The sequence below is a fragment of the Cypionkella sp. PAMC25878 genome, from assembly GCF_058135695.1.
On sequence record NZ_CM176871.1, the window covers coordinates 2,934,994 to 3,046,855 of the forward strand.

At 60.3% G+C, this 111,862-nt stretch carries 110 protein-coding genes and 2 pseudogenes (1 of these 112 cut by a window edge); 67 read left to right on the forward strand and 45 right to left on the reverse strand.

Features of this window, described 5'->3' with window-relative positions; translation table 11 throughout:
* Nucleotides 1–52: 52 nt before the first annotated feature.
* Nucleotides 53–1,153: an ABC transporter ATP-binding protein gene (locus tag ACS5RD_RS14320; protein ID WP_489927980.1), complete on the forward strand. Its 1,101-nt coding sequence runs from the start codon at nt 53–55 to the stop codon at nt 1,151–1,153.
* Between the two features lie 18 nt (nt 1,154–1,171).
* On the opposite strand, the gene ACS5RD_RS14325 is transcribed toward ACS5RD_RS14320, so the two are convergent.
* Entirely contained in the window at nt 1,172–1,861 is a 690-nt protein-coding gene (locus ACS5RD_RS14325; RefSeq protein WP_054004890.1) for a helix-turn-helix transcriptional regulator, read from the reverse strand.
* 164 nt (nt 1,862–2,025) lie between these two features.
* Between ACS5RD_RS14325 and tatA the strand changes: the two genes are divergently transcribed.
* From tatA to ACS5RD_RS14355, 6 genes are all read left to right on the forward strand, one after another.
* A complete protein-coding gene (tatA, locus tag ACS5RD_RS14330) occupies nt 2,026–2,253 on the forward strand; it encodes a twin-arginine translocase TatA/TatE family subunit (RefSeq protein WP_156317316.1) in 228 nt (75 codons plus the stop codon).
* Nucleotides 2,254–2,334: 81 nt separating this feature from the next.
* On the forward strand, nt 2,335–2,997 hold the full coding sequence (tatB, locus tag ACS5RD_RS14335; protein WP_489927981.1) for a Sec-independent protein translocase protein TatB: 663 nt from the start codon (nt 2,335–2,337) through the stop codon (nt 2,995–2,997).
* Nucleotides 2,994–3,848 (forward strand): twin-arginine translocase subunit TatC, encoded by an 855-nt coding sequence (gene tatC, locus ACS5RD_RS14340; RefSeq protein WP_489927982.1) that lies wholly within the window; start codon nt 2,994–2,996, stop codon nt 3,846–3,848. The genes tatB and tatC overlap by 4 nt, the downstream gene beginning before the upstream one ends.
* On the forward strand, nt 3,845–4,678 hold the full coding sequence (locus ACS5RD_RS14345; protein WP_489927983.1) for an ATP-binding protein: 834 nt from the start codon (nt 3,845–3,847) through the stop codon (nt 4,676–4,678). Before tatC ends, ACS5RD_RS14345 begins: the two co-directional genes overlap by 4 nt.
* A 42-nt stretch (nt 4,679–4,720) precedes the next feature.
* Complete coding sequence (locus ACS5RD_RS14350) at nt 4,721–5,992, forward strand: hemolysin family protein (protein ID WP_489927984.1); 1,272 nt, start codon at nt 4,721–4,723, stop codon at nt 5,990–5,992.
* Between the two features lie 381 nt (nt 5,993–6,373).
* Complete coding sequence (locus ACS5RD_RS14355) at nt 6,374–6,967, forward strand: hypothetical protein (protein ID WP_489927985.1); 594 nt, start codon at nt 6,374–6,376, stop codon at nt 6,965–6,967.
* A 66-nt stretch (nt 6,968–7,033) separates the two neighbouring features.
* On the opposite strand, the gene ACS5RD_RS14360 is transcribed toward ACS5RD_RS14355, so the two are convergent.
* The 7 genes from ACS5RD_RS14360 to ACS5RD_RS14390 all read right to left on the reverse strand — a co-directional run bounded on the left by ACS5RD_RS14360 (nt 7,034) and on the right by ACS5RD_RS14390 (nt 13,649).
* Nucleotides 7,034–7,791, reverse strand: a protein-coding gene (locus tag ACS5RD_RS14360) for an IS5 family transposase (RefSeq protein WP_489927796.1) whose coding sequence is annotated in 2 segments (ribosomal slippage) — nt 7,034–7,473 and nt 7,473–7,791 — 759 coding nt in all. Because the reading frame shifts where the segments join, the coding sequence is not laid out codon by codon here.
* 449 nt (nt 7,792–8,240) lie between these two features.
* Nucleotides 8,241–9,383 (reverse strand): peptidoglycan DD-metalloendopeptidase family protein, encoded by a 1,143-nt coding sequence (locus tag ACS5RD_RS14365; RefSeq protein WP_489927986.1) that lies wholly within the window; start codon nt 9,381–9,383, stop codon nt 8,241–8,243.
* A gap of 47 nt (nt 9,384–9,430) precedes the next feature.
* Nucleotides 9,431–10,093, reverse strand: a complete 663-nt coding sequence (locus ACS5RD_RS14370) for a protein-L-isoaspartate(D-aspartate) O-methyltransferase (RefSeq protein WP_407638395.1) — start codon at nt 10,091–10,093, stop codon at nt 9,431–9,433.
* Entirely contained in the window at nt 10,093–10,878 is a 786-nt protein-coding gene (gene surE / locus ACS5RD_RS14375; RefSeq protein WP_489927987.1) for a 5'/3'-nucleotidase SurE, read from the reverse strand. Before surE ends, ACS5RD_RS14370 begins: the two co-directional genes overlap by 1 nt.
* Nucleotides 10,879–10,955: 77 nt before the next feature.
* Nucleotides 10,956–11,546 (reverse strand): NAD(P)H-dependent oxidoreductase, encoded by a 591-nt coding sequence (locus ACS5RD_RS14380; RefSeq protein WP_489927988.1) that lies wholly within the window; start codon nt 11,544–11,546, stop codon nt 10,956–10,958.
* Entirely contained in the window at nt 11,546–12,457 is a 912-nt protein-coding gene (locus ACS5RD_RS14385) for a DMT family transporter (RefSeq protein ID WP_489927989.1), read from the reverse strand. Before ACS5RD_RS14385 ends, ACS5RD_RS14380 begins: the two co-directional genes overlap by 1 nt.
* A 434-nt stretch (nt 12,458–12,891) precedes the next feature.
* Nucleotides 12,892–13,649 (reverse strand): IS5 family transposase gene (locus ACS5RD_RS14390; protein ID WP_489927796.1). Its coding sequence is split into 2 segments (ribosomal slippage): nt 12,892–13,331 and nt 13,331–13,649, totalling 759 coding nucleotides; the frame shifts between segments, so codons are not numbered across the junction.
* A gap of 423 nt (nt 13,650–14,072) precedes the next feature.
* On the opposite strand from ACS5RD_RS14390, the gene ilvD reads away from it, so the two are divergent.
* Nucleotides 14,073–15,911, forward strand: a complete 1,839-nt coding sequence (gene ilvD, locus ACS5RD_RS14395) for a dihydroxy-acid dehydratase (protein ID WP_489927990.1) — start codon at nt 14,073–14,075, stop codon at nt 15,909–15,911.
* 174 nt (nt 15,912–16,085) lie between these two features.
* On the opposite strand, the gene ACS5RD_RS14400 is transcribed toward ilvD, so the two are convergent.
* The gene (locus ACS5RD_RS14400; protein WP_489927991.1) at nt 16,086–16,898 is read right to left on the reverse strand and encodes an AraC family transcriptional regulator; all 813 of its coding nucleotides are present in this window, start codon (nt 16,896–16,898) and stop codon (nt 16,086–16,088) included.
* A gap of 45 nt (nt 16,899–16,943) precedes the next feature.
* On the opposite strand from ACS5RD_RS14400, the gene ACS5RD_RS14405 reads away from it, so the two are divergent.
* Entirely contained in the window at nt 16,944–18,356 is a 1,413-nt protein-coding gene (locus ACS5RD_RS14405) for an SLC13 family permease (RefSeq protein ID WP_489927992.1), read from the forward strand.
* Here the strand turns inward: ACS5RD_RS14405 and ACS5RD_RS14410 are convergent, their stop codons facing one another.
* Nucleotides 18,357–19,403 carry a LacI family DNA-binding transcriptional regulator gene (locus ACS5RD_RS14410; protein WP_489927993.1) on the reverse strand — a complete coding sequence of 349 codons (1,047 nt, stop codon included), beginning with the start codon at nt 19,401–19,403 and terminating at the stop codon, nt 18,357–18,359.
* A gap of 317 nt (nt 19,404–19,720) precedes the next feature.
* Here ACS5RD_RS14410 and ACS5RD_RS14415 point away from each other — a divergent pair, with 317 nt between their 5' ends.
* The 11 genes from ACS5RD_RS14415 to ACS5RD_RS14465 all read left to right on the forward strand — a co-directional run bounded on the left by ACS5RD_RS14415 (nt 19,721) and on the right by ACS5RD_RS14465 (nt 30,842).
* Complete coding sequence (locus tag ACS5RD_RS14415; protein WP_489927994.1) at nt 19,721–21,331, forward strand: extracellular solute-binding protein; 1,611 nt, start codon at nt 19,721–19,723, stop codon at nt 21,329–21,331.
* 109 nt (nt 21,332–21,440) lie between these two features.
* A complete protein-coding gene (locus tag ACS5RD_RS14420) occupies nt 21,441–22,301 on the forward strand; it encodes a carbohydrate ABC transporter permease (RefSeq protein ID WP_054004905.1) in 861 nt (286 codons plus the stop codon).
* Nucleotides 22,298–23,185 carry a carbohydrate ABC transporter permease gene (locus tag ACS5RD_RS14425; RefSeq protein ID WP_489927995.1) on the forward strand — a complete coding sequence of 296 codons (888 nt, stop codon included), beginning with the start codon at nt 22,298–22,300 and terminating at the stop codon, nt 23,183–23,185. Before ACS5RD_RS14420 ends, ACS5RD_RS14425 begins: the two co-directional genes overlap by 4 nt.
* Nucleotides 23,182–24,273, forward strand: coding sequence for an ABC transporter ATP-binding protein (locus ACS5RD_RS14430; RefSeq protein ID WP_489927996.1), 1,092 nt, complete (start codon nt 23,182–23,184; stop codon nt 24,271–24,273). The genes ACS5RD_RS14425 and ACS5RD_RS14430 overlap by 4 nt, the downstream gene beginning before the upstream one ends.
* A 1-nt stretch (nt 24,274) precedes the next feature.
* On the forward strand, nt 24,275–25,363 hold the full coding sequence (locus tag ACS5RD_RS14435) for an ABC transporter ATP-binding protein (RefSeq protein ID WP_489927997.1): 1,089 nt from the start codon (nt 24,275–24,277) through the stop codon (nt 25,361–25,363).
* Nucleotides 25,360–26,451 carry a Gfo/Idh/MocA family protein gene (locus ACS5RD_RS14440; protein ID WP_489927998.1) on the forward strand — a complete coding sequence of 364 codons (1,092 nt, stop codon included), beginning with the start codon at nt 25,360–25,362 and terminating at the stop codon, nt 26,449–26,451. The genes ACS5RD_RS14435 and ACS5RD_RS14440 overlap by 4 nt, the downstream gene beginning before the upstream one ends.
* Before the next feature lie 15 nt (nt 26,452–26,466).
* A complete protein-coding gene (locus tag ACS5RD_RS14445; RefSeq protein WP_489927999.1) occupies nt 26,467–27,381 on the forward strand; it encodes a sugar phosphate isomerase/epimerase family protein in 915 nt (304 codons plus the stop codon).
* 51 nt (nt 27,382–27,432) lie between these two features.
* Nucleotides 27,433–28,608, forward strand: a complete 1,176-nt coding sequence (locus tag ACS5RD_RS14450; protein WP_489928000.1) for an aldose 1-epimerase family protein — start codon at nt 27,433–27,435, stop codon at nt 28,606–28,608.
* A 24-nt stretch (nt 28,609–28,632) separates the two neighbouring features.
* Complete coding sequence (locus tag ACS5RD_RS14455) at nt 28,633–29,733, forward strand: fatty acid desaturase family protein (RefSeq protein WP_489928001.1); 1,101 nt, start codon at nt 28,633–28,635, stop codon at nt 29,731–29,733.
* Nucleotide 29,734: 1 nt separating this feature from the next.
* Nucleotides 29,735–30,046 (forward strand): MocE family 2Fe-2S type ferredoxin, encoded by a 312-nt coding sequence (locus ACS5RD_RS14460; RefSeq protein ID WP_489928002.1) that lies wholly within the window; start codon nt 29,735–29,737, stop codon nt 30,044–30,046.
* Between the two features lie 4 nt (nt 30,047–30,050).
* Entirely contained in the window at nt 30,051–30,842 is a 792-nt protein-coding gene (locus tag ACS5RD_RS14465) for a 3-methyl-2-oxobutanoate hydroxymethyltransferase (RefSeq protein WP_489928003.1), read from the forward strand.
* On the opposite strand, the gene ACS5RD_RS14470 is transcribed toward ACS5RD_RS14465, so the two are convergent.
* Nucleotides 30,843–31,376: an FCD domain-containing protein gene (locus ACS5RD_RS14470; RefSeq protein ID WP_489928004.1), complete on the reverse strand. Its 534-nt coding sequence runs from the start codon at nt 31,374–31,376 to the stop codon at nt 30,843–30,845.
* A 57-nt stretch (nt 31,377–31,433) separates the two neighbouring features.
* On the opposite strand from ACS5RD_RS14470, the gene ACS5RD_RS14475 reads away from it, so the two are divergent.
* Nucleotides 31,434–32,981, forward strand: a complete 1,548-nt coding sequence (locus ACS5RD_RS14475) for an ISL3 family transposase (RefSeq protein ID WP_489928005.1) — start codon at nt 31,434–31,436, stop codon at nt 32,979–32,981.
* A 413-nt stretch (nt 32,982–33,394) separates the two neighbouring features.
* On the opposite strand, the gene ACS5RD_RS14480 is transcribed toward ACS5RD_RS14475, so the two are convergent.
* Both ACS5RD_RS14480 and ACS5RD_RS14485 read right to left on the reverse strand, forming a co-directional pair.
* Nucleotides 33,395–34,482 (reverse strand): IS3 family transposase gene (locus ACS5RD_RS14480; protein WP_489928006.1). Its coding sequence is split into 2 segments (ribosomal slippage): nt 33,395–34,227 and nt 34,227–34,482, totalling 1,089 coding nucleotides; the frame shifts between segments, so codons are not numbered across the junction.
* Nucleotides 34,483–35,050: 568 nt separating this feature from the next.
* Nucleotides 35,051–35,802, reverse strand: a protein-coding gene (locus ACS5RD_RS14485) for an IS5 family transposase (RefSeq protein ID WP_489927828.1) whose coding sequence is annotated in 2 segments (ribosomal slippage) — nt 35,051–35,472 and nt 35,472–35,802 — 753 coding nt in all. Because the reading frame shifts where the segments join, the coding sequence is not laid out codon by codon here.
* A 327-nt stretch (nt 35,803–36,129) separates the two neighbouring features.
* On the opposite strand from ACS5RD_RS14485, the gene ACS5RD_RS14490 reads away from it, so the two are divergent.
* From ACS5RD_RS14490 to ACS5RD_RS14550, 13 genes are all read left to right on the forward strand, one after another.
* On the forward strand, nt 36,130–36,312 hold the full coding sequence (locus ACS5RD_RS14490; protein ID WP_489928007.1) for a Flp family type IVb pilin: 183 nt from the start codon (nt 36,130–36,132) through the stop codon (nt 36,310–36,312).
* Nucleotides 36,313–36,409: 97 nt separating this feature from the next.
* Nucleotides 36,410–37,216, forward strand: coding sequence for a Flp pilus assembly protein CpaB (gene cpaB / locus ACS5RD_RS14495; RefSeq protein ID WP_489928008.1), 807 nt, complete (start codon nt 36,410–36,412; stop codon nt 37,214–37,216).
* A gap of 19 nt (nt 37,217–37,235) precedes the next feature.
* Complete coding sequence (locus ACS5RD_RS14500) at nt 37,236–38,699, forward strand: TadE/TadG family type IV pilus assembly protein (protein WP_489928009.1); 1,464 nt, start codon at nt 37,236–37,238, stop codon at nt 38,697–38,699.
* Between the two features lie 8 nt (nt 38,700–38,707).
* Nucleotides 38,708–39,229 carry a TadE/TadG family type IV pilus assembly protein gene (locus ACS5RD_RS14505; protein WP_489928010.1) on the forward strand — a complete coding sequence of 174 codons (522 nt, stop codon included), beginning with the start codon at nt 38,708–38,710 and terminating at the stop codon, nt 39,227–39,229.
* The gene (locus ACS5RD_RS14510; RefSeq protein WP_489928011.1) at nt 39,226–39,876 is read left to right on the forward strand and encodes a TadE/TadG family type IV pilus assembly protein; all 651 of its coding nucleotides are present in this window, start codon (nt 39,226–39,228) and stop codon (nt 39,874–39,876) included. Before ACS5RD_RS14505 ends, ACS5RD_RS14510 begins: the two co-directional genes overlap by 4 nt.
* Before the next feature lie 41 nt (nt 39,877–39,917).
* Nucleotides 39,918–41,117 carry a CpaE/TadZ family protein gene (locus ACS5RD_RS14515; protein WP_489928012.1) on the forward strand — a complete coding sequence of 400 codons (1,200 nt, stop codon included), beginning with the start codon at nt 39,918–39,920 and terminating at the stop codon, nt 41,115–41,117.
* A gap of 11 nt (nt 41,118–41,128) precedes the next feature.
* On the forward strand, nt 41,129–42,517 hold the full coding sequence (locus ACS5RD_RS14520; protein WP_489928013.1) for a TadA family conjugal transfer-associated ATPase: 1,389 nt from the start codon (nt 41,129–41,131) through the stop codon (nt 42,515–42,517).
* The gene (locus ACS5RD_RS14525) at nt 42,517–43,497 is read left to right on the forward strand and encodes a type II secretion system F family protein (protein ID WP_489928014.1); all 981 of its coding nucleotides are present in this window, start codon (nt 42,517–42,519) and stop codon (nt 43,495–43,497) included. Before ACS5RD_RS14520 ends, ACS5RD_RS14525 begins: the two co-directional genes overlap by 1 nt.
* A gap of 12 nt (nt 43,498–43,509) precedes the next feature.
* Nucleotides 43,510–44,505: a type II secretion system F family protein gene (locus ACS5RD_RS14530; RefSeq protein ID WP_489928015.1), complete on the forward strand. Its 996-nt coding sequence runs from the start codon at nt 43,510–43,512 to the stop codon at nt 44,503–44,505.
* A gap of 282 nt (nt 44,506–44,787) precedes the next feature.
* The gene (locus ACS5RD_RS14535; RefSeq protein ID WP_489928016.1) at nt 44,788–45,471 is read left to right on the forward strand and encodes a hypothetical protein; all 684 of its coding nucleotides are present in this window, start codon (nt 44,788–44,790) and stop codon (nt 45,469–45,471) included.
* A 14-nt stretch (nt 45,472–45,485) separates the two neighbouring features.
* Nucleotides 45,486–45,647 (forward strand): LuxR C-terminal-related transcriptional regulator, encoded by a 162-nt coding sequence (locus ACS5RD_RS14540; protein WP_489928017.1) that lies wholly within the window; start codon nt 45,486–45,488, stop codon nt 45,645–45,647.
* 22 nt (nt 45,648–45,669) lie between these two features.
* A complete protein-coding gene (locus tag ACS5RD_RS14545) occupies nt 45,670–46,131 on the forward strand; it encodes an A24 family peptidase (protein WP_489928018.1) in 462 nt (153 codons plus the stop codon).
* A gap of 573 nt (nt 46,132–46,704) precedes the next feature.
* A protein-coding gene (locus ACS5RD_RS14550) for an IS3 family transposase (RefSeq protein WP_489927680.1) occupies nt 46,705–47,855 on the forward strand; the annotation gives its coding sequence in 2 pieces (ribosomal slippage) (nt 46,705–46,996 and nt 46,996–47,855; 1,152 coding nt in all).
* A 385-nt stretch (nt 47,856–48,240) separates the two neighbouring features.
* On the opposite strand, the pseudogene ACS5RD_RS14555 reads toward ACS5RD_RS14550, so the two are convergent.
* Both ACS5RD_RS14555 and ACS5RD_RS14560 read right to left on the reverse strand, forming a co-directional pair.
* Nucleotides 48,241–48,537: pseudogene (locus ACS5RD_RS14555) on the reverse strand (integrase core domain-containing protein); the annotation flags it as partial.
* A 132-nt stretch (nt 48,538–48,669) separates the two neighbouring features.
* Nucleotides 48,670–49,757, reverse strand: a protein-coding gene (locus ACS5RD_RS14560; protein WP_489928019.1) for an IS3 family transposase whose coding sequence is annotated in 2 segments (ribosomal slippage) — nt 48,670–49,502 and nt 49,502–49,757 — 1,089 coding nt in all. Because the reading frame shifts where the segments join, the coding sequence is not laid out codon by codon here.
* Here ACS5RD_RS14560 and ACS5RD_RS14565 point away from each other — a divergent pair.
* Nucleotides 49,665–50,563: pseudogene (locus ACS5RD_RS14565) on the forward strand (IS5 family transposase). The gene ACS5RD_RS14560 and the pseudogene ACS5RD_RS14565 sit on opposite strands and share 93 nt — an antisense overlap.
* A 480-nt stretch (nt 50,564–51,043) precedes the next feature.
* Here the strand turns inward: ACS5RD_RS14565 and ACS5RD_RS14570 are convergent.
* The 7 genes from ACS5RD_RS14570 to ACS5RD_RS14600 form a co-directional block, all read right to left on the reverse strand.
* Nucleotides 51,044–51,271, reverse strand: a complete 228-nt coding sequence (locus ACS5RD_RS14570) for a hypothetical protein (protein WP_489928020.1) — start codon at nt 51,269–51,271, stop codon at nt 51,044–51,046.
* Nucleotides 51,272–51,397: 126 nt separating this feature from the next.
* Nucleotides 51,398–51,565 carry a helix-turn-helix transcriptional regulator gene (locus ACS5RD_RS14575; RefSeq protein ID WP_489928021.1) on the reverse strand — a complete coding sequence of 56 codons (168 nt, stop codon included), beginning with the start codon at nt 51,563–51,565 and terminating at the stop codon, nt 51,398–51,400.
* A gap of 94 nt (nt 51,566–51,659) precedes the next feature.
* Nucleotides 51,660–52,417, reverse strand: a protein-coding gene (locus ACS5RD_RS14580) for an IS5 family transposase (protein ID WP_489927796.1) whose coding sequence is annotated in 2 segments (ribosomal slippage) — nt 51,660–52,099 and nt 52,099–52,417 — 759 coding nt in all. Because the reading frame shifts where the segments join, the coding sequence is not laid out codon by codon here.
* Between the two features lie 188 nt (nt 52,418–52,605).
* A complete protein-coding gene (locus ACS5RD_RS14585; protein ID WP_489928022.1) occupies nt 52,606–53,796 on the reverse strand; it encodes a site-specific integrase in 1,191 nt (396 codons plus the stop codon).
* A 231-nt stretch (nt 53,797–54,027) separates the two neighbouring features.
* A complete protein-coding gene (locus ACS5RD_RS14590; protein ID WP_489928023.1) occupies nt 54,028–54,282 on the reverse strand; it encodes a tyrosine-type recombinase/integrase in 255 nt (84 codons plus the stop codon).
* 18 nt (nt 54,283–54,300) lie between these two features.
* Complete coding sequence (locus ACS5RD_RS14595; RefSeq protein WP_489928024.1) at nt 54,301–54,636, reverse strand: hypothetical protein; 336 nt, start codon at nt 54,634–54,636, stop codon at nt 54,301–54,303.
* A gap of 24 nt (nt 54,637–54,660) precedes the next feature.
* Nucleotides 54,661–55,122 (reverse strand): hypothetical protein, encoded by a 462-nt coding sequence (locus tag ACS5RD_RS14600; RefSeq protein ID WP_489928025.1) that lies wholly within the window; start codon nt 55,120–55,122, stop codon nt 54,661–54,663.
* A 97-nt stretch (nt 55,123–55,219) separates the two neighbouring features.
* On the opposite strand from ACS5RD_RS14600, the gene dusA reads away from it, so the two are divergent.
* Complete coding sequence (gene dusA / locus ACS5RD_RS14605) at nt 55,220–56,230, forward strand: tRNA dihydrouridine(20/20a) synthase DusA (RefSeq protein WP_489928026.1); 1,011 nt, start codon at nt 55,220–55,222, stop codon at nt 56,228–56,230.
* On the opposite strand, the gene ACS5RD_RS14610 is transcribed toward dusA, so the two are convergent.
* On the reverse strand, nt 56,206–57,405 hold the full coding sequence (locus ACS5RD_RS14610) for a multidrug effflux MFS transporter (RefSeq protein WP_489928027.1): 1,200 nt from the start codon (nt 57,403–57,405) through the stop codon (nt 56,206–56,208). The genes dusA and ACS5RD_RS14610 overlap by 25 nt on opposite strands.
* Nucleotides 57,406–57,539: 134 nt before the next feature.
* Here ACS5RD_RS14610 and ACS5RD_RS14615 point away from each other — a divergent pair, with 134 nt between their 5' ends.
* Both ACS5RD_RS14615 and ACS5RD_RS14620 read left to right on the forward strand, forming a co-directional pair.
* Complete coding sequence (locus ACS5RD_RS14615; protein ID WP_489928028.1) at nt 57,540–58,358, forward strand: sulfite exporter TauE/SafE family protein; 819 nt, start codon at nt 57,540–57,542, stop codon at nt 58,356–58,358.
* A 290-nt stretch (nt 58,359–58,648) separates the two neighbouring features.
* Nucleotides 58,649–60,646, forward strand: a complete 1,998-nt coding sequence (locus ACS5RD_RS14620) for a hypothetical protein (protein ID WP_489928029.1) — start codon at nt 58,649–58,651, stop codon at nt 60,644–60,646.
* A 7-nt stretch (nt 60,647–60,653) separates the two neighbouring features.
* On the opposite strand, the gene ACS5RD_RS14625 is transcribed toward ACS5RD_RS14620, so the two are convergent.
* The 6 genes from ACS5RD_RS14625 to ccmI form a co-directional block, all read right to left on the reverse strand.
* Nucleotides 60,654–61,547: a T6SS effector amidase Tae4 family protein gene (locus tag ACS5RD_RS14625; protein ID WP_489928030.1), complete on the reverse strand. Its 894-nt coding sequence runs from the start codon at nt 61,545–61,547 to the stop codon at nt 60,654–60,656.
* 78 nt (nt 61,548–61,625) lie between these two features.
* A complete protein-coding gene (locus tag ACS5RD_RS14630) occupies nt 61,626–62,636 on the reverse strand; it encodes a hypothetical protein (RefSeq protein WP_489928031.1) in 1,011 nt (336 codons plus the stop codon).
* A 104-nt stretch (nt 62,637–62,740) separates the two neighbouring features.
* Entirely contained in the window at nt 62,741–63,259 is a 519-nt protein-coding gene (locus tag ACS5RD_RS14635) for a transferrin-binding protein-like solute binding protein (RefSeq protein WP_156317749.1), read from the reverse strand.
* Nucleotides 63,260–63,352: 93 nt separating this feature from the next.
* Nucleotides 63,353–63,595 carry a DUF1289 domain-containing protein gene (locus ACS5RD_RS14640; RefSeq protein ID WP_054008556.1) on the reverse strand — a complete coding sequence of 81 codons (243 nt, stop codon included), beginning with the start codon at nt 63,593–63,595 and terminating at the stop codon, nt 63,353–63,355.
* Nucleotides 63,596–64,093, reverse strand: a complete 498-nt coding sequence (gene ruvX / locus ACS5RD_RS14645) for a Holliday junction resolvase RuvX (protein WP_054008557.1) — start codon at nt 64,091–64,093, stop codon at nt 63,596–63,598.
* The gene (ccmI, locus tag ACS5RD_RS14650) at nt 64,090–65,292 is read right to left on the reverse strand and encodes a c-type cytochrome biogenesis protein CcmI (RefSeq protein ID WP_489928032.1); all 1,203 of its coding nucleotides are present in this window, start codon (nt 65,290–65,292) and stop codon (nt 64,090–64,092) included. Before ccmI ends, ruvX begins: the two co-directional genes overlap by 4 nt.
* A gap of 190 nt (nt 65,293–65,482) precedes the next feature.
* Here ccmI and ACS5RD_RS14655 point away from each other — a divergent pair, with 190 nt between their 5' ends.
* The 9 genes from ACS5RD_RS14655 (at nt 65,483) to ACS5RD_RS14695 (ending at nt 73,784) form a co-directional block, all read left to right on the forward strand.
* On the forward strand, nt 65,483–66,730 hold the full coding sequence (locus ACS5RD_RS14655) for a sarcosine oxidase subunit beta family protein (protein ID WP_489928033.1): 1,248 nt from the start codon (nt 65,483–65,485) through the stop codon (nt 66,728–66,730).
* A gap of 82 nt (nt 66,731–66,812) precedes the next feature.
* Complete coding sequence (locus tag ACS5RD_RS14660; protein WP_489928034.1) at nt 66,813–67,187, forward strand: hypothetical protein; 375 nt, start codon at nt 66,813–66,815, stop codon at nt 67,185–67,187.
* A 126-nt stretch (nt 67,188–67,313) separates the two neighbouring features.
* The gene (locus tag ACS5RD_RS14665) at nt 67,314–67,637 is read left to right on the forward strand and encodes a sarcosine oxidase subunit delta (protein WP_054008561.1); all 324 of its coding nucleotides are present in this window, start codon (nt 67,314–67,316) and stop codon (nt 67,635–67,637) included.
* Entirely contained in the window at nt 67,634–70,642 is a 3,009-nt protein-coding gene (locus ACS5RD_RS14670; RefSeq protein ID WP_489928035.1) for a sarcosine oxidase subunit alpha family protein, read from the forward strand. The genes ACS5RD_RS14665 and ACS5RD_RS14670 overlap by 4 nt, the downstream gene beginning before the upstream one ends.
* Nucleotides 70,635–71,186 carry a sarcosine oxidase subunit gamma gene (locus ACS5RD_RS14675; RefSeq protein WP_489928036.1) on the forward strand — a complete coding sequence of 184 codons (552 nt, stop codon included), beginning with the start codon at nt 70,635–70,637 and terminating at the stop codon, nt 71,184–71,186. The genes ACS5RD_RS14670 and ACS5RD_RS14675 overlap by 8 nt, the downstream gene beginning before the upstream one ends.
* A 79-nt stretch (nt 71,187–71,265) precedes the next feature.
* Nucleotides 71,266–71,679: a hypothetical protein gene (locus tag ACS5RD_RS14680; protein WP_489928037.1), complete on the forward strand. Its 414-nt coding sequence runs from the start codon at nt 71,266–71,268 to the stop codon at nt 71,677–71,679.
* A gap of 44 nt (nt 71,680–71,723) precedes the next feature.
* The gene (locus ACS5RD_RS14685) at nt 71,724–72,185 is read left to right on the forward strand and encodes a hypothetical protein (RefSeq protein WP_489928038.1); all 462 of its coding nucleotides are present in this window, start codon (nt 71,724–71,726) and stop codon (nt 72,183–72,185) included.
* A gap of 82 nt (nt 72,186–72,267) precedes the next feature.
* Complete coding sequence (locus ACS5RD_RS14690; protein ID WP_054008566.1) at nt 72,268–72,867, forward strand: superoxide dismutase; 600 nt, start codon at nt 72,268–72,270, stop codon at nt 72,865–72,867.
* Between the two features lie 71 nt (nt 72,868–72,938).
* On the forward strand, nt 72,939–73,784 hold the full coding sequence (locus ACS5RD_RS14695) for a metallophosphoesterase (RefSeq protein WP_489928039.1): 846 nt from the start codon (nt 72,939–72,941) through the stop codon (nt 73,782–73,784).
* Nucleotides 73,785–73,808: 24 nt separating this feature from the next.
* Here the strand turns inward: ACS5RD_RS14695 and ACS5RD_RS14700 are convergent, their stop codons facing one another.
* Nucleotides 73,809–74,372 (reverse strand): LOG family protein, encoded by a 564-nt coding sequence (locus tag ACS5RD_RS14700; protein WP_489928040.1) that lies wholly within the window; start codon nt 74,370–74,372, stop codon nt 73,809–73,811.
* A 93-nt stretch (nt 74,373–74,465) separates the two neighbouring features.
* On the opposite strand from ACS5RD_RS14700, the gene ACS5RD_RS14705 reads away from it, so the two are divergent.
* Nucleotides 74,466–76,013: a LysM peptidoglycan-binding domain-containing protein gene (locus ACS5RD_RS14705; RefSeq protein ID WP_489928041.1), complete on the forward strand. Its 1,548-nt coding sequence runs from the start codon at nt 74,466–74,468 to the stop codon at nt 76,011–76,013.
* Here ACS5RD_RS14705 and ACS5RD_RS14710 read toward each other — a convergent pair.
* On the reverse strand, nt 75,991–76,374 hold the full coding sequence (locus ACS5RD_RS14710) for an ArsR/SmtB family transcription factor (protein WP_489928042.1): 384 nt from the start codon (nt 76,372–76,374) through the stop codon (nt 75,991–75,993). The two genes, ACS5RD_RS14705 and ACS5RD_RS14710, sit on opposite strands and share 23 nt — an antisense overlap.
* 202 nt (nt 76,375–76,576) lie before the next feature.
* Between ACS5RD_RS14710 and ACS5RD_RS14715 the strand changes: the two genes are divergently transcribed.
* Nucleotides 76,577–78,346, forward strand: coding sequence for an ABCB family ABC transporter ATP-binding protein/permease (locus ACS5RD_RS14715; RefSeq protein ID WP_489931382.1), 1,770 nt, complete (start codon nt 76,577–76,579; stop codon nt 78,344–78,346).
* Nucleotides 78,347–78,405: 59 nt separating this feature from the next.
* The gene (locus ACS5RD_RS14720) at nt 78,406–81,021 is read left to right on the forward strand and encodes a caspase family protein (RefSeq protein ID WP_489928043.1); all 2,616 of its coding nucleotides are present in this window, start codon (nt 78,406–78,408) and stop codon (nt 81,019–81,021) included.
* 1 nt (nt 81,022) lies between these two features.
* Here the strand turns inward: ACS5RD_RS14720 and ACS5RD_RS14725 are convergent, their stop codons facing one another.
* Nucleotides 81,023–82,705: a calcium-binding protein gene (locus ACS5RD_RS14725; RefSeq protein ID WP_489928044.1), complete on the reverse strand. Its 1,683-nt coding sequence runs from the start codon at nt 82,703–82,705 to the stop codon at nt 81,023–81,025.
* 266 nt (nt 82,706–82,971) lie between these two features.
* Between ACS5RD_RS14725 and ACS5RD_RS14730 the strand changes: the two genes are divergently transcribed.
* Genes ACS5RD_RS14730 through der form a run of 3 tightly spaced genes read left to right on the forward strand, consistent with a single transcriptional unit; the run spans nt 82,972 to nt 86,569 of the window.
* Nucleotides 82,972–83,658, forward strand: coding sequence for a hypothetical protein (locus tag ACS5RD_RS14730; RefSeq protein ID WP_054008653.1), 687 nt, complete (start codon nt 82,972–82,974; stop codon nt 83,656–83,658).
* 22 nt (nt 83,659–83,680) lie between these two features.
* Entirely contained in the window at nt 83,681–85,051 is a 1,371-nt protein-coding gene (locus ACS5RD_RS14735) for a PQQ-binding-like beta-propeller repeat protein (protein WP_489928045.1), read from the forward strand.
* Nucleotides 85,052–85,099: 48 nt separating this feature from the next.
* Entirely contained in the window at nt 85,100–86,569 is a 1,470-nt protein-coding gene (gene der / locus ACS5RD_RS14740; RefSeq protein WP_054008573.1) for a ribosome biogenesis GTPase Der, read from the forward strand.
* Between the two features lie 71 nt (nt 86,570–86,640).
* Here der and ACS5RD_RS14745 read toward each other — a convergent pair whose 3' ends face one another.
* Nucleotides 86,641–87,318: a TspO-related membrane protein gene (locus tag ACS5RD_RS14745; RefSeq protein ID WP_489928046.1), complete on the reverse strand. Its 678-nt coding sequence runs from the start codon at nt 87,316–87,318 to the stop codon at nt 86,641–86,643.
* A gap of 42 nt (nt 87,319–87,360) precedes the next feature.
* Nucleotides 87,361–88,650, reverse strand: coding sequence for a serine--tRNA ligase (gene serS, locus ACS5RD_RS14750; protein WP_489928047.1), 1,290 nt, complete (start codon nt 88,648–88,650; stop codon nt 87,361–87,363).
* A 285-nt stretch (nt 88,651–88,935) separates the two neighbouring features.
* Between serS and ACS5RD_RS14755 the strand changes: the two genes are divergently transcribed.
* Nucleotides 88,936–89,856: an acyltransferase family protein gene (locus tag ACS5RD_RS14755; protein ID WP_489928048.1), complete on the forward strand. Its 921-nt coding sequence runs from the start codon at nt 88,936–88,938 to the stop codon at nt 89,854–89,856.
* Here ACS5RD_RS14755 and ACS5RD_RS14760 read toward each other — a convergent pair.
* Nucleotides 89,840–90,076 (reverse strand): tautomerase family protein, encoded by a 237-nt coding sequence (locus tag ACS5RD_RS14760; protein WP_489928049.1) that lies wholly within the window; start codon nt 90,074–90,076, stop codon nt 89,840–89,842. The genes ACS5RD_RS14755 and ACS5RD_RS14760 overlap by 17 nt on opposite strands.
* 195 nt (nt 90,077–90,271) lie before the next feature.
* On the opposite strand from ACS5RD_RS14760, the gene yajC reads away from it, so the two are divergent.
* The 4 genes from yajC to ACS5RD_RS14780 all read left to right on the forward strand — a co-directional run bounded on the left by yajC (nt 90,272) and on the right by ACS5RD_RS14780 (nt 93,679).
* Nucleotides 90,272–90,604, forward strand: coding sequence for a preprotein translocase subunit YajC (yajC, locus tag ACS5RD_RS14765; protein ID WP_054008577.1), 333 nt, complete (start codon nt 90,272–90,274; stop codon nt 90,602–90,604).
* 63 nt (nt 90,605–90,667) lie between these two features.
* A complete protein-coding gene (gene secD / locus ACS5RD_RS14770) occupies nt 90,668–92,335 on the forward strand; it encodes a protein translocase subunit SecD (protein ID WP_489928050.1) in 1,668 nt (555 codons plus the stop codon).
* 11 nt (nt 92,336–92,346) lie between these two features.
* Nucleotides 92,347–93,324: a protein translocase subunit SecF gene (gene secF, locus ACS5RD_RS14775; protein WP_489928051.1), complete on the forward strand. Its 978-nt coding sequence runs from the start codon at nt 92,347–92,349 to the stop codon at nt 93,322–93,324.
* Nucleotide 93,325: 1 nt separating this feature from the next.
* Nucleotides 93,326–93,679: an Mth938-like domain-containing protein gene (locus ACS5RD_RS14780; RefSeq protein ID WP_489928052.1), complete on the forward strand. Its 354-nt coding sequence runs from the start codon at nt 93,326–93,328 to the stop codon at nt 93,677–93,679.
* Nucleotides 93,680–93,759: 80 nt separating this feature from the next.
* Here the strand turns inward: ACS5RD_RS14780 and ACS5RD_RS14785 are convergent, their stop codons facing one another.
* Entirely contained in the window at nt 93,760–94,752 is a 993-nt protein-coding gene (locus ACS5RD_RS14785) for an aldo/keto reductase (RefSeq protein WP_489928053.1), read from the reverse strand.
* Nucleotides 94,753–94,851: 99 nt separating this feature from the next.
* Between ACS5RD_RS14785 and ccmA the strand changes: the two genes are divergently transcribed.
* From ccmA to ACS5RD_RS14815, 6 genes are read left to right on the forward strand one after another with little or no spacing between them, the layout of a single operon-like run.
* Complete coding sequence (ccmA, locus tag ACS5RD_RS14790) at nt 94,852–95,478, forward strand: heme ABC exporter ATP-binding protein CcmA (RefSeq protein ID WP_489928054.1); 627 nt, start codon at nt 94,852–94,854, stop codon at nt 95,476–95,478.
* A complete protein-coding gene (gene ccmB, locus ACS5RD_RS14795; RefSeq protein ID WP_489928055.1) occupies nt 95,475–96,131 on the forward strand; it encodes a heme exporter protein CcmB in 657 nt (218 codons plus the stop codon). Before ccmA ends, ccmB begins: the two co-directional genes overlap by 4 nt.
* Nucleotides 96,132–96,167: 36 nt before the next feature.
* A complete protein-coding gene (locus tag ACS5RD_RS14800; RefSeq protein WP_489931383.1) occupies nt 96,168–96,896 on the forward strand; it encodes a heme ABC transporter permease in 729 nt (242 codons plus the stop codon).
* Complete coding sequence (ccmD, locus tag ACS5RD_RS14805) at nt 96,893–97,066, forward strand: heme exporter protein CcmD (RefSeq protein ID WP_489928056.1); 174 nt, start codon at nt 96,893–96,895, stop codon at nt 97,064–97,066. The genes ACS5RD_RS14800 and ccmD overlap by 4 nt, the downstream gene beginning before the upstream one ends.
* Nucleotides 97,059–97,592, forward strand: a complete 534-nt coding sequence (locus ACS5RD_RS14810; protein WP_489928057.1) for a DsbE family thiol:disulfide interchange protein — start codon at nt 97,059–97,061, stop codon at nt 97,590–97,592. Before ccmD ends, ACS5RD_RS14810 begins: the two co-directional genes overlap by 8 nt.
* The gene (locus tag ACS5RD_RS14815) at nt 97,589–97,987 is read left to right on the forward strand and encodes a hypothetical protein (protein ID WP_489928058.1); all 399 of its coding nucleotides are present in this window, start codon (nt 97,589–97,591) and stop codon (nt 97,985–97,987) included. Before ACS5RD_RS14810 ends, ACS5RD_RS14815 begins: the two co-directional genes overlap by 4 nt.
* Here the strand turns inward: ACS5RD_RS14815 and ACS5RD_RS14820 are convergent, their stop codons facing one another.
* The 3 genes from ACS5RD_RS14820 to acnA all read right to left on the reverse strand — a co-directional run bounded on the left by ACS5RD_RS14820 (nt 97,988) and on the right by acnA (nt 102,746).
* Nucleotides 97,988–98,119, reverse strand: a complete 132-nt coding sequence (locus tag ACS5RD_RS14820) for a hypothetical protein (protein ID WP_489928059.1) — start codon at nt 98,117–98,119, stop codon at nt 97,988–97,990.
* 249 nt (nt 98,120–98,368) lie between these two features.
* Nucleotides 98,369–99,538 carry a Hint domain-containing protein gene (locus ACS5RD_RS14825; RefSeq protein WP_489928060.1) on the reverse strand — a complete coding sequence of 390 codons (1,170 nt, stop codon included), beginning with the start codon at nt 99,536–99,538 and terminating at the stop codon, nt 98,369–98,371.
* Nucleotides 99,539–99,983: 445 nt separating this feature from the next.
* On the reverse strand, nt 99,984–102,746 hold the full coding sequence (acnA, locus tag ACS5RD_RS14830; RefSeq protein ID WP_489928061.1) for an aconitate hydratase AcnA: 2,763 nt from the start codon (nt 102,744–102,746) through the stop codon (nt 99,984–99,986).
* Nucleotides 102,747–103,008: 262 nt separating this feature from the next.
* On the opposite strand from acnA, the gene ACS5RD_RS14835 reads away from it, so the two are divergent.
* Nucleotides 103,009–103,731: a DUF1223 domain-containing protein gene (locus ACS5RD_RS14835; protein WP_235815737.1), complete on the forward strand. Its 723-nt coding sequence runs from the start codon at nt 103,009–103,011 to the stop codon at nt 103,729–103,731.
* Here ACS5RD_RS14835 and ACS5RD_RS14840 read toward each other — a convergent pair whose 3' ends face one another.
* The 4 genes from ACS5RD_RS14840 to purB all read right to left on the reverse strand — a co-directional run bounded on the left by ACS5RD_RS14840 (nt 103,732) and on the right by purB (nt 108,002).
* Complete coding sequence (locus ACS5RD_RS14840) at nt 103,732–104,595, reverse strand: lysophospholipid acyltransferase family protein (protein ID WP_489928062.1); 864 nt, start codon at nt 104,593–104,595, stop codon at nt 103,732–103,734.
* Nucleotides 104,596–104,598: 3 nt separating this feature from the next.
* Nucleotides 104,599–105,480, reverse strand: coding sequence for a DMT family transporter (locus ACS5RD_RS14845; protein ID WP_054008589.1), 882 nt, complete (start codon nt 105,478–105,480; stop codon nt 104,599–104,601).
* A gap of 66 nt (nt 105,481–105,546) precedes the next feature.
* Nucleotides 105,547–106,620 (reverse strand): flagellar motor switch protein FliG, encoded by a 1,074-nt coding sequence (locus ACS5RD_RS14850; protein WP_489928063.1) that lies wholly within the window; start codon nt 106,618–106,620, stop codon nt 105,547–105,549.
* A 77-nt stretch (nt 106,621–106,697) separates the two neighbouring features.
* Nucleotides 106,698–108,002: an adenylosuccinate lyase gene (purB, locus tag ACS5RD_RS14855; RefSeq protein WP_489928064.1), complete on the reverse strand. Its 1,305-nt coding sequence runs from the start codon at nt 108,000–108,002 to the stop codon at nt 106,698–106,700.
* 235 nt (nt 108,003–108,237) lie between these two features.
* Between purB and ACS5RD_RS14860 the strand changes: the two genes are divergently transcribed.
* The gene (locus tag ACS5RD_RS14860; protein WP_489928065.1) at nt 108,238–108,876 is read left to right on the forward strand and encodes a CDGSH iron-sulfur domain-containing protein; all 639 of its coding nucleotides are present in this window, start codon (nt 108,238–108,240) and stop codon (nt 108,874–108,876) included.
* 149 nt (nt 108,877–109,025) lie between these two features.
* Here the strand turns inward: ACS5RD_RS14860 and dddP are convergent, their stop codons facing one another.
* A complete protein-coding gene (dddP, locus tag ACS5RD_RS14865) occupies nt 109,026–110,366 on the reverse strand; it encodes a dimethylsulfonioproprionate lyase DddP (RefSeq protein WP_489928066.1) in 1,341 nt (446 codons plus the stop codon).
* A gap of 133 nt (nt 110,367–110,499) precedes the next feature.
* Here dddP and ACS5RD_RS14870 point away from each other — a divergent pair, with 133 nt between their 5' ends.
* On the forward strand, nt 110,500–111,291 hold the full coding sequence (locus ACS5RD_RS14870) for a heme-dependent oxidative N-demethylase family protein (protein ID WP_489928067.1): 792 nt from the start codon (nt 110,500–110,502) through the stop codon (nt 111,289–111,291).
* Between the two features lie 93 nt (nt 111,292–111,384).
* On the opposite strand, the gene ACS5RD_RS14875 is transcribed toward ACS5RD_RS14870, so the two are convergent.
* Nucleotides 111,385–111,862, reverse strand: the 3' portion of a protein-coding gene (locus ACS5RD_RS14875) for a hypothetical protein (protein WP_054008594.1). The gene runs 353 nt beyond the window's last position; 478 of the gene's 831 nt are visible here — the last part of the coding sequence; the start codon falls outside the window, past its right edge; its stop codon occupies nt 111,385–111,387.

Sequence of the window (111,862 nt, forward strand, 5' to 3'; positions counted from 1 at the left end):
TCGTGCTTTGGGGCGGCTGGTAGGGAAGTCTGGAAAAATCGCCGGGATGAGTATGGCCACCGCATCTGAACGCCTTGAAGTGCCAGAACGTCTGGAAGCGCTGGGGCTTACCCGCTCATTTGGCGGGCGGGCGGTGGTGTCTGACGTGTCGTTGCAGGTGGCTGCTGGGCAGGTGATGTGCCTGCTGGGGCCGTCGGGCTGTGGGAAATCGACCACGCTGCGGATGATTGCCGGGGTGGAAACCCCGGATCAGGGGCGGATTCGGATTGACGGCCAAGAGGTGTTCGGGCCGGGGGTGAATCTGCCGCCCGAAGCGCGCGGCGTGGGGCTGATGTTTCAGGATTTCGCGCTGTTTCCGCATTTGACGGTGGCGGGGAATATCGCGTTTGGGCTGGCAGGCGACAAGGCTGCCAAGATGCGGCGTGTCGATGAACTTCTTGAAAAGGTGAACCTTTCCGGCTTTGGTGTGAAGCACCCGCATGAGCTTTCGGGCGGTGAGCAGCAGCGCGTGGCCTTGGCGCGGGCTTTGGCACCGCGTCCGCGCGTGATGCTGATGGACGAGCCGTTTTCTGGCCTCGACAATCGGTTGCGCGATGGCATCCGCGATGCAACGCTCGAGGTGCTGAAGGCCGAGGGGGCGGCGGTGTTGCTGGTGACGCATGAGCCGGAAGAAGCGATGCGGATGGCGGATGAGATCGCGCTGATGCGGGATGGCAAGATTGTGCAGCGCGGCGCACCCTATAACGTCTATAACGCGCCGGTGGATCGAGCGGCTGCGGCTTTCTTCAGCGATATCAATGTGATCCGGGGCACCTCCCGGGGGGCGCTGACCGAAACGCCGTTCGGGGCGTTTCTGACGCCGGGCCATGCCGATGGCGGCGAGGTGGATATCGTGATCCGCCCGCAGCATCTGAAAATCGACTTTGACCGGGCGGGGCGCGGGCCGTATCCGACGATGTCCGAGGGCACGCCTGCGCGCGGCGTGGTGCAGCGGGCGCGGTATTTGGGCCATGCCAGCCTTGTGGAATTTCGCATGGAGTTTGACGGCTCGATCCTGACGGCCTCGGTGCCGGGGGTGTTTTTGCCGAAAGCCGAGACGCCGTTGTGGCTGATGATCCGACGGGATCGCTGTTATGTGTTTCCGGCCAGCTAAAATCTTGGGCACGCTGCGTTAAGCTGGATCGCGAATCGTCTCAGCGTCCAGCCGCGCGCGGTAGTCGGGCAGGGTGCGACCGGGCTCGTCCGGGTAACGTTCGCCCGTCAGGGTCACCGCCACGATACGATCGACACGAAAGCTGCGGAAATCACCGCGCGCCTCACAAAACGCCGCGAGGGTAGAGATTTTCGCGTGTTTTTCCAGTGCCAGCGGCCGGATGTCGCGGTGGCTCTCGGTGCCACGCGGGTCGATATAGGTGATGGCGACGCGTTCATGGGCCTTGATGGCGCGGCGCAGCGCGGGCAGGTGTTTCGGTGCGCGGTTGTCGGTCGGGCCGGGGAAGGCGAACAGATCGCCGGGGTCGTGCGTGGGCGCAGGCGTCACTGCCGCAATACGCTTGGCCAAAGCGCGGGCGGCTTTGGCAAGTGTCGCCTCAGGCCCTTCGGCCGCAAGGCGCAATCCAAGCCGCAGCGCCTCTAACTCCACTGCATTCAGGATCATCGGCGGCAGGGTGATCGGCGCGCGCAGGATGTAGCCAACGCCGCGCTCGCCTTCGACCGGAAGCCCCGAGGCCATCAGCGTGTTCATGTCACGCCAGATCGTGCGGATCGAGACGCCCAGCCGCGTCGATATCTCGGACGCGCGGTGCAAACGGCCATCGCGCAGGATCTGGATCAGGTCAAACAGGCGGTCGGTGCGGCGCATGGGCTTCCATCGCTGGATTTTTCGGCAAGAGCAACTGACATATAGCTGTCAGCTATAGCGGAGAATAGCGGCGGTTTACAGGAATTTCCGGTTTCATTCCGCCGGGTTCCCTGCCTAAGTCAGTGCCAGACCTGCCGCAGAGGCGGCTTTATGGAGGATTGATCATGCATCTAAGCCCGTTGCACCTGCTGGTGGTGGCGATTGTTGTGCTTGTGCTGTTTGGCAAAGGCAAAGTCTCGAACCTGATGGGCGAGTTTGGTCGCGGCATCACGGCGTTTAAGAAGGGCGTGTCGGATGGCACCTCTGAGATTGAAAAAGAAGCGGCGGCCAAGGCTGCGCGCGATGTAACGCCCGCCGAAGCGCCAGTTGAGGCCGATAAAGACAAGGTCTGAGGCTTGCGGCTTTTGCTGTGATCTGATGTCTGTCTGACGAGAGGCCATTAGGGCCGGGTGCCGCGAAGGGGCTTGCTTTAGATGTTTGGGGATATCGGCTGGGCCGAATTGGTGCTGATCGGCATCGTGGCGCTGATTGTGATTGGGCCGGAAGATCTGCCGGATATGTTCCGGCAGTTGGGCCGCTTCACCGCCAAGCTGCGGCAGATGTCGCGCGAGTTTTCCCGCGCGATGGAGCAGGCGGCGAAAGACTCGGGCGTCAAGGATGTGGCGGATGATCTGAAGGGCATGACCTCGGCCAAGTCGATGGGCCTGAACAAGGTGAAAGAGGCGGCGGATCGGTTTGAGAAATGGGATCCGATCAAGAATGCGGCCAAGCCTACGGTGGCGTCCAGTGTTGGCAACAAGCCACTGGTGCCGCCGCCGATGCCTGCGGCGGTTCCGACTGTGGGGACAGAGCCTGCAACGATTGCCGAACCTGTTGCTGCGGTGGAGCCTAAAATTTTGGGGCCGGAAACGCAGGCTTTGATGGATAAGCAAGCGGCGAAAAAGGCGATTTTGGCCGAGACGGCGCAGAAGCTGAAGGCGGTTGATAGCGGGATTGCGGCCTCGAAAGCCGAGGTGAAGCCCGCGGTGAAGCCGCGCGTGCGCAAGCCGGTCGCCGTGGCGGAACCTGCGGCCGAAACCCAACCCGCGCCAAAACCCCGCGCACCGCGCAAGACCAAAAAGGCGGATGAAGCATGAGCCATACTGATGATGTGGACGCAAGCGCCGCGCCGCTGATCGAGCATCTGAAAGAGCTGCGCAACCGGATTTTGATCTCGGTCGCGGTGCTGGGGGTGGGCTGTCTGGTTGGCTATCTGCTGTGGATTCCGATCTTTCATGTGCTGTCGATTCCGATGTGCAACGCGATGGCGGATTACGGCCAAAAGTGCCAATTCGTGCTGATCAAGCTGCAGGAAGGCTTCTTTGTCGCGGTGAAAATCGCGGTCTGGGCCGGGTTTGCGATGTCTTTTCCCGTGATCGCGTTCCAGCTCTGGCGTTTCGTGGCGCCGGGGCTCTATCGCAATGAAAAGAGTGCGTTTTTGCCATTTCTACTGGCGTCTCCGGCGATGTTTATCGCCGGGGCTGCGTTTGCCTATTACATGATCTTGCCGGGGGCATTTCACTTCTTCTTGTCGTATCAGGGCGATTTCTCGAAGGCGATGAACCCCGGCGCTGTACCTGTCGCGCCGTCGATCACCAGTGCGGCGGCGGGGGTTTTGTATCAGGGCTCGGTGGAAAGTTTCCTGTCGCTGACCATGCAGTTCATCATGGCGTTTGGGCTGTGCTTTCAGCTTCCGGTGCTGCTGACGCTGATGGGCAAGGCCGGAATGATTTCGGCAAGCGGTCTGCGGGCGACGCGGAAATATGCGGTGGTGGCGATTTTGACGGTGGCGGCGGTAGCAACGCCGCCGGATGTGATGAGCCAGCTGATCATGTTTTTCGCGATTTACCCGCTGTACGAGCTGTCGATCTGGATGATTGCCGGGTTCGAGAAGAAACGCGAAGCGGAAGCGCGGGCGGATGGCAGTTGGGTGGACCCGGAAGAATGACCGACGCGCTCACGCGGATTGCCGAGGCTCTGGAGCGGTTGGCTCCTGCGGCGATGCCTGCCCCTGATTTTTCGGCGGAGGCGTTTGCTTGGCACACCGGACCGGATCAGCTGGAGCCGGTGGCCAAGGTGAGCCGCGTCGATATTGGCCTGCTGATCGGGGTGGATCGCTCGCGTGATACTTTGCTCGCGAACACGCGTTTCTTTGCGCGGGGTTTGCCTGCCAATAACGCGCTGCTTTGGGGCGCGCGGGGAATGGGGAAATCGTCGCTGGTCAAGGCGATCCATGCGGCAGTGCGCAAGGAAGGCCATGATCTGAAGATCGTCGAACTGTCGCGCGAAGACTTACCATCGGTGCAGCGCCTGCTCGCGCATCTGCGGGCGGCAGCTCATCAGTTCATCTTGTTCTGCGATGATCTTTCATTCAGCCATGACGACCAGCACTACAAATCGCTGAAAGCGGTGCTGGATGGCGGCATTGAAGGGCGACCCGAGAATGTGCTGCTTTACGCCACCTCAAACCGTCGCCACCTGATGCCGCGCGACATGATTGAGAATGAGCGCTCCACCGCGATCACGCCGGGGGAAGCGGTTGAGGAGAAAGTCTCGCTGTCAGATCGGTTTGGGCTGTGGCTGGGATTCCATCCCTGCTCGCAGGACGAATATCTGGCGATGATCCGGGGTTATGCGGACGCGCATGGCGTGGTGGTCGATGCCGATACCCTGCGGGCTGAGGCGATTGAGTGGCAGGCAACGCGCGGCAGCCGCTCGGGCCGGGTGGCGTGGCAATTTTTCTGCGATCTGGCGGCGCGTCACGGGGTTTCTTTGTGACCCCTTGCCATTTCTGCGCGCGGGCCTGATCTTAGCGGCATCATGATTATAGAAATCCTCGTTCTGGCTGCGCTGATCGTTTTGAACGGCGTGCTCTCGATGTCTGAAATGGCGATTGTCTCGGCGCGGCCGGCGCGGCTGAAATCGCTAGAGGCCAAAAGCAAAGGTGCGGCGGCGGCCCTGAAGCTGGCGGAGAATCCGGGGCGGTTTTTGTCAACCGTGCAGATCGGCATCACCATGGTCGGGGTGCTGTCGGGGGCTTTGTCAGGGGCGACCTTGGGTCTGCGGCTGACGAATTGGCTGGTCAAGATGGGGATGGATGCCGATTGGGCCTCGACCGTGGGCGTCGGCGGGGTGGTGGTTTCGATCACCTATGTCTCGCTGATCATTGGCGAACTGGTTCCCAAACAACTGGCGCTGCGCAATGCCGAAGGCGTGGCCATCCGGGTGGCTCCGGCGATGGCGGTGCTGAGCACGGTGACGACTCCGGTGGTGTGGCTGCTGGACTGGTCGGGCAAAACGGTGCTGTGGCTGCTGGGCCAGCGCGGTGTTGGCGGCAATAAAGTGACGGAGGAAGAAGTCCACACCCTGCTGACCGAGGCGCATGAGGGCGGTGTTCTGGAGGATGGCGAGCGTGAGATGATGGCGGGGGTGATGCGTTTGGGGGACCGGACTGCCCGCGCCCTGATGACGCCGCGCCATGAGGTGCAGATGCTGGAGCTGGAGGCGACCTCGGCCGAAGCGGTGGCGATGATCCGTAAGATCGCGCGGCCACGGATGCTGGTGCAGAGCCGCGTGACCGGGGAAGTGGTGGGGATTGTCACCCTCGCCGACGTATTCAACGTTGTCTCACGGCGCGAGGCGTTGGATTTGAAGGCGCTGGTGGTCGATGTGCCGGTGGTGTCGGATCAGGCAGATGCTTTGGATGCGTTGGTGGTGCTGCACAAATCTCTGCATCACATAGCACTGGTCTATGATGAGTATGGCCACTTTGAGGGCATTATCACCACCGATGACGTGCTGGAAGCGATCACTGGGGCGGAGAGTTCGGCGGATGCGGACGAGCCTGCTTTGCTGGTGCGGGGCGATGGTAGTTTGCTGGTGTCGGGTTGGATGCCTGCGGATGAGTTCTGTGATCGGCTGGGGTTGTCGCGCGGGCTCGCGGGGGAATACGATACCATCGCGGGGTTGGTGCTGCATCAGTTGCGGCGGATGCCGGTGCTGGGGGATGTGTTCGTCGCCGAGGGTTACAAGTTTGAGGTGATAGACCTGGATGGGCTGCGGATTGATAAGGTTTTGGTGAGCGAGGTCTGAGATTGGGGTGGTCCCAACTCGGGACCATTGTTTTTATTGGGTTATTCCGAAGGGTTTTGGTTAAGGTTAACCGGGCGTTAGCGCTTGGGGGTGCTGAGGAAGCCTCTGGTGGGGATATTTTAGGACAGATGAAATAGCCGAACAGTGCTGTTGTGCGCCTCGATGAGCACGAAGACAGCTTGGCTTGGGAGGATCAAGGAGATGCCGCTCCTCGATATGTCATGGTGGCAGCTTTGCGGGACGAAGCTGCCGTTCCGCTAAGGACCTGCTTTGTGCTGGTCACCTTCATGCATCCGAAGATTGATCAACGTTGACGAATTAAGCGGAGCTGGACCAAAGTGGCCCGAAACGGTGTCGATCATACCTACAAATGGGAAGAACATGCAAAATTTTCAGATTGCATCAATGATGGTATGCGAAATGCCAAAATCCAAAAATGGACAATATGTAATTTCTGCCTACGACGGCGTGTGGGAACCTATTGAAAGAGTTCCAAGCGATCTAGAAGCATACTTCACGGATGAAGTGGGCAACAACGAAGTCACCTATCCGGGGGCGCTTCAAATGGTTAATGCAACCGCATTGGACAAGCTGGACGATATGGACCTGTATGCATGTTTTCGCTCAGTAGAGGAACATCGATTGCCATCACTGAGCGTTTCTCCTCCATTGGAAGAGTATAAGATGCTTTCGAACAAATTAACATTGCTTGGGTGGGATGTATGCTCTGGCAACGGATGGCTTTCCGCCTCCGCACATGGATGCTATCCATTTGACGCCTTTAGTGGGTCGATTGCTAACACAGATTACCCACCCGTAAATAAATACTCCCTGTTGAATAACATGAAGGATAGCCAGTTTCTTTGCTTAGAGAACAACAGAGAATTGACGGAGCATGCCCCATGGTATCCGGTAGGTGTCTATATTTCCAACCGGTCTCTGCTGCGCCTCTCTCATAACGGTTTTCGAAACTGAAAAATTGTTTGGAATTGATCAGTTTCCAGCGCTCGACGTGTGTCTAGGGTCCAGACTCATTGATCGTCAAAGCCAGAACAAGACGGTTGCGGCGAGAGCGACGGCGGAGAGGAAGACTTTTGGGCATCTGTCGTAACGTGTTGCCACCCGCCGCCAGTCTTTGAGACGGCCAAACATGATCTCAATCCGATTGCGGCGTTTGTATCGGCGTTTATCGTATTTGACAGGCTTCGCGCGTGACTTCCGGCCGGGGATGCAAGGCGTGATCCCCTTGTTTTTCAGGGCGTCTCGGAACCAGTCGGCGTCATAACCCCGGTCAGCCAGCAGCCACGTCGCTTTGGGTAAGCTGCCCAGTAAGGCCGCAGCGCCGGTGTAATCGCTGACCTGACCTGCGGTCATGAAGAAGCGGATCGGTCGGCCGTTTTCGTCAGTGACGGCATGCAGTTTGGTATTCATGCCACCTTTGGTCCGGCCAATCAGACGACCGCGCCCCCCTTTTTCACCCCAAGGCTTGAAGCCGTGCGGTGCGCCTTGAGATAGGTCGCGTCGATCATCACCGTCTTCGGGACCGCCGCCTCGGAGGCCAACCCTTCCATCATCCGGGCAAAGACGCCCATGTCGCCCCATCGCTTCCAACGGTTGTAAAGCGTCTTCGCCGGGCCGTATTCCTTCGGCGCGTCAGACCAACGCAAGCCATTGCGATTGATGAAGATAATGCCGCTCAAGACCCGACGATCATCGACACGCGGCACCCCGTGGCTCTTGGGAAAGAAGGGTTTAAGTCGAGCCATCTGCTCGTCCGTCAGCCAGTAAAGGTTGCTCATTGCTCAGTCTCCTTGCGGAGCCTGAATCACGGCTGCGTTGCAAAATCAATAGGTCCTGACCCTAGCTTATTCCTACTCGTAGGAGAGGCAGCATCGGGAGGAGCACGTCGCTGTTAGGCATATTAGGTGATGGAAAAAACTGGCTAGCGCAGAACGTCCGCAATGGGCTCAAAGCGACTGGAGATTTGCGGACAAAGCGGACCTGCTGCGTGAGGACGGAGGGGCCCGCCCGACCTCGGGTGGCGGGCGAAGGTTGGTTCTAGGCGCTTTTTGGCGCTACATGGTTCAACATCTTCCGCGGAGTTTCTGCTGGCACCGTTGCAAACGCGCTTTTTACCAAATCTTGAGCGGCCCGCTGGAGGCACCTTGAGCGTGCCAAAAGAGCCTCCGGCGGGAGTATTTTCGCCAAGATGAAAGCGATCAGCGCCCCACCCGGGAGCGCCGCGCCCTTACTGTAAATACGCCATCGGGTCGACGGATTCGACGCCTTTGCGGATCTCAAAATGCACGAAGGCGGGGTCGCCGGCGCGGACCACGGCGATGGCTTGGCCTTTGGCGACTTTGTCACCTTTGGCGACTTTGAGGCCATCGACGCCAGCGTAGACTGTCAGGATGCCATCGGCGTGGCGGATCACCACGATGGGGGTGCCTTGGGTGTCTTTGGTGACAGCGGCGATGGTGCCATCGGCGGCGGCTTTCACCGAAGACCCTGCGGCGGCAGAGATGTCGATGCCGTCGTTTTTCTTTTTGACATAGGCGCGGATCACTTTGCCGCTGACGGGCATGGTAAAGCGCGACGCGGAAGCGGCGGTGCGGTCTTTGCCGAGATCAGCGGCGGGGGCAGGTTTCTCGCTGGCCTTGGCGGGTTTCTCAGCGGGCAGCGGTTTTTTCGCCGAGGGCGGCTCGGGTGTGGGCGAGCCTGTGCCGGGTACGGTGGTGATGGCAACCGGATCGGTGGGCGGTGGTGAGGCATTGGCCGTCGGGATGATCAGGTATTGGCCTTCGCGGACTTCCAGATCGGGGCCGAGGCCGTTCCAATCGGCAATCGAGCGGGCGGAGATGTTGTAGATCCGCGCGATGGAGAATGCAGTCTCGCCGCGTTTGACTTGGTGGCGGATAGGCTCGGTGCCTGCGGGTTTGCTCGGCTTCGCGGCGGCGGGCGTGGTGGTGCCGACACGGTCTAGTGCTGTGGTGGCGATGGAGGAGACATCGACCGCGCCGGGGGTGGCCGTGCCGGCTGTCGGGGTTGCGGCGACGCGGGCGGGCAAAGCGAGGGTTTCGCCTTCGCGCAAGCTGTCACCGGGCTTCAGGCCGTTATACTGCGCCAACTGATCGGCAGGCAGGCCAACGCGGGCGGCGACCGATGCCACAGTATCGCCGCGCTGTGCGACGGCGGCTTGGTAATTCGGATAAGACAGCACGCCGTTGGCATCGGTTGCGGGCCGAGGGTCGGTGGCGCGCAGGGCGGCATCCGAGGTGTCCAGCGCGCCATGGCCCGCGCGCAGGTCCCAATCAAATGGCTTGGTTTTGCCACAGGCGGAGACCATCAGCAGGGCGGATAGGCCAAGAATGGGAAGGCGCGATAGGGTCATGCTTGCCTCTGTACCTTGCCCGGTTGGTCCGGGCGTCTTGTTGCGTTCTAGTCTGCACTGATGCCCTCGACCAGTGGCACAAACCGCACTGGGCGAAGTTCTTCGTAATCGTAGCCTGTCGCCAGCCTGGTGACTTTGATCAGGTGCTGCACTGTATCAGATTGGCCGACGGGCACCACCATGATACCGCCAACTTTCAACTGCGCCAAGAGCGGGCCGGGCGGGTCTTCGGCGGCGGCTGTCACGATGATGCGATCAAACGGCGCTTGGTCGGGCAGGCCGAAGCTGCCGTCTGCGGTCATTGCGACGATGTTGACGAGGCCCATATCGCGGAACAGGTCTTGCGCCTCGCGCACAAGGCGGCGGTGGCGGTCGACGGTGTAGACGCGTCGCGCAAGGTGGGCGAGGATGGCGGCTTGGTAGCCGGAGCCGGTGCCGACCTCTAAGACCGTATCGCGCGGGCTGATGTTGAGGGCTTGCGTCATCAGGCCGACCACGGAAGGCTGGCTGATGGTCTGACCGCAGGCGATGGGCAGCGGCATGTCTTCATAGGCGCGTTCCGCGAACAGGCCACGCACGAACTGGCCACGATCCACCCGCTCCATCACGGACAGCACGCGGGCGTCGGTCACACCTTTGGATCTGAGGGCAAACAGGAATCGCATCTTGCGCTCGGCCGCCGTCTCATCTTCGGGCAGGCCGTTCTCCATCATCCCAACCGCTTTGTGAGGTCGGCGATGGTGTCGTGGGCGGTGAGATCGCAGCGCAGGGGGGTGATCGAGATATAGCCGTCAAGGTTCACGGCGGCATCGGTGCCGGGCAGGGTGGGGGTGTGCTGCGGGCCGCCCTTGATCCAGAGGAAGCGTTTGCCGGAGGGGGCGGTGTAGGGCTGGATGCCAAAGCTGGTGTCGCGCCGGAAGCCTTGCGGGGCGACCTTGTGGCCTTTGACGGCCTTTGCGGCGCAGGGCGGGAAGTTGACGTTGTAGAAGATGCGGTAATCGTCGGTGGTCCAGATGGCTTTGTCGAGCAGGGCGCGGATGATTTTGGCGCCATGGCTGGCGGCGGCCTCAAACGGATCGTCTAGATCTTCGGTGTCGTGGCCCATGTATTGCGACAGGGCAATGGCGGGGATGCCGTGCAGGGCGGCTTCCATAGCCGCACCGATGGTGCCGGAATAGAGCACGTTTTCGGCGGAATTGTTGCCTCGGTTGACGCCGGACAACACCAGATCGGGTTTCGCGCCTTCCAGCACGTCGTAGACTCCGGCCAGCACGCAATCGGCGGGCGAGCCTTCGACGGCATAGCGGCGGTCGGCCAGTTTGGCGTTGATCATCGGGTGGGTGTAGCTGATGCAATGGCCGACGCCGGATTGCTCAAACGCGGGGGCGACGGTCCAGACTTCGCCCTTGGGCCCAGCGATTTCCTGCGCGATGCGGGTCAGCGTGACAAGGCCGGGGGCGTTGATGCCGTCGTCGTTGGTGATCAGAATGCGCATCGGTCTGCCCTTTTATTATGGGGCATTGATAAACGCTTGGGGCGCGGGCGGCAAGCAGTGCTGGTGGGTCGGGTGCGTTAAACCGCAATCTGTGCTATGCGTGCCGCTATTTTCGCAAGGTGGGCGACGCGGGAGGCTTCGGTGCTGCTGGCTACGGCGTAATGGGCGAGCCAGAGGGTTTTGCACTGGCGGTTGGTGCAGGCGCGCAAGGACCTCAGGAATTGGCGGCGTCCGGGGGCGGCGAGGAGGAGGTTGTATTGCAGGCTTGTCGCGCCAAGGCTGGTGAGCACACCGAGCAGGCGGATGTTGGGCAGGCCGGGGCGCAGGGTTTTGCCGTCGACGTGGAAGGCGATGCCGGGGCGGAATGTGCGGTCGAGCCAGCCCTTCAGGATGGCGGGCGGGCCGCTCCACCATGTCGGGTGGGTGAAGATCAGGCCCTCGGCCCATTGCAGGGCTTCGATGTGGGGGGAAAGGGCGTCGTCTATGGCATCGGGGTCGGGGTAGCTGAGCCACTCGTCGGGGGTTAGGTTCGGTTGGAAGTTCTCGGCGTAGAGGTCGATGAGTTTGGTTTCGTGACCTTTTGCCGTCGCGGCTTGAATGGCGGTATCGCGGCAGGCGGCGGTGAAGCTGTCGGCATGGGGATGGGCGTGGACGAACAGCAGGCGCATCAGGCGGAGTTGGCAGAGTTTGAGCCGCGTTGGCTTTGCGCCAGTTTCAGCAGGGTGTGGGCGGTGATCGCGATCAGGATGACGCAGCCGCCGATCAGGGTTTTCGTGCCCGGATTCTCGCCGATGAACAGCCAGACCAGCAGCGGGCCTGCGATGATTTCCAGCATGGTGATCATCGAAACCTCGGCGGCGGGCAGGTAGCGCGGACCGATTTGCAGCAAAGCGCAGCCTCCGGCGAGGATGACGCCACCGGAGATGAAGATCAGGGCGGCTTGCTGGAGGCCAAGCGGGGCCATGGGCGCGAAGGGGTAGGCGATGGCGGATGTGAGCAAGTAGCCGACGGCGATGGCGGGCATCAGATTGCCTTGCGGGGCCATGCGGATCACAACGTAATAGGCGGCGATGACGACGGCATTGGCCAGCGCAAAGAGGTCGCCTGACAGGTGACCGCCGCCCAAGCTGCCCGCGCCGATGATGCCGACGCCCGCGAACACGGTGAAGATCGCGCCCCATGTCGGGGTGTCGATCCGCTCGCGCAGGATCGCCCATGACATCAGGGCGGCGATGAACGGGGCGGTGGCGAGGATCAGCAGGGCGTTGGCGGCGGAGGTTTGGCCCAAGGAGGCGAGGAAGAACACCGAGCCTATGCCTTGCAGGAAGATCATCGCGAGCGACGGCCAGCGCAAGAGTTCGCGCCAATGCGGCAGACTGGCGCGGCCGAAGATTGCCAGACCTGCAAAGGTGGTGACGGCGGCGGCGATGCCGCGCCAGACCGCGATGGTCATGGTGTCAGTGTCGATCAGGCGCACCACCAAAGCGTCGGGGAAGAAGAACAACGCGCCCAGCAGGGTGACAGCAAAGCCATAGGCTTGCGGGTTGCGGGCGGATAGCGGTGGGCGAGCGGTGGTCATTTGTGTCTCCTCTGTCCGGGGTTATAGGGGATTGGTGAGGCGGGGGAAGGTCTGGGGGCGACAGGGGGAGGGGTGGATTTGGGGGGGTATGGAGGTTTGGTATCCGCTGCCGTGTTTCTCAGGTTTTCTATGTCTTAGTCATTGCAAGCAAACAACCCGCCCGGATTCAAGGCGCTTTAGCGCCGCCGGGCAGCGCCTGACCGCCCCCACGGGCGGGCGCTTCTGCGCTGTCGCGCTTAGAACTTCTGGGGGATTTGCTGAAGCATAAAGTGCCTAGAACATCTGTGGCTGCGCCCACCCGGCGGTCTGGCGCTGCCCTATGTTGTGCATGTAAAACGCAGTTGAGCTAATAACTTGGCGGACATTGCAAGCAAGTCTTTTCTGAAATACCGTAGTCCCGATTAATGTTGCATAGGGTCCAGACTCATTGATCGTCAAAGCCAGAACAAGACGGTTGCGGCGAGAGCGACGGCGGAGAGGAAGACTTTTGGGCATCTGTCGTAACGTGTTGCCACCCGCCGCCAGTCTTTGAGACGGCCAAACATGATCTCAATCCGATTGCGGCGTTTGTATCGGCGTTTATCGTATTTGACAGGCTTCGCGCGTGACTTCCGGCCGGGGATGCAAGGCGTGATCCCCTTGTTTTTCAGGGCGTCTCGGAACCAGTCGGCGTCATAACCCCGGTCAGCCAGCAGCCACGTCGCTTTGGGTAAGCTGCCCAGTAAGGCCGCAGCGCCGGTGTAATCGCTGACCTGACCTGCGGTCATGAAGAAGCGGATCGGTCGGCCGTTTTCGTCAGTGACGGCATGCAGTTTGGTATTCATGCCACCTTTGGTCCGGCCAATCAGACGACCGCGCCCCCCTTTTTCACCCCAAGGCTTGAAGCCGTGCGGTGCGCCTTGAGATAGGTCGCGTCGATCATCACCGTCTTCGGGACCGCCGCCTCGGAGGCCAACCCTTCCATCATCCGGGCAAAGACGCCCATGTCGCCCCATCGCTTCCAACGGTTGTAAAGCGTCTTCGCCGGGCCGTATTCCTTCGGCGCGTCAGACCAACGCAAGCCATTGCGATTGATGAAGATAATGCCGCTCAAGACCCGACGATCATCGACACGCGGCACCCCGTGGCTCTTGGGAAAGAAGGGTTTAAGTCGAGCCATCTGCTCGTCCGTCAGCCAGTAAAGGTTGCTCATTGCTCAGTCTCCTTGCGGAGCCTGAATCACGGCTGCGTTGCAAAATCAATAGGTCCTGACCCTAGCAATGCTGGCGCAGTCGAGCTCGCAGATATCTGACACTACTTTGGCGTTCCCCTCCTGCCCGGAATCAAGGGCGAAGCCCGCCGGGCCGCGCCCGACCTCCCGCCGGGAGGGCGCGATTGCCAAGGGCACCAGCAGAAGTTCTGGGGGAGTGCTTGAGGCATAAAGTGCGTAGAACTTCTGTTGGCGCGTCCTCCCGAGGTCGGGCGCGGCCCTGTGTTGGTGATCAAAAACTGCACAAATATCGGCCATCACTTGCCTGCGTTTGCGATTGCGCTCTTGAAGCCTGCTTCGGCAAGGGTCAATAAGGGACGCAAGTTTGCGCATCGCTTGCGGCGCGCCATAGCCAGAGGATCAGCCATGCCTGTTTATCGTTCCAGAACCACCACTCACGGCCGCAATATGGCGGGTGCGCGCGGGCTTTGGCGCGCGACGGGGATGAAGGATGGCGACTTTGGCAAGCCAATCATTGCGATTGTGAACTCGTTCACCCAGTTTGTGCCCGGGCATGTGCATCTGAAAGACCTCGGGCAGATGGTGGCGCGCGAGGTCGAGAAGGCGGGCGGTGTGGCGAAGGAATTCAACACCATTGCGGTGGATGATGGCATTGCGATGGGGCATGACGGGATGCTGTATTCGCTGCCCTCGCGCGAGTTGATCGCGGACAGCGTCGAATACATGGTCAACGCCCATTGCGCGGATGCGATGGTGTGCATTTCCAACTGCGACAAGATCACGCCGGGGATGCTGATGGCGGCGATGCGGCTTAACATTCCGGTGGTGTTCGTGTCGGGCGGGCCGATGGAGGCTGGCAAGGTGGTGATCGACGGCAAGGAATTGGCGCTCGATCTTGTCGATGCGATGGTTTCGGCGGCGGATGAAAGCGTGTCGGATGCGGATCTGGCGAAGATTGAGGCAGCGGCTTGCCCGACGTGTGGGTCATGTTCGGGGATGTTTACCGCCAACTCGATGAACTGTCTGACGGAAGCTTTGGGGCTGTCTTTGCCGGGCAATGGCTCGACTTTGGCGACGCATTCGGCGCGGCAGGGGTTGTTCCTTGAGGCGGGGCGGGTGATCGTCGATATCACCAAGCGGCATTATGAGGGCAACGAGAAGGGGCTGTTGCCGCGCGATATTGCCAGCAAGGGCGCGTTTGAAAATGCGATGGCGCTGGATATTGCGATGGGTGGGTCCACCAACACTGTGCTGCACATCTTGGCTGCGGCGCACGAGGGTGGCGTCGATTTCACCATGGCCGACATTGATGCTTTGAGCCGCAAGGTGCCGGTGTTGTGCAAGGTGGCCCCGGCCAAGCAGGACGTTCATATGGAGGACGTGCATCGCGCGGGCGGGATCATGGCGATCTTGGGTCAGTTGGATGCGGCGGGGCTGTTGAACCGCGATTGTCCGACGGTGCATGCGCCGACGTTGGGGGCGGCGATTGACCATTGGGATATTTCGCGCAGCAATCATCCAGAAGTGCGGGAGTTGTTTTTGGCGGCACCGGGTGGGGTTCCGACCCAAGTTGCGTTCAGCCAGAGCCGGAAATGGGCGGAGTTGGATACTGACCGGGCGAAGGGGGTTATTCGTTCGGCGAAGACTCCGTTCTCGAAGGATGGCGGCTTGGCTGTGCTGTCGGGGAACATTGCGCCTGAGGGGTGCATTGTGAAAACCGCGGGGGTGGACGATTCCATTCTGGTGTTCGCAGGCCCGGCGCGGGTGTTTGAATCGCAGAACGCCGCCGTGGAGGCGATCCTGTCGAACTGGATCAAAGAAGGCGATGTGCTGGTGATCCGCTATGAGGGGCCGAAAGGTGGGCCGGGGATGCAGGAGATGCTGTATCCGACCTCGTATCTGAAATCGAAGGGGCTTGGCAAAGCCTGTGCACTGCTGACCGATGGGCGGTTCTCGGGCGGCACTTCGGGTCTGTCGATTGGGCATGTCTCGCCCGAGGCGGCTTCGGGGGGGCTGATTGGCCTGGTGGAAGAAGGCGACCGGATTGAGATCAACATTCCGGCGCGGACCATTCATTTGGCGGTGTCGGAGGCGGATCTGGCGGTACGGCGGGCGGCGCAGGATGCCAAGGGTTGGAAGCCGGTGAAGCCGCGGGCGCGGAAAGTGTCTCAGGCGCTGCGGGCTTATGGGTTGTTTGCGACTTCGGCGGCGACAGGGGCTGTGCGGCGGTTGCCGGGCGAGTAAGGGCGGTTTGCTGCAGGGAGCGCCGGGGGTTTCACACCCCCGGACCCCCGTGGGATATTTGAGCCAAGATGAAAGCAAATTTTAGATAAATTTTAGGGGCTTTCCCGATCTAAACGAGTGCCGCGCCGCTATAGGTTAGTTGTGGCGGCTTTTCGGGGCCTTACTGCGCTGCCGTTACGGCGCGACTGCTTGTTTCAGGAAGCTTTGCGGCGGGGTGCCGAATTCTGCGCGGAAGGCGGCGGTGAAGGCGCTGGGGCTGCGGTAGCCCAGGGCATAGGCGATGGTGGCGCTGCTTTGGCCGCGCGTCAGCCGTTCAATGGCGAGCAGAAGGCGCTGGCGGGCGCGCCATTGGCGGTAGCTGAGGCCGGTTTCGGCGCGGAATAGACGCTCTAGGGTGCGGGAGCTGGCGGCGGTGCTGCGGGCGAGGTCGGGCAGCGGGCTTGGATCATCAGGATGGTTGATCAGGTGGCGGGTTAGACGCACAAGGCGGGGGTCGTGGCCGCCAGGCAGATGCAGCGGGGCTTCGGGCAGGGTTTCGATCTCATCGGCGATCACAGCACACAGGCGCAGCAGGCGGGGCGAGAAGGCTGCGGTGGTGTCGTCACCGTGCAGCCGCAGGATCAGCGCGCGCATCAGCGGAGTGAGGGTGAGGACGGCACAGGTCTGGTTGGTGGTGCGCAGGGGCAGCGCGGGGTCGATGTAGAGGTTGCGGATATCGGTTTCAGTATCCGATTGCACCTGATGCGGAACATCGCCGGGGATCCAGACGGCGTGGCTGGGCGGCACGATCCATGTGGCATCGGCGGCACGGATGCGCAACACGCCCCGCAGCGCCCACAGCAGTTGCGCGCGGGGATGATGGTGCGGGGCGATGCCGTCTTGGGGACGCATGGTGCGGCCATAGGCGAGGATTGGCCGGGTAGCGTCCAGCAGGAAGCCAGTGGCACTGGGGGTGTGGTTTGGCGTATGAGCGACATGTTCTGGCATCATGGTGGTCTAACGCATTATCGCGGTTTCGGCTAGGGTGGCTGCATGAGCAATGTGGAGCGAGCGATGCAGCGGGTTGGGTTTACGGTGAAACAGGGGATGGTGGCGGCTCTGGTTGTTGGGGCGTTGGCGTTGGCGCTGCTGCCGCCTGCGGGGTTGACTGCGGCGCAGGCGCGGATTCTCGCGGTGGTGCTGGTGACGCTGGGGTTTTGGGCCAGTGGCGTGGTGCCGAATTACTTCGCCAGCCTGATCTTGTTTGCGGTGGTGTTGGTGTTTGGCCTCGCCCCGGCGGATTTGGTTTTCTCGGGGTTCAGTTCAACCGCCGTGTGGCTGATCATTTCGGGCTTTGTGATTGGGGCAGCGATCAGTGCCTCGGGGTTGGGGGTGGTGCTGGCGCGGGTGTTGGGGCCTGTTCTGGATGGCAGTTATGCGCGGATGATCTTTGGGCTGACGTTGGTGGCGATGGCTTTGGGCTTCATCATGCCGTCTTCGGTGGGGCGTGCGGTGGTGCTGGTGCCGATTGGTATGGCCTTGGCCGCGCGGGCGGGGTTTCAGCCGGGGTCAAATGGGCGGATTGGCATTGCGGTGACGTTGGCGATTGCCTGCAACATGCCGAGTTTTGCGATTCTGCCCGCGAATATCCCGAATATGGTGCTGTCGGGGGCGGCGGAGACGATCTACGGCGCGCATTTTGGCTATACGGCCTATCTTTGGCTGCATTATCCGGTGCTGGGGGTGGTGAAATCGGCGCTGACCGCGTGGTTGGTGTTGCGGATGTTTCCGGCGGAGGTGGCCCCGCATGTGGTGGAATCTGCGGCGGCTTTGGCCCCGGCCAATAGATCGGCCCAAGCGCGGGTGGCGGGCGTGTTGCTGGTGACACTGGGGCTGTGGATGACGGATTCCGTGCATGGGGTGAATGCGGCTTGGGTCGGGCTTGCTGCGGCTGTGGTGTTGCTGAGCCCCGGTTTTGGCGTGGTGTCGACGGCGGCGTTCAAGGCTGCGGTGGATTTCGGGCTGCTGTTGTTCGTGGCGGGGGCGCTGGCGGTGGGGGCTTTGGTCAACAGCTCGGGTCTTGGCGCGTTGATCGGGCAGGGCTTGCAGAGCGTTTTGCCTTTGCATCCGGGTGGGACGGCGGTGAACTTCGCCTCGTTGTCGCTGATGTCGATGCTAACCGGGTTGGTGACCACGGTGCCGAGCGTGCCTTCGGTGTTGACGCCGATGGCGCAGGATTTGGCGGGGGCGAGCGGGTTTAGTCTGGAGGCGGTGCTGATGACGCAGGTGGTAGGTTTCTCGACCGTGCTGCTGCCGTATCAGGTGGCGCCTTTGGTGGTGGCGATGCAGCTTTCGGGCGAAAAGCTGGGGGCTTTGGCGCGGGTTTTGTGGCGCTTGGCGGTGGTGACGGTGGTGGTGCTGTTGCCGCTGGATTATCTGTGGTGGCGGGTCTTGGGTTGGATCTGATCACTCGTCGGGCAGGTTTTCGCGCAGCACCAGTTGCAGGCGGGGCGGGATGTAGGTGTAGGGCTGGTTGCAGGCGGCGGCGGCGAGCAGGTTGAGGGCCTCGCGCGCCTCAACACGGGGGTTCTGGTCAATCACCGCATCCACCGTGCCATCCAGCAGGAAGGCCTTGTTGCTTTCGGTGGCCTCGTGGCAGACGAACACCACGCGATGCTCCAGCCCACGGGCGCGCAGTTCGGTGGCGATGCCAGAGGTGCCGCCGCCGACGTTGTAGATCGCGGCGAGGTCGGGGTGTTGGTTGAGCAAAGCGCTGGTTTCCGCCTGCGCGCGCTGGCGGTCGTCCATGATCTCGCGCAGTTCCAGAATTTGGATATGCGGGAATTCTTCGCGCAGGATGTGGCGGAAGCCCATCTCACGTTCCTCATGGCCGCGATAGGCGAGCGAGCCTGCGAACAGGGCGGCTTTGGCGGGTTGGCCTGCGGGCAGCAGGCGGCCCATCAGTTGCCCGGCCAGCCGCCCGGCTTGGCGGTTGTCGATGCCGACATAGGCAAGGCGGGGGACATTTTGGATATCGGTGGCAAGGGTCAGCACTTGCGTGCCGCTTTGGCTGAGGGTGCGGATCGCTTCGCGCACGAGGGGGTGGTCTTGCGCGATCAGGCCGACGCCCGCGACTTGGCCGCGCAGCGCGAGGAGGTGGGCTGCGACGGTTTGTGGGTTAAAGCCCTCGATGCGTTCGATTTTGACACTTAGATCGGGGCGCGCGGCGGCGCTGATCTCGATCTGGCGGTGCAGGGCGTTGATGAAAGCGTTGGTGCCTGCGGGCAAAAGGAAAGCGAGGTCAATCTGGGCGATATGGCTCGGGCGGTCAGGCGTCTCGGTGTCCGCGATGTAGCCCAAGCGCCGCGCGGTTTGCAAAACCACCTCACGCGTGCGTGCGCGGACACCGTCACGGCCATTTAACACCCGATCCACCGTGGCGGAGGAGACATTGGCCTCGCGGGCAACGTCATGCAGGGTGGCACGCGGCGGCGTCGGGTTTTGAGTGTTCATGCGTTTTGGGTCGCTTTGGTTGGGTTTGTTCTTAGTGCCATTGAAAAAGTGATCTGTAAATGATGTATTTTGATTGATTTGCGATGGAGGAACGCGAAGCTGAAGATATTCTGCTGATGTGCGGATGGGCGGCATTTTTTGGTAATATTGCGACATATCAAGGATATGCAGGGTGATCTCTGTGATGGGCACCGCTTTCTTGGCCGGTTCCGCCATCAATTTGCAGCTTTATGATGTTGACGAAATGATTTATATAATCATAAAACATCATTAAGGCGCATCAACGCATGGGCTTTGCTGTCTTGGGAGGGACACATATGGATCACACAGGTCGCATCTCGCGGCGTCAGTTACTGACGAGCGGCGGTAAACTGGCTGTTTATGGCGCGGCGATTGGCATCGCACCCCGCTTTATCCGCCCGGCGCGGGCCGAGGGCGCGGATGCGCTGGCGCAAGGGATGATTGGTGGTCCGACCGGGTTTCCGGGGGCAGAGCGCTATCAGTACGGGCCGGATACGCCGGAAGGTCGGGCGGTTGAGGCGGTGAAGGCGCTGAAAGGCGCGGGGAAAGCGCCCGCCAAGATCGTGATGGCTTTGTCGGATGGCTCGATCGGGCAGTTGACACAGCCGTTCCCGGCAGGCGCGCCGTCGATCAAGGATCTGTGGGAGAAGGAAACCGGGATCACGCTGGAGATTGTCGGGCTGCCGAACGGGCAGGAATTTACCAAGACGATGCAGGATATTTCCACTTCTGGTGGGGCCTATGACATCTATTCGACCGATTGGAACCGTCTGGGCGATCTGGCGGAATCCGGCGGCATTGCCAAGCTCGATGATTATGTCGAAGCGCATAAACCTCAGTGGGATGATCCTGAGCGCGGCTATGTCAACGGCGCGCAGGGCGTGGCTCTGCTGAACCAATATCGCGGTTCGACTTATGGCGTCAGCTTGGATGGCGATTTCCAGACTTGGGTGTATCGCACCGATCTGTTTGGTGATGCGACCGAGCAGGCGGCGTTCAAGGACAAATACGGCTACGATCTGGCGCCGCCAAAGACGTGGAAGCAACATTCAGATGTGGCGGCGTTTTTCCAGCGGCCGGATAAGGGGCTGTTCGGCTCGACCGATCTGCGCAATCAGGGCTGGGGTTATACCAACTGGTATCAGCGCTTTACCTCGATGGCCTCGCCGAACCAGTTCCTGTTTGGTGATGATGGCGTGCCGCTGATCAATTCCGAGAACGGGGTGGCGGCGACGCAGGCCTATATCGACAGCCTGTCGCACCACTCGCCGGATGCGATCAGCTGGGGCTGGCCGGAGCAGTATGGCAACTTCGCTTCTGGTGGCGCTGCGATGACTTGCGCGTTTTCCAACCTGCCGAAGTTCTTGGATAATGCGGGCAATACTGGCTCGACCGTGACGGGCAAGATTGGCTCGATGCTGCCGCCGGGGACGGAAGTGGATGGCAAGATCGTCAGCCGTTCGGTGCTGTGGTTCAGCCTGACGGGGATGGTTTCGTCGCAATCGGAATACCCGGAAGTGGCGTACTTGTTGCTGCAATGGCTGGGCTCGGCGCGGATATATTCGTGGATGACGGCCAATCCGGGCGGCTACTTCGACCCGTTCTCTCTGAACGATTTCGCCGATCCGCTGGTGCGGGAAACCTATCACGCCTACCATATGGACAATGTGCGCGAGACGGTGGCGCGCACGGTGCCGTCGATCAACTATCCGGGGGCGACCGCGTTCCACAATGCGCTGGATGAGAACCTGATGGCTTCGTTGACCGGGGCCAAGACGGCGGCGCAGGCGATGGCGGATACGGCGGATGCTTGGGCGAAGATCACCCGGCGGACGGGTGAGGAGAAGATTATCGAGGCGATTAAGGCCAACAAGGCAGCTTGGCCGACGGTGCTTGATCCGGTTTAAGGCTCTCCCGTCTTAACCTGATCTAATGGTGGCTTGCGGAGAACCGCAAACCACCTTGGTCGGCGCGGACCCTGCGCGCCGACCAATCCTTTGAATTTTTGGAAGTAAAATGACCCGCTCGCTGGCCTTTGAGGCATTTCGATACACGATGATTTTGCTGGCGGTGGCCGTCACGCTGATCCCGATCCTGTGGATGGCGTCGATGGCGTTCAAGCCGATCCCGGAATGGCAGGCGACCGGGGCGGCGCTGACGTGGTGGCCGAAAGCCCCGACTTTGGACAATTTCCGCTATGTGTTCGGCGTCAGCAATTCTGATCTGATCGTGGCATTGGATCGCACCGCGTTGAAGCCGATTTTGGCGTCTTTCCTGTCGGCGGGCATCGGCACTGTGATCGCGATGACGGCGGGGACGGCGGCGGCTTATGGGCTGTCGCGGTTTGGCTCGGGTGGCAATTTGCCGTTGGCGCTGGTGCAGTTGCGGCTGTTTCCGCCGATGGCGGTGATGACCCCGGTGATGATCATGTGGGCGTTTTTCAACATGACCGATACCTGGTGGGGGCTGGCGCTGGTCTATGGGATCGTCACTTTGCCCTTCGCGTTCTGGCTGATGAAAACCTTTTTCGACGACATGCCGAAAGAGATTGAGGAAGCGGCTTTGGTGGAAGGCTGTAGCCGCGCACGGGTGTTCTGGCGGATCACCCTGCCGATGATGCGCGCGCCTTTGGCCTCGGCGGCGCTGTTTGTGTTCATCCTGAATTGGTCGGATTACCTGATCGCTTTGCTGCTGACGACGCGGGAATGGGTGACGATTCCGGTCTATATGGCCTCGCTTTCCTCATCCATGACCGGGCAGCTTTATGGCGCGAAGGCCGCGTTGGGGCTGATGGCGGCGGTGCCTCCGGTGGTGTTGGGCGTGCTGATCCAGAAACATCTGGTGCGCGGATTGACGTTTGGAGCGTTGAAGCAATGAAGGACGAATCCGCACGTTTGGGCTTCCGGCTGACACTGCCTGCGCAGGTGCTGGTGCTGTTCATCTCGGTATTTCCGCTGCTGATGCAGGCCTATATCTCGCTGACCGATTGGTCGCCTTTGTCGGGGCAATCTTGGCCGCAAGCGTGGCAGTTTTGGAACACCTTCGCCAATTATAGCGACCTTCTGGGCGATAGTCGGTTGTGGGCGGCGCTGGGGCGCACGGCTTTGGTGATGGCGGTTTGCGTGCCGATTGAGTTCATGCTGGGGCTTGGGTTGGCGACGCTGTTCATGGATGATTTCCGGGGCAAGCGGGTGTTCTATTCGATCCTGATCATGCCGATGATGGTGGTGCCAGCGGTGGCGGGCTACATGTTTTTCATGCTGTTCCAGTCGGGCGGCCCGGTGAATGACATTCTGGCGATGTTCACGGGGTCGCCGGTGACAATTGCTTGGCTGTCTGATCCGAACCTTGCTTTGGTTGCGGTGATGGTGGCGGACATCTGGCAATGGACGCCGCTGATGTTCTTGATCTTGCTCGCAGGTTTGGTGGGCGTGCCGGAGGATCAGGTGCGGGCGGCGACCTTGCTCGGGGCCAATCCGTTGCAGCGGTTTACCTCGATTGTGTTGCCGAGGATGAAGACGATCATTGGCATCGCGCTGGCGATCCGGGTGATCGAGTGTTTCAAGATTTTTGATACGCTGTTCATCATGACCGGCGGCGGGCCGGGTGTGGCGACCGAAACCATCAGCGTTTACATCTATAAAATCGCCACCCAAGACCTGATCTGGGGCTATGTCGCGGCGATTGCTTTGGCGATCCTGATCGTGCTGTCGGTGGTCTGTGTCTGGGCCTTGAAACGTATGGCGAGGGTGCGGGCATGAGCATGATCCGGCTGGAACATCTGGTGAAACGCTTCGGCGCCTTTACCGCGCTGAAGACGATGGATCTGACGATTGCGGATGGCGAGTTCGTGGCGCTGCTGGGGCCGTCGGGCTGCGGCAAATCCACCACGATGAACATGATCGCGGGGATGGAGGTGCCGTCTGAGGGGCGGATTCTGTTCGGGGACCGCGATATGGCTGGGGTGCCGATGGGGCGGCGCGGCGTGGGGTTCGTGTTTCAGAACTACGCGATTTTCACCCATATGACGGTGCGGCAGAACCTGTCTTACGGTCTGCGTGCGACGCGCAGGCCTGCCGATGAGGTGGCGCGGCGGACCAATGCGATGGCCGAATTGTTGCAACTGACGCCGATGCTGGATCGTCCCGCGGCGGGACTGTCGGTGAACATCCTGCAGCGGGTGGCGATTGGGCGTTCGGCGATCATGGAGCCTGCGATTTTCCTGCTGGATGAGCCTTTGTCAAATGTCGATGCGGCGTTTCGGGCGGTGATGCGGACCGAGTTGAAGGGGCTGCAACGCAGCTTCAAGCAGACCATGGTGTATGTGACGCATGACCAGTTGGAAGCGATGACGATGGCCGACCGGATTGCGGTGATGGACCATGGCGTGTTGCAGCAGGTGGGCACGCCGCTGCAGATTTATAACGATCCGGCGAACCTGTTTGTGGCGCGGTTTATTGGCTCGCCGGGAATGAACCTGTTGCACGGGCGTCCGACAGAGGTGGCCGGGCAGATGGCGATTGATCTGGGAGCTTTGGGGCATTCGCTGCCTTTGGCACCGGAGCAGGCGGCTGCGGCGCGACGGGCCAAGGGGGATGTGGTGTTCGGGTTTCGGCCAGAGCAGGCGGCGCGGGTTTCCGAAGGGCAGGGCATGGCGATGCCGATCAGCTTTGTCGAACGCATCGGCGCGCGGACGATTTTGCATCTGGGCGACGGGGCGGCCAGCGCGAAGACGGTGTTTGAGAATGACACTGGGTTTGAAATGGGGCGGGCGTTGCATTTCGCGCCGCATCCAAGTGCGGTGCGGTTGTTCGATGCCGCATCCGGTGTTGCTTTGAGGGGGCAATAACATGGCCGAGATTGCCTTTCGCAATGTGACCAAGCGCTATGGTGCCACTTTGGCGGTGGATGACGCGAGTTTCACCGTGGCCGATAATGAGTTCTTTTGCTTTTTCGGGCCGCCGTTGTCGGGGAAAAGCACGATCCTGCGGCTGATCTTGGGGTTGGAGAAGCCGGATAGCGGTGAGATTTTGATTGACGGTAAAGCCGTCAACGAGGTGTCGCCAGCGGCGCGGAATATCGCGATGGTATTCCAGAATTTGGCTTTGTTTCCGCATATGACGGCGGCGGATAACGTGCGGTTTCCGTTGGTGGAGCGGCGCGAAGCGCCTGCGAAGATTGAGGCGCGACTGAAGGATGCGGCGGAGAAGCTGCATATTGGCCATATCCTGCACAAGATGCCGGGGCAGCTTTCGGGCGGCGAGCGGCAAAGGGTGGCGATTGCGCGGGCCTTGGTGCGCGATCCGGCGGCCTATCTGATGGATGACCCGATCTCGGCACTGGATGCGCGGCTGCGTGAGGAAACTCGGGTGGAGTTGAAGCGCATCCAGCGCGAGGCGGGGCGGACGCTGATTTATGTCACGCATGATCAGGAGGAAGCCATGTCGGTGGCCGACCGGATGGCCATTCTGGAGCATGGCGCGATCCGGCAGATTGGGCGGCCAGTTGAGATTTATGACCATCCGGCAACGACTTATGTGGCGCGGTTTCTCGGTAGCCCGGTGATGAATATTCTGCCTGTGCAGGCGACAGGCGCGGGGTTGGAGGCCGCGGCTGGGGCTTTGCAAGTGGCCGCTGGGGCGCAGGCGGGAATTGCCGAACTGGGGCTGCGACCGGAGGATTTGCAGGTTTCCGTTTGGGAGGGTGGCGCGGGGGTGCCTGCGACGGTGGCCGAAGTGGAGCCTTTGGGCGGCTATACCGTGGTGACTTTGACCGCTGGGGCGCAGCCGTTGCGGGCGATGCTGCGCGGGCAGCCGGATATTCGGGTGGGCGCGCTGGTCGGCCTTGGCTGTGATCCGGCGCGGGTGATGTATTTCGGGGCGGGCGGAGAGGCGCTGCCCCGAACGGGCGGAAATTCCTTGGGAGGGGATAGACAATGAGCGACGCATTGGGGTTTCAGCCCGATCCGGTGGTGCGGACCAATGATCTGGTGATCGGTTGCATTGGGGCTGGCATGATCATGGCGGAGTGCCATTTGGCGGCTTACCACGAGGCCGGCTTTAAGGTTGGCGCGATTGCCAGCCGGACTGAAAGCAAGGCCGCTGCGGTGGCCAAGCGCTGGGGGATTGCCAAGGTTCATGCGACGCCGGAGGCGCTGATTGCGGACCCCTCTATTGAGATTTTGGACATTGCCTATCCGCCGGATCAACAGCCTGCGCTGATTTATGCCGCGCTTAAGCAGCCGCATATCAAGGCGATTTTGGCGCAAAAGCCGCTGGCTTTGACGTTGGCCGATGCGATTGCCTTGCGTGATGCGGCGGCGCAGGCGGGCAAGGTTCTCAGCGTCAATCAGAACATGCGCTATGACCAGTCGATGCGGGTGCTGAAGCAGATCATTGATCGCGGCGATCTTGGAGAAATCGTGTTTGCCCAGATCGACATGCACGCGATCCCGCATTGGCAGGGGTTTCTGTCGGATTATGATCGGCTGACGCTGGCGAATATGTCGGTGCATCATCTGGATGTGCTGCGGTTTTTGTTTGGCGAACCCACTGAAATCACCACGCAGACCCGCAAAGACCCGCGCACGACGTTTGAACATTCGGACGGGATTACGGTGTCGACGCTGCGGTTTGAATCTGGGGTTTTGGCGGTCAGTCTGGAGGATGTGTGGTCCGGCCCGCGTGCTGAGGGGTACGAGAATGACCAGAGCATTACTTTTCGGGTGGAGGGCACCGCAGGGGTTGCCAAGGGGTCTATCGGTTGGCCAACCGGGACGGCTTCGACGCTGAGCTATGCCTCGCAAACCGCGACGGGCGGCAAATGGGTGACGCCGACATGGGACAGCATGTGGTTCCCGCAGGCTTTCATCGGGGTGATGGAGCAGCTGCAACATGCGGTGAAAACCGACACGGCCCCGGCGCTTTCGGTGGCCGATAACGTCAAAACGGTTGCGCTGATCGAGGCCGGGTATCGGTCTATCGCAGAGGGACGCACCGTTAAATTGTCTGAAATTTCAACGAACTGAGGGAGGAACTTCACCATGATGCAACTGGGTATTTTTTCGGGGTATTTCCCCTATGGCTTGGAAGAGTCGGCTAAGAAAATCCGCAGCCACGGCTTTAACACCGTGCAGTTGGACCTACATTTCAAGGATATTGACCTGAGCCACGGCAACCTGACGGCGGCGAACTGCAAGAAAGTGCGCGACACGTTCCGCGCGTATGATCTGCCGATCAGCTGCATCTCGGGCTATACCAACATCATCCACCCCGATCTGGCGCATCGGAAGGCCAATGTGGACCGCTTGAAGGATATCATCCGCAACGCGCGCGCGCTGGGGACGCCCTATGTAATCTCGGAAACGGGCACCTACAACACCGAATCCGAATGGATGTCGGACCCGAAGAACAAGACCGAGGAAGGCTTTGACGTCTGCCGCAAGATCATCGCCGAACTGGCGCAGGAAGCCTATGACCACGGCGCGATGTTCCTCTTGGAAACCTATGTGAACAATGTGGTGGGCTCGGTTGAAGAAACTGTCAAGATGTTCGCGCAGGTCGATCATCCGGGGTTGGGCTTGTTGATGGACCCGACCAACTACTTCGAGTCGCACAACATTGATAACATGGACGGTATTTTGCATCAGGTGTTCGACACGTTGTCGGACAAGATCAAGATTGCGCATGCCAAGGATGTGGCGCGGGCGGGCGATGATAAGTCAGAGAAGCACGCCGATATCGGCGATGATGATGCTTTGGCCTCGCATACCTTCCGCGGTGTGGGCGAGATCGTGCTGAACGCGCCGGGGACGGGGTCGCTGAACTACGATCTTTACCTGCAACTGCTGGCGAAAAAGCACCCGAACATTCCGATGATCGTCGAGCATCTGGACGAGGCGGATGTGCCGCGCTCGAAGGCGTTCATGGACGGAAAATTCGCGGCCCACGGGGTTTGAGATCAAGCGGGCGGCGCCATGACGCGCCGCCCGGTTTTGCAGGAGGTCACTGTGCCGCAGCTTTTCGGACAGACATTGACGCGGCAAGACATTGCCGCGCGGGCGGGAAACTCGTCGCAATTTGCGGGCGTGCGGCTGATGACGCTGGGCGACGGCGTGGAACGTGGGCTGCGGATTCTGGAGTTTCGCACAGGGTCGGGCTTGCGGTTTACCGTTTTGGTGGACCGCGCGATGGATATTGCCGAGGTCGAACATCAGGGCCGCGCGGTTGGCTGGCATTCGGCGGCGGGGTTTCGGCATCCGGGGTTGCATGATGCGGAAGGCGAGGGCGGCTTCGCTTGGGCGCGCAGTTTCTCGGGGTTTCTGGTGACCTGTGGGTTGGATCATATTCTGGGGCCAGAGGTGGTTTCGACCGAGAGTTACAATTATCCGGGGCGCAAGACGGCCAGTCATGGCTTGCATGGTCGGGTGTCTGCGATCCCGGCGCGGTTGACGGGGTATGGTGAGGCTTGGGACGGCGACGCTTGCGTGCTGTGGGCCGAGGGGGTGGTTTCTCAGGCCACGGTGTTTGGCGAAAATCTGGTGCTCTATCGCCGGATTGAGGCCGATGTGGGTGGCGATGAAATTCGGCTGTCTGACCGCGTGGTGAATGAGGGGTTCCTCAAAACGCCGCATATGATGTTTTACCATATCAACATCGGCCATCCGGTGTTGGAGGAGGGCGCGCGGTATCTGGCTCCGATCAAGGACGTGGTCTGGGCCGCGCATGAGGGGCGGTACCGCGCGCAGGAGGTGGGATATCAACGCGCGCCAGCACCCAGCAATGGCTTTGCCGAGCAGGTTTGGCAGCATGAGATGGGCGCTAATCCTGAGGGAGAGGTGCCTGTCGCTTTGGTGAATGATCGCATTGGCTTAGGGATCGAAGTTACCACGAAAAAAGAACAACTCCCCTGCGCCTATCAATGGCAATACTACCAGTCCGGCGCTTATGTGATGGGGATTGAGCCCTCGACCCATCATGTTCTCGGCAACCAAGCCGCGCGCGATCGGGGCGAGATGATCTGGCTGGGGCCGCAGGAGGCGCGGCAGTATCAGACCCGCTTCAAGGTGTTGGATGGGGCCGAACAGATCGCCAGATCCGAAGCCGCCATCCGCGCCATCGCGGCGCAGCCTGACGAAGATTTCCCCACGCCCTCTGGCCAGTTTCCGCACCTAAGCGGTCGCTGAGGGCTAAAGACGAAGGACCATGCCATGAGCATTTTCACCCGCATTTATGCCCCGCGCGACTATAGCTTGACCGGGGAAAGCCGCGCCCATGCCGAGGAAATCGGTCTGGCTTCGGCGGAATGGTATCATTCAGACGTGCCGCGCAAAGAGATGAAGGCGTTGATGCAACGCTCGGACGGCCCTGCAATCCGCGATACGGTGATCTGGCTGGGGCTGTTGGTTTTGACCGGGATTGGCGGTAGCGTTTTGTGGGGGACGTGGGCCTGCGTGCCGTGTTTCTTCGTCTACGGACTGCTTTATGGCTCGGCCTGCGACAGCCGCTGGCACGAGGCGGGGCATGGCACGGCGTTCAAGACGCCGTGGATGAATGATGTGGTCTATCAGATCGCCAGTTTCATGGTGATGCGCAACCCGACCACCTGGCGGTGGAGCCATGCGCGGCATCACACCAATACGATTATCGTCGGGCTAGACCCGGAAATCGGCTTCATGCGGCCACCGCGTATTGTGATGGCAGCGCTGAATTTCATCGGGATTCCGTTTATTTTCTACGATCTGCGCACGCTGGCGCGGCATGCTTTTGTTGGGCTGAATGAGGGCGAGAAGACCTATATCCCGGAATCCGAACGCCACAAGGCGGTTTTCTGGGCGCGGCTGCACATGGCGATTTATGCCGCGACGATCCTGCTGGCGCTTGGCTTGCGGTCTTGGTTGCCGTTGATACTGATCGGTGGGCCGCGGATTTATGGTTGCTGGCATATGTATATGACCGGGCTGATCCAGCATGGCGGATTGGCGGAAGATGTGGTGGATCACCGTTTGAACTCGCGCACCGTGTATATGAACCCGGTCAGCCGCTGGCTGTATTGGAACATGAATTACCACGTCGAACACCACATGTTTCCGATGGTGCCCTATCACGCGCTGCCGCGTTTGCATGAGGCGATCAAGCATGATCTGCCCGCGCCGAACCCGTCGATTTACGCGGCATATGTCGAGATGACGCGCGCGTTGCTGCGGCAGCGCAAAGATCCCACCCATTATGCGCGTAAGGCGCTGCCCGCGACGGCGCGGCCCTACCGCGATGAGTTCCATGAGATTGAAATTGCCAGAGAAGGGGTCTGACATGGCCTGGATTGATGCCTGCGGTGTGGATGACATCGACGCAGAAGACCTGATCCGGTTTGATCATGGCGGGGAAACCTATGCGATCTATCACGCGCCGGACGGCACGTTTCACGCCACGGACGGGCTTTGCACGCATGAACAGGTGCATCTTTGCAATGGTTTGGTGGATGGCGACACGATTGAGTGCCCCAAGCACAACGGACGATTTAACTATCGCACGGGGGCGGCTTTGCGGGCTCCGGTTTGCATTGATCTGAAGCGGCACCCCGTTCGAGTGGTGGGCGACCGCGTTGAAATTGAATTGGGATAGAGCCATGCGCAAGAAACCAACGGTTGCCGATCTGCGGGCGAAAAAGGGCAAAGGTCAGTTGACCATGCTGCGGCTGTTCACGCTGGAGGAAGCGGCGGCGGCTGAGGAGGCGGGGATTGATGTGGTGTCGGTGCCGCCCGAGTTGGTGACGCAGCCGGATTATCGGAAGGTCGCCCCCAGCTTGTTTTCGATGACCGGGGTGGATCACCGCTCGGCTGGCACGCGCGAGGATTATCTGCGGTTTTCGGGGCAAATGCTGAATGCGGGCGCGGATGCGATCTATTGCTCGGGCAGTTTGGCGACGGTGCGGTTTCTTGCGGACGAGCATATTCCGGTGGTCGGTCATGTCGGTCTTGTGCCGTCGCGTAATACTTGGACCGGGGGATTTAAGGCTGTCGGCAAAACCGCTGCGACGGCGGTGGCGCTGCTGGCCGAGATGCAGGCTTACGAGGCAGCGGGGGCGTTTGCGGTGGAGATTGAGGTGGTTCCGGTCGAGGTTGCCACCGAGATCAGCCGTCGGGTGAACATCCTGCTGTGGTCGATGGGGGCGGGGGCGGGGTGTGATATGCAGTATCTGTTCTCGGAAGACATCCTTGGCGAAAACCGGGGCCATCTGCCGCGCCATGCCAAGGTGTATCGCAACTTCGCCGCCGAATTTGATCGGTTGCAGCAGGAGCGGATCGCGGCTTACCGGGAATTCATTGCCGATGTGGCCTCGGGGGCTTACCCCGAGCCTCAGCATGTTGTGGCGATGAATCCGACCGAGATGGCGGCGTTTCTGCGCAAGATCGCCTGATCACATAAAGCCGATATTGCGCTGAATCGCCGCGTGCAGATGCGCTTGCAGGGCTGCCTCTGCCGCATCCGCATGGCGGCGGGTGCAGGCATTCAGGATCTCCATATGTTCGCGCAGGGTACGCAGGATGATCGGTGCGGTGAATTTTCGGTCCAGCCGTAGCAGGCGCAGGTAGTTCATCATCCGGCGATAGCTTATATCTATCAAAGGGTTCTGCATGATGCCGGTCACTGAGGCGTGCATCAGTTGCTCGACCGCATCGACCTCGGTCAGATCGTCGGGGGTGACGCCATGTGCTTCGATCTGCGCGATCAGGGCGGTGTGGCGGGTGGTGAGGGTTTCCAGTAGGGACTCGTCGGCGTTCTCGGCGAACACCCGGACGGCGGCGCGTTCGATGATGCTGCGGAATTGATAGGTGGCGTGGGTCAACTCCAGCCCCGGCCGCACGAATTGGATACCCGAGCGCGGGTGGATGGTCAGCACGCCTACGGCTTCCAGCATGTCAATCGGCGTGCAAAACTGGCTCTGACTCAATCTTGATGCACCTTTTCTGGCTCGACATGTTGTGATGGCTTCGGGAGGAACAACAAGATGCCGCGGATGCACAAAACTGGTGTGGAGGCCCCGGAAGGGCTGACTGTTGAAGCAATCGAAATGTCTGACGGCCAGATCACGGTGGTGGCGCGATCGTCGTCGCAGTCATCGTCCTGCCCGCGATGCGCGGCGGTATCGGTTTCGGTTCATAGCCGATACGTCAGAACTCTGGCTGATCTGCCCTCGCATGGGTCTGCGGTCAGCTTGCAACTTCGAACGCGGCGGTTCCGATGCAGGTCGATCGGTTGCCCGGTGGAGATTTTTGCCGAGCAATTTGACCCGGCTGTCGCGCAGCGTTTTGGGCGGCGGACAGAGCGTCTAGAAGGCATTGTCCATCACATAGGCCTCGCGCTTGGTGGCAGGCCAGGGCAGCGGACCGCGGCGCGACTGGTCCTTCCGGTCAGCCGAGATACCTTGCTCAGGGTTGTGCGCCGAAGGGCACCACCGACGGATGGCGCACCCCGAGTGATCGGGATCGATGACTGGGCCTGGCGGAAGGGCCACCGCTATGGAACCGTCGTCTGTGACCTCGAAAAACGGCGGATCATCGATGTCCTGCCGGATCGCGAAACGGCGACGGTTCAGGCGTGGCTGGCGGCACGACCCTCCATTGAGATCATCGCGCGGGATCGCGGTGGCGGCTATGGACCTGCTGATCTCCGCGGGCGTCCGGACGCCGTACAGGTCGCAGACCGCTGGCATCTCATGGAAAATTGTAGCTCGGCCTTCCTTGGCGTCGTCCGCAACTCGATGCGAGACATCCGGCGGATTGTGGGCACGGGGCGGCTTGACCCTAAGCTGATGACCGCCGTTGAGCGCAATCAATACGAGGGCTGGCGGCGCAGATCGGCGGAAAATGCCATCATCATGGACATGGTGATGGCCAAGGTGCCGATTAAAGAGATCATGCGCCGGACCGGCCGGTCGCGCAAATGCGTTCGCGCCATCGCCCGTGGCGACCAGTCTGAGATCTTCCGGCCAAGAGCCAGCACCCTTAACGGACACCTCGACTGGTTGTCCTACGAATGGGATGGCGGATGCCGGAGCGGTGCGGAACTCTGGAGGCGATTGCGCGCCCGAGGCTATGCTGGATCCCTGCGCGTCGTGGCGGAATGGGCGACTCGGCGACGCCGAGATGAGGCGGCGGAGTTGCCCCGCAGATGCCCAAGTTCGCGCATGATCGCCAGGCTGCTTATGCTTGGCTCGGAACGCCTGTCGCGCGCCGACCTTATGCTGGTCACACTGATCGAGGCGGAACTGCCAAACCTGCGGCAGGTGCGCGACCTTGTCGAACACTTCCACCACATGATCCGCACGGGATGTTCCGAAGACCTCGACCGCTGGATTGAAGGCGCAACCACATTGCTCGCCGCCTTCACTCGCGGGATCATTGCCGACCGGGCAGCCGTAACCGCCGCCATCACGAGCCCGTGGTCCAATGGCCAGACCGAGGGCCAGATCACCAAGCTGAAGCTGGTCAAACGCCAGATGTACGGCCGCGCCAACCTTGATCTCCTGCGCGCAAGGCTGGTGGGCATGGCATGAAGTGCATCGAAATTGAGTCAGAGCCAGTTTTGCACGCCGAAGCACATAGATACCTCTTGTGACGCCAAATCCGGCTGGTCTTAGACCATGTTGGTCCACAGCAAGCTCAGTAAGAAGAATGGTCCCATCCTCTTGCTTCTCGAGATATATGCCTTTCGCAAACGAACCGGGTTTTGCGTAGGGATACGCAATTAGTCCATCGACTTCTACGGCCACGGATTCTGTTTCATTTAGCAACGCGGTAACTTTGGGGAATTCATTGAGACTGCCAGCAGTACCATGAAAAAGCGTTTCCCCACTCAAATAGAAATTGGTTTCTGAGAAGACTGATCCTTCAGGAAGAATGTCAGCAATCCAAAATCGACGATAGAAGGGGTAATCCCCCCATTTTTAACGGGGTGCATCCGTAGAACTTACGCGGCCATTTTCAGTTTCTGGGCGGGTGTGATGCCGCCGATGCCCATGTTCGGGCGGTCGTTGTTGTATGTCCATAGCCATTGTGTGGCGTGATCCTGTGCCTCCTCGATGGTTTCGATGATGTATTGGTCGAGCCATTCATGCCGGACGGTGCGGTTGTATCGCTCGATGTAGGCGTTCTGCTGCGGCTGGCCGGGTTGGATGTGCTGGATCGTGATGCCCTGTCTCTCAGCCCAGATCAGCAGCTTGCCACTGATGTATTCCGGGCCGTTGTCGACCCTTATGGTGCCGGGTTTGCCGCGCCATTCGATGATCCGGTCCAGGCTCCGGATGACCCTTTCGGCGGGTAGCGAGAAGTCAACCTCGATACCCAGCCCCTCGCGGTTGAAGTCATCCAGCACGTTCAGCAGCCGAAACGCACGGCCATCACCGAGGCGATCTGCCATGAAGTCCATGGACCAGGTCATGTTGGGTGCCTCGGGCACAGCAAGCACATCAGGTTTGTCCCGCTTCAGCCGCTTGCGGGGCTTGATCCGCAGGTTCAGTTCCAAGGCGCAATAGATCCGATAGACGCGTTTGTGGTTCCACGGATGGCCCTTCACGTTGCGCAGATGCAGAAAGCACAGCCCAAAGCCCCAGGTCTTGCGGGCGTCGGTCAGACCCACCAGAAGGTCGGCGATCTCTTCGTTCTCGGCTTTTAACTTCGGGCCATAGCGATAGCAGGTCTCGCTGACCCCGAAGGCCCGGCAGGCCAGCGCAATGCTGACCTTGTGTCGCGCCACCGCTTTCTCGGCCATCTCGCGGCGTTGAGATGGCCGCGTCATTTTTTTCCGAGAGCCTCTTTCAGCAGGTCGGCTTGCATGCTCAGGTCCGCATACATCCGCTTCAGCCGGCGGTTCTCGTCCTCGATGGCCTTCATCTGGCTGATCAGCGACGCATCCATGCCGCCATACTTCGCCCGCCACTTGTAGAACGACGCATTGCTCATGCCATGCTCGCGGCACAGCTCTGCCACCGGCACACCGCCTTCGGCCTGACGCAGGATCGCAAGAATCTGCGCCTCAGTGTATCTGCTTGTCTTCATTCAGAATCTCCTCGTTCATCTTGGCGAGAAAATTCTACTTATGCAGCCCCTTACTTTCGGGGGGGATTACCCGAAGCACACCTCCGACCCATTCCGCTTTATCGAGCGCACGTTGTACTCAGGCAGACCAAGACCACGATCATAAAAGTCGATGCCAAGACTTTGACCATCATGGTACCTCTTCACCCATGGAACAGAGCTAAGAGCAGCCAAAAAAGGATCAGAGGCCTTATTAGGAAATAGAGATTCTTGGTTCAGCGACCCACCTTCGGTCGCAAAATCCCGGAAGACACTGGTGGGTGCGAATATCTTCGCGACGATACAGTCATCGGGCAGATTCCCGGTCAATGGGCCAATCATGAACGCGGACTGAGCACTACACCTGTGCTGACCTGCTTCAGTTGCGATTTCGACCAAGTCCACTGCGGCGATGTCGTTCCGTCTCAGCCCTTTCTTCCCGATGGCGTACAGGCATGCCATTTGCTCATCTGCGGGTTCATACCATGCCTCTTCGCGAACGGCGAAAACAGGATATTCCCAGCAATCTTCCCCTAGGGTCTGTTGATGTTCATCTTGTGCGCATCACTGTTGCCGCGAGGGAGATGAACGCGCTGAAGCTTTCGTCTGTTTTGCAGCAGCGCATGGCGATGCCTCTGTATTCCTTTAGTTTTCCGAAGAAGTTCTCGATCAGGTGCCGCCATGTGTCGGTGTGGCGGTCGAACTCCGCCGGGAAGCGGCGGTTGCATTTAGGGGGTATGACTGCTTCGATCCCTGCGCCGGTCAGCGCATCGCGCAGCCAGTTGGCGTCGAAGGCGCGATCCGCGAGGAACTGGCCGCAGGACAGCCCTTCGATCAGGGCTGCGGTGCCACGCAGGTCGTGCGCCTGTCCGGGCAGCAAGCGGAAGTTGATCATGTTGCCGAGTGCGTCGGTCAGGGCCATGATCTTGGTGGTTATGCCGCCGCGAGAACGTCCGATGGCCTGGCTCTGAGTCCCCCTTTTGCGCCCTGACCGTGGCGGTGGACCGTGACGATACTGCCGTCGATCATGGCGTATTCGAAGTCGGCATCTTCGGCCAACATCCTGAACATACGATAGAATGCGTCGGCCTTCACCCATCTGCGGAACCGTTTGAAGACTGAGTTCCACTTCCCGAAATCCTCGGGCAGGTCGCGCCAAGGGCAGCCGGTGCGCGCGATCCAGAGAACGGCCTCGACAAAAAGGCGCGGATCAGGCCCCGTGCGACCGGGATCACATTCCCGGCCAAGACAGTGCGGGGCGATGGTTTCCCATTGGGCGTCGGTCAAAGCGGTGCGGATCAAGGTTGCCTCCCATTTGGCAACCTTGAATCACTCAGAAACTGATTTGGGAATCCTCAAACGTCAACAAACCCTAGCAAACCCGGAGCGGTTCAGCTGTCCGATTTTCGGGCGGTCGCTCGACCTCCCTCTCAAAGCTACGTCATGCTTCCGCACGCCACGCCACCTCGATTTGCGCTACGGCTTGTTCAAAAAAACAACCGCCACGGGAAAATCTCATCTTTTCAGATGATGCGTGCAGCACGCCGTTGGCGAAACTGAAGCAGAGCCGAGGAGAAACCCGGTTCGTGAAACCCTTTGGCGCTCTGCTGCCCAACCATGGAGTTTGTAATGTTCGATGCTCTGCTCAAAACTTTCATCCGTTTCCGTCACTGCAACGAGGGCGTGACGCTTGTCGAATATGGCGTGGCCGTTGCCCTCGCCGTTTCGGTTGGCGTTGGGGCGCTCACCCTGCTTGGCGGAGATGTCACCACGGCCATGGGACTGGCTGGCGACGCAATGCCGCAGCCCTGAATTGTACTGATCCAATGTGCCGGGTCGGCGAAATCCGTCCCGGCACGTTGTCTTTGTTTGACTGCCTTTCGACCCTCTAAGACGAATGGAGTTTGCCATGGGAATTCGATCAGTACTGGTTGCCCTGCTTGGCATCGCGGTTGCCGGAGGCTCGGCTTATGGGGCAAAGATCATGATCGCGGCCGATGCACCTGTCGCTGCAACCGATGGTCGCAGCGACTTGGTTCGGGTGGTGATCGCGACCCGTGATATTCCCTATGGTCAGGCGATTCAGGCGCAGATGCTTGAGGTGATTTCCTGGCCGCGCAATGCGCTGCCGCCGGGGGCCATCAGTGATGTTGCCCTGCTCATTCCCAAGTCCGGCCAACCACCGCGCCGCGCTAAGTTTGGCATGGCAGCGGGCGATTTGATCCTTGCGTCGAAAGTTTCCGAATTCGGAGCGAAAGTTACCATCGTACAGGGTCTTGGAGTGAACACCCGGGCGATGGCGATCAAGGTTGATGCCGAAACCGCAGTTGCCGGGTTTGTAACACCCGGCGACACGGTCGATATTTTGCTTACGCAAGGCAAGAATGAAGATTTGCGCTCTGTCACCATCCTGCAGAACATCCGGGTGATTGGGGTGGATCAGGACTCCGACGCAAACGTGGAACAGCCGACCGTTGCCCGGACAGTCACGGTGGAAGTAAGCCCCGACAACGCCCAACGCCTCGCGTTGGCACAAGAAGCCGGAACCCTCAGCTTGTCGCTGCGCACACTTGACGGCGCGACCGATGCGCCGATGCAGAGCGTGAAGCTCAGCGACCTGCTGCATGAGAAATCCCCGGTGCCCGAGGCAGAAGCCGCAAAATCCACTGTGCGGGTGCGTCGGGCCACCGAAGTCGAAATCGTAGACCTCAACTGATCGGCTGATGGAGATCCAAATGCACATCGTACGCGGGGTCAGGTCATTTACGACGAATGAAGACGGGGCGGTCCTGATCTTCTGGGCAATGGCTATCATCATCATTCTAGGCATCGTTGCGATGTCTTTCGACATGGGGCGCGTCGCAGCGACCCAATCCGAATTGCAGTCCTTTGCCGACACTGCAGCGCTGGCGTCCGCGGGAGAGTTGGATGGAAAATCCGACTCTATCACCCGAGCGACCGCCGCTGCGGCCAATCTGATTGCCGATTACCAAAGCTTTGGCGATGACAATCATGATCTGGGTGGGGCGCTTGACTATACTATCAGCTTTTTCAGCACTTTGCCCACCAGCGACACCACGGCGCTGACGGCAGGAGCAACCACCGATCCACTCGCTGCCGCTTATGTGCGCATCGCAGTCGTACCGCACGACGTGTCGTTCACCATTGGTGCGGCCTTTCTGGCGCTGACCGGCAACGATGCTCCTGACACGCAGGTCGGCGGAACTGCAGTGGCGGGTTTCACCCAATATGCTTGTGACATCACGCCGCTGATGTTCTGCATTCCGTCGCCGTCGTTTCAGGCCGATCAGAATATCGGCAAGATGATCCTGCTGCGCGCGGGCGGCAGCGGTGCGGCTTGGGGGCCGGGTGATTTCGGATTCCTTGACCCCAACAAGCTTGCGGTTGACGCAGGCGGCCCCTGTGCGGGGCTCAATGGCGCGCAACTCGACGCTTGCCTGATTGGCGCGGAAGGCAACATCACCCAGTGTTTTGCCATGCGGGGCGTCGACACCGAGCCGGGCCAGAAAGTCGGCATTGAGAATTCAAGCTTCAACGTGCGCTTCGATATGTATGACTCGATCATGAACGGCAAGCGCAACAATCCGAACTTCGCGCCAGCCCCGAACGTGATCAAGGGCATCGTCCCGAAGGGCAAGGGCGCGACGTGCACCAGCAGTAATTCTCCGGCCTCTATGAACTCGGTGGGATTGCCGCGCGACACCTGCTTTGGCAGCGGCGGTTGCACGCGGTTTGGCGATGGCAACTGGTCAGCCGGGCGGGCGAACTATGTCAGCAAGAACTACGGTGCAACCGATCCGCATCCCTCAGCCACCACGCGTTACGCCTATTACCGTGCCGAGATCGCTGCCGCAGGTGGCGGCAGCTCGCGCAGCAATATCCTCACCGGGCGTCAGGAAACCGGGCGTCCGATCTGCTCGAACAACCAATCCTCCGACCCCGATCGCCGCGTGGTGGTCGCCGCCGGGATCGACTGTACCGCCAATCCCATCCGCGGTCGCACCACCAACGTGCCAGTCAAAGAGTTCGTCCGGTTGTTTTTGACCGAACCTGTAGGTCCCGATACCTCATCGCCGCCAAATCTATCACTGTATGTCGAGATCGTCGGCAGCGCTCAGGGCAATCGCGGCAGTGCCTCGACCGGCGTGTTCCATGACCTCGTGCAGCTTTACAGGTGAGTCCGCACATGCCCAAGCCCAGCTTCCCCTCGCGCTTTTCTCCGCAACGCCGTAGCTGCCTTCGTTTCCTGCGGTCCGAAAGCGGTGCTGCATTGGTCGAGTTCGCGATTGTCCTGCCCAGCATGCTGCTGCTGTTTGCCGTCATCATCGAGGGCAGTCGGCTGATGTTGTCTTATCAAAGCGCCATCGCCGGGGTGCGGGATGCCGCCCGCTACATGTCGCGGGTGGTATCTTCCGACATCTGCAACAGCGGTGGCAGTGTGGCGGGCTACAGCACGCAGCTTCTGGATATGGTGCGCAACAGCAGTTCCGGGCAATCGGTATTTCCCAGCTATGTCACGGTCGATTCCGTCACGCCGTCTTATACCTGCATCCCCGGAACCTACCGGATCAACCCGGTGCCGGTGATGTCGGTGACGGCGCAAATCACCGTGACCTACCCCTTCGCGGGCGTTATCGCCTTTGGTGGCGGCACTTTGCCCACGCGCACCACAACCATAACCGACCAGGCGCGGGTGTTCGGATCATGATTATCCGCTGGATCAAATGCGGCCTTGTCGCCAAACTCTCGCGCTTCCGCCGCGATGCCGAGGGAACCGTGCTGGTCGAAATGGCGATCGTGTTGCCGATCTTCCTGCTGCTTTTGCTCGGCCTGATCGACTTCGGACGGATGGGCGGCGAGTTTGTCATGGCCGACAAGGCGATGCAGCGCGCCGTGCGCATCGCAGCCGTACGTCCGGCCGTCTGCCCATCTCTGCCAACAGTCAATCTGCGCGGCTCGGGCGCGGGCGCCACCACGCATTATGGAACCAGTTGCGCCGCTGGCACGAACTTCTGCGTCAACCCCGGTGTCGTGACCTGCACTGCAAGCGCGTCGAATGCCACGGCGGCAGAAATCTGGACCGCTATCGCGCCGTTGATGCCGTCACACGCAACCGTCAGCAACCTCAAGCTCAGCTACAGCTTCGATGCCAACCTCGGCTTTCTGGGCGGGCCGTATGTGCCGGTTGTGACCGTCGAGATCCAGAACCTCGATTTCCAATTCGCCACGCCGCTCAGTGCGTTGGCAGCGCTCGTAGGAGTGCCCGATGGCAACGCACCCGGTGCGACCCTGCCATTCCCTAAAACCAGCACCTCGCTGCCCGGTGAAGACCTCGCCGCCGGCAACGCGGGCTGACCCAGATTATAAGGGGCCTCGCGGCCTTGAAAGGATTAACCATGACGACGACCCCGCGCTCCATCCTTGTCGTTTCACCGGACCCGGACGTTTCCAGCGCCATCAGCCGGGCACTGTCGCCACGGGCAGGCTGGCGGGTGGACACCGAGGCTTCGACTCTGGTGCAGATGAATGGCAAAGCGGTCAAAGTTGCTGCCAATTACGACATGATCCTGTTCACGGCCAAATCGGACGATCCAGTCGAGATCGACGCAATCCGCGCTCTGGCGGCGGGGCGTCCGAACACCACGCTCATCGCATTGGCCGATCAGAATCTGACGCTGTCACAGGCGCGTGCTCTCAGCCGCGCAGGTGCAAATGATGTGGTGGCATTCTCAGAGTTTGGGGCTGATTTTGAAAGCCAGATCCGCGGAGTTAATCTGGCCCACAGCGCCAAAGACACAGCACCACAGCGTCAAGGCCGGATCGTTGCGGTAACGCAGTCGCGCGGGGGCATTGGCTCCAGCACTGTCGCTGTCAATCTGGCCGACCAGCTGATCGGCAAGCGCGGCGGTTTTTTCGGTCGCGGCACCACCGCCAGTGTCGCGCTGGTCGATTTTGATCTGCAATTTGGCACGGTCGGCAGCTTCCTTGATCTTGAAGAGCAAGACACGCTGCTTCAGATCGCGATTAACGGCACGGTTCCCGACGCGACCTTCCTTGAGCAGGCTCTGGTCAAAACGCCGAATGGCATTGATGTGCTTGCCGCTCCATCAAAATTCGCGCCCATCGACTCGCTGAAGCCCGAGCAGGTTGCAGCCATCCTTGATAGCCTGCGGCAGAGCCATGATTATGTCGTTGTCGATCTGCCACGTGCGTTGGTTGGCTGGATCGAACCGATTGTTCAACGGGCCGACGAATTGATCATGGTCACCGATATCAGCGTGTCCTCGGTGCGCCATTGCCGCCGCCTGATTGATTTCTTTACCGCTGACAACCCTGCACTGCCGATCGAGATCGTCGTCAACCACGAGCGCCGTCCGCTTTTGCCTTCCAAGCTTCAGCGGGAAGCCGAAAAGGTGTTGCAGCACAAATTCGAGCATTGGCTGCCGCATGATCCTCGTGCCGCCAATGGGGCCGCTGATCGCGGCCTGCCGCTTTCCGCCGCGGCCCCACGCTCGTCTTTGACCAAGGCTGTCGCGCGGCTGGCTGCGGCGACTGTCAAATCGTTTCCCGCAACCGTCCACACATCTGCCAAATAGGAGGAGCCGAGGTGTTCAAACATTTTCCCAGCGCCAAGAATCCTCAGGGCCGAAACGTCGTCGAGATTGTGCGGAAGGATATGCCCGTCGAGCCCGAGGCCGAGAAAGCTGCACTCGCAAATGCCGAGTTGATGGAACGGCTGGAGTTGAAAAGCCGCCTGCACGACATTCTGCTTGAACGGCTCAATCTGGCGGTGATCGACAAGGTGCAGCCGGATGAGCTGCGCCGCGAGGTCTCGCAGCTTGTCGCCAAAGCCCTGAATGATGAAGGCCGCCCGATGCGGTCCGAAGATTTCAAGCTGCTGATCGACGAACTGCTGGATGAAGTGCTGGGGTTTGGCCCGCTTGAACCACTGCTGGCGGATCCGACGATCAATGATATCTTGGTAAATTCTCACCAGAATGTCTTTGTTGAACGCTTTGGCGTGCTCGAACGCAGCAAGGTCCGCTTTCGTGACGAACGCCACCTGCTGCGCATCATCGACAAGATCGTGTCCCGCGTCGGTCGCCGGGTCGATGAATCGACGCCTTGGGTTGATGCCCGGCTTGCGGACGGCAGCCGCGTCAACGCGATCATCCGCCCCTGCGCCATTGATGGCCCGTCGGTTTCGATCCGCAAATTCTCGCGCAACCCTCTCACGATGGAGCGGCTGGTTGAGGCTGGCGCGCTGAACCCAGCCGCTGCGGCTTTGCTGAAAGGCGTCGTCGAAATGCGGCTGAACGTGCTGATTTCGGGCGGAACCGGTTCGGGCAAGACCACGATGCTGAACGCACTGTCGTCCTACATCGGCAAGCGTGAACGGGTGGTGACCATTGAGGACGCCGCAGAACTACAACTCCAGCAAGAACATGTCGTCCGTCTGGAAACCCGGCCTGCCAGTCCTTCGGGCACTGGTGCTGTCACTCAGCGTGATCTGGTGCGCAATGCTTTGCGGATGCGTCCTGACCGCATCGTGGTCGGCGAGGTGCGTGGGGCCGAAACCTTTGACATGCTACAGGCGATGAACACCGGCCATGACGGCTCGATGACGACCGTACACGCCAACACCGCGCGCGACGCGCTGTCCCGGCTCGAGCAGATGGTTACAATGATCGGTCTGGATTTCCCGATCTCGGCCATCCGCGCGCAGATCGCCGCTGGCATCCATCTGGTCGTGCAACTCAACCGCCTGAGTGACGGCAGCCGCCGGGTGATGAGCATCAGCGAGATCACCGGGATGGAAACCAACACCGTGACCATGCAGGACATCTTTGTGTTCCGCCGCACCGGCCAGTCAGAAACCGGCAAAATCCTTGGCGAGTTCATTGCCACCGGGATCCGCCCGCGGTGTGCCGAGCTGCTGGCGCAGGCCAACATCGACCTGCGCGGCGACGATTTCGTGCATAAGGGTCAATCGTGATGGAACGCCTGTTTGATCTTCTGCCAGACTCCGATCTCACGATTCTTGGCACTGCAGGGGTCTTTCTCGGCATCTTGCTGGCGCTCGAAGGCCTGCGTCAGGTTCTGACTCGCTCGGAAACCGGCAACGAGGTGCGCAATCGGCGCATACGGATGATCGCCAAGGGCGCAACGGGCAAAGAGGTACTTGGCCTTCTGCGTCCGCAGACCGACGGCTGGGCCTTAAACCGGTTTCCCTTCATCGGCACGATCCCCACTGACCTGCGTCTTTCAGGGCTGATGCTCAACCCGTGGCTGGCCCTCGCCGTTTGTGGGCTTGGTGCTGCCGTTTTGACACTCTTTCTGTCCACAAAGCTGCCCGGCGTAGCAGCGATTGGTATCGCCACGTTTGCCTGCCTCGTACTGCCGCTCTGGCTGGTGAAGCGCAAAGCCCGTGGGCGCGTGGCGCTGTTTGCCCTGCAATTACCGGATGCCTTGGATCTGATGGCGCGCGGACTGCGCGTCGGCCATCCGTTGAATGTCACCATCCAGACCGTCGGCCGCGATATGCAGGATCCGATCGCGACCGAATTCGGCTTGATATTCGACCAGATCAGCTATGGCGACGATCTGGTCAGCGCCTTTCGCGATCTGGCCGAACGCATGCCGCTTGAGGATATGCGCTATCTGTCGGTCAGCATTGCCATCCAGCACGGCACCGGCGGCAACCTGTCAGAGGTGTTGAACACGCTGTCAAAGGTGATCCGGGATCGGATCACAATGCGCAAGCGCATTCAGGCGATCTCGTCTGAAGGTCGACTGACATCATTGTTCTTGTCTGGCTTGCCTCTGATGATTTTGATCGCAACCTCGATCACCGCACCGAACTATTATCTCGGTGTAAGCGACGATCCGCTGTTCCGTCCTTTTGCGATCACTGTTGGGACTTTGATCGTCGTGAACTATCTCGCAATGCGAAAACTTGTGAATTTCCGGCTGTGAAGGGGGCGCCCCATGTTTGAAGACATGCTGCAAGTGACTCAACTGGATTGGCCGACTTGGCAGATTCTTTCGACCATCGGCGTAGCGAGCGGGGTGCTGATTGCATTTTACGGGATGTCGGCAGCATTTGGCGCCAAGGATGCCAGGGTTGAGCGGATGTCGCGGCAGCGCGTGCGCATCCTAACCGCAGATCAGGGTCTGTTGCGCCCCTCCAACGCGGACCCGACCGGGCTTATGAAAACTCTCGTGCCACAGAACCGCAAAGAGCGCATGGAAGTCGAGCGCCAGCTTGCCCATGCCGGGCTCACTGGGGCGCATGCCGTGCGCGACTATTATCTCAGCCGCTTTGTGCTAGGGATCTGCCTTCCTGCCGTGCTTTTGGCGGCGATCTGGTTGGTGCGTGCGGGATATCTGGAATTGCCCAGCGGCTTCGATGCCCGGATCACTGGCTGGAGCAATTTGCGCGTTCTGCAAATTGTCATGCTGGTGGTTGCCCTCGGCTTCTTTGGCCCGGCCTATTGGTTGAAAGGCCGCGCACAACGCAGGATAAGGGCCATTCAGGAAGCCTTCCCCAACGCGCTCGACCTGATCCAGATTTCCGTTGAGGCTGGCTTGGGATTGGATGCCGCAATGATTCGGGTTGGCAATGAACTAGAGTTGGCCGCCCCAGAAATTTCACACGAGTTTTTGAACGCGCAACGCGAGATTCAAGCTGGACGCAGCCGCGAGCAGGCACTGACCGAAATGGCAGCACGCACCGGGGTGTCAGAAGTCGTGTCATTCGCCAATGTGGTTTTGCAATCCATTCAGTTTGGCACCAGCGTGGCCGAAACATTGACCACCTATGCCAAGGAAATGCGGCTGCATCGCGAGTTGCGCGCGCAGGAAATGGCCAACAAGATGCCAGTCAAGATGTCGGCAATCATGGCAGCGCTGATGCTTCCTGCTCTGGTTCTGCTGACCTTGGGGCCGGTGGTGATTCGCTACATGCACATTTTTAGAGGATAAACCAGCCAACCACTTGAGGCCGGCTCCATAGCTCCGGTGCCGATTTGGAAATGTTTCGTGTAGATTCTCGGAATTCGTCCAATCCGAGGTTACGAAATGCATCTCAGGATTGTTTTTTCAGAATACCAAAACTGCAAATGTGTTAAAATATTGACAAAAAAGCGGCGTAGAACGAGCATCTTTATGACGAGAAGTGACAGCTTGCGATGTTGCCGCTTTGGAAATGATAGTTTTGCCGCGGATTGCTTGAGAAGATTCTAATTCCTAGGGCTTAAGGTTCAAATGGAACATGTTTCAGCGTTCGAGCGTAAGCTCAGGGTAGGGACTGCACCGGTTGAGCGGGATCTGTTTGATGCCGTCGCAAAATGGTGCGATGCACTCAGTGGAAGCGTTCAACTCAGTCAGGCGTTGGCGCAGTTTGCATCAGGTTTGGGTGCCGAGGCGGCCATGGTTGTGCGCACCCATCGCAGTGATCAAAGACCATGCCCCGTCGCAATTCACGACCGTCGCGGCGAGTCCGTGCCACGCCCGCTGCGTAAGTCTTTTGCCGACAGCTATTTTGGCGCAGACATGATTTTATCGCGCAGCGCTAGCGTTTGGGTTGGTTCAACCCACGCTGATGAAACGCGCGCGGATTGCAGCCCAGCCCTGAAAGAATGGCAATCCTCGCGGCACTTCAAAGAATTCGTCGTGCTTGTCCTGAACAGTGGCGGTGCCACCCGTGATTTGCTCGAATTGCATTTTTCTGAGCCGCTTTCTCGCCAGCATCTGGTCTATCTGGATGCAATGGTCCCGACAATCTGCCGGACCTGGGCGGCGCGGCAAGTGGGTTTGATCACCCGCACCGTTGTCAATCATCGTCTGGCCAGTCAACCGACGCTGCACACAGCACTTCTTGCGACCTGCTTGATGCCACCAACCCGTCTCGGCTTAGCCGTGCCGAATTCCGGGTCTGCGTTCTGCTGAGCCGCGGGCTGTCTGTGGCTGGCGTGGCAGAGGAACTTGGGTCGAGCGATGCAACCATTCGCACGCATCTGCGCAACATCTACGCCAAGTCCAATTTGTCCTCTCTTGCCGAATTGGTTTTTATGCTGTTGCGGCCTAGTAGCTCGTGCAGCCAATCTAATTTCCGTTGCGCCTGAGTAGATTGGAGCAAACCATTATATGGATCTTTTCCCCAATCTGCTTGCAGCGCCGCTGCTGATCTATGCGGCATATAGTGATCTGCGTTACATGCGAATCCCAGATTTCATCAGCATAGCCTTGGTTGTTCTGTTTGCTGTCACGGTTTTAATCCAATCTCCGATCGACATCCGAGCGCGCATTGCAGTCTCATCGGGTATATTTGCGATCGGCTACATCGGTTTTTTGTTTCGGCTTATTGGCGGTGGCGACGTAAAGTTCTTGTCGGCGCTTGCCCTGTTTGTGCCCAGATCTGAACTGACAGTTTTTGCCAATCTGTTCTCTGTTTCGCTGCTGATTGGCATTTCGTTCATCTGCATGGCGCAACGCAGCCGCCTCGCCAATGTGGGGTGGAAATCCTTCTCAGCCCGTGGCAAATTTCCGATGGGCCTTTCAATCGCGATGACGGGGTTGATGCTTTCGGTCTTGTTTTCAGCTGGTTAGGGTCAGGCCTCGTTGTAGTCTCATAGCCAGAAGATGACGGTCGCGGCGAGGAAGATTTAAGGCATCTGTCGTCGCACGTGGCCACCCAGCGCCAGACTTTCAGTCGACGGAAAATGATCTCGATGCTGTACCGGCGCTAGTCGTGCTTGCTTCGCGACATCCGGTCGTAGGCTCGCCGACCGAAACCATAGCGGCCGGTGGTTTGGCTGACAGCGGCTAGGTTTCGCATCGCAACCACGATAGACTAATTTTTACTGCACTGGACCTGAGCGACAGCTTCGGGAAACGCTGCCTCGCAGCATTTTTCAATGCCGATAGGCAGCGTTAGATCATAGCCGACCTAACGCGACGATGGCGGTGAAAATGTATGGTCTTTGGTTCGGTATAAGCCAAATCCTGTCCTCGCAACAAAAATACACAGCAATAACAATGACTTGCAGAGCAAATCGGGAGGCTATTTGCATTTGTAGTGCTGGTGTGGAAGCACTGTGGATGAGCTACCCCCCGAAAATCGGACAGTGACGGAAGCTACGATCTGAAGTCTGCTGGTCTCCAAGCACGAGGAGAACAGAGATGTCGAAACGCAGGAACCATGACGCAGCCTTCAAGGCGCGTGTGGCGTTGGAGGCGTTGAAGGGTGAGCGCACGGTGTCGGAATTGGCGACCGCCTATGAGGTCCATCCGACGATGATCCATCAATGGAAAAAGGCACTTCTGGAAGGTGCCACGGGCATCTTTGAGCGCGGCAGCAAGGCGGTCGCCACCGCTGAGGTCGCCGAGGATACGGTCCGCGAGCTGCATGCCAAGATCGGAGAACTGGCGGTCGCCAACGATTTTTTGGCAAGAAAGCTCAAGCCCTGGACCGGGAAGTGAGGCGTGGCATGATCGAACGGACCCACCCCACGCTGTCGGTCGGGGCGCAGTGTCGACTGCTATCGATCTCGCGGTCGTCGTTCTACTACGCGCCGCAAGGAGAGACTGCGATGAACCTCGACTTGATGCTGCTGGCCGACAAGCAGTTTCTGGAGACGCCCTTCTATGGCGTCCGGCAAATGACATGGCACCTGCAGAATGAAGGTCATGCCGTGAACGAAAAGCGCATCCGGCGTCTGATGCGCCTTATGCGCTTGATGCCGATCTACCAAAAACCCAACACCAGCAGGCCTGCGAAGGGGCACAAGACTTACCCCTATCTGCTGGGTGGGCTGCGGATCGACCGGCCCAACCAAGTCTGGTGCGCCGACATCACTTACCTGCCCATGCGCAAAGGCTTCCTCTATCTGGTGGCCATCATGGACTGGTTCACCCGCAAGGTGCTGGCCTGGCGCATCTCCAACACGCTGGAGGCCGACTTCTGCCTGGAGGCTTTGAACGACGCCATCCACAAGTTCGGCCCGCCCGAAATCATGAATACTGACCAGGGCAGCCAGTTCACCTCCTTCGACTGGACCGACCGCTTGAAGCGGGCAAAGACCAAAATCTCGATGGACGGCAAAGCCCGCTACCTCGACAACATCTTCATTGAACGTCTCTGGCGTTCCCTGAAGTATGAATGCGTCTACCTGCACGCCTGGGAAACCGGGTCACAGGCCAAAGCCGGCGTCGGGCGCTGGATCACCTTCTACAACCACCTGCGGCCCCACGCCGCCCATGGCGGACAACCGCCCGCCGTGGTCTACTTCAACGCAATCGAAACCGATCAGCAGAGGCAGGCAGTAGCTTAACTCACCCGGAAATCTGTCCAAGAGTTGGGGAGTAGCTCAGGAAGCAACAGGGGCGAAGTCAGGACTGTGGCGGGCGCGATACATGGAAGAAAAATTAAAAAAACTCACGCATGGATCGTACGGGGTCACAGTCATGGCATCTCAGATGAGAAAAGGCTTAAACGCATCATACATTCCGCACATGGTTTTCTGTAGCGTAGAGCAGTAAATGGACCTCACAACGAAACTAAATTTAGCGAGCATTCCATTTGCGGGTTAATTCAATCAGCCGTTCGTCTTGTCGCAACATAGGCATAGCTGTGCCAATCCTTGTCAACGTAGCGTCGATTTCATAAGGCCGTGCCCTGGTAATCCCCCCATTTTTAGCGGGGTGCATCCTTAGAACTTACGCGGCCATTTTCAGTTTCGGGGCGGGTGTGATGCCGCCGATGCCCCGTTGCCCGGCAATGGTTTGCTTGCAAACCATGAAAGGGATGTTCGGGCGGTCGTTGTTGTAAGTCCAGAGCCATTGCGTGGCGAAGTCTTGTGCCTCCTCGATGCTTTCGATGATATATTGATCCAGCCATTCATGCCTGACGGTGCGGTTGTAGCGCTCGATGTAGGCGTTCTGCTGGGGTTGGCCCGGCTGGATGTGCTGGATGGCAACCCCTTGTTTCTCAGCCCATTTCATCAGCTTTTCGCTAGGGTTTGTTGACGTTTGAGGATTCCCAAATTAGTTTCTGAGTGATTCAAGGTTGCCAAATGGGAGGCAACCTTGATCCGCACCGCTTTGACCGGTAATCCCCCCATTTTTAACGGGGTGCATCCGTAGAACTTACGCGGCCATTTTCAGTTTCTGGGCGGGTGTGATGCCGCCGATGCCCATGTTCGGGCGGTCGTTGTTGTATGTCCATAGCCATTGTGTGGCGTGATCCTGTGCCTCCTCGATGGTTTCGATGATGTATTGGTCGAGCCATTCATGCCGGACGGTGCGGTTGTATCGCTCGATGTAGGCGTTCTGCTGCGGCTGGCCGGGTTGGATGTGCTGGATCGTGATGCCCTGTCTCTCAGCCCAGATCAGCAGCTTGCCACTGATGTATTCCGGGCCGTTGTCGACCCTTATGGTGCCGGGTTTGCCGCGCCATTCGATGATCCGGTCCAGGCTCCGGATGACCCTTTCGGCGGGTAGCGAGAAGTCAACCTCGATACCCAGCCCCTCGCGGTTGAAGTCATCCAGCACGTTCAGCAGCCGAAACGCACGGCCATCACCGAGGCGATCTGCCATGAAGTCCATGGACCAGGTCATGTTGGGTGCCTCGGGCACAGCAAGCACATCAGGTTTGTCCCGCTTCAGCCGCTTGCGGGGCTTGATCCGCAGGTTCAGTTCCAAGGCGCAATAGATCCGATAGACGCGTTTGTGGTTCCACGGATGGCCCTTCACGTTGCGCAGATGCAGAAAGCACAGCCCAAAGCCCCAGGTCTTGCGGGCGTCGGTCAGACCCACCAGAAGGTCGGCGATCTCTTCGTTCTCGGCTTTTAACTTCGGGCCATAGCGATAGCAGGTCTCGCTGACCCCGAAGGCCCGGCAGGCCAGCGCAATGCTTGCCCCGCGTCGCGCCACCGCTTTCTCGGCCATCTCGCGGCGTTGAGATGGCCGCGTCATTTTTTTCCGAGAGCCTCTTTCAGCAGGTCGGCTTGCATGCTCAGGTCCGCATACATCCGCTTCAGCCGGCGGTTCTCGTCCTCGATGGCCTTCATCTGGCTGATCAGCGACGCATCCATGCCGCCATACTTCGCCCGCCACTTGTAGAACGACGCATTGCTCATGCCATGCTCGCGGCACAGCTCTGCCACCGGCACACCGCCTTCGGCCTGACGCAGGATCGCAAGAATCTGCGCCTCAGTGTATCTGCTTGTCTTCATTCAGAATCTCCTCGTTCATCTTGGCGAGAAAATTCTACTTATGCAGCCCCTTACTTTCGGGGGGGATTACCGACCGACGCCCAATGGGAAACCATCGCCCCGCACTGTCTTGGCCGGGAATGTGATCCCGGTCGCACGGGGCCTGATCCGCGCCTTTTTGTCGAGGCCGTTCTCTGGATCGCGCGCACCGGCTGCCCTTGGCGCGACCTGCCCGAGGATTTCGGGAAGTGGAACTCAGTCTTCAAACGGTTCCGCAGATGGGTGAAGGCCGACGCATTCTATCGTATGTTCAGGATGTTGGCCGAAGATGCCGACTTCGAATACGCCATGATCGACGGCAGTATCGTCAAGGTCCACCGCCACGGTCAGGGCGCAAAAGGGGGACTCAGAGCCAGGCCATCGGACGTTCTCGCGGCGGCATAACCACCAAGATCATGGCCCTGACCGACGCACTCGGCAACATGATCAACTTCCGCTTGCTGCCCGGACAGGCGCACGACCTGCGTGGCACCGCAGCCCTGATCGAAGGGCTGTCCTGCGGCCAGTTCCTCGCGGATCGCGCCTTCGACGCCAACTGGCTGCGCGATGCGCTGACCGGCGCAGGGATCGAAGCAGTCATACCCCCTAAATGCAACCGCCGCTTCCCGGCGGAGTTCGACCGCCACACCGACACATGGCGGCACCTGATCGAGAATTTCTTCGGAAAACTAAAGGAATACAGAGGCATCGCCATACGCTGCTGCAAAACAGACGAAAGCTTCAGCGCGTTCATCTCCCTCGCGGCAACAGTGATGCGCACAAGATGAACATCAACAGACCCTAGCAGGAAGGCGCGGAAATCGACGGTGACGCCGGGGTTGTTCGGCGCGCGGTTCTCAGGGTCCAGAAAGTACCATTCTGCGCCATATTCGCCTGTATGGGCTGAGAAGGCGGAACCGGCATTGCGGCGGACGGCGAGTTGCAGGCCGTTTAGTTCCAAAATGCTGTCGCTGTTGATTTTGATGGCTTGCGTCTTGGCATCAGCAAGGGCGGCGCGGAAGTCAGGGGAAATATCGGTTTGGATTGTGAACTTCAGGCCATCAAAGCCGGAGTGCAGAACTGTCATTTACGCTCAACTACGCGTTCGTATCCGTGGAGGGGGGTGTTACAAGACCCCCCTTTAGTCAGCGGAATTTTGCGGTTGGAAAGCAAGGGCGCGCTTACGCGCTTTGAAGGTGCCTCCGGCGGGGCAGCTTTTGTTTTGGGGCCGGGCGCAGACGCCCGGCATTGGATGTTTCGCATCGCAGTCATTTGGTGGCGCGGGCAGAAATTTGACGGCTGATCCAGATTTCGGCGCGCTCAAGGCACTTGCCGACGTTCAGCAGGTCGGTGTGGAAAAACCCCGAAGTGGCTTTCCATTCACCTTCGTTGGTTTTGTAGGAGCGGGAGACTTCGACGGAATGGAAGCCGTCATTGTCCCAAATGGTTGCGGTGATAAGACCGAGTTTGATCTTGTGGGCGGGTTGGTTGCTCATGCTGCGTTCCTGATTTGAATGTTGATAAATGAAGGGGCGCGAAGTCATTTACCTCACGCCCCGTTTGAAGACCTTCCGGCCCCAAAATCCCGCTTCGTGCTGCCAACTCAAAGCGGGCAAAAATGGTTAGTTGCTGGCGCTGGTGCTGTTGCGGCGGCGGGCGTTGGTCCAGTCCAGCAAGCCGCGGCGGCGATAGCGGATTGAGCGACCCGATTTGCAGAACTTCGGGCCAAAGCCCGTGACGCGCCATTTCTGAATGGTGCGCACACTTTGGCACAGGAAGTTCGCGGCCATTGATTCATCAATGAGGCCATCGAGATAGTCGGTTGCGGGGGAGGTGTTGGCAGTGTGGCTTTGGGTCTGAGTTAGGGTCCAGACTCATTGATCGTCAAAGCCAGAACAAGACGGTTGCGGCGAGAGCGACGGCGGAGAGGAAGACTTTTGGGCATCTGTCGTAACGTGTTGCCACCCGCCGCCAGTCTTTGAGACGGCCAAACATGATCTCAATCCGATTGCGGCGTTTGTATCGGCGTTTATCGTATTTGACAGGCTTCGCGCGTGACTTCCGGCCGGGGATGCAAGGCGTGATCCCCTTGTTTTTCAGGGCGTCTCGGAACCAGTCGGCGTCATAACCCCGGTCAGCCAGCAGCCACGTCGCTTTGGGTAAGCTGCCCAGTAAGGCCGCAGCGCCGGTGTAATCGCTGACCTGACCTGCGGTCATGAAGAAGCGGATCGGTCGGCCGTTTTCGTCAGTGACGGCATGCAGTTTGGTATTCATGCCACCTTTGGTCCGGCCAATCAGACGACCGCGCCCCCCTTTTTCACCCCAAGGCTTGAAGCCGTGCGGTGCGCCTTGAGATAGGTCGCGTCGATCATCACCGTCTTCGGGACCGCCGCCTCGGAGGCCAACCCTTCCATCATCCGGGCAAAGACGCCCATGTCGCCCCATCGCTTCCAACGGTTGTAAAGCGTCTTCGCCGGGCCGTATTCCTTCGGCGCGTCAGACCAACGCAAGCCATTGCGATTGATGAAGATAATGCCGCTCAAGACCCGACGATCATCGACACGCGGCACCCCGTGGCTCTTGGGAAAGAAGGGTTTAAGTCGAGCCATCTGCTCGTCCGTCAGCCAGTAAAGGTTGCTCATTGCTCAGTCTCCTTGCGGAGCCTGAATCACGGCTGCGTTGCAAAATCAATAGGTCCTGACCCTAGGGTCGCGCGTGCGCGGTATATGCGGATATCAGCCGATATTGAGGGTATTCGTGCAGGTATTGCAGTTGAGTTTTGGCGGCAAATTCGCGCAAATTCTTACATATTTGTGCCTATTCGCGCGAACTACTGCGAAACCACGCGAAGTCGCGCAACCCCAGACGGCCCCATGCCAAGCGCCGAGTTCAAACGTGCTGCGTTCTCCTCTGCGGCACGCCGCACAGGATCATCGGCAAGGTGGGCATAGCGCATGGTCGTCTGCAACTGCGTATGCCCAAGCAAGCGCCCGACCATCTGAATAGGCATCCCAGAGGATACCGCGTTTGAGGCGTAGGTGTGGCGCAGATCGTGGATGCGGACATTGTCCAAACCCGCCAAGGCGCGGATACGCCGCCAAGGGTGCTGCAAGTCGCTGGCATAGCGGCCCGCGACCTTGCCTGCGATGATATAGGGATTGTCTGGCAACCGGGGCAGCGAGGCGATCACCGCGCGGGCGGCATGGGGCAGGGGGATACGCCGCGCGCCTGTCTTGGTATCGGGCAACTCCATTCCGGCATCGGTCAGGAAGGCCCATTGCAGGGTTTGAATCTCGCTAAGGCGGCATCCGGTCAACAGCAGCAGGCGAAACGCCGCAACGACAAAGGGCGTCTCCGAGCCATCGCGTTCAACTTCGGCCAAGACAGCCCCAAGGCTTTGTAGCTCGTGCTGACTTAGATAGCGTTCGCGCTTGTGTTCGCGATACTTCGGCACATGGCGGCAGGGATTTGAGCAATCAGGCCGCAAGCCCCAGACTTCGGCAAGATTGAACATCTTCGACAAGACGCCAAGTGTCCGGTTGGCCTGATAGGGCTTGTGGCGGAATTTGTGGTGCAGATCGGCAATGTCTTTGCGTTCCACATCCACCACTTTGAAACTGCCCATCGCCGGGGCGATAAACAGGTCAATCGCGCGGCGATATTCGCCCTGTTTGCTGGGCTTGCAGCGTTCCAGCACATGCGCCTCATAGAAGCGTTCGCAGAGGGCGGCGAGGTTCGGCGCGCGGCGATGCTGGGCTATTTCCTCAATCGGGTTCTCGCCCTTGGAAACTTCGCCCATCAATTCCTTAGCCTTGGCCCGCGCTATCTCTGCGGTGATGTTGCCATGCCGCCCAATCGCCGCGCGCCGGGTGCGTCCACCCTTGCGGTATTGAATTTGATAGGTCTTGGCCCCAGAGGGCAGCACGCGGATGCCAAAGCCCTTAATCTCGCTGTCCCAGACAAAGTAGCCTTCGGCTTTGGGTTCCAGCAACTCAACGCTGCGTTTGGTCAGTTTCGGCATGGCGCGGTCCCCATATTGGCCTGCATCCGTGGAAGCACAGTGGAAGCAAACGACAGAAAATCATGGCGCAATGGGTAGAAACTGGGCGCGGCTCACGTCAAGAAATAATGTTTATTATCAATAAGATAGGGTAGATAGGCGCGCTCCGGCGTAGCCCGTGGAACTGGCCTAGACCTCTCTCATAACCTGAAGGTCGAAGTATCCTACTGCAAGGATCTAGATACACATCCGCTACCCCTCCAGCCGCTCCCACCATCCCCATCCATCGAACTTATCGCCTGAACCCCGCAGGTGGACATACCTCTGCAGGGATTGCCAACTCCGATGTCCCGATACGGCAGCAGTTTCGGGGATCGTCCTACCCATCTCGAACAGCCGCGAGACCCCGTCGTGGCGCAGATCGTGAAAGTGCAGGTCCTCGATCTCGGGGAACTTGCATGCATGGGTAAAGCGACGGCTGACCGTATCCGAGTTGTACGGGAACACCCGACCCGTCCGTTTTGTCTAGAGGTTCATTACGCGCAGGGCCTCGGGTGTCACCTCACAATATACGTCGTTGCCCTTTTTTTGGCCCGGATGCTTCATATCACGAACAAGCTGCCGCATCGCCGCTTTGTCGAAATCTTCCCACGTGATCCGGTTGATTTCATCTTGTCTGCGGGTCGAGAAGATAGCGAACGTCATGACCCTGTGCATCGGCAGGCTGCCTGTATCACGGATACCGGTTTCCGTGAAATGTGCCATCAGGCTGTCGATTTCCAGCAGGGTAGGGCGGCGATCTCTTGATTTGGATTTCGTTGCAAGACCCAGATGCCGGGCTGCGGCTACGCCATCTTCCACGGCGGCCCGGTCAAGGTCGTAACCTCAGGCCGTCCGTGCGATCGAAAGGGCCGCGCTAAGATGACTGAGGTAGTTCTGGACCGTGGATGGGTCCCGTTCGCCGCGTCGCAGGGTGCCGGCGAAGTCCACGATGTCCTTGCTGCGCAGATCCTGACAGGGAATTTCGGCGATCATGTATTCTGCCCGGATCGACCGAAGAACTTGCGTCTTGGTGCGCCCCATGGAAGTTCCCATCTCGGTGAGGTAGTCTTTGAGAATGTCTCCGACCGACCCTGTCTTGCGTTGAACTGCTTCCAACCCGCCCGGGGAATGAAGTTCCCGTTCGCGACTCTTGAGCCAGGCTTCGGCTGTCGAGCGCCGATCGAAGGTGGAGGATTCCTGATGGACGATGCGACTGTTGGACTTGATAAGGATCTGCGCCCGAAAGGCGACACTTCCATCCGCACGCGTCCGTTCTACGATTGTACCCATTTTCCGGTAGTCCAAGATGTGTTTTTTGGTAGTCCTTGGACTACCGTTTGCGATCTATCGGCCCAAATACGCCATAACAACGCCAAATCCGACCTTCCGAGATCTAGCACATATGACTGAAAATTCAATAAAAACAAGTATTTCAATGGCGCACCGCTTGTCGGTCGCGCCGATGATGGATTGGTCTGACCGACATTGTCGATACTTCCACCGCCAGATGACCCGCCGCGCGATGCTGTATACCGAGATGGTGACGGCTGCTGCCATCCTGCATGGCCCAAAAGATCGCCTGCTGGATTTCAGCGCCGCGGAACATCCGATTGCGCTGCAAATTGGTGGCTCTGATCCGCGGGAACTGGCTGAGGCAACGCGGATCGCGGGCGCTTGGGGCTATGACGAGATCAATCTGAACGTCGGCTGCCCGTCAGACCGGGTGCAATCCGGTTGCTTTGGCGCGGTGCTGATGGAGCGCCCGACGCTGGTCGCGGAATGTGTCGCGGCGATGATCGCTGAGGCGAATGTGCCTGTGACGGTGAAATGCCGGATTGGTGTGGATGAGCAAGACCCCGAAGCCGTGCTGCCGGACTTTCTGGAAAAAGTCTCAGGCGCGGGGGCGAGCCATTTTATCATCCACGCCCGCAAGGCTTGGCTGAAGGGGCTGTCGCCGAAAGAAAACCGTGAGATTCCGCCGCTGAATTATGATCTGGTGCTGCGGATGAAAGCGGCCTTCCCGCAGCTGACGATCTGCATCAATGGTGGGATCACCTCGCTAACGCAAGCGAAAACTCTGCTGGATCAGGGGATTGATGGCGTGATGCTGGGGCGCGCGGCTTACCACGATCCGGCTTCTGTGCTGGTGGGGGCCGATGCTTTGTGGGGTGATGCTTCGGGCGTGGATGCCTTTGGCGCGGTTGAGGCCATGCGGCCCTACATCCTCGACCACATTGCGACAGGTGGGCGTCTGCATCAGATCACCCGGCATATGTTGGGGCTGTTCACCGGGCGACCCGGCGCGCGCGGTTGGCGCCGGGTGTTGTCGGAACGCGCCAACAAACCCGGCGCGGGGTTGGATGTTTTAGACGCCGCTTTGGGTGAACTTCAGGCTGCTGCCACCGCCGCGTGACGTGGGATCAGCCGCGACAGCACCAAGGCAATCACGCCACACAAAGCAACCGCGCCCAGCATCGGCACCACGGTGCCATCCATGAACGGCCCGGTTGCCGCCACCAGAACGCCAGCCGCGACCATCTGCATGGTGCCGCCCAAGGATGCCGCCAAGCCCGCATGCTCGCCTTGTTCCTCTAGCGCCAAAACCTGTGCGGTCGGCAACACGACGCCGAGGAACATGTTTGCCAAAAACAGCCCGGCGATGGTGACGTAGAGGTTGGCAAAGCCCAGCAAAGCCAGCGCGAACAGGCCGAAGGTGGCAAGTGCAAACCCGGTCGTGGCCCGCACGATCATCCTTTTTGCGCCAACCCGGCGGCTGATGGTGGCGGCGAATTGCGACGCCGCGAAGAAGCCGAAGGCGTTGATGGCGAAGGCAAATGAGAACTGCGTCGGGCTGAGGCCAAATTGCCCGGTGTAGACAAACGAGGCCGAAGCGATGAAGACAAAGAAGCTGGCGAAAGCAAAGCCTGCAAGGAAGGTCATCGCCAGAAAACTCCGGTCGCTGAACAACACACCCAGACCTTTGCGCATGGTAATCAGGTCAAAGCGTTGGCGGTTTTCGGGCGGCAGAGTTTCATCCACCATGAAATAGATCATGAAAAAGCTGAGGCTGGCCGCCAGAAGCAGTGCCCAGAACACCAATCGCCATGTGCCAAACGTCAGCAGCGCTGAGCCGGACAGTGGGGCGAGCAAAGGCGAGATTGCGATGACGATCATGATGGTGGACATCATGCGTGTGGCGTCGGCTCCGGTGGCGAGATCGCGGATCATCGCGCGCAGCACCACCATATTGGCCGCCCCGCCGATGCCTTGGATGAAGCGGCCGAAGATCAGAATTTCAACTGTGGGCGCCACTGCGCAGATCACCGTGCCCACCATGAACAGCGCCAGCCCCGCATACATCGGCGGCTTGCGGCCCGCTTGGTCTGCCCACGGACCGTAGACCAGTTGGGCCACGCCAAAGGCCAGAAAATACGCCACAATCGTCCATTGCACCGCCTGCATCGTGGTCGCCAGATCATCTTGGATCTTCGGCATCGCGGGCAGGTACATGTCAATCGCGAACGGGCCGACAGCGGCGACAAGGCCAAGGATCAGCGAGTAGCGCATTAGCGATACGGATTTTGGCATGGAAACCTCAAATGTCGGACAATGGGCGAGGTTTAGCTTGGATTGGGGGGGAGGGAAAGGTCTGAACGGCTGGTATGCGCCGACAAGTCGGGCTAAGTCTTGGGCTATGTTTCGTATCCGAAAGAGGAGCTGTCATGCCCGAAATTTCCACGCTCTTGCCGATGGTGGCGTTGCTTTTCGTGATCGGCGGGGTGGCTGGGGTGGTGGCGGGATTGCTGGGGGTGGGCGGCGGTATCGTGCTGGTGCCGGCGTTTTTCTATGCCTTCAGTCATCTCGGCTATGACGGGCCGCAACTGATGCAGATTTGTGTGGCGACCTCGCTTGCGACGATTGTGGTGACCTCGCCGCGCTCGGTTGCGTCGCACCATAAGAAGGGCGCGGTGGATTGGCAGATGCTGCGGGATTGGGCACCGTTTATTGTCGGCGGTGCCTTGGCGGGGACGTTGGTGGCGGCTTTGGTGAAGTCGGTGGTGTTGCAGGTGGTGTTCGGGGTGCTGGCGGGGCTGGCGGGGCTTTATATGGCGTTTGGCAAGCCTAGCTGGCGGTTGGGCACGCAGCTTCCGGGGCAGCCTACGCGCGGGATCATGGCCTCGGTGCTGGCGTTTTGTTCGGCGATGATGGGGATCGGGGGCGGCACGTTTGGGGTGCCGTTGATGAGCCTTTATGGCGTGCCGATCCACCGAGCTGTCGCCACGGCGGCGGGGTTGGGGGTGTTGATTGCGACGCCTTCGGTGCTGGGATTTTTGTTCGTGCCGATTGAAAACGCGCCGCCTTATACGGTTGGGGCGGTCAATCTGCCGGCGTTTTTGGTGGTGATTGGCTCGACCATGCTGACCACGCCGTGGGGGGTGAAGCTGGCGCATGCGATGGATCCGAAACCGCTGAAACGGGCGTTTGCGGTGTTTATCACTTTGGTGGCACTCAATATGCTGCGCAAGGTTGTGGGCTGGTAGGGGCCGTTTGTCCACGCGTGGACAGGTTTAGGGCCGTTATGAATCAAGGGCTTGTAGTGTCGGGTTAACGGATCATTAACATATGCAACCTTAGGTTGTTATGTTAAACTGGATACAGTCGCGCAGAATGGCCATGCCAACTGCGCGAAATTGCCCAAGTTTGACCACGAAGTTCAGCCACATCTTCCCGAGGATGATCCCGGCCCTGCGGCCGAGGTCATCCTGCGTGGCATGGGCTGGGGGGCCTTGTGCCAAGCGTTTGGGCGGATGTGTTCAGAAGGCTGCTTGGCATGGGACTTACGGCTGCAACGGCGACAAGCGGCATTGCGATGATCAACATCGTGATGAAGGCGGCTGACGGCTCGGGCGGGACGTGGCAGGACCCGGTGCAAATCATCCCGCAAGACATGTATGGCAACCCTGAGCAATTCGTCGCTGGTATCAAGGCAGCGCTGCCGCTGGTGAACAATCTGCGGGTGCAGTTCAACGAATTTTCCTTCAACGCGGATGGCTCGCTGAACCCGCAGATGGAGCGGTTTCTCGCGGCGGCCACGGCGGCGGGCTATCAGCTGACCATGGTTTACGCCGGCGGCGATGCGCAGAATATCGGGCGCGGCATCGAGGGTTGGCCTGCGCTGAGCAACGCTGAAGCCTATGCGGCGCTGCAAGCCAATTACAGTGATGTGTCCGGGGCTTGGAGCAAAATGCTCGACTGGATGGATCAGCATAAATCGGTCGAGGATTCGGTTTATGGCTGGGAGCTGATGAACGAATCCGCAGGCTACAAACATTCGGTGCGCGCGAATGGCACGCAGGGTGATCTAGATAAGGCGGATTTCGTCAAGCTGTACGCCGATCATGCGATTGCGCTGACCGAACTGATTGAAGCGCGGGCGGCGGGCAAGATATTGGTCGGCGGTTGGGGCTATAACGGCGATTTTCTGACGCTGGCGGGCACGATGATTGGCGGGGTTTCGGCACTGGACTATCTGCGCGCCGGGGTGGGCGAAAATCTGGTGTGGTCGTCGCATCTCTATCCGGGCTGGATGGGCACGCATCTGCCGACCACCAGTGCCGAACTTTCAGCCTTGCTGGATACGCTGTTTGCGTCGGTCGCGGGCGATGCGGTGCTGATCACCGAGACCAATGCCGATGGTAAGGTTGATGATCCGGGATCGCTGTTGAATGAGGACGATCTCGCGGCCGCGAGTTATGAATGGTTTGCCGCGCATGGCATGGGGGTGGGTTGGTATCCGGGGCTGCAAACTGGGGCCTCTAGCCTGATGGTGATCAATGCCGATGGGTCCCTGACCGCGCGGCATCAACATTCCTTGGCCCATGCGATGGATGCGTTTTCACTGGGGCAGCACGGCACTGCGGCTCAGGCGGCGGGGGAAGTTGTGGGCGTTAGCCTGACCAAAATGACCCTGCGCAATGAGGCCTATGAGGTTGCTGCTGGCGAGGCGGGCACGGATGCGGCGCAATATGCGGGCTTTGGCTTTGGTTATGGCGGCAATGATACGATCAATGGGCGCGCGATCTCGAATGATTTCCTCTATGGCGGCACCGGCAATGATCAGCTTTCGGGGTTTGCGGGCGATGATTTTCTGTTTGGGCAGGATGGATCGGATCACCTGATCGGTGGCGCGGGAATTGATGCGCTGTTTGGCGGGCGCGGCAATGATCGGCTGGATGGTGGCATGGGGCGCGATCAGCTGTATGGCGGTGTCGGCAATGATACCTATGTCGTGGATCAGACGGCGGATTCTGTGCGCGAACTGGTCGGCGAGGGCGTGGATACGGTGCTGAGCACGGCGCGGGTGTATTCGTTGAGCCGTCCGGGTTTGGAGGCGCAGACTCAGGTCGAGCATCTGACGTTTATCGGGGTCGGGGATTTTACCGGGACTGGTAACGGGCTGGCCAATCGGCTGACCGGAGGGGCGGGCAACGACCAGTTGTTCGGGCTGGATGGCCAAGACAGCCTGATCGGTGGCGCGGGCAATGATCGGCTGGATGGCGGCGCGGGACGGGATTTTCTGACCGGGGGGGCGGGGGCGGATCAGTTTTTGTTCGCGAAAACCTCTGGCGCGGATCGGGTGATGGATTTCGAGGATAATGTCGACGTGCTGGTGCTGAGCGGCTTTGTCGGGGTCAGCACGGCCACGCAGGCTTTGAGCCATGCGTTGCAGTATGGCGCGAATGTGGTGTTCAACTTTGGCGAGGGCGATGTGCTGACCGTGCTGAACACCACCAAGGCGGCGCTGATGGATGATCTTTTGGTCAGCTAGGCGCTGACTAGCGTCTGCGCCGGGGCGGCGGGGCCGGCATGGCGAGGGTCATTTTGGTGGCCAGCGCGGGCAGGGTGTTGTTGATGCTGCCGGTCATATGGCCGGGCTCGGCGTCGAGGACATAGGTTTCGGTGGTCTCGCCATCGGCAGAAGGCTCCCATTGGATCGAGAGGCCGGGGCGGGCATCGTTCAGCGTCACCACGCCCTGCATCATCGCCCCCCGCACCGGTTGGGTCAGGATATTGGCGGGGCGGGTGGTGGTGTAGAACACCACATATTGGTCGGAGATGTAGTAGAAATAGGGGTCGGTGATGGTTTCGATCTGCCACCAGCCGACGGCCCAAGCGGGCATAGGCTCGCGCGCATCGTCGCCCGTGCATTGCCAGAAGACGATGCGGGGGACGCCGAAGATGCCGCGCTCGGACATGCCCGCGCCATTGGAACCGGGGGCGCCGTTCTGGATGATATGCTCGCCGTTCCAGAGTTCGGTGTGCAGGCCGTAGCCGTTGTCGCGGAAGGTGATGATGCCGGAGCGGCCAGCAAGGCGGGCTTTGATGGCGTGGATGTCGCCATGGGCGGGGCCGGAATAGACCGTATCGCCGCGGCCGTAGCGGTTTGTGAGATAGGTTTCCAACTCATCGACAGCGCCGAGATAGTAGTTCTGGCCCAGTCTGGCGCAGGGGCGGCGATAGCTGCGGGCGGGGATTTTGTGTTCGGCCCCGGCGAGGTTCAGCGCCTCGGAAATCTGGAAGCAACAGGGGGTGTTGCGCGGCCCGGTGTTGCCGACGTTCAGCGCATCCATGTAGTCTCCGATGTGTTTCGGCAGGCGGTTGTAGGTGGGATAACCGGCGCGCAGGGTGGCGAAATCCAGCGGGATCTGCCCGAGGGTGGGAATTGGCATGGCAACCTCATATCGCTGAAAACGGCTTGGAAATATGAGGAAAGGCTGGGCCGATCCGCGAGTCGTGTCAACCTTGGGTCAGAAGTCGATCAGGGCCACATCGAGATCGACCGAAACCCCATCATAGGCCGGAATGGTGGATTGGCGCTGGCTGAGCCGGAGGCTGGCTTCGGCGTGGCTGGTCAGCTTGCGGCTGAGGCCGATGGAGAAAACCTCATCCCGGCGGGGATGGTCAAAAATCGTGCCGCCCGCCTCGAGGCCGTAGCCTGCGAATAGCGTGGTCGAGACGCCCGCGATGGGGCGGGTGAGCGCGGCAGAGCTGCCGAACAGGCGGGTGTTGTAGCCGGGGATGCGTTCGCTTGCGTCGATGCGCAGGGTGAGCGCGCCCAAGCCTGCCTTGGCGGTGATCAGCTGCAAGCTGAGGCTGGTTTTGTCGTAGTCCTTGCGTTGGGATGTCTGCACGGTGGCGCGGGCTTCGTGGAAACCAAAGCGCGAGGCGAAGACTTTGCTGATGCCGATGGAGGCAAAGCGTTCGCGCTCGGGTGCATTGTCACGCTGGCTGAAGGTGTCGCCGAGGCAAATCTCGGCCCAACTGGTACGGCCCAAATATTGCGCGCCGCACGCCGAGAGACCCGCGTTCAGAACATCAAGGCCATAGTCGAAGGAATGCGCTTGTGTGCCGTAAGCCGTCAAATCCAGCGTGCGACCGGGGGCTATGGCAAAGCGGACGGTCAGGCTGGCTTCGCCACCAAACACCATCCCGGCTTTGGCGCGCGCATCGGGGTCTTCGTTGTGAAACAGGATATCGCCGATGTAGTAACCATCGCCCGGCGCGCCAGAGTTGATATTGCCATCATAGGCGACAATCGGGCGTAGATTGGCGCGGTAGGACAGCATCACCGGCGGCGCAGCTTTGGTCTGCTGCATGGCTTGGCCGTATTGCAGCCTTGCCACGAAATCATCCGCGCCTTGGGGTTTTTCGATTTGCAGCGCAAACAACATCAGGCGGGGGGCGCCGGAGTCGAGGGCTGCCTGCCAGTTGGTGGCGGGTGTTTGTGCGGCAAGCGGTAGCGGCGCTGCGGCGATCATGCCGCCGCAAATAGCCGCCCGCAACTGTCTGAAAAACAGCGAGTGTCTCACATTGATCCTGACCGCGACAGCCCTGCCCGCAGGCATTGGCTGGGCCAAAGCTGCTATTGTTTGATCGCAATCAAGGATGTTGTTGGCGAGCCGACGAATGTCACGCTGCCATCAATAGCATCGGCATTTGTGCCTTTGAACGTGCCGTCAATGTCGGCGCCAGTATAAATAGTATTTCCAGTATTGCGGGAGGTCAGCACACCTGTGGTTCGAACATCGAATTGCGATCCATAGATGTTACCCGTACCTCTCAGGCTGCCATCATACGCGACGCTGCCTTGTGCGGCTTTGGCTTTGATATTTGAGACCGTACCATCAATTTGATTGGTTGCAAAATTAGCGTCCAGACGGACATCCGAGGTGAGCGTCAGATTACCGCCGAGGCTTGGTTCATAATCGGTTTGCGAAGTTTTGCCTTTATAGGTGGCTTTGCCACTCGTCGGCATAGTGGCGGTGACGGGCAGGGCGCGGACTTGTGCGGCACTGAGCGAACCTGAACCTCCGCCACTGCTGGTACAAGCAGACATTGCAAGCACGGCTGTGAGGGCGGCGTATTTTCCGAAGGGCAGCATTTTCACTCCAATTTAAGAATCGTTAACATGTGTTACCTGACCACAGTGCAGCGGTAACGGCAATGTGATAATCATAAGATATTACTTGCTTATTTAGGTGTTTTGATCTGAGCCCGACAGCCGGGCCATGCGGCCACCGCGTCGCTTGGTCAACGTGGCCGCGCGGGAGGGCAGGTCGGTCATGATGGCTGTGCGCTCGGGCGCGGACAGGCGGGACCAGCTTGCGATCTCATCTATGCTGCGGAAACAGCCGACGCAGATGCGGGCCTCGGGGTGGACGACGCAGAGCTTGACGCAGGGGCTTTGAACTTCTTCGCGTTTCCAGACTTCGTCCATTCAGGTCTCATCCTGTTGAGGTGGCGGCGTGCGGCCCATATAGGCCAGCCGATCCAGCGCACCTTGTAGAATATAGCCCGCTGCGACTTGATCGATCACCTCGCGGCGACGCTTTCGAGACGTATCCGCCTCTATCAGCGCGCGCTCTGCCGCAACGGTGGACAGGCGTTCATCCCAGAAGGTGATCGGCAGCTCGGTCAGCTTTATCAGGTTGCGGGCGAAGGCGCGGGTGGATTGCACGCGCGGGCCTTCGGAGCCGTCCATGTTGAGGGGCAGGCCGAGGATGATGCCTGCGATGTTGCGCTCGGTCAGGATCGCCAGCAGGGCGCTCGCGTCTTCGGTGAATTTGGTGCGGCGGATAACGTGGATTGGGGTTGAAACGCTTCGGCGCAGGTCGGAAACCGCGATGCCGATGGTTTTGTCGCCAAGGTCGAGGCCGCAGATGGCACGGCCCTGCGGCAGGCTTGCGGCGAAGTCGGTGATGTCGGTCAGGATCATGGCGTGACCCCGGCGGTGGAGGCAGCGGCTTCGATTGTCCCCAAAGCGGCGTCATCGGCTTGGAACACGGTCAGCGCCTTGTCATAGGCGGCTTTGGCGCGGGTCTTCTCACCAATCACCCCCAGCGAGGTGATCAGCTTGGCCCAGTCTTCCACCGGGCCGCCATCGGTGGTCAGGCGGGTTTCAAGCTGGCCGACCATGCCTCTGATCATGTCTTGGCGATCTGCCGCCGACATCTCGCCTGCGTTGGCGACATCTTCCGCTGTCGGGCCCTTGTTGGCGGGGAGTTGGTATTTGATGCCAGCGGCGTCGGCGGTGTCTTGCAACATGCCTTGAATGGGCGCGATCCAAGGGGCGGTCGCGGGGCCTTCGCGCAGCAGGGGTTCCCACAGAGCAAAAGCCCGGTCGGGGCGGCCGATTTCGGCGAACATCAGGCCCGAGAAATAGCGGGCGAGCGGGTTTGTGGGGTCAAGCTCCAGCGCGCGGATCAGGTGTTTTTCAGCTTCAGGCGTCACAAGGCCCCCTGCGGCGAAGATCATGGTTTGCGCTAGGCCTGCATGATCATTGGCACTGGCTTTGTCGCCGATCAGGCTGAGCAGGTGTTCTTGCGCCTTACGGGCGGCGATGTAATTACCAAGCTGGGCTTCGTTTTTTGCCAGCAGGGCGAGGCCTTGTTGATCATCCGGGCGGGCTGAGACAGCGGTGCGGAGCTTTTCCATCAGGGCTACGAATTCGGCATCGGGCTTTGGCGTGGCTGCGGGGGCTGCGGCCTCGGCTGTGGTTTGGCTCGGGCGGTCGCGGTAGGCCTGATCAGCCATGGCGAGGCGGTCGGTCAAGGGCAGATCGCCATAGCCGGGGGCGCCGATGCGGTCATAGGTGTAAAGCGCTGCAACAGCCGCTAGGATCAGGGCGAGGGCAGTGGGCCAGAGTTTGCCGTGGCTGTTAGCGGCGGGGATTTGCCGCGCACGGTCAGCATCCAGCAGGCGGCGCGAGACTTCGGTTTTCACCCGCTCGGCCTCTGGGGCTGAGATCACCGCGCGGGCAAGGTCGCGGTCGACCTCGGCCAGCTGATCGCGGTAGACTTTCAGAGCGGCGTCAGTGTCGCTGCTGGCATCGCCGCGACGGTAGGCTTGTAGCAGGATCACCCCCACGCCAACCGTGAGGGCTGTCACCGCTGCCCAGAAAAACCAATCCTGCATCATCCGCCCCTTACTCACTGGCCCCGATGTAGGCGGTTTGGCAGCCCCGCAAAAGGGGGGATTCTGCCGCAGGCCGGGGCGTCGGTCTGAAATCACCACCTATGTCGTAATTTTCCCGATTGTGCCGCTGGTGGTGCGGGATACAAACAGGGATCACGCGATAAGCGGCGGAAGATATGAGGGCCAGCCCATGAAACGCTATTCGGTTTTCGCCATCGCCAAACAGGCGCTGAATTATCACTTGGGCTGGGAGCGTGCTTGGGCCGCACCTGCGCCGAAAAAGCACTATGATGTGATCATCGTGGGCGCAGGCGGGCATGGTCTGGCGACCGCCTATTACCTTGGCAAGAATTTCGGCATCACCAATGTGGCGATCATCGAAAAGGGCTGGCTGGGCGGTGGCAACACTGGGCGGAACACCACGATCATCCGCTCGAACTACCTGCAAGACCCCTCGGCTGCGATCTATGAAAAGGCGCGTAGCCTCTATGAGACGATGTCGCAGGATCTGAACTATAACGTGATGTTTAGCCCGCGTGGCCTGCTGATGCTGGGGCAAACCCATCACGAGGTGCGGGGGTATCTGCGCACGGTGCACGCCAACAACATGCAGGGTGTCGCGACCGAGTGGATTTCGCCGCAGCGCGTTAAAGAACTGGTGCCGATCATCAATATCGACGGGCCGCGTTATCCGATTTTGGGCGCGTTGTATCAGGCGCGCGGCGGTACGGCGCGGCATGATGCGGTCGCTTGGGGCTATGCGCGGGCCTGCTCGGATATGGGCATGGATATCATCCAGCAATGCGAAGTTAAGGGTGTGACTTCCGAAGCTGGCGTTGTGACTGGTGTGGAGACCACGAAGGGCTACATCGGCTGCAAAAAGCTGGGCGTGGTGGTGGCGGGCCATTCGGGGCAAGTTGCTGAAATGGCGGGCTTCCGGCTGCCGATCGAGGCCGTGGCACTGCAAGCCATGGTGTCCGAGCCGATCAAGCCCTGCATGGATGTGGTGGTGATGGCCAACACCGTGCATGGCTATATGTCGCAATCCGACAAGGGTGAGATGGTTATCGGCGGTGGCACCGATGGGTTCAACAACTTCACCCAGCGCGGGTCTTTCCACCACATCGAGGAAACCCTGCGGGCGCTGATTGAGACGTTCCCGATGATCTCGCGGCTGAAAATGCTGCGGCAATGGGGTGGGATTGTCGATATGACTGGGGACCGCTCGCCGATCATCTCGAAAACGCCGCTGGGGAATTGCTTTATCAACTGCGGTTGGGGGACGGGCGGGTTTAAGGCGATTCCGGGCTCGGGCTGGGCGATGGCCGAACTGATGGCGAAAGGCGAACCGGGGGCTTTGGCCGAGGCGTTCAACATGTGGCGCTTCAAGGAAGGACAGTTCATTGATGAAAGCGTTGCGGCTGGGGTGGCGCATTGATGTTGGGTTTTGCACCCCAATGGAACCAAAGCGCCCTTAGCGGCGTTTCCTTGGCAGATACATTCTGCAAGGAGACTTCATCATGGCTGAAGAATATCGCACACCACCCGAGCGCGACATCCGTATCACCGAGCCTAAACCGGCCAGCAATCTTGGCTTCATCGTCGGTGGCTTGGTCGTCGCAGTGGCTTTGCTTTTGTGGTTCGTCTTTGGCGACAGCAATATGGGCGCGAAAAACACCGGTGACACCAACAACGTCACGGTTGAAACGCCTGTCACGCCAGCCCCGGCTGATCCGGTCGCGCCTGCGCCCGCTGATCCCGTCACGCCAGCTCCGGCTGATCCGGTCGCTCCGGCACCTGCCGATCCGGTCACTCCCGCGCCTGCTGACCCTGTCACGCCTGCGCCCGCTGACCCGGCACCTGCCACGCCTCCAGCAGCCCCTGCTAACCCGTAACACTGCGGGCCTGCGGGCCTACACTGCTAACCTCATTTTGGGCGGACACCGTGCGGTGTCCGCCCTTTTTTCGTATCCGCAGATGGCTCCGGCTGCTGCGCCCAAATTGCCAACAGGGATGACGCTATGCTGATTCTGGAATGTCCGTATTGCGGCGTCAAAGCCGAAGAAACCGAACTGACACCGGGCTATGAGGCGCATCTCAAGCGCTTTGGTCCCGGTTCGTCGGATACCGAGTTTGAAGATTACATGTTTGCGCGCAAGAACCCCAAGGGGGTGCATTTTGAGCGCTGGCGGCATGTTTATGGCTGCGGCAAGTGGTTTTTGGCGGCGCGGGATACCAATACTTTGGAGGTGTTTGGCACCTATCCGGCGCAGTCTTCGGCTCCGCCTGCTGATTTGCAAGACAAGATTAAGGCCAAGCGGCCGGACTGGAAGGGTTACAAATGAGCACCCGTCTCTCAAAAGGTGGCCGGCTGATCGACCGCTCGGCACCGCAGGAATTTTCGTTCAACGGTAAGAAGTTGCGCGGACTTGCAGGCGATACTCTGGCCGCCGCGCTGCTCGCCAATGACCAGATGCTGCTGGGCCGCAGTTTCAAATATCACCGCCCGCGTGGGTTGGTGGCGGCGGGGCCGGAAGAACCCAATGCGATTGTCGGGCTTGGTCGTGACGGGCGGTTTGAGCCGAACCAGCGCGTCACCACGACGGAACTGTTTGATGGGCTGGAAGCGGCGAGCCAGAACCACTGGCCGACGCTGGAATTTGACGTGGGGGTGATCAACAACACCCTGTCGCGGTTCCTGCCGGGTGGCTTCTACTACAAAACCTTCATGTGGCCGCGCGCGGCGTGGAAGCATGTGTTTGAGCCGATCATCCGCCGCTCGGCGGGGCTTGGCAAGGCTCCGACCGCGCGCGACGCCGACCGCTATGAATACACCTACAGCTTCTGCGATGTGCTGATTTTGGGCGGCGGTATTGCGGGCTTGCAGGCGGCTTTGGTCGCGGGCGCTTCGGGTGCGCGGGTTATGCTGCTGGAACAATCGGCGCATTGGGGCGGGCGGGCGCCTGTCGATGGCGATGTGATTGAGGGAAAACCGGCTGAGGTTTGGATTAACTCTGCCGTGCAAACCCTTGCCGCACTTGAGAATGTGGCGATGCGGCTGCGCACCATGGGCGCAGGGGTGTATGATCACGGCTATGTGCTGGCGGAAGAAAAGATCGCCGATACCACGCCGGGTGACGGGCGGCCGAAGCATCGGTTGTGGCGTATTCGGGCGGCGCAGATTGTGACAGCGACCGGGGCGATTGAGCGGCCGTTGTCGTTTGCAGGCAACGATATTCCCGGTGTGATGCTGGCGGGATCGGTGCGCGATTATGTGGTGAATTACGCGGTGTCTCCGGGCGACCGGACAGTGGTTGTCACCAACAATGACGATGCTTACCGCACAGCGATTGCGCTGGTGCAGGCGGGGCTGGCAGTGCCCTGCATCGTGGATGCGCGGGCTTCGGTGACCGGGGATCTGCCTGCGAAAGCCCGTGCTATGGGAATTCGCGTTGAAACGGGTAAAGCGATTGCCAAGGTCAAGGGCGGCAAGCGTGTCACTGGGGTTTCGCTCTGCGTGCAAGCGGGCGAAGGCGCTGTTCTGGAAGAGATTTCCTGCGACGCGGTGGCGATGTCGGGCGGCTGGTCTCCGGTCGTGCATCTGTGGAGCCATTGCGGTGGTAAGCTGATCTGGGACAAGACCCATGCGCATTTCCGCCCTGACGCAAGCCGTCCGCCGACCGGGCAGGATGGATTGGCGATGGTGGTGCCTGTCGGCAATGCCAATGGCGCGATGACGGCGGCGGAGGCTTTGGTTTGCGGCGCTAAAGGTGGCGCGGCGGCGGCTGAGGCGGCTGGATTTAAGGCAGAGGCCAAGGCTGCCGTGGCCGAGGCTGCACCTGAAGCGGATATGGAAGCGGTCTGGATCATGCCGCAGGGCGCGGGTCCGGCGCTGAAGGCCAAGATGTGGCTGGATTATCAGAACGATGTGAAAGTCTCCGACGTGCAGCTTGCGGCGCGGGAGGGTTATACTTCGGTCGAACACACCAAGCGCTACACCACTTTGGGCATGGCGACGGATCAAGGTAAACTGAGCAATATCAATGGTCTGGCTGTGCTTGCTGATGCGTTGCATGAAGAAATTCCGCAGGTTGGTACCACCACCTTCCGCCCGCCCTATGCGCCTGTGACTTTGGGCGCTTTGGCTGGCGAGTCGCGTGGCGATATCTTCCAGCCGCTTCGCAAGACGCCGATGCATGCATGGCATGAGAAGAACCACGCGTATTTTGAACCTGTCGGGTTGTGGCGCAGGCCCTATACTTTCCCGCGTGCGGGTGAGAACCACGAGCAGGCGGTGCATCGTGAGGTGCTGAATACGCGGACCAATCTGGGGCTGCTGGATGCCTCGACGCTTGGCAAGATCATCGTCAAGGGGCCGGATGCGGGGCGGTTCTTGGACATGCTTTATACCGGCGTGATGAGCACTTTGCCGGTTGGCAAATGCCGTTATGGGCTGATGTGTTCCGAGCAAGGTTTCTTGTCAGACGACGGCGTTGTGGCGCGGATTGATGAGGATACTTGGCTTTGCCACACCACATCCGGCGGCGCGGATCGCATCCATGCCTGGATGGAAGATTGGCTGCAATGCGAATGGTGGGATTGGCAGGTCTATACCGCCAATGTCACCGAGCAACTGGCTCAGGTGGCGGTTGTTGGACCTAACGCGCGGAAAGTGCTGGAGAAATTGGGCGGGATGGATGTGTCCAAGGAAACATTGCCGTTCATGCAATGGGCCGATGGCACCTTGGGCGGCTTTCCTGCACGGGTGTACAGGATCAGCTTTTCGGGCGAATTGTCCTATGAAGTCGCGGTTCCGGCGAGCATGGGATTGGCGTTCTGGGAAGCTTTGCACGCAGCGGGCGCGGAGTTTGGCGCGATGGTCTATGGCACCGAAGCGCTGCATATCATGCGGGCCGAGAAGGGCTTTATCATGATCGGCGATGAGACGGATGGCACCATTATTCCGCAGGATTTGAACTTGGGCTGGGCGATCTCGAAGAAGAAGGCTGACTTCTTGGGCAAGCGCGGGCAGGAGCGGAATTATCTGGCGAGCCCCGATCGTTGGAAGCTGGCGGGGTTTGAGACTCTGGACGGCTCGGTCATTCAGGACGGAGCTTATATTCCGTCGGCGGGCAAGAATGCTAATGGGCAGGGCAATACGCAGGGGCGCGTCACTTCGACCTACTTCTCGCCGACCTTGAAGAAGGGCATTGCGATGGGGTTGATCAAGGGCGGCATGGATCGTTTGGGCGATGTGGTGGAGTTTACTACGATCACCGGCGGGGTTGTGAAGGCCAAGGTGGTTGATCCAGTGTTCTATGATAAAGACGGGGAGAAAAATAATGTCTAATGCAGTCAGTGCTTTGGGCCATGCCTCGTTCGATGGATTCGCGAAAGTGCGCGAGATTGGCCCGATTGGGATGATCTCGCTGCGCGCCAAGGCTGATCTGCCGGGGTTGGCGGCGGCGATTAAGGCGGCGGTGGGGACGGGTGTTCCTGCGCAGCGCCAGATTGAGATTGCGGGCGATAAAGCGGCGGGCTGGATGAGCCCGGATGAATATCTGCTGCTGCTGCCTTATGGTGAAACCGATGCGGCGCTAGCGGCGATTGCCGAGGCTTTGCGCGGTCAGCATCATCTGGTGGTAACGCTATCGGATGCGCGCGCGGTGTTTCGGATTGAGGGCGCAAAGGCCGATCAGGTGTTGGCCAAGCTGTCTCCGGTGGATTTCGCAACCTTGGGGTCGAAGGAATTGCGCCGCACAAGGGCGGCACAGGTGGCTGCGGCGTTCTGGAAAGACGGGGACGGCTATACGCTGGTGTGTTTCCGTTCGGTGGCCGCTTACGTCATGGGCCTGCTCAGCCATTCCGCGACTTCGGGCAGCGAGATTTCGTAAGAAATTTCTATCGTTTACGGATTGACGCAAGCTCCGGGCATCGTTGTTATGGCGGCAGGTTTTAACAAGGATGTGCCGGATGCAGTTGTGTTTAAAGGGTTTCGCCCTAAGCTTGGCGATGATTTTGGGCGCGGGTGCTGCCTATGCCAAGCCAGTGATTTACGACTGTAAACCAGAGGCGGGGCGGTCTGATACGGTGTTGCAGCCGGAATATCTGATCTCTTATGACAAGGCCACGGGTGAGGTGTTGATCAATGATCCGATCATCATGGGCACCAGTGGCAAGCCGATCAAAGGCAAACTGCAATCCGACAGCGATGTGCGCAGCGTGTTCGACTGGCAGCTGAAGACCCTAAAAGGCACCAGCGGCAGTGCGTCTTGGCAGTATCGCGCAAAGGTGTTCAAGGCCGATGGTCGGCTGACGCTGACCGTGACTCCGGTGGGCTATGACAATCACTTCTCATCCGAAGGCCGTTGCAGCGTTCAGAAGTGACGATGGCTGGCCCGGCTTTGCTGGTCAGAAAATAATGATATTAATTGGAATTTATCATGCGATCCCATAGATTGGCGCTTGCGACGCTGTTGACGATGGCGGCCACTGGCGCGGTGGCGCAGCCGATGGTCTATGATTGTGCACCCAGTTCCGGCGCCGATGATTCCATCATCCAGTCGCATATTCTGATCGCACATGATCCGGACGCCGGCGCGTTTCTGGTGAATGATGGAGTGATCATGAGCGTTTATGGCGGCCCGATCAAAGGTGTTGTGGCTGCAGAATCCAAGGAATGGGTCACATTCAGCTGGCGTATCGAGCGGATCAAGTTGGGTTCCATACGCTCGAATTTGGACTATCGCATCAAGGTGCACAAACCAGACGGCAGGCTGGCATTCACAGTGATGGCACCCAGCTTCAGCAATCAGATCGACGACGTCGGGCACTGCACGGTAAAGGGCGCGAAGGCCAGCAAAAAGTCGGGCAAGAAGTCGGGCAAGAAATAGCCAAATCGCCCGCTTGCTCTTGACCTTGGCGTTTCAAAGTCACTTATAGAGGGCAACGCACATCTGAACAGGAGTACCTCCGATGGCCTTTACCCTTCCCGATCTTCCCTATGCGCATGACGCTTTGGCTGGCCTTGGCATGTCGAAAGAGACGTTGGAATTCCACCACGATCTGCACCACAAAGCCTATGTTGACAACGGCAACAAGCTGATCGCGGGCACCGAGTGGGAGTCCAAGTCGCTGGAAGACATCGTTAAAGGCACCTATGTGGCGGGTTCTGTCGCGCAGAATGGTATCTTCAACAATGCCAGCCAGCATTGGAATCACAACCTGTTCTGGGAAGTGATGGGGCCTGCGGGCAAGGCGATGCCGGGTGCTTTGGAAAAGGCACTGGTTGAGGCGTTCGGCTCGGTTGCCAAGTTCAAGGAAGATTTCGCAGCGGCGGGTGCGGGCCAGTTCGGTTCGGGCTGGGCGTGGCTGGTGAAAGACAAGGACGGCGCTTTGAAGATCACCAAGACCGAAAACGGCGTCAACCCGCTGTGCTTTGGTCAGACCGCACTGCTCGGCTGTGATGTGTGGGAACATTCCTACTACATCGACTTCCGCAACAAGCGCCCGGCTTACTTGAGCAACTTCCTTGACAAGCTGGTCAACTGGGAAGCGGTTGCGGCCAAGCTGTAATATTTTGCGCCGATGATGTCCTGACCATGATAAGTCGGCGTGGATTTTTGAAAGGCCTGCTGGGGGGAACTTTGGCAGGCTTTTTCATGGGCGGCTATGCGGTGTCCGAGGCGGCTTGGCAGTTGCGGGTGCAAAACTGGGCGGTTGAACCCCCCGGTTGGCGGCGCGGACATCGGTTGCGGATTGTGATGGTGGCGGATTTGCACGCCGCAAGCTTTGGCATGGATGAGCGGCGGGTGGCGCGGGTGGTCGAGATTGCCAATGCACAGGGTGCCGATCTTATTGCGCTGATGGGGGATTATCGCGCGACGCACCGCTTTCAGACCCGCCGTGTGTCGATTGACATGGTGGCCCCGATCTTGGCGGGGCTGCGCGCGCCCTTGGGGGTGTATGCGGTGACGGGCAATCACGATTGGTGGGATGACCGCCAAGCCATCGCGCGCAGGGCGGGGCCCTGCCATACTCAGGTGGCGCTAGAGGCTGCGGGGATACCCGTTTTGGCGAATCGGGCGGTGAAGCTGGGTGCTGTGGGGGCAACGTTCTGGCTGGGCGGCACCGAGAGCCAATCGTGTTTTCAACGCGAAAATCGCCGCGATATCATTGGCATGTCGGATGTGCCGGGGGTGGTGGCGCAGTTGACGGGTGACGATCCTGCGATCCTGCTGGCGCATGAGCCGGATCAATTCGTCACCGTGCCCGACCGGGTGGCGCTGACGCTTTCGGGGCATACCCATGGCGGGCAGGTGCGCTTTGGGCCTTGGGCGCCGGTGGTGCCGTCGCGCTTTGGCCAGCGGTTCGACTATGGGCATTTCCGCGAGGGTGCGCGCGATCTGGTGGTGTCGGGTGGGCTGGGGTGCTCTGGCCTGCCGATACGGCTGGGGGTGCCGCCCGAAATTACCGTGGTGGATTTGTCTTAGGGGCTGTGTTTGGCGGCTTGGGCGTCAGGATAAAGCCGCGCGTAGGGCCTCGGTCAGCGCGGGCACGTCGGGGATTGCGGTGAAGTAACCTTTGACCGAGGCGTCTGCGAAGCCTTCGGCGATGATGTGGTCGAGCAGGGCGATCAGCGGGTTCCAGTAGCCTTCGGAATTGAGCAGAAAGATCGGTTTGCGGTGCAGGCCGATTTGCGCCCAGGTCAGCACTTCGAAGAACTCATCGAGCGATCCTGCACCGCCTGGCAGCACCACGACGGCATCCGAATTCATGAACATCACCTTTTTGCGCTCGTGCATATCCTCGGTGATCACCAGTTGCGACAGATCTTGCTTGCCGCGCTCGGCTGTCATCAGATGCGTGGGGATGACGCCGAAGGTGGGGGCCCCTGCGGTTTGGGCGCTGCGGGCAACCTCACCCATTAAACCCACGTCACCTGCGCCGTAAACCAGCCGCCAGCCTTGGGCGGCGATGGCCTCGCCCATGGCGCGGGCGGCAAGGGTATGGGCGGGATTGGTGCCGGCGCGCGCGCCACAGAAGACACAGATCGAAGACAGAGCACGGGCCATGGGCATATCTATCCGAAAATTGTTGCTTTAACGCCTGATATAGCGGTTCCATGACGAAAGAAAGAAGGGCCGGGAACAGGCCTTACTCGGGGGGAAGCGATGGCTGGTTGGAGTGATTTGAGTGCGGTTGCGCGGGGGGCTGTGTTGCTGGGCGGCGCTGCGGTGGTGGCGGTGGCGGGGTATTTCGGTTTCGCGCGCGCGCCTGTGGCTGTGGTGCCAAGTGAGGCGGTGTCAAGTGAGAGTGGGGCAAGTGAGACTGCCGCTGGTGAGAGTGCGGCCAATCAGACTGCGGCAAGCGAGGCTGGGGCAGCTGACCCTGCTGCTGGGGCTGATGCGCCCGCAGTTGCGCCAATAGCGGGGCAGCCAAGTGCAGAAGGGGTGGCGGCCGAAACCCCCAGCACCGCAGACTCGACCGCTGCGACTGCAGCCGCAGAAGTTCCTATCGTCGCCGCGACTGTGGCGCCAACTGCGGCGCTGGCGGGGGCGATCCTGCCCAGCTTTGATGTGGCCCGCATCGCACCGGATGGTGCCGCGACGGTGGCGGGGCAGGCTGCTCCGGGGGCTGCGGTGGCGATGCTGGTCGATGGCGTTGAGGTTGCGCGTGCAAAGGCCGATGCGCAGGGCAAGTTTGCAGCGCTGTTCACTTTGCCGCCAAGCCCGGAGGCGCGGTTGCTGTCGCTGGCTGCAACGGGCGCGGATGGGGTTGCGGTTGCCGGAACCCAGACGGTGGCGCTGGCTCCGGTGGCGGGTGCGGCTGAAGTCGCCGTGACAGGGGCGGTTGCGCCCGCGTTGCAGGCTCCGGCGGCGGTGCTGATCGCGCCCGAGGGGGTGAAGGTGTTGCAACCAGCTGCCGAAGTGCCTGCGGAGGTTGCGGCGGGCGTTGCGGTGGATAGTATCAGCTACGCTCCAGAAGGCGCGGTGATGTTGGGCGGGCACGCGGGCGCTGGCGCGGGGTTGCGCTTATATCTGGATGGTGCCGCGATAGCGGATGTCGTTGCGGGGCCGGATGGCGCTTGGGCTGCGACGCTGACGGATGTGGTGGCGGGGATTTACACCTTGCGGGTGGATCAGTTGGCGGCGGATGGCACGGTGAGCGCGCGGTTTGAGACGCCGTTCAAGCGCGAGACATTGGCGGCTTTGGCTGCGGCCTCGGTGCCAGCGGTTCAGCCGGAAGTGGCTATTGAGGCGGCACCCGTTGCGGTAGATGCGAGCAGCGCTGACGCGCCTCAATCCGTCGCAGAACCTGCGCCCGCTGCGGATACGACTGCCGTCGCGGCGGCTCCAGCGTCACCTGCTGACGGGACGGAGGTTGCGGCGGGCGAAGCAGCCCCTGCGGCTGAACCCACCACTGCTGATACGGCCCCTGTTGTTGAAGCCGCGCCTGCTGACGCCACCGCCGCGATTCCTGACGCCGCGCCTGTTGCGGACGCAGCATCCGTCACAGCCGAACCTGCGGCTGTGGCCCCGGGCAAGCCCGCCCCGGTCACTGTCACCGTGCAGCCGGGTTATACGCTTTGGGGCATTGCGCAGCAGAATTTCGGCGATGGCGTGCTCTATGTGCAGGTGTTCGAGGCCAACAAGGACAAGATCAAAGACCCCGACCTGATCTATCCGGGGCAGGTGTTTACGATTCCTGCGGCGCCGTAGCCGGGGTAATTGCAGCCGGGGTGATCGCTGGTGCCGTCACGCTGCTGTCGTGGCGGCAGCAGGCCATCACCTCGGGGTGTTCCATGCAGCAATCGTTCAAAAGAAAGCTGATCGTGGCGCCCATGCCTGCGGCATCCACCGAATAGAACACATTGCGGGCGAGTTTGCGCGAGCGGATCAGGCCCGCTTGCTCCAACGCCGCCAGATGGAATGACAACCGCGACGACGACAGCCCCAAAGCGCGGCTGATCTCGCCTGCGGCCAGTCCCTGAGCGCCCAACGGCATCAGCAGGCGCATCAGGTCCAACCTTGCATCATTGGCAAGCGCGGACAGGGCGGCGAGGGCTTGGGATTTCTCCACGTTTCAACTGCTCATGAATCATTGAACTATCTTGGTGTAGTGGATATGTGGGATGCGGTAAAGCGGGTGCGGCTTTTTGGCCCCTGCGATGAGGGATCAAGTGATGCGGAATACGACAACCAAGGTGACCCCGGCCACGGTAACTTCGGCGAAGGTAACACCGGCGGCAGACAATGACGGCCATGCCGGTGGCTGGGCAACGATGAAACGTGTGGCCCCCTATCTGTGGCCGGAAGGCGAGACTTGGATCAAGGTGCGGGTGGTCGCGGCGCTGTTGTTCTTGCTGGCGGCCAAGCTGGTGTCGATCACCATGCCGTTCATGTACAAGCAAGCGGTGGATGCTTTGGTCGGCAAAGACCCGAGTGCGGCGACGATGCTGGGCTTAGGGGCTGTCGGGCTGACGGTGGCGTATGGTTTGGCGCGGTTTGGCACTGTGGCGCTGGGTGAATTCCGCGATTGGGTGTTTGTGCGGGTCGGCCAGCGGGCGTTGCGCAGGCTGGCTTTGGAGACGTTTACCCATATTCACCGCCTGTCGATGCGCTATCACATCACCCGCAAAACCGGCGGGCTTAGCCGCGCGATTGAGCGCGGCGTGAAGGGTGTCGATTTCCTGTTGCGATTCATGTTGCTGTCGATTGGGCCGCTGATATTGGAACTGTCGCTGGTGTCGATCATCTTCGCTTTGTATTTTGGCTGGCAATATGCCGTCGTCGTGGTGGTGACGATCACGATCTATGTGACCTACACCTTTAAGGTCACCGAATGGCGGGTCGCGATCCGTCGGCAGATGAATGATCAGGACACCGACGCCAACCAGAAGGCGATTGACTCGCTGTTGAATTTTGAGACGGTGAAATATTTCAACGCTGAGGCGCGGGAAGCCGCGCGTTATGATGGTGCGATGGCGGCCTATGAGGGCTTTGCGGTCCGCACCGGGCAAAGCCTGTCAGTGCTGAACATGGGGCAGAGTTTCATCATCACCACCGGGCTTATTCTGGTGATGGTGATGTCGGCTTATGGCGTCGAGGCGGGCAAGTTTACCGTCGGAGATTTCGTCATGGTCAACGCCTACATGGTGCAGATCACCATGCCGCTGAACTTCCTTGGCACGGTTTATCGCGAGATTCGGCAGGCTTTGGTCGATATGGCGGCGATGTTTCATCTGCTCGGGCAGCCGGAAGAAGTCACCGATAAACCCGGCGCTACGGCGTTGCAGGTGACGGGCGGTGAGGTCACGTTTGACGACGTGCGGTTTTCCTATGATCCGTCGCGGCCCATTCTGAAGGGGATCAGTTTCACCCTGAAACCGGGGCAGCGCTATGCTTTGGTCGGGCCGTCGGGGTCGGGCAAATCGACGATTGGGCGGCTGTTGTTCCGGTTTTATGATGTGACGGGAGGCAGTATCCGCATTGACGGGCAGGATTTGCGCGATGTGACGCAGACTTCTTTGCACGGGCTGATCGGTGTGGTGCCGCAGGACACGGTTTTGTTCAACGATACCGTGCATTACAACATCGCTTACGGGCGCGCAGGGGCGACCGAGGCGGAGATTGTGGCGGCGGCGAAGGCGGCGAAGATCCATGATTTTATCATCTCGTTGCCGGATGGCTATCAGACCACGGTGGGCGAGCGGGGGCTGAAACTGTCGGGTGGCGAGAAGCAGCGGGTGGGCATTGCGCGCACTTTGTTGAAGAATCCGCCGATTTTGGTGTTGGATGAGGCGACTTCGGCCTTGGACACTCAGACCGAGCAGAGCATTCAGGAGTCTTTGCGCGAAATGGGGCAGGGGCGGTCGGTGATCACCATCGCCCATAGGCTTTCGACGATTGCCGACGCCGATTGTATTCTGGTGCTGGAGGATGGCGTGGTGACCGAACGCGGCACGCATGACGAGTTGCTCGCGCGCGATGGCAAATATGCCGCGATGTGGGCGCGTCAATCCGCGGATGAGGAAGAAGCGCAGGCGGCCTGAGGCTTTGCTTTACGGCTTGCGGCTTTCGGGGCAGGATGGGTTCACCTTAGGGTGATTTCATGCTGCCCCGATTGTTTTTAATCCTTTGCCTTTTGCTGCCCGTGCAGGCCATGGCCGAACGGCGGGTCGCGCTTGTGCTGGCGGCGGAAGATTACCGCTCGTTACGCAAGCTGGACAATCCGGTGAATGACGCTTTGGCCGTGGAAGGGCTGCTTTCTGGGCTTGGCTTTGAGGTCACGGTGGAAACCAACCGTGATTTGAAGCGGATGCGTCGGGCGCTTGATGATTTCCGCGAGGATGGTGCGGGGGCGGATGTGGCCTTGCTGTTCTATGCGGGCCATGGGGTAGAGATTGCCGGTGTGAATTATTTGCTGCCGGTGGATGCACAGGTGGGGTCTGCGCAGGCGGTGGCGGAAAGTGCTTTGCCGCTGTCGGAAGTGCAGGCGGCTTTGGCCTCGGTCGCGCCGATTGGCATTGTTTTGCTGGATGCGTGCCGGGAAGATCCTTGGGGCGGTGGTGGCGCGGGGCAGGGGCGCTCGGCTGTGGCTTTGGAGGATGCGGTGGATGCACCGCGCCCCGGATTGGGCCGGGTCGGGCGTGCGGATGGGGTGCTGTTTGCGTTCTCGGCGGCGCCGGGAGAGGTGGCGGCGGATGGGGACGGGGTGGATTCTCCGTTCACTGAAGCGCTGTTGCGGCACTTTGCAACGCCGGGGGTCGAGGTACGCACGGCGCTGACCTTAGTGCAGCAGGATGTCTATGATCGCAGCCGGGGCAAGCAGCTGCCTTATATCGAAAGCGGTTTGCCGAGGCTGTTTTTCGCGGCATCAGTGGGGGAGTTGGGCGAGCGGGATCGCTTGTTGGTGGCGATGGCGGGCTTGCCTGCGGAGTTGCGCGCCGAGGTCGAGGCTTTGGCGCAGCAAAAGGATATGCCGCTGGCGCCCTTGTATGGCGCGCTGATGTCGGCGGATTTGGCGGGTAAGGATCGCAGCGCGCGGGCGCAGGCCTTGGTGCAATCAGCGGAATCCTTCCTGCGGTTTCGCGCACAGGTGCAGCTGTTGTCGGCGGATGACCCGAAGGTGGCGGAGTTCCGGGCCGAGGCCGAACAGGCGCTGGATTTGGGCGCGTTTGATCTGGCGCGAGACGCTTTGGGCAAGGCGGCCAAGTTGGATGCCGAGGCGCGTGATACGCTGCGCGACAATTACCGCGCGCGGACGCTCTCCGAAGCGCAGACCCATGCACTGGCTGCAAGCGCCTCGAAAGCCGATCTGCGCTATGATCTGGCGATGGCGGAATTGACCAAGGCTTTGGCGCTGTATGCCGAGTTGGAAGGCGATGCCCTGCCACGGGCGGATCGTGAGGCTTACACCGATTTGCTGTGGGATCAGGGTGATTTGTTGCGCAACACGGGCAACACCAGTTTCGCGCTGCGCAGCTATCGCGCGTGGGAGGCGGTGGCCGCAGCGCGGGTTGCGGGGGCCCCGGAGGATGCAGATTTCCGGCGCAACTGGTCGGTGGCGCGGGTGAATATCGGCGATATGCTGTTGTTGCAGGGCGATCTGGACGGGGCAGAGGCCGAATTTCGCGCGGCGCTGGCGGTGGATGAAGTTCTGGCCGCGCGCGCGGATGCGCCGTTGAAATGGCGGCATGATGTGGTGGTCTCGCAATCGAAACTCGGGGATGTGGCGCAGTTGCGCGGCGATCTGGCAGGGGCTTTGGCGCGGCAACAGGCGGGGCTTGCGGTGCTGCGACAGCTGGTTATCGAATATCCCGCCCGCGATGATGTGCGTGGCGATCTGGGGCTGTCGCTGGACCGGATCGGTGATCTGCGCAAGCTGGCGGGCGATCCGCGCGGCGCTTTGGTGGTGTTTAACGAGGCTTTGGCGCTGCGGCAGTCCCTACTGGAAAAGTGGCCTACCCGCGATGATTTGCAGGGCGATCTGGCGATCAGTTTCGACAAAATCGGCGATGTGTTTTTGGCTTTGGCGGACCCGAAGGCGGCGCAGCTGCGCTTCAAAGCCGAGATCGCACTGCTTGAGGCGCTTGTGGCCAAGGATGCGGGGCAGACCAAATGGCAGAACGATCTGGCGATGGGCTATCTCAAGCTAGGCGATGCGCGGGCGGCTTTGAGCGCGCGTGATGAGGCGGCGCAGCTTTACGCCAAGGCGCTGAAGGTGCGGGAGAAACTGGCGGCGTTAGACCCTGCGAACGCCGATTGGCAGCGCAGCGTGGCGCTGGCGCAGTCGCGCTTGGGCGATCTGGCGTTCAAGGCGGCGGATTTTACCGAGGCAGAGCGGCGGTTTACGGCGGCGTTTGCGATCTCGCAGGCGCTGGCTAAGGCCGATCCGGGCAACGTCAACCGCCAGCAGGATCTGGCGAGCGATCTGGACCGCTTGGGCGATGTGGCTTTGATGCGCGGCGATCCGGTGCGGGCGCAGAATTTGGTGCAGCGAAGCTATGCGATCACGGCGGAAATGGCGGCGCGCGATCCGGGCAATGTGGAAAATCAGATGAACCTTGTCGCCAGCCTTGTGCGGATGGCGGTCTATGACGACGATACAAGGCCGCGCCAGCGCGAGGCTTTGGCGGTGCTAAAAGCCTTGCAGGCCGAGGGGCGACTTGATCCGGGCCGGGCGCATTGGATTGGGTTGATCGAGGCGCAGTTGGCAGCGCCTTGAGTCAGCCTTCGCGCACCAGCACGACCTCGCCCAAGCCGATGGCATGGCTGCCCATGATATTGGCAACCGCTACGCCATCAAGGCTGATCACCGAGAAGCCAGCGGATTGCGCGACGGTGACGACCGGGGGAATTTCAACGTCATTGGCGTCGAAATGCGGCGTGTAATGCAATTCCAACTGGTCGGTCTGGAAAGTGTAATCGGTGATCGTGGCGGCAGCTGCGCCATCGGCCCATTGGTGTTCGATCTCGAACCGATCCGCGCCTGCGCCCCCCGTGGCGGTGTCACCGTGGCCGATGATCAGGGTGTCATTGCCATCGCCGCCTGACAGAGTATCTGCGCCGTCGATCGCGGTCATGCTGGCTTCAGCGGAATGGATGTCGGAATAGCCCGACAATGTGTCATCGCCACCACCACCGAGCAGGCTGTCGGCTCCGGCACCGCCTGCCATCAGATCATTGCCGGAATCGCCTGCCATGCGGTCTGCGCCGTTGCCACCATGTAGCGTATCCAAACCGTCGCCGCCACGCAGGGTGTCAGCCCCCAAACCGCCGTCGATGCTGTCATCGCCCGCGTGGCCCAGCACCGAATCATTGCCGTCGCCCATTGCAGCGTGATCGTTGCCCGCGCCAAGATCGGCGTAATCTGAACCGGACGAGCCGGTCAGATGATCGGCACCGTCCTCCAGATGCCAAGCGGTGGGATCGCTGCCGCCTGCGAGGCTGTCATCGCCTGCGGTGCTATGCACATCGTCTGTGTAATTGCCCGCGACAAATTGCGTATCGGTGGTGGCGTCGGGGACCAAGACAATGTCGTTCAGGCTGAAATCATCCACCCCGTCCAGCTGCGCCACAATCGCGCCGTCCATCCTGATCTCGGTGCTGCCATCGGGGGTGTGGGTAAGGGTCATCACCGGGGGCACTTCGACCGAGCTGTCAGACGAATAATGCGGCGTGTAGGTGATGTGCAAAGCGTCCTGCGCGGCGTTGTAATCGGTGATATGGGCAATGGCGGTGCCATCGTCCCAGCGGGTGTCGAGATCGAAGGTGTCGTTGCCCGCCCCACCTTGGCCGATATCGCCGTGGCCCAGCACGAGCAGATCATTGCCATCGCCGCCAACCAGTTGATCGCTGCCCTCGGCCCCGGTCATGCCGCCCGCACCCGCGGCACCCGTCACAAAGCCCGAAAGTGTATCATCGCCCGCGCCACCGTTCAGGATGTCGGCGCCCGAGCCGCCCCAAACCTCGTCATTGCCATCGCCGCCCGCCAAGCCATCATCACCAAGATTGCCTTGCAGATGATCACTGCCCGCGCCGCCAAACAGCGAATCCGCACCGACGCCACCTTCGAGGCTATCGTTACCCGCGCCGCCAAGGCCGATGTCATTGCCAGCCCCCATCACGGCATGATCGTCGCCATCGCCCAAGTTGGCGTAGTCGTTGCCCGAAGACGCCGTCAGATCGTCGTCACCATCGTGCAAGAACCACGCCTGATTGTCGGCATCTGCGGTGACAGTGTCATTGCCCTCGGTGCCATCATGCGTATGGGAATAGTTTTGCGCATTATACAGCGGATCATCCTGCGCGCCGCTGTCGTCTGAATGGTCGCCAGTGCCACCGATGCCGATATTGAGGCCCAAAGCGCCGAGAAACAGGAAGATATTGGCAAGGACAGCAGGTTCCATTGAGCAACTCGGGCAATAGGGACAGGTTTTCGAAACATTTCATGCAAATATGTTAACAATTCGTCCTAATCGCGGCGGTTTACCCGTTCTGCGCGGATTAGCGATCCGTATTCGACAGCGATAGGCTCCGTACGTCTGTTGCGCCGTCGCGGGGCTTGGCAAGTTGCGGGCTTTGCCTGTAAGACAGGGGCCAAGTGACCCTGTATAATCGCGGGGCGAAGACCAAAGCCGGGGGCGCAGATCCTTGGCACGAAAGAGAGGCCAGCGTGAGCAACCCAGATAGCTTTATCAGCGAGGTCACCGAAGAGGTCCGCCGCGACAGGCTTTATGCGATGTTCCGCAAATATGGCTGGATCGGCGTGGTGATTGTGCTCGGCGTCGTCGGCGGGGCTGCCTATACCGAATGGAGCAAAGCGCGCGATGCGGCACGGGCGCAAAGTTTTGGCGATGCGATGCTGGATGCGGTCGATCTGGGGGCACCGGAAGACCGTGCGCAGGCGATGGCGGCGATTCCGGCGGACGGCGGGCAGATTGCGCTGAAAGATCTGATGCTGGCGACGGATGCGGGCAGCGATAAAGCGGCGGCCTTGGCAGCACTGGATAAGTTGGCGGCGGATCAGAGCCAGCCGCAGGTCTACCGCGATCTGGCGGTTTTGCGCCGGGTGATGCTGGCTGGCAAGGATCAGCCGATTGCGGATCGGCGTGCAGCGCTTGAGTCGATTGCCGTGCCGGGCCGGGCGTTTCGCACTTTGGCGGCAGAGCAACTGGCCTATCTGCTGATCGAAGATGGCAAGAAAGACGATGCGATTGCAGCCCTTGCAGCGCTGATGCAGGATCAGGACGCGCCCGGCGGTTTGCGCCAGCGGGCGGGGCAGATGATCACCGCTTTGGGGGGCACACCGCCCCAGCCCGCTGCGGGTGCTGCGACTGAACCGGCTGCGAATGCGGGCTGAACCGCCCTCTGGGCGTCAAGGAATGAATGTGGGGGTGTTTCGCGTGATGACCAGCGGCAAGATCGGGATGGCGGGGCTGATGCTGTGCATTGGGCTGGCCGGATGCGAAAAAGACGTGATCCTTGAGGGAGAACGTTTTCCGGTGCGCGCGCCGCTTGAAGATTCGGTCGCGATTGAGGGGCAACCCACGCCTGTCGCCACCTCGCTGCAGCCCGCCAATACCTCGGTGCCAATCGCCCTTCCGGGGGCCTCTGCCAATGCTGAATGGAGCCATCGCGGCGGCAATGCGCGTCATGCGTCGGGCAATGGTGCTTTATCCGCCAATCCGCAGCGGGTGTTCAGCGTGAATATCGGCTCTGGCGACAGCAAGCGGTCGCGGATCGCCGCATCGCCCGTGGTCTCGGGCGGGCGGGTGTTGACCATGGACGCCACAGCACGGGTGACGGCTGTGTCAACGGGTGGTGCCGCGCTGTGGACGGCGAATATAGCGCCCGAGTCGGGTGATGCCAGTAATGTGGTGGGTGGCGGTTTGGCCGCCAGTGGCAACCGGGTTTACGCCACCTCGGGCTATGGCGAATTGGTGGCCTTGGATGCCGGCACGGGGGGGGTCGCGTGGCGGCAACGTTTTGACAGCCCGATCACTGGAGCGCCGACGGTTGTGGGCAACGTAGTCTACGCGATGGGCCGCGATGGCTCGGCGCTGGCGGTGTCCGCCGATAATGGCAAGCAGTTGTGGCAACAGCCCGGCGCGCCGAATTCCAGCGGCATGATCGGTACGGCCTCGGTTGGGGTGGGCGATAATGCAGTGGTGCTGCCGTTTGCCAGCGGGCAAATCTCGGCCGTTCAGGCGGGGACGGGCGATCCGATCTGGAACGCAGGGGTTTCCGGGCAGCGGTTGGGCCGCAGCTATGGCGGCATGGGCGATGTGACCGGCGATCCGGTGATTGTCGGGGATACCGTCTATCTCGGCACCGCAGCCGGACGCACCGTGGCAATCAATATGACCACGGGCGGGCGGATCTGGACGGCGAATGAGGGCGCGTTGAACCCACCTTTGGTGGTTGGCGGCTCGGTATTCGTGGTCAACGACGAAGCCCGTCTGGTGCGGCTGGATGCTACGACGGGTGCTGTGATCTGGTCGGTTGAGATGCCGTATTTCGTCAAAGACAAGCCGAAGAAACGCCAAGCGATCTATGCCCACTACGGGCCTGTGCTGGCGGGTGGGCGGATTGTGGTGGCCTCGTCCGACGGCCAGTTGCGCGGCTTTGATCCGACCAATGGCAATCAGGTTTACAGCGTCGATATCCCCGGCGGTGCAGCTTCCGCCCCGGCTTTGGCGCAAGGTTTGCTGTTCGTGGTCGGTGGCAACGGTCAACTTCACGCTTTCCGTTAAGCGATTGGGCGTGTATGGGGGCAGCTTAGTTATACCCGGACGCCTGAAATGAGCTTTACCCTTGCCATCGTCGGCCGCCCCAATGTGGGCAAATCGACCCTGTTCAACCGCTTGGTTGGCCGCAAACTCGCCTTGGTCGATGACCAACCCGGCGTGACGCGCGATTTGCGCGAGGGCGACGCCAAGCTGTTTGACCTGCGCTTCACCGTGATCGACACGGCTGGGCTTGAGGAAATCACTGACGACTCGCTGCAAGGCCGGATGCGGCGCTTGACCGAGCGCGCGGTGGATATGGCCGATGTCAGCCTGTTCGTGATTGACGGTCGCATTGGCGTGACGCCCTCGGACGAAACCTTCGCCGACATCCTTCGCAAAAAAGGCGCGCGGGTGATCTTGGCGGTGAACAAGGCCGAAGGTCGCGCCGGTGATGCGGGCGCGATTGAGGGCTGGTCGTTGGGACTGGGCGAGCCTTTGCGGATTTCTGCGGAACATGGCGAGGGCATGGACGACCTCTATCGTCTGCTGCTGCCGCTGCAGGGCGAATTTGCCGAGCGTGAGGCCGAGAATACGCCTGACACCGAAGTTGATGTGTCGGAAGAAGAAGCCGAGCTGGAAGAAGATATTGAAGCCTTCCGCCCGACCGCCAAGAAGCCTCTGCAAATCGCAGTGATCGGTCGCCCAAATGCAGGCAAATCGACGCTGATCAACAAAATTCTCGGCTACGACCGCCTGCTGACCGGGCCAGAGCCGGGCATCACCCGCGATGCGATCTCGGTCAAGGCCGAATGGCTGGGCACCCCGATCAAGATTTTTGACACCGCGGGCATGCGCAAACGCGCGCGGATCAACGAAAAGCTGGAAAAGCTGTCGGTGTCGGATGGTATCCGCGCCGTGCGCTTTGCCGAAGTCGTCGTGGTGCTGCTGGATGTGGATATTCCGTTTGAAGTGCAAGATTTGCGCATCGCGGATTTCGCCGAAACCGAAGGCCGCGCGGTGGTGATTGCGGTGAACAAATGGGATCTTGAGGACGAAAAGCAGGAAAAGCTGGCCGAACTCAAAGAGATGTTCGAACGTCTGCTGCCGCAGCTGCGCGGTGCGCCGATGATCACCGTCTCGGGCAAAACCGGGCGCGGGCTTGATCGTCTGCACGACGCGATTTTGGCGGCCCACACTGTATGGAACCGCCGTATTCCGACCAACCGTCTGAACACATGGCTGGGGGCGATGGTCGAATCGCATCCGCCACCCGCGCCGCAGGGCCGCCGCATCAAGCTCCGCTATATGACGCAGGTGAAGCAGCGCCCGCCGGGGTTCATTGTGATGTGCAGCCACCCCGATGATCTGGCCGACAGCTATCGCCGCTATCTGGTGAACGGATTGCGCGAGCATTTCGCAATGCCGGGGACGCCTATTCGGATCACCTTCCGCTCACAGGCGGATAAAAACCCGTTCCGCAATCCGAAGTTCCACACGCCAAGTCGGCTGCGGAAGCACAAGGAAAAGAACACCGGGCAGTAGGCTTGGGGTTCAAATTGAAACGGGCGCTGTCATTGGCAGCGCCCGTTTTTTATTGGGCTAACGGCGCATTTTCACTGAGTTGTCAGCGCCATTAGTGCTGCTTCTGCCGTCGCGATATAGGCGACGCTGGGATTCAGCCCCCAGTTTGCCACCACAATCCCGATAATCGCCCATGTCACGGTCGCACCGTACATCGGCATGTCCGGGCGTTTGGTTTGTACCGTGATCGCAATCGCCAGCACGATCATCAGCATGACCGTGGTTGTGGTTGAATCTGACAGCACGCCGTAACCTGCTAGGATCACTCCGGTTGAGACTGCCGCCGCTGCGGTCAGCCATCCTGCGAAGATCGCCAGCGGGGAGGCCAACAACCAGCGGTCTTGATCGGGGTCGGCGATCAGATAAGCGTAGATCGTAACTGCGGCCATGCCAATGATCGCCAGCGTGGCGGGGATTGGTGCCGCGAGGGCGATGGCCAACCAGACCGTGCCAAGCGCGACTGATAGCGCCAGTGGCAAAGCGGGCTTGATAAAGGCAGGATCATCGCGGCGTTTGATCAAGCCAAACGCTGCATGCAGGATCAGCCACAGATAAATCAGCCCCCAGATCGCAAAGGCATAGCCTGCGGGCTGCACCGAGGGGCGCTCAATCCGCACCGGGAACACGCCCGGATCGTAACCCATGAAGGGCGGTGTGATGAAAGGCGCTGCCGCGAAGGCCAGCGTCACGATAAGCAGGGCGGGTTGCATCATGCGTTTCATGTCAGGGATACGCATGAGCCGGGGTTTGGTTCACTCCAACACGCCGCTTGCGTTGATTTTTGTCTTGCCGCGCAGGTAGGGGTGCAGAGCCGTCGGCAAATCGACCGAGCCATCGGCTTGTTGGCCGTTCTCCAGCACCGCGATCAGACAACGGCCCACGGCGAGGCCGGAACCGTTCAGCGTGGCGACGAATTCTGGCTTGCCACCGGGCACTTTGAAGCGGGCGTTCATCCGGCGGGCTTGGAACTGGCCGCAGGTGGAAACCGAGCTGATCTCGCGGTATTTGTTCTGCCCCGGCAGCCATGCCTCAAGGTCATGGGTTTTCTGCGCGCCAAAGCCCATATCGCCGGTGCATAGCACGATGGTGCGGTAGGGGATTTCCAGTTTTTCAAGGATGGCTTGGGCGCAGTTGGTCATGCGTTCATGTTCGGCCAAGGCGGTGTCGGGGGTGCAGATTGTCACCATCTCGACCTTCTCAAACTGGTGCTGGCGCAGCATCCCCGAGGTATCCTTGCCCGCAGAGCCTGCTTCCGAGCGGAAACATTGGGTGTGGGCGGTCATGCGGATCGGCAGGGCGGATTCGTCAAGCGTGTCGCCTGCCACAGTATTGGTCAGCGTGACTTCCGAGGTCGGGATCAGCCACCAGCCGTTGGTGGTCTGGTAGCTGTCTTCGGCGAATTTCGGCAGTTGGTTGGTGCCATACATCGCGTCTTCTTTGACCAGCACCGGGGTCCAGGTTTCCTGCAACCCGTGTTCCTCGATATGGGTGTCGAGCATGAATTGCGACAGGGCGCGGTGGACGCGGATCACAGCACCTTTCAGCACCACAAACCGCGCGCCGGAGAGTTTCGCGGCGGTCTCAAAATCCATGCCGGGTTTGACGCCGGGGATGTCGAAATGTTCGCGCGGTTGGAAGTCGAAATTGCGCGGGTGGCCCCAGCGGCGGATCTCAACATTACCGTCTTCATCGGCACCGTCGGGAACCTCATCGAGGGGTAGGTTGGGGATCGCCATCAGAAGGTCGCGCAGCTCGCGGTCGAATTGATCGGCTTCGGCGGCGAGGGCTGTGAGTTCGGATTTTTTCTCAGCCACGAGGCTGCGCAGGCGGTTGAACTCGGCCTCATCACCGCGGCCTTTCGCGGCACCGGCCTCTTTCGAGGCGGCGTTTTGCAGAGCTTGCGCGGTCTCGGAAGCGAGGATTTTGCTGCGACGGGCTTCATCCAGTTTCAGGATCGTGGCGGAGATGCCTGACAGGCCACGGCGATCGAGAGCGGCTTCAAAAGCGGCGGGATTCTCGCGGATGGCGCGGATGTCGTGCATAGGGGCCTCGTCTGGAAAACTGGAATGCGCAGGTTATGCCCGATTTGCGGGCGAAGGGGAAGGGAGGCCCTGTCCACGCGTGGACACGCGGTGCGTTTGTGCAATATCAAAGGCTTCTGGGCGCATGTTTTGCTTTTGTTAACCAGTGCGGGCGGACTAACCTGCACCAGAGTCACCGGGTTTGGTGGCAGTCTGGGCTTGGCTTGTAAACGCACCGTTTCCGAACTTGCTCTAGGTTTGACGCGGGCATTCGGCTAAGGCCGATGGAGCAGGCTAGGAGCGGGCGTGGCAGGATCGGGTGTGAAGGTGGGGTACAGGCGGTCGGTGGACCTTGCGCGGTTTGTCGCGGCCTTTGGCATTGTCTGGGACCATGCCCGCGCGCCCTATGCTGATATCGGCTATACCGCGCTGGCTTTGTTTCTGGTGCTGACCTCGTTTCTGGCGGTGGGATCGTTTGAGCGCTCGGATGGCGAGCGGTTCTGGCTGGCCCGCGCGCAGCGGATTGCGTTGCCGTGGCTGTTCTGGTGCGTGTTTTTCCGGCTGGTGTTTGAAGTCGTCTCGGATGAGCCGTTTCATGTGCTGTCGGACCCGTGGACGCTGCTGATCGGACCGTCGATTCATCTGTGGTTTTTGCCGTTTGTGATGATCTTTCTGGTCACAATTCCGTGGGTGTCGCGCTTTATTGACCGCCCCGCGCGGATGTATCTGGCGGCAATCTTGCTGGTGGTGGTGTCGATCCCCTTGGGCCTGTTGCACGCGAAACTGGCGCCGCAAGCTTGGTTCATCAACCCTGCGGGGTTTCCGCAGCCGCTGCCGCAATGGTTTTTCGCGCTGCCGCTGTTCTGGTTTGGCGCGATCTTGGCTGCGGGCAAACGTATGGGGTTGGTTTGGCCGGTGATCATCGCGGCGGCACTGATCAGCGGGATTTTGTACAATCGCAGCCCTGAATTTGCCTCGGTGCAGATGATCTTGGTGGCGGTGATTTTTGAGGCGGTTTGGCGGGTGAATATCAAGGGCACTTGGCCGACATGGCTCGCCAGCTATGCCTTTGGCATTTACCTGTTGCACCCCGCGACGATGCTGGTGGCGTTCAAGCTGTTCTCTGACACCGTGGACCGCAGTTTCGCGGCTGTGTTTGCTTTTGCTCTGGCTTGGGCCTTGACGGCAGCGTTGCAGCGGGTGCCGTGGGTCAATCGGTTTCTTTAGGCGGGTTTGTTGCATCAGAATTCGCATCTTGCCACAGCTCACTGAGCGACTGGCCCTTGCGACCCCAGTTGTCGGTGTCAATCTCGTCGATCACCACGAAAATATATTCGGGGTTGCGTCCGAGTTCCTTGACCAGCACATCGGTCATTCCCCGGATCACCGCGCGTTTCTGTTCGGCCGAGGCGATGCCTTTGGCGATTTCAACTTTGACATAGGGCACGGTCGTCTCCTTATCGCCCGAAAGGGGCGTGATCTTTCCAAGCTTATCAAACACAATTTGCGCAGAAAATAATCCTCTGGGCTGGTTTGCCGCGCCAAAGCGCTTAGATCGGCGTTGGCTTGCCTATCCGCCAGAGCGCGGGTAGGGTGCCCGCCGACAAATCAGGGGAAATGTCCCCGAAATGAGAGGACTTCCATGTTCGTAACCCCCGCTTTCGCGCAAACCGCAGGTGCTGCTGGTGCAGGCTCGGCTTTCGCGTCGTTCCTGCCTTTGGTTCTGATCTTCGCGATCATGTATTTTCTACTGATCCGTCCGCAGCAAAAGAAGATGAAGGATCTGAAGGCGATGGTCGATAGCTTGCGTCGCGGCGATCAGGTGCTGACCCAAGGCGGCATCATCGGCAAAGTCACCAAGGTTGGCGACGATGGCGTGCTTGAGGTGGAGATTGCCGAAGGCGTGAAGGTGAAAATGCCGCGTCACACCATTTCTCAGGTGATGAACAAGACCGAACCTGCGAAAGCGGTGTAAGGTTTCGGCCTGCTGCCTGCGTTGCTGCGACCCGATGCTAACCCTAACCTGAGACAAAACATCATGCTCTATTCGCCGCTGTGGAAGCGCCTTTTGATCCTTGCGCTTTGCGCTTGGGGGATTGTCGCGTCGCTTCCCAACCTGTTTTACACGCAAGTCGAGGCGCATAACGACGCCACCACCGCGATTGCAGCCAATGCGGGGGTGGCAACACCGGAGCAGACGGCGGATTTGGCGAAATGGCCGTCGTTCCTGCCCTCGGCCTTGGTCAATCTGGGCTTGGATTTGCGCGGTGGAGCGCATCTGTTGGCCGAAGTGCAGGTGGCGGATGTCTATGCGCAGCGCATTGACAGCCTGTGGCCGGACGTTCGCGATGCGTTGCGCGATGTGCGCGATCAGGTCGGTGCGGTGCGGCGGATGCCCTCGGTGCCGGGCGTGTTGCGGGTCTCGGTGGGTAATGCCGATGGCATGGCGGTGGCGGTGGCCAAGGTGCAGGCTTTGGCCTCGCCGGTGGTCAGCCTGACCGGGGTGGGCCAGAAGGATCTGGAGGTCACCACCGAGGGCCAAGAGATTGTGGTGCAACTGTCGGAACCTGAGCGGGTGGCGACGGATACCCGCACCATGCAGCAAAGCCTTGAGATTATTCGGCGCAGGGTGGATGCGGTCGGCACGCGTGAGCCGACGATTCAGCGCGAAGGCACCGACCGGATTTTGATTCAGGTGCCGGGTTTGGGGTCTGCCGCCGAGTTGAAGGCGATCATCGGCACCACGGCGAAGCTGACGTTTAACACCGTGGTGGGGCGCACGACCAATCCGGCTGCCGATCCGGGGCCGCGCAATTCCCTGCTCGCCTCGTCGGATGAGAAGGATGTCTATTACATCGTCGCCGATGAGCCAGTGGTGTCGGGCGAGGAATTGACCGATGCGCAACCGTCGTTTGACCAAAACTCGCGCCCTGCGGTGAGTTTCAAGTTCAACGTCTCGGGCGCGCGGAAGTTTGGCGAATATACCTCGGCCAATATCGGCCAGCCGTTTGCGATCGTGCTGGATGATAAGGTGATCTCGGCGCCGACGATTCAAAGCGCTATTCAGGGCGGCTCGGGGATTATCACCGGCAATTTCACGCTGGAGGAATCGACCAATCTGGCGGTGCTGCTGCGGGCGGGGGCGCTGCCTGCGAAGATGAACTTTCTGGAAGAACGCACGATTGGCCCGGAACTTGGCCAAGACAGCATTGATGCGGGCAAAAAGGCGGCGGTGATCGGCGTGGTGGCGGTATCGCTGTTCATGCTGGCGTCCTATGGGCTGTTCGGGCTGTTCGCCAACATTGCACTGGTCATCAACTTGGCGCTGATTTTCGCGGTGCTGTCCTCCATCGGTGGCACGCTGACGCTGCCGGGGATCGCCGGGATCGTGTTGACCATCGGCATGGCGGTGGATGCCAACGTTCTGGTCTATGAGCGGATCCGCGAGGAATTGCGGGTGCATAAAACCACGGCGCGGGCGATTGAGATCGGCTATGAGCGGGCAATGTCGGCGATTGTCGATGCCAATATCACCACGCTGATCACGGCCGCCGTGCTGTTCTTTCTGGGCGCGGGGCCGGTGCGTGGCTTTGCGGTGACCTTGGGAATCGGGATTATCACCTCGGTGTTCACAGCGCTGCTGGTGACGCGGTTGATCATTTCGGTTTGGTTCAACTGGCGCAAGCCATCCGAAATCGTGGTGTAAGGAGATACCTCATGGCTTGGCGTTTGCGACTTGCACCCGAGAAGACCAACTTTGACTTTTTCAAGCATCAATGGCTGACCTTTGGCGGCTCGGTGCTCTTGATGCTGGCGGCGTTCCTGTTTTGGGGTACCGAGGGGCTGAACTACGGCATCGACTTTAAGGGTGGCACCACGTTGCGCACAGATTCGTCGCAGCCGATTGACGTGGGGGCCTACCGTCAGGCGATGGATGGGCTGCCGGTGGGCGATGTGGTGATCACCGAAGTGTTCGATCCGTCGTTCCGCGCCGATCAGCATGTGGCGATGATCCGGCTGTCCTCGGTCGAAGCTGATCAGGCGGTGAGTGAGACGGAATTGGCGGCGGTGAAAGCCTCGTTGACCAAGCTCGATCCGGCGATCAAGTTTGTCTCGGAAGAAACCGTTGGGCCGAAGGTCTCGGGCGAGTTGGTCTATACCTCGATCCTCGCGATGGTGGTCACCTCGGTCGGCATCATGCTCTATATCTGGATGCGGTTTGAATGGCAGTTCGCCTTGGGCGGAGTTTTGGCGCTGCTGCATGATGTGTTCATCACGGTGGGGATTTTCGCCTTCTTCCAGATCAAGTTCGATCTGACCATCGTGGCGGCATTGCTGACAATTTTGGGCTATTCGATCAACGACACGGTCGTGGTGTTTGACCGGTTGCGGGAAAACTTGGTCAAATACAAGACCATGCCCTTGCGCGATGTGATGAACCTGTCGGTGAATGAGACATTGAGCCGGACGATCATGACCTCGCTGACCACCTTGCTCGCGGTGGGGTCGATGATGGTTTTTGGCGGCGATGTGATCCGGGGCTTTTCGTTTGCGATTTTCATGGGGGTTTTGCTGGGCACCTATTCCTCGGTCTATGTCGCGAAGAACATCGTGCTGATGATCGGCTTGGACCGCAGCGAAAAGCCGAAGAACGGCAAGCCGTCGGATCATGAATTCGCCAATATCGACGCTTGATATGCGGCTAACCGAGATCACCTACGGCTCGGCCTTAGCGATTGAAAGCTATGGGCCGGGTTTTTTTCGGGTAGGCACCCATGTGTTGCGAGGGCCAAGCCTGATCACACCTTGGGATGCCGGGGCTTGGGGTGGGTTTGAGGATGTTGCCGCGCCGCTGTCACTGGTGGGCAAGATCGACGTGTTGCTGGTGGGGTTGGGGGCGGAGGTTTCTGTGGTGCCCAAGGCGTTTCGATTGGCTTTGGAAGCGCAGGGCATTGGGGTGGAGCCGATGAACACCCCCGCCGCTTGTCGGACGTATAATGTGCTATTGGGCGAGGGCCGCCGCATCGCAGCGGCCCTGTTCGTGGTTTAACATCCAGCCGCCCCGGCCTTGATCCGGGGCCTCATGTGTTGCGGGTAGAGGCCCCGGATCAAGTCCGGAGCGGCGGGAAGTTACCAAGACCCGTGCACCTCAGGAGCAATCAGGCGCGTGTAAATCTCACGCGCCTTTTCCATTGTGGCAGCAGGAAGCGGGGCCAAGGCATCGGCTTTCGCGTTGGCCCGTGCCTGCGCAGGTGATTTCGCACCGGGGATCACCACGGTGACGGCGTCTTCCATCAGAATCCAGCGCAGCGCGAATTCGGCCATCGTGGCGCCTTGCGGCACCAGAGGGCGCAGCTCCTCAACCGCTTGCAGGGCGATGTCATAGGGCACGCCCGAGAAGGTCTCACCCTTGTCGAACGCCTCACCATTGCGGTTAAAGCTGCGGTGATCGTCGGCGGCGAACTGGCTTTGTGCCGACATTTTGCCCGTCAGCAGGCCAGAAGCGAGGGGGACGCGGACGATGACGGCGACGTTTTGGGCTTTGGCGGCTTTGAAGAATTGCTCAGATGGGCGTTGGCGGAACAGGTTGTAGATGATCTGCACCGAGACGACGCCGGGGTTTTGAAGGGCGGTCATGGCTTCGGCAATGGTCTCTACGGACACGCCATAGGCCGCGATTTTGCCTTTGGCTTTGATCGCATCAAGGGCCTCGAACACCGCCGGGTTGGAATAGACCGGAGTGGGCGGGCAATGTAGTTGCACAAGGTCGAGGCACTCGACGCCAAGGTTTTGCAGGCTGCGGTCGATGAAGGTCTCAATCGCGGGGCCAGTGTAACCTACGGCGGTGTGCGGGTTCAGGCGGCGTCCGGCTTTGGTGGCGACGAAAGGGCGGGTGCCGGGGCGTTCCGCCAAAACCTCGCGGATGATGCGTTCAGAGCGGCCATCGCCGTAAACGTCGGCGGTGTCGATAAAGGTCACGCCCGCATCAAGGCTGGCGTGCAGCGCGGCTTTGGCGTCATCCAAGCTGACTTCACCCCAAGTGCCGCCGATGGCCCAAGCGCCAAAGCCAAGCCGGGTGGTGGTTTTGCCAGTGCGCCCGAAGGGGGTGGTGGATAGGGTCATGGTAGCCTCCTGTTTGGGGGCAATATAGCGGGGTGCGGCGGGAAGGCCATGCTGTCGCAGGGTCTTTTCGCAAGGCGGGCGATGGGTTAGGGGTGAGGCATGGACATGCAGGTGAGCGATCTGACCGTAGCGCGTGGCGGCGTGGCGGTGCTGGAAGCGGTGACGTTCCGGCTGATGCCGGGGCGAGCCTTGGTGTTGCGCGGGCCGAATGGCATTGGCAAGACCACGCTGCTGCGCTGCTTGGCCGGGTTGCAACCTGCCTTAGCCGGGGAGGTGGTGGTGGCGGCTGAGGCCGTGGCCTATGCCGCCCATGCCGATGGAGTCAAAGCGGTGCTGACGGTGGCGGAGAATTTGCGGTTTTGGGCGGCGGCTTATGGCACACATTCGGTGGCGCAGGCGTTGGAGGCGATGAACCTGGAGGCTTTGGCGAACAGGCGCGCGGCACATCTGTCGGCGGGGCAAAAGCGGCGGCTGGGGCTGGCGCGGCTGCTGGTGACGGGCCGGCCGATCTGGTTGATGGATGAGCCGACGGTGTCGCTGGATGCGGCTTCGGTCGCGTTGTTTGCGGGTGTGGTGGCGCGGCATCTTGGCACGGGTGGGTCGGCGCTGATCGCCAGCCATATTGATCTGGGGCTGGAGGCCGAGGTGCTGGATCTGACCCCGTTCAAGGCGCGCAGCCCTGCGGCGGGCGGGCGTTTGGGTGCGTTTGATGAGGCGTTCGGATGATCGCGCTGCTGATCCGAGATCTGCGGCTGGCGATGCGGGCGGGCGGTGGCTTTGGCCTTGGCTTGGCGTTTTTCCTGCTGGTGGCGGTGATCGTGCCGTTGGGTGTCGGGCCGGAGCCGAGCGTTCTCGCACGGATTGCGCCGGGGATTCTGTGGGTGGGGGCGCTGCTGGCCTGTCTGTTGTCGCTCGACCGAATTTTTGCGCTGGATTATGAGGATGGCAGCTTGGATTTGCTGGCGACCTCGCCGATGCCGCTAGAGGCCGTGGTGGCGGTGAAGTCGCTGGCGCATTGGCTGGTGACGGGCCTGCCGCTGGTGCTGGTGTCGCAGGTGTTGGGGCTGCTGTTGAACCTTGAGGCTGCGGGCTATGTTTGGTTGGTGGCCTCATTGGCGCTTGGAACCCCCGCTTTGTCAGTGATCGGGGCGTTTGGCGCGGCGCTGACGGTTGGAGTGAAGCGCGGCGGGTTGTTGATGAGCCTGCTGGTGTTGCCCTTGTATATGCCGACGTTGATTTTTGGTGCCGAAGTTGTGAAGCGCGGCGCGGCGGGTTTGGCGGTAGGCACGCCCTTGGCGCTGCTGGCGGGGATCACAGCGGGGGCGGTGGCATTGTTGCCGTTCGCCTCAGCTGCGGCAATCCGCGTCAACCTGCGCTGAGACGGCTGTGCTAGGATCGCGAAGATGAGGATAACGATGTCGATCTGGGAATATGCGAACCCGAAGCGGTTCATGCAGACCTCTGGCCTGCTGCTGCCTTGGGTGACCGGGGCGGCGGTGCTGTGCCTTGTGGTCGGGCTGATCTGGGGCGCGTTTTTCACCCCCGATGCGGATAAGTTCGGCTCGACCGTGAAGATCATCTATCTGCACGTGCCAGCGGCGATGATGGCAATCTCGGCTTGGATGATGATGCTGGTGGCGTCGCTGATCTGGCTGATCCGGCGGCACCATGTCTCGGCCCTGTCGGCGAAAGCGGCGGCGCCGATTGGGTTGACCTTCACATTGATCGGCCTTGTGACCGGGGCGATCTGGGGGCAGCCGATGTGGGGGACGTGGTGGGCTTGGGATCCTCGGCTGACCTCGTTCCTGATTTTGGCGCTGTTTTATCTCGGCTATATCGCGTTGTGGGAGGCGGTCGAGGATCCGGATACCGCCGCCGATCTGACGAGCGTGTTGTGCATCGTGGGATCGGTTTTCGCGTTTCTGTCGCGCTATGCGGTGCTGTTTTGGAACCAAGGTCTGCATCAGGGCGCAAGCCTGTCGCTGGACCGTGAGGAGCATGTCTCGGATGTGTATTCCTCGCCGCTTTATGTCTGCATTGCCGGGTTCATCCTGCTGTTCGTGACGCTGGTGTTGCTGCGCACCCGCACGGAAATCCGCGCACGTCGGTTGTCTGCGCTGCTTTCGCGGGAGCGGTTGGCATGATGGAATTGGGCAAATACGCAGGCGCGGTGATCGGGTCTTATGCGGCCTCAGTGGCACTGATCGTGGCGCTGGTGGTGCTGTCGATCTGGAAATCGGCCCGGGTGAAGCGGGCGTTGGCGGAAGTGGAAGCGCGGGCAAAGACGGCGAAAGCGGAGAAGAAAAATGGCTAAATGGCTGATGTATCTGCCGCCCGTGTTGTTCGCGGGGCTGGCGGTGATGTTCTATGTCGGTATGCAGCGCAGCGATCCGCAGAACCTGCCTTCGGTTTTCATCGACAAGCAGGCGCCCTCCTTGAACGCGGGCGTTCTGCCGGGGTTTCCAGCACTGACAGATGCCGATCTGCGCACGGGCAAGGTCACTGTGGTGAATTTCTGGGCCAGCTGGTGCCCGCCGTGTCGGGCGGAGAATGGCACGCTGAAGGCATTGGCCGCTGAGGGGATTCATGTGGTTGGTGTTAATATGATGGACCGACCCGATGATGCGGCGGCGTTTTTGGCGTCGGATGGCAATCCGTTTGCCGCCATCGCCTTTGATCCCAAGGGTAAGACCCGGCTGGATTGGGGGGTGACCGCGCCGCCCGAAACCTTCATTCTGCGCGGCGATGGCTCGGTGGCGTATAAGTTCATCGGGCCGATGGTGGGCGACGATTATCTGCAACGCTTTCAGCCTGAGTTGGATAAGGCACTCGCCGAATGAGCGCCCGGTGGGGTTTGCTTATCTTGGTGGTTTTGGCGGCTGGTCCGGCCAGCGCGAAACCCGGCACCCCCGGCCCGGCCTATTTCGCCGGCAGTTACGAGCGGATCGGGCGGCTGGGTGGCGGTATTGCAACTTTACAAAACGACCGAGTGACTATCGCGCCCGAGGGCCAAGGCGTGGTGATCGCAGGTTGCACCGGGGCGGCGCTGACGATGAGTTTTGGTCCGGCCTTTGAGATCACCAATCTGATGACCGGCACCCAAGCCGGGGTGACGGTGGAGTGTTTGTTTCACAACAACGGCTACAACCGCCCGATCCTGACCTGCCGCGCGGCCGATGGTGCGGCGTTTACGCTATGGCCTTTGCCTGCGGCTGTGCCAAGCTGTGGCGGCTGATCAGGCCAGCAGCAGCACAAGGCCGATCAGCAGGCCCAGGCACAACTCGCCCAGCGGCAGGGCTTGTAGCAGCTGTGCTGACACGCAACGGCTAGATTCTTGTGGGGCGAGGGGTGGAAAACGCTCGGGCATGACTGGGTCTCTCTGAGGCTATATGCTCAGGATGCCGAAGGGAACTTAACAAGAACATAAGGCCGTTGTCACGAGCGCTCTTTGTTTTGGAAACAAATTGTTGCGGATTATAGCAAGATCGGCGGCCCAAACTCTTCGGCGCGCGTTCAACCAAGGAAGCTGTAGAACAGCAGCGCCCAGACCGCCGCGCCACCGCCGATGCAGGGCAACAGCCACCAGCTTTTGCGGCCTCCCTCGCTGTCGTCGGGTCTAGGCACTTGTATAGCTGCGGGGCTCGACGACCGGGCTGGTGTTCTGGATGGCGCGGGCAACGATGGATTTTGCGATATGGCCGACAAGGAATTTGCGGGCGGGTGGCATGACATGATGGGCCTCCTCGGTGCACAGGTCGGGGAACAACGACATGATCTCCAAACGGTCGCTGGCCGACATCGCGGACATCCCCACCGGACCGAGGAAAAACGACTCGGTAGCAGCGCCGTTGGAAATCAGCAGCTCATGGCGGTCGAGCAGGATGTGGAAATAGGTCACCGGGGCGTCAGTCTCGACCACCGAAATACCTTCGACCGACAGCAGATGCTTGGCGGCGGCCAGAACCTCGCGCGTGCCGACCATGTGCTGCGCGATCTGCGAGCGGATCAGACAGCGGTGCTGCGGTGAGACTTCCAGCGGGCGCAGTGGCAGGCCATTGCCCAATGCACCGATGTCAATGCGGATCGGGCGCAGTTGCGGCGCAAGTTGCAGCTGCCGCATGCTGAGTTTCCGGCGGCCAATCCAGCGAATCGGGCGGAAACCATTGTCCACCGTCAGCACATCATCGCCGACGCGCAGGTCTTCGACGGCAATCTCGCCCTTGCGGGTCATGATCTTGGTGCCAGCGGTGAAGCAGGGCACGAAGGGCACCACGCCGCCTGCCGTCAGGTTCATCGTCAGCAGGGCGTTGTTCTGCACGAATTGCAGCGGATTGGCGAGAATGGCGTTGACCGCCGGGCGCAGCAGCACCGGAATAGCCCCGTTGAGGGCGGTGACCAGTTGGCTGGCGAGGGCATCAAGCAGCGCGGCAGGGTCAGCCTCAGAGCCATCGGCGTTGTAGAAATGCAGCATCTGGGTGCGATCGACATCGAGCAAAGCGGTGCGGACCGGGGTGCTCAGCTGGATGTTGGCCAGTGTGACGCCCAGAATAGTGACCTTGACCCCGGCATAGGACAGCCCGGTGCCCAAAAGCGTCGCCGGATCACCACCGATTTTGGCAGTTTCCCCGGCGTTCCATGCGCCGTTGTTCGGGGCTGAATCTTGGAACGTGACCGTGGCAGAGGTCGAGGTGTCAAATTTGGTAAAGCTGATGATCTGGGTCGAGCCCAAGGTGATCAGCGCGCCCTCATTTTGATAGAGCTCGATATCTCTGGTACGGTCCGGCATGGCAGCGTCTCCTCGGGGAAGGCGGAAAATCGCCTCTAGGTTGAGCGAGTCTCTGTGTGTCGTTCTAAGATATATGCCGACAGAATCAAATCACAACTATAGAGTGTTAACGAAAGACTAAGGGTTGTATTGGCGAATACTGTTCATTTTTCCGCGTCGGCCGCTGGCGGAGAAATTCTGGCAGTCGCGCCACGGTGAGGGCGTGACATATTATATATGTTTATCAGTTTGTTGATTTGAGTTGAAGCCAACCACAGGCAGATGTGAGTGTCCGATATTTGCCGATGGTGAACGCGATGCGACGCATTGGTTTACACTTGGAAATTCAGCGTTTCTAAATCGGCATCAATAACGCGACAGCACTCCTGCATTTCCGAGCAGATTCAACGCAACAAGCACCCCGAAGGGTGCTTGTCAGGATACAATCTAAAGCTGAATTTCCGGCTTAACGCGAGGCCAGATCGCGCAGAACATAGTGCAACACGCCACCATGTTCGACGTATTCAATCTCAATCTCCGTGTCGATGCGGCACTTGATGGCGATGATTTTGACCGTGCCATCCGCGTAGGTGATCGTGCAGGGTACGGTGGACAGCGGCTTCAGATCGCCCGCCAGACCGTCAATGCTGACCACTTCGTCGCCCTTCAGCCCAAGGGTTTTGCGGGTCATGCCCTCGGTGAACTCAAACGGGATCACCCCCATGCCGACGAGGTTGGAGCGGTGGATACGCTCGAAGCTCTCCGCGATCACGGCTTTGACGCCCAGCAAAGCGGTGCCTTTCGCGGCCCAGTCGCGCGAAGACCCTGCGCCGTATTCGATGCCGCCGAAGATCACCAAGGGCGTGCCCTCGGCTTGATAGGCCATCGAGGCGTCGAAAATGCTGGTCTGCACACCGTCCGGGCCTTTGGTGTAGCCGCCTTCAACCCCATCCAGCATTTCGTTCTTGATGCGGATGTTGGCGAAGGTGCCGCGCATCATCACTTCATGGTTGCCGCGACGCGCACCATACGAGTTGAACTCGGACACCGGAACTTGCCGTTCTGTCAGATACTTACCAGCCGGAGTTGCGGCCTTGAACGAACCTGCGGGCGAGATGTGGTCGGTGGTGATCATGTCGCCCAGCAAAGCCAGCACACGGGCGTTTTGGATATTGCTGATCACGCCCGGCGTTTTCGCCATGCCACGGAAATAGGGCGGGTTTTGGATATAGGTCGAAGACGCGGGCCAGTCGTAGGTCTCGCTGTCCGTCACCTTCACCGCCTGCCATTTCTCATCGCCCTTGAACACATCGGCGTATTTCTTCTGGAACGCAGCGCGGGTGACGGTGGCTTCGACAAGGTCAGAGATTTCCTTGTTGGTCGGCCAAACATCCTTCAGGTAAACGGGGCCATTGGTGCCGATGCCCAAAGGCTCGGTGGTGAGGTCAATGTTCATATCGCCCGCCAGCGCGTAGGCAACAACCAGCGGCGGCGAGGCGAGGTAGTTGGCGCGCACGTCGGGGGAAATCCGGCCCTCAAAGTTGCGGTTGCCGGACAGAACGGCAGTGGCGACCAGATCGCCCTCGGCAATCGCTGCCGAAATCGCGGGGTCCAGCGGGCCAGAGTTACCGATACAGGTGGTGCAGCCGTAGCCAACCAAGTTGAAGCCGACCGCATCGAGGTCTTCTTGCAGGCCCGCAGCGTTGAGATATTCGCTGACGACCTGAGATCCGGGGGCCAGTGAGGTCTTCACCCAAGGCTTTGATTTCAGACCCAAAGCCCGGGCCTTGCGTGCCACAAGGCCCGCGCCGATCATCACATAGGGGTTCGAGGTGTTGGTGCAGGACGTGATCGACGCGATCACCACCGAGCCATCGCGCAAAGAATAGTTTTTGCCCGCAACTTTGGCGAAGGAAAAGCCGCAGTGGCCCGACATTTCCGCCGGGAAATCTGCGCCGCCTTCGGCACTCCACTCGACGGTTTGTGCGGCGCTGGCGACCGGGAGTTTGCGCTCGCAGCGGATGTATTCGCCAAAGGTTTGCGCCGCTTCGGTCAACGGCAGATAATCTTGCGGACGTTTCGGGCCGGAAATTGCTGGAACAATGCTGCCCATGTCGAGATGCAGCGTCGAGGTGTAGATCGGGTTATAGGCGTCATCGCGCCACATGCCGTTGGCTTTGGCGTAAGCTTCGACCAAGGCAATGCGGCCTTCATCGCGCCCGGTGTTGCGCAAATAGCGGATGGTCTCACCGTCAATCGGGAAGAAGCCGCAGGTCGCGCCATATTCCGGCGCCATGTTGGCGATGGTGGCACGGTCGGCCAAAGGCAGGCGGTCAAGACCGTCACCGTAGAATTCGACGAATTTATTGACCACGCCATGCTTGCGCAGCATTTGCACGACCTTCAGCACCAGATCGGTGGCGGTGGTGCCCTCAACCATCTCTCCGGTCAGCTTAAAGCCGACGACTTCGGGGATCAGCATGGAAACCGGTTGGCCAAGCATCGCGGCCTCGGCCTCAATGCCGCCGACGCCCCAGCCCAGAACTGCTAGACCGTTCACCATCGTGGTATGTGAGTCGGTGCCGACCAAAGTATCTGGATAGGCGACCATATTGCCGTCTTGGTCGGTATCGGTCCAAACCGTCTGCGCCAGATATTCAAGGTTCACTTGGTGGCAAATCCCGGTTCCCGGAGGCACGACGCGGAAGTTATTAAATGCGTTCTGGCCCCATTTCAGGAACACATAACGCTCCATATTGCGCTCATATTCGCGGTCGACGTTGGCTTGGAACGCGCGCGGGGTGCCGTATTCGTCAATCATCACCGAATGGTCGATGACCAGATCCACGGGGGCAAGCGGGTTGATGCGTTGCGCATCGCCGCCCAAGCCCTTGATGCCGTCACGCATCGCCGCCAAGTCAACCACCGCGGGAACCCCGGTGAAATCCTGCATCAGCACGCGGGCAGGGCGGTAGGCGATTTCGCGCGGGTTTTTGCCCGCCAGTTTGCCCCAATCCGAGAACGCCTTGATATCGTCAACCGAGACGGTCTTGCCGTCTTCAAAGCGCAACATATTCTCCAGCACCACTTTCAACGCGGCGGGAAGCTTGGAAAATTCGCCCAGACCTGCGGCTTCGGCGGCGGGGATCGAGTAATACGAAACGCTTTGTCCGCCTGCGGTCAAAGTTTTGCGGGTTTTGCTGCTGTCGTGTCCAACGGTGACGGTCATGTGGCCTCCTGCGGTTGACGGATTGCTTTGGCTTTGCCCTAAGGGCGCGCGCGGTGCAAGGGAATCATCTTCTGTCTTGCGATCATTGTATGCAATGGTATGCCGAAAATCCAGCATGGAATTGCGGGGCTGGCTTGGTTTGAACGGCATCCTTGGAACGGTTGTGTGAATATACTGTAATATCGGCTCGCAAAACCTTGATTGGCGGCGGTGCCTTCGCATCATGTAGAACAAAAACCGGGCTCAGAGATCGGAAAATACCATGTCGCACCATATTTTCAGCACAACCGGTATGGGTTTGATCGGCAGCATGATGTTGTGCGCCACGACGGCACTGGCCGAATCTGAGCAGGGGGTTGTGGTGGAACTTTACACCTCGCAAGGCTGCTCGTCTTGCCCGCCCGCGGATGAGTTGATGGCCAAGCTGGCGCAGACGCCGGGGGTGATCGGCCTCGCGCTGCATGTCGATTACTGGGATTACATCGGCTGGACCGACACATTCGGTCAGGCCAGCTTTACGGAGCGGCAAAAAGCCTATGCCCATGCGGCGGGGGAAAAGATGATCTACACACCGCAAATGATCGTGGCGGGGGCTGCGCGGGTGGCGGGCAATCAGCCGCGCGAAGTGGCTGCGGCTTTGGCGGCGATCAAGCCCAGCCCGGTAACACTGACCTTGGCGCGGCAGGGCGGTGATCTGGTGATCAACGCGCAGTCGTCGCAACCCTTGGCCAACCCGGTGATCGTGCAACTGGTGCAATACACCGACCATGCCGAAGTGGCGATTGAGCGCGGGGAAAACTCGGGGCTGAGGGTGGTCTACAACAACATCGTGACCTCGTGGCAGAAGGTGGGCGATTGGTCTGGCGTAACCCCCTTGCAACTGGTGACGGCGGCGGGCAGTGGCCCGGTGGTGGTGATCTTGCAAGCCCGCGCGCCGGATGGCGTTGGTCCGGCGCAGATCGTGGCGGCGGCGCGGTTGAAGTGATCAGCGCCAGCGGCGGTGAATCCAGAACCATTGACCGGGATGAGCTTTAACACGCGCCTCTAGACTGCGGGTCAGGGCGGTGGTCATCTCCAGCGCGGTGGTATGCGGAATCGGGGCTTCCAGATCGACCTCAAAGCTAAGGCCGTCGGGCTGGCGGGTGGCGTAGAACGGGATCAGATCGGCTTTATAGCGTAAGCTGAGTTCAGCCGCTGACAAAGCGGTGCGGGCAGGCTCGCCCAAGAATTTGATCTGATCGCTGCCGGCGCGCTGATCAAACAGCAAGACCAACAGCCCGCCCGCCTTCAGATGCTTGACAAAACCGGTGGTGCCCGCGCGGCCCTGCGGAAAGATCGGGCCGCCGAAGGCCTGCATGGTGCGTACGTAATGTTCGTTGAAATAGCTGTTCGACATCGGGCGATAGAGGCCGCCGATGGTATAGCCTTGGGAGACAAGGCAGGCGCGGGCGGCTTCATAATTGCCGAAATGGCCCGAGACGAGGATCACCGCGCGGTTTTCAGCCCGCGCTTTTGCCAATGCAGCCACACCCAGTCCCTGCGGGATCAGTTGTGATTGCCGGGCGAGAAATCCGGCTGTTGAGTAATTCTCAATCAGCGTTCGTCCTGCATTATCAAGTGCTTCCGATGCAATATTCTTCCGTTGCTTTAAGTCCATATCCGGCCAGATCAGTGCCAGATTGTCCATCGCCCGCTGCCGATAGCCCGCAATGCGCCCCACCGGGCCACGCAAGATCGCGCCCATGAGCGGCACACGCCAGCGATAGGGCAGCGCCAAGCCCAAGCCGATCAGGCCGCGCACCGCAAGGTTTTGCGCGAAGGCAAGGGGCTGGAAAGGGACTTTGGGCATGGATTAACGCTTGATGGTTTCACGGTGCCAGACATAAAGCCCGGACCCTGCGATCACAAGCGCGCCGATGATTGTCCATGTGTCGGGATACTCGCCATAAAATGCAATGCCGAACAGGGTGGCATAGAGGATGCCGAGGTAGGAAAACGGTGCAATCGCCGAGGCTTCGGCCATCGAGAACGCCCGGATCAAGCAAAATTGCGCGGCGGTGCCCAGACAGCCAAGCGCGGCAAAGCGCGGCAGATCGGCCAGTGCAATCGGTTGCCAGACGAAGGCGACGGCAATGCTGGTCGCCACCGCGCCAAACAGTGCTGCGTGCAACATCGAGGTGGCAGGTCCTTCTTTCTGTCCGACCAGCCGGGTCAGCAAAGCCGAGGCGGCGTAGCACACGGCACAGGCCAACGGCAGCAATGCCGCCGGGGTGAATAAACCTGCACCGGGCCGAATGATCATCAGCGCCCCGATCATCGCCACCGCGACCCCGGCGATGCGGCGCGGACCAAGCTTTTCGCCCAAGAACAGCGCCGCCCCCAGCGTGATCAACAACGGGCTCATATCCGCCAGAGCGGTGGCTTCGGCCAGACCGATATAACCAAGACTGAGGAAAAACAGCCCGGTGGTGGCTAACTGGAAGCTAGAGCGCGCCAAATGCAGCCAAGGATAGGGCGTGCGCAAGGTAGGGCCTACGCGTTTGGGGCCAAGGATGACCAGCACCAGCAGCACCTGTCCGATAAACCGCGCCCAGACCACTTGCGCGGTGGGATAGCTGTGCAGCAGGCCCTTGGCGACCGCGTCCATCGTGCTGAACATCGCCACCCCCAGCATCAGCATCAGGATCCCCTTGCGGGTGGCGGCAGCGGTGGGCAGGACTTTGATCGGTGACATGGCGCGACCCTAAGGCGGCGGTTGTGGAGCAGCAAGACCCGGCACGCAGATCGCCTGATTTTTGGGCTATCCTTCGTCTTGGATCAGCACCAATTCCCCTGCAGCTTCCAACTGACGCACGGCGGTGATGATCTGGTTCATCGCGTCTTCTGCATCCTTTTCTTTCACCCTACCGCGCGCGGCCATTTCTTCGCGCAGGCCCTGCGCCATGCGCTGCGACATGTTTGACAGGATGAACTCGGCAGCAGTCTCCAATTCGGGGGTGCCCGTGCTGGCGGCAAGGGCTGTGACCAGTTGCGCCTGATCGACAATGCGGATCAGCTTGGGCACATCGCGCGCCATCACCCGCTGCGGCAGATGCACGAAGGTGAAAATCGCTCTGCGCACCTGCTGGGCAAAGCCAGCATCGGTCTCATCCAGCCCCTTCAGCACATCCTCACGCGTCAGCGCTGGCGAGACATTCAGGATCGCGCCGACCCGTTCAACCGGATTGGCGTGAAAGGCCCGCAGAGGCTGTGATTCCAACTGGCCCGCCAGCGAAATCCCGATGCGGCGCACGGTATCGGGGTCAATATTGCCAGTTTGCGACACCGCATAGGCCACCCGGCGGGCTTTCTCGCCCGGAAGTTTCCCCAGCAATTCCGCAGCCTTGGCGACGGGAAGCTTCGAGAGCATAACCGCCCCCACCTCAATGCTTTCTTCCTCCAGCACCGGAAGCAGGGTTTGAACCGGCATCGCCGTCAACCGCTCCCATGGATCGGATGAGGCATTGCTCGCCGCCATCCGCCGCAACCGACTGGCGGCATTGGCCGAGATATGGCCATCCATCATCGCCAAAGCAGCTTCAATCCCGCCGGGAAACGACAGCCCGACCTGATCCAGCTCACCGATGAAGTCTTCGATAACAGCTGCCAAGGTGCGCCGATCCACGGTGCGCATCAGGCTCATCTGCTCGGCCAAAGCCGCCTGCATCTGATCGGGCAGCTTGGCCAGTGGCAGACTTCCGCCCTCTGCCAGCAAAAACTGTACGATGATCGCCGCTTTTTGGCGTGGGCTAGGCTGGCGCGGCTGGCTGTTGGGGGCCGCCACCGCCCGCTGCACCGGAGTGATCCGCGCCAGAACTGCTGGTTCGCCTGCCATATCTATCCCCGAATCCTTCTCGTTCAGGGATAGAATGACTGCTTCGGGTTAAGGCCATCTTACGAAGATCGCGGACTTTAAGCGCCAAACACACGCTTGAAAATCGTATCAACATGTTTGGTGTGATACCCGATGTCGAATTTTTCCTCGATCTCGGCGGGGCTGAGTGCTGCGGTGACTTCGGGGTCGGCGAGCAATTCAGTCTTGAAATCCGCACCATGCTCCCAAACCTTCATCGCGTTGCGCTGCACCAGACGGTAGCTATCTTCACGCGAAACCCCGGCTTGGGTCAGGGCGAGCAAAACGCGCTGGCTCATCACCAGACCACGGAATTTGTTCATGTTTTTCAGCATGTTTTCTGGGTAGATCACCAGCTTTTCAACCAGCCCGCCAAGGCGGTGCAGAGCGAAATCGAGGGTGATCGTGGTATCGGGGCCAATGGCACGTTCGACCGAGGAATGGCTGATGTCACGCTCATGCCACAGCGCCACATTTTCCATAGCGGGGATCACGGACATCCGTACAAGTCGTGCAAGACCCGTCAGGTTTTCCGACAAAACCGGGTTGCGCTTGTGCGGCATCGCCGATGAGCCCTTTTGGCCGGGCGAGAAAAATTCTTCCGCCTCAAGCACTTCGGTGCGCTGCATGTGGCGGATCTCAATGGCGATGTTTTCGATGCTGGAAGCAATCACCGCCAGCACCGCAAAATACATCGCGTGACGGTCGCGCGGGATAACTTGGGTGCTGATCGGCTCGGGCGTCAGGCCAAGCTGGGCGCAGACGTGTTCTTCCACCGAGGGGTCGATGTTGGCGAAGGTGCCGACAGCGCCGGAAATCGCCCCGGTGGCGATCTCGGCACGGGCGGCCAGCAGGCGGGTGCGGTTGCGGGCCATTTCGGCATAAAAGCGCGCGAAGGTCAGGCCCATCGTGGTGGGTTCGGCGTGGATGCCGTGGCTGCGGCCGATGCGGACGCTATTTTTATGCTCGAAGGCGCGGGCTTTCAAGGCGGCAAGGACGCGATCAAGCCCGACCAACAGCAGGTCGGTGGCGCGGACGAGTTGCAAATTGAACGTGGTATCCAGCACGTCGGACGAGGTCATGCCTTGGTGGACGAAGCGGGCTTCTTCGGCGCCGATATGCTCGGCGAGGTGGGTCAGGAAGGCGATGACGTCGTGTTTGGTGACGGCTTCGATCTCATCAATCCGGGCCACGTCGAAGGTCACATCCTTGGCTTTCCAGACCGCGGCGGCGCTTTCTTTCGGGATTACGCCGATAGCGGCGAGGGCGTCGCAGGCGTGGGCCTCGATTTCAAACCAGATACGGAATTTGGTTTCGGGCGACCAGAGGGCGACCATCTCGGGGCGGGAATAGCGTGGGATCATCGGGGCCTCCGGGCAGCTTTATAAGGGGATGAGGCGCTTTAGACCGGGGAGGTGGAAAGGGCAAGCATAGGGTGCGTGTCCACGCGTGGCGGTGAATCGGCTTTATAAGAAATCAATGGGTTAGCAGGGGAGTGTTCAAGATTTGTTAACCAGGAGTCGCGGTGCCAAGCCGATAGCCAGAGCGCGCCGGTTGTGGCAAACTGTGGCCAGCCTACTTGCCAAAACGGAGGATATCATGGTCGAAACGGTTCAAGGGCGCGAGGTGACGATTGTGTTTGACGGCAAACGCTGCGTGCATTCGCGCAACTGCGTGTTGAGCCATCCCGAGGTGTTTGTGCCGAATGTGCAGGGCGAGTGGATTTATCCCGATGCAGCCTCGGCGGCAGAGGTTATTCGGCTTGGGCAGAATTGCCCTTCGGGGGCGATCCGGGTGCTGCGCAATGACGCGGCGGTGGGGTCTGATGCGCCGCCGGTGGTGAACACGCTGCGGGTGCGCGAAAATGGGCCGTTGGCGTTGGAGGCTTCGATCTTGCTGGGCGGTGTGGCGCAGGAGGGTCCGCGCGCCACCTTGTGCCGCTGTGGCGCTTCGGCCAACAAGCCGTTTTGCGATGGCAGCCATACGGCGGCGGGGTTTACCGCTACCGGAGAGCCTGCGGTGAAGGAATCGGCCGCTTTGGCGCTGCACGATGGGGTTGTGGATGTGCAGCCTTTGCCGAACGGGCCGCTGAAAGTTGTGGGCAATCTGGAGGTGGTGTCGGGCACCGGGCATACGGTGAACCGGGTGACACAGGCGTTTTCGTGCCGCTGCGGCCATTCGGCGAACAAGCCCTATTGCGACGGCAGCCATAAGGCGGCGGGGTTTGTGGCGGAGTAGGTTTTTTCACGCAACGGCGCGGATGGCTGGACCGGCGTAGCCTCCGGCGGGGATATTTTAGACCAATGTGAAATGATTGACGCTCTGCAAATTCACATTGGCTTAAATATCCCCGCCGGAGGCTTCAACTTTGGAGCAATCCGGTCGCCTCAGGCTTTTCCCATCAGCCTGGCATCGAACGGATATTTCGTCAGATTCTCAAATCCCGTCTCGGTGATCAGCACCTGATCTTCCAGCTTAATCGAGAAATCACCGCCTTCGGGGGAAACCAAGGCCTCGACACAGAGCGTCATGCCGGGTTCAAGCGCAACCTCGAACGCGCCGTCCACATGCGCGTCGGGGTAGGGCACGAAGGGCCATTCATCGCAAAGCCCCACACCGTGCATTTTGCAGGAGTATTTTTGGCGCTGGTATTGGTCGCCCAAGGTGTGGCCGCCGTGGGTCAACTCGCGGATGGTGACGCCGGGTTTCAGCATCTGCATATTCTCGTGGATATGGTCCATCGCGTGACCCATCGCCGAGATCATCGCATTGGTCGGGCGTTGATCGCCGACCCACCATGTGCGGGAAATGTCGATGCAGATGCCGTAAGAGCCGATCAGATCGGTGTCAAACGCCACGATTTCATTGTTCGACACGATGCGCGGGCCACATTCTTGGAACCACGGATTGGTGCGGGGGCCCGAGGCGAGCAAGCGCGTTTCGATCCATTCGCCGCCGCGCCGGATATTGCCCTTGTGCAGTTCGGCCCAGATATCATCTTCCGACATATTCCCAAGTAGGACGCCGGTACGGGTGGCGGTTTCCATCTCGGCAATCGCGGATTCGCAGGCGTGATGCGCGCATTTCATAGCTAAGATTTCGTCGGGGCCTTTGATGGCGCGGGTGCGCTCGGTGACTTCCTCGCCCTCCATCACCTCAAACCCGGCGCGTTCTAAGGCGCGCAGGCCGTTGATCATGATTTTATCGACGGCGAGGCGGCGGTTGGTGCCGGCATGGGCGCGCATCACTTCATTGACTTGAGCCGCAAAGCTGGTGGCATCCTCGGCGACTTTATCACCGCAGACGTTGTAGAAGAACGACGCACCAGAGCGGAGTTCTTTCACCAAGGGGTTGAAATTGACCAAGAACGGCGCCTGTTTGTATTCCCAGACCACCATATGGCCGTCGGCGCAGATCAGGCAGGCACGGAACGGGTTGTGGCTGTTCCACAGCTGCATGTTGGTGGTGTCGGTGGCGTAGCGGATGTTCAGCGGGTCAAACATCAGGATGCCGCCGTAGTCGCGGGCGTTCAGGCTGGCGACAAGGCGTTTCCAGCGAAATTCGCGCATGTTTTGCAGGTTCGGCAGCTGCAGCCCTTCCTTGGCCCATTCGCCAAAGGCCAGTTGCGTCGGGCCGATTTCGACCCGGTCATTGTCATTCGGGGTGCCGTCGCCCAAGCGGTCGCCTCGCGCGGGATCGATTTTGCGGCGGGTTTCGGCGTAGGACATCGGGCTCTCCAAAGCGGGATTGGCTTGGGGGAAGGTGGCAGGTGGCGGGGCCTGGGCTTTGCTGGGCGCGACGCGCGTTGTCGCAAATGGCTGGGGCTTGCGTTTATCGGTTGGGCGCGGCTAGGTTTGGCCGATGCCGATCTTGAACGCAAAACTGCCGCTGCACCCTTGGCTTGATCCGCGCACCACGCGGTTGCCGGGGATTCAGCCGATCACGGATGACAGTTGGATTGAGCCGTGCGACGCTTATGCCGCACAAATGGCGGAGCGGGATCGGCTGATATTGAACTGCCCGGAGTTGGTGCATGCTTTGCCCGAGGCGGCTTTGCCTGCGGCACTGGAATTGTATGACCGGGTGGTCGACAAACTGCGCGGCACGGCGGGGTTTGTGGTTGGCGCGGATTCGGTGCTGCGCCCGGATGGGGTGCGGGTGGGGCTGGACCGCGCGGCACCGCTGCTGACCTTGGGGCGGTTGGTGCAAGAGGATCTCTGCCTGATGCAGCGGGTCGGCGAGGAACATGCCCTGACGGCTGCGGTGTTGTGCTTTCCGGCGAGTTGGACGCTGGCGGAAAAGTTGGGGCGCTCGATGTTGGGGATCCATATTCCGGTGGAGAGTTACACCGAAGACTTGGCGCGCCGCGTGCAGCGGTTGTTTGATGCGATCCGACCCGAGCAGCCACTTTGGCGGATGAACTTTCACATCTACGAAAGCCCTGATTTGTTTCACCCCCGGCGGGAGGCTGATCGGCATCCGAAGGCACGCGAGGGGACCTATATGCGGGCAGAGCGACAGTGTTTGCTGCGCTTGCCGCAGACCGAAGCGGTGTTGTTCAGCATCCACACCTATCAGGTGTCACTGCACAGCCTCGCGCCCAGTGACCTTGCGGCCCTGAGCGCCTTGGGGGTGATGCAGCACGCCAACTAAAGCGGTTTGCGTTTTATCTGGCGCAGAAGCATCACAACGCGCGCAGGTCTTGGCGGCATTGTGATTCAAGATAAACGCAAACCGCTCTGGACCTTAGCCCATCAGGGCCGAGATCACCGGGCCTTGGAACAGATGTGAGGCGATCCCCGTCGCAACCAGTGCCGCCGAAGTCAGCCGCATATTCTCGCCGCGCAACACCGAATAGGTCATCATCGCCGCCCCCACTGGCAGCGCCACCATGATCAAAGTGGCGTTCATCGTATGGGCGGCCAAGCGCATTTGCGGTGAAATCAGATGCGGCGGCGGCAGCTCCTCGGTTGGATAAAGCGCCATCCGCAGCCGTGAAAGTTCGGGGTCGCGCGGCAAGGGAATATCCGGGCGGTCGTTGCTGGGCTGGAAGCCGCGCTGATACACCGCGTCAACATTGCCTTCGTCCAGCAGGGTGAAGATCGGATGATCCGAGTCGGCGCGCTGGCTGGATTTCGGCTGCGCATAGGCCAGTGAATCGATCACCTCGGCAGTGACCGGATGATCACATTCATGCCAGAACACCGCATCCGGGTTCAGCCGC

Excerpts from the sequence above, each read along its gene's own strand:
- ACS5RD_RS14535 (WP_489928016.1), top strand. The coding sequence starts at position 44,788 with ATGGAACATGTTTCAGCGTTCGAGCGTAAGCTCAGGGTAGGGACTGCA.
- ACS5RD_RS14700 (WP_489928040.1), bottom strand. The coding sequence starts at position 74,372 with ATGCCCATGGCCCGTGCTCTGTCTTCGATCTGTGTCTTCTGTGGCGCG.
- yajC (WP_054008577.1), top strand. The coding sequence starts at position 90,272 with ATGTTCGTAACCCCCGCTTTCGCGCAAACCGCAGGTGCTGCTGGTGCA.
- cpaB (WP_489928008.1), top strand. The coding sequence starts at position 36,410 with ATGGGAATTCGATCAGTACTGGTTGCCCTGCTTGGCATCGCGGTTGCC.
- ruvX (WP_054008557.1), bottom strand. The coding sequence starts at position 64,093 with ATGATCCTGACCGACATCACCGACTTCGCCGCAAGCCTGCCGCAGGGC.
- ACS5RD_RS14815 (WP_489928058.1), top strand. The coding sequence starts at position 97,589 with ATGAGCGCCCGGTGGGGTTTGCTTATCTTGGTGGTTTTGGCGGCTGGT.
- ACS5RD_RS14455 (WP_489928001.1), top strand. The coding sequence starts at position 28,633 with ATGAGCATTTTCACCCGCATTTATGCCCCGCGCGACTATAGCTTGACC.
- ACS5RD_RS14680 (WP_489928037.1), top strand. The coding sequence starts at position 71,266 with ATGCAGTTGTGTTTAAAGGGTTTCGCCCTAAGCTTGGCGATGATTTTG.
- secD (WP_489928050.1), top strand. The coding sequence starts at position 90,668 with ATGCTCTATTCGCCGCTGTGGAAGCGCCTTTTGATCCTTGCGCTTTGC.
- ACS5RD_RS14525 (WP_489928014.1), top strand. The coding sequence starts at position 42,517 with ATGGAACGCCTGTTTGATCTTCTGCCAGACTCCGATCTCACGATTCTT.
- ACS5RD_RS14400 (WP_489927991.1), bottom strand. The coding sequence starts at position 16,898 with ATGCCAGAACATGTCGCTCATACGCCAAACCACACCCCCAGTGCCACT.
- ACS5RD_RS14610 (WP_489928027.1), bottom strand. The coding sequence starts at position 57,405 with ATGCCAAAATCCGTATCGCTAATGCGCTACTCGCTGATCCTTGGCCTT.
- dddP (WP_489928066.1), bottom strand. The coding sequence starts at position 110,366 with ATGTCCTACGCCGAAACCCGCCGCAAAATCGATCCCGCGCGAGGCGAC.
- ACS5RD_RS14460 (WP_489928002.1), top strand. The coding sequence starts at position 29,735 with ATGGCCTGGATTGATGCCTGCGGTGTGGATGACATCGACGCAGAAGAC.
- ACS5RD_RS14510 (WP_489928011.1), top strand. The coding sequence starts at position 39,226 with ATGATTATCCGCTGGATCAAATGCGGCCTTGTCGCCAAACTCTCGCGC.
- ACS5RD_RS14615 (WP_489928028.1), top strand. The coding sequence starts at position 57,540 with ATGCCCGAAATTTCCACGCTCTTGCCGATGGTGGCGTTGCTTTTCGTG.
- ACS5RD_RS14585 (WP_489928022.1), bottom strand. The coding sequence starts at position 53,796 with ATGCCGAAACTGACCAAACGCAGCGTTGAGTTGCTGGAACCCAAAGCC.
- ACS5RD_RS14365 (WP_489927986.1), bottom strand. The coding sequence starts at position 9,383 with ATGACCCTATCGCGCCTTCCCATTCTTGGCCTATCCGCCCTGCTGATG.
- ACS5RD_RS14545 (WP_489928018.1), top strand. The coding sequence starts at position 45,670 with ATGGATCTTTTCCCCAATCTGCTTGCAGCGCCGCTGCTGATCTATGCG.
- ACS5RD_RS14380 (WP_489927988.1), bottom strand. The coding sequence starts at position 11,546 with ATGCGCCTGCTGTTCGTCCACGCCCATCCCCATGCCGACAGCTTCACC.
- ACS5RD_RS14820 (WP_489928059.1), bottom strand. The coding sequence starts at position 98,119 with ATGCCCGAGCGTTTTCCACCCCTCGCCCCACAAGAATCTAGCCGTTGC.
- ACS5RD_RS14840 (WP_489928062.1), bottom strand. The coding sequence starts at position 104,595 with ATGCCCAAAGTCCCTTTCCAGCCCCTTGCCTTCGCGCAAAACCTTGCG.
- ccmI (WP_489928032.1), bottom strand. The coding sequence starts at position 65,292 with ATGCAGGATTGGTTTTTCTGGGCAGCGGTGACAGCCCTCACGGTTGGC.
- ACS5RD_RS14655 (WP_489928033.1), top strand. The coding sequence starts at position 65,483 with ATGAAACGCTATTCGGTTTTCGCCATCGCCAAACAGGCGCTGAATTAT.
- ACS5RD_RS14430 (WP_489927996.1), top strand. The coding sequence starts at position 23,182 with ATGAGCATGATCCGGCTGGAACATCTGGTGAAACGCTTCGGCGCCTTT.
- ccmA (WP_489928054.1), top strand. The coding sequence starts at position 94,852 with ATGGACATGCAGGTGAGCGATCTGACCGTAGCGCGTGGCGGCGTGGCG.
- ccmD (WP_489928056.1), top strand. The coding sequence starts at position 96,893 with ATGATGGAATTGGGCAAATACGCAGGCGCGGTGATCGGGTCTTATGCG.
- ACS5RD_RS14490 (WP_489928007.1), top strand. The coding sequence starts at position 36,130 with ATGTTCGATGCTCTGCTCAAAACTTTCATCCGTTTCCGTCACTGCAAC.
- ACS5RD_RS14370 (WP_407638395.1), bottom strand. The coding sequence starts at position 10,093 with ATGGAGAACGGCCTGCCCGAAGATGAGACGGCGGCCGAGCGCAAGATG.
- ACS5RD_RS14410 (WP_489927993.1), bottom strand. The coding sequence starts at position 19,403 with ATGAACACTCAAAACCCGACGCCGCCGCGTGCCACCCTGCATGACGTT.
- ilvD (WP_489927990.1), top strand. The coding sequence starts at position 14,073 with ATGCCTGTTTATCGTTCCAGAACCACCACTCACGGCCGCAATATGGCG.
- purB (WP_489928064.1), bottom strand. The coding sequence starts at position 108,002 with ATGATCCCACGCTATTCCCGCCCCGAGATGGTCGCCCTCTGGTCGCCC.
- tatA (WP_156317316.1), top strand. The coding sequence starts at position 2,026 with ATGCATCTAAGCCCGTTGCACCTGCTGGTGGTGGCGATTGTTGTGCTT.
- ACS5RD_RS14870 (WP_489928067.1), top strand. The coding sequence starts at position 110,500 with ATGCCGATCTTGAACGCAAAACTGCCGCTGCACCCTTGGCTTGATCCG.
- ACS5RD_RS14810 (WP_489928057.1), top strand. The coding sequence starts at position 97,059 with ATGGCTAAATGGCTGATGTATCTGCCGCCCGTGTTGTTCGCGGGGCTG.
- ACS5RD_RS14850 (WP_489928063.1), bottom strand. The coding sequence starts at position 106,620 with ATGGCAGGCGAACCAGCAGTTCTGGCGCGGATCACTCCGGTGCAGCGG.
- ACS5RD_RS14630 (WP_489928031.1), bottom strand. The coding sequence starts at position 62,636 with ATGATCGCCGCAGCGCCGCTACCGCTTGCCGCACAAACACCCGCCACC.
- ACS5RD_RS14675 (WP_489928036.1), top strand. The coding sequence starts at position 70,635 with ATGTCTAATGCAGTCAGTGCTTTGGGCCATGCCTCGTTCGATGGATTC.
- ACS5RD_RS14725 (WP_489928044.1), bottom strand. The coding sequence starts at position 82,705 with ATGGAACCTGCTGTCCTTGCCAATATCTTCCTGTTTCTCGGCGCTTTG.
- ACS5RD_RS14515 (WP_489928012.1), top strand. The coding sequence starts at position 39,918 with ATGACGACGACCCCGCGCTCCATCCTTGTCGTTTCACCGGACCCGGAC.
- ACS5RD_RS14745 (WP_489928046.1), bottom strand. The coding sequence starts at position 87,318 with ATGCAACCCGCCCTGCTTATCGTGACGCTGGCCTTCGCGGCAGCGCCT.
- ACS5RD_RS14385 (WP_489927989.1), bottom strand. The coding sequence starts at position 12,457 with ATGACCACCGCTCGCCCACCGCTATCCGCCCGCAACCCGCAAGCCTAT.
- ccmB (WP_489928055.1), top strand. The coding sequence starts at position 95,475 with ATGATCGCGCTGCTGATCCGAGATCTGCGGCTGGCGATGCGGGCGGGC.
- ACS5RD_RS14825 (WP_489928060.1), bottom strand. The coding sequence starts at position 99,538 with ATGCCGGACCGTACCAGAGATATCGAGCTCTATCAAAATGAGGGCGCG.
- dusA (WP_489928026.1), top strand. The coding sequence starts at position 55,220 with ATGACTGAAAATTCAATAAAAACAAGTATTTCAATGGCGCACCGCTTG.
- ACS5RD_RS14835 (WP_235815737.1), top strand. The coding sequence starts at position 103,009 with ATGTCGCACCATATTTTCAGCACAACCGGTATGGGTTTGATCGGCAGC.
- ACS5RD_RS14415 (WP_489927994.1), top strand. The coding sequence starts at position 19,721 with ATGGATCACACAGGTCGCATCTCGCGGCGTCAGTTACTGACGAGCGGC.
- ACS5RD_RS14660 (WP_489928034.1), top strand. The coding sequence starts at position 66,813 with ATGGCTGAAGAATATCGCACACCACCCGAGCGCGACATCCGTATCACC.
- ACS5RD_RS14785 (WP_489928053.1), bottom strand. The coding sequence starts at position 94,752 with ATGACCCTATCCACCACCCCCTTCGGGCGCACTGGCAAAACCACCACC.
- ACS5RD_RS14405 (WP_489927992.1), top strand. The coding sequence starts at position 16,944 with ATGAGCAATGTGGAGCGAGCGATGCAGCGGGTTGGGTTTACGGTGAAA.
- secF (WP_489928051.1), top strand. The coding sequence starts at position 92,347 with ATGGCTTGGCGTTTGCGACTTGCACCCGAGAAGACCAACTTTGACTTT.
- ACS5RD_RS14475 (WP_489928005.1), top strand. The coding sequence starts at position 31,434 with ATGCCGCGGATGCACAAAACTGGTGTGGAGGCCCCGGAAGGGCTGACT.
- tatC (WP_489927982.1), top strand. The coding sequence starts at position 2,994 with ATGAGCCATACTGATGATGTGGACGCAAGCGCCGCGCCGCTGATCGAG.
- ACS5RD_RS14800 (WP_489931383.1), top strand. The coding sequence starts at position 96,168 with ATGTCGATCTGGGAATATGCGAACCCGAAGCGGTTCATGCAGACCTCT.
- ACS5RD_RS14320 (WP_489927980.1), top strand. The coding sequence starts at position 53 with ATGGCCACCGCATCTGAACGCCTTGAAGTGCCAGAACGTCTGGAAGCG.
- ACS5RD_RS14440 (WP_489927998.1), top strand. The coding sequence starts at position 25,360 with ATGAGCGACGCATTGGGGTTTCAGCCCGATCCGGTGGTGCGGACCAAT.
- ACS5RD_RS14445 (WP_489927999.1), top strand. The coding sequence starts at position 26,467 with ATGATGCAACTGGGTATTTTTTCGGGGTATTTCCCCTATGGCTTGGAA.
- ACS5RD_RS14715 (WP_489931382.1), top strand. The coding sequence starts at position 76,577 with ATGAAACGTGTGGCCCCCTATCTGTGGCCGGAAGGCGAGACTTGGATC.
- serS (WP_489928047.1), bottom strand. The coding sequence starts at position 88,650 with ATGCACGACATCCGCGCCATCCGCGAGAATCCCGCCGCTTTTGAAGCC.
- ACS5RD_RS14325 (WP_054004890.1), bottom strand. The coding sequence starts at position 1,861 with ATGCGCCGCACCGACCGCCTGTTTGACCTGATCCAGATCCTGCGCGAT.
- tatB (WP_489927981.1), top strand. The coding sequence starts at position 2,335 with ATGTTTGGGGATATCGGCTGGGCCGAATTGGTGCTGATCGGCATCGTG.
- ACS5RD_RS14635 (WP_156317749.1), bottom strand. The coding sequence starts at position 63,259 with ATGCTGCCCTTCGGAAAATACGCCGCCCTCACAGCCGTGCTTGCAATG.
- ACS5RD_RS14505 (WP_489928010.1), top strand. The coding sequence starts at position 38,708 with ATGCCCAAGCCCAGCTTCCCCTCGCGCTTTTCTCCGCAACGCCGTAGC.
- ACS5RD_RS14465 (WP_489928003.1), top strand. The coding sequence starts at position 30,051 with ATGCGCAAGAAACCAACGGTTGCCGATCTGCGGGCGAAAAAGGGCAAA.
- ACS5RD_RS14860 (WP_489928065.1), top strand. The coding sequence starts at position 108,238 with ATGGTCGAAACGGTTCAAGGGCGCGAGGTGACGATTGTGTTTGACGGC.
- ACS5RD_RS14690 (WP_054008566.1), top strand. The coding sequence starts at position 72,268 with ATGGCCTTTACCCTTCCCGATCTTCCCTATGCGCATGACGCTTTGGCT.
- der (WP_054008573.1), top strand. The coding sequence starts at position 85,100 with ATGAGCTTTACCCTTGCCATCGTCGGCCGCCCCAATGTGGGCAAATCG.
- ACS5RD_RS14670 (WP_489928035.1), top strand. The coding sequence starts at position 67,634 with ATGAGCACCCGTCTCTCAAAAGGTGGCCGGCTGATCGACCGCTCGGCA.
- surE (WP_489927987.1), bottom strand. The coding sequence starts at position 10,878 with ATGCGCATTCTGATCACCAACGACGACGGCATCAACGCCCCCGGCCTT.
- ACS5RD_RS14780 (WP_489928052.1), top strand. The coding sequence starts at position 93,326 with ATGCGGCTAACCGAGATCACCTACGGCTCGGCCTTAGCGATTGAAAGC.
- ACS5RD_RS14640 (WP_054008556.1), bottom strand. The coding sequence starts at position 63,595 with ATGGACGAAGTCTGGAAACGCGAAGAAGTTCAAAGCCCCTGCGTCAAG.
- ACS5RD_RS14435 (WP_489927997.1), top strand. The coding sequence starts at position 24,275 with ATGGCCGAGATTGCCTTTCGCAATGTGACCAAGCGCTATGGTGCCACT.
- ACS5RD_RS14845 (WP_054008589.1), bottom strand. The coding sequence starts at position 105,480 with ATGTCACCGATCAAAGTCCTGCCCACCGCTGCCGCCACCCGCAAGGGG.
- ACS5RD_RS14735 (WP_489928045.1), top strand. The coding sequence starts at position 83,681 with ATGAATGTGGGGGTGTTTCGCGTGATGACCAGCGGCAAGATCGGGATG.
- ACS5RD_RS14500 (WP_489928009.1), top strand. The coding sequence starts at position 37,236 with ATGCACATCGTACGCGGGGTCAGGTCATTTACGACGAATGAAGACGGG.
- ACS5RD_RS14620 (WP_489928029.1), top strand. The coding sequence starts at position 58,649 with ATGGGACTTACGGCTGCAACGGCGACAAGCGGCATTGCGATGATCAAC.
- ACS5RD_RS14720 (WP_489928043.1), top strand. The coding sequence starts at position 78,406 with ATGCTGCCCCGATTGTTTTTAATCCTTTGCCTTTTGCTGCCCGTGCAG.
- ACS5RD_RS14530 (WP_489928015.1), top strand. The coding sequence starts at position 43,510 with ATGTTTGAAGACATGCTGCAAGTGACTCAACTGGATTGGCCGACTTGG.
- ACS5RD_RS14705 (WP_489928041.1), top strand. The coding sequence starts at position 74,466 with ATGGCTGGTTGGAGTGATTTGAGTGCGGTTGCGCGGGGGGCTGTGTTG.
- ACS5RD_RS14350 (WP_489927984.1), top strand. The coding sequence starts at position 4,721 with ATGATTATAGAAATCCTCGTTCTGGCTGCGCTGATCGTTTTGAACGGC.
- ACS5RD_RS14665 (WP_054008561.1), top strand. The coding sequence starts at position 67,314 with ATGCTGATTCTGGAATGTCCGTATTGCGGCGTCAAAGCCGAAGAAACC.
- ACS5RD_RS14420 (WP_054004905.1), top strand. The coding sequence starts at position 21,441 with ATGACCCGCTCGCTGGCCTTTGAGGCATTTCGATACACGATGATTTTG.
- ACS5RD_RS14425 (WP_489927995.1), top strand. The coding sequence starts at position 22,298 with ATGAAGGACGAATCCGCACGTTTGGGCTTCCGGCTGACACTGCCTGCG.
- ACS5RD_RS14625 (WP_489928030.1), bottom strand. The coding sequence starts at position 61,547 with ATGCCAATTCCCACCCTCGGGCAGATCCCGCTGGATTTCGCCACCCTG.
- ACS5RD_RS14570 (WP_489928020.1), bottom strand. The coding sequence starts at position 51,271 with ATGAGCAACCAACCCGCCCACAAGATCAAACTCGGTCTTATCACCGCA.
- acnA (WP_489928061.1), bottom strand. The coding sequence starts at position 102,746 with ATGACCGTCACCGTTGGACACGACAGCAGCAAAACCCGCAAAACTTTG.
- ACS5RD_RS14345 (WP_489927983.1), top strand. The coding sequence starts at position 3,845 with ATGACCGACGCGCTCACGCGGATTGCCGAGGCTCTGGAGCGGTTGGCT.
- ACS5RD_RS14355 (WP_489927985.1), top strand. The coding sequence starts at position 6,374 with ATGCAAAATTTTCAGATTGCATCAATGATGGTATGCGAAATGCCAAAA.
- ACS5RD_RS14575 (WP_489928021.1), bottom strand. The coding sequence starts at position 51,565 with ATGGCCGCGAACTTCCTGTGCCAAAGTGTGCGCACCATTCAGAAATGG.